This is a genomic window from Bombilactobacillus sp. ESL1187 (genome assembly GCF_058107155.1).
This window is the reverse complement of the sequence record NZ_JBYLTZ010000001.1, coordinates 1,153,427-1,268,769: the sequence shown is the minus strand read 5'-3', so window position 1 is coordinate 1,268,769 and position 115,343 is coordinate 1,153,427. Positions and strand designations below refer to the sequence as shown.

Below are 115,343 nucleotides of genomic sequence, written 5' to 3'. Positions count from 1 at the left end.
TAGTTCCCCTTGTCGTAAAGTTTACTAATACTAAAGCTATTCAGGCTCTCAAAGATGGCATGATGTTTGTTTTACCGTTTCTAATTGTCGGCTCACTTTTTCTGTTATTAGCCAACATTCCTATTCCAGCAGTTGCCAAAGCCATCACCAACTGTGGTTTAGCTAACGTCTTCAATCAAATTTATTCTAGTTCGTTTGCCCTTATGTCTTTCTTTGCGGTAACCGGAATTACCTATGTTTATTTAAAAAATGACAAAATTGAAACCGCCTTTGCCGGCAGTTTAAGCGCCTTAGGAGCTTTTATTTTACTCATGCCTTTCAAAATTAAGGCTGCTAAAGGCGTCGTGGTTACCAATGCTATTTCCAAAGATTGGACTGCTGGTCAAGGTATGATAACTGCTATCATCGTTGGTTTAGCGGCTGGCTGGTTGTACAGCTTTTGTATCCGCAAAAATTGGCAAATAAAAATGCCAGCGGGTGTTCCACCAGCAGTTTCTAATTCATTTATTTCCCTAATTCCATCAGGTGTTGTTTTAATCGTTTCCGGTATTGTTTACGCGATCTTTAAATTTACTGCCAACATCAGTTTTACTGAAATTATTTATTCTGTTATTCAAACGCCCCTGCAAGGCGTCACCGATTCTTTTGGTGGTGTCTTAATCATGTCGATGGTCATGTCTTTACTTTGGTGGTGTGGCGTGCACGGTGGTGCAATTTGTGGCGCTATTTTAGCCCCCATTCTCCAATCTAATATGTCGGCCAACCAAGCATTACTCGATGCTGGCAAAAAGTTAACGATTGCGAATGGTGGTCACATTTTTACCCAGCAATTTTGGGATAATTATCTCTGCATGACGGGAGCCGGGATCGTCGTCGGCATGGTCATTTATATGACCTTTTTTGCCAAGTCAAGCATGCTCAAAGAATTAGGTAAATTATCTATCTTACCTAACGTCTTCAATATTGATGAGCCCGTCATCTTTGGAACACCGATTGTCTTAAATCTATATCTCATTATTCCCTTTATTGCCTTTCCAATGATTGTTGGTGCCGCCAGCTATTGGTTAATGGCATGGGGAGTCTTACCGTTGTTTTCTGGAGTGATGGTTCCTTGGACCACGCCGCCCATCATCTCAGGCTTTTTAATTGGTGGCTGGAAAACAGCTCTATGGCAATTAATTATCATTATCTTTTCAACAATTGTTTACTATCCATTTATTCGCAAAGTTGATTTGGATCTGCTCGCTAAACAAGAACAAAATTAATCTTTCAACTTGAATAGTTGATTAATTTCAAACATCAAAATTATTAACCTTCATCACTTCAAATAATTTTCTCCAGAACGATTGCATTCCCGCTTTGACACGCTTATAATGCTTACCAACTAATTGAATATGGAGTGATAACATGATCGGTTGTAGTAGTTTTACCATGGAAACTAAAGATAAGAAACACTTCTTTTCGCGCACCATGGACTTTATGATGGAGATGGCTCAAGAAGTCGTCTTCGTTCCGCAGAACAAAACGTTTGCTTCGGCTTACAGCAGTGACCAACAGGTTACTAGTAAGCATGCCTTCTTAGGTATGGGGACTTTAGAGAATCAAGCACCAATTACCTTTGATGGTGTTAATGATCAAGGCGTGATGGGTGGCACCCTTTATTTTCCTGGTTATTGTAGCTATCACGACGAAGCTGCTGCTAGTACTTGGGGCGTTTCCCCTGACAAAGTGATTTCTGTTATTTTGTCACAAGCTGCTAACTTAGCTGATATCAAACAATTATTCCAAGAACAAATTACCATTTTAAATGATGCCAATCCAACTTTAAAAGTTGTGTCACCACTGCACTATATCTTCTCCGATACGACCGGCGCTAGTTTAATCGTCGAACCTCAAGCTGACGGCGTGCATTTGATTGATAATTCAATTGGTGTCATGACTAATAGTCCTGATTACCACTGGCATGAAACTAACTTACGTAATTACTTATCTGTCACGCCTAAGCAACATGAAGATGTGGACTTCTTAGGCAAGACTCTCAAGCCATTTAGTCAAGGTTCTGGTACTTTTGGTTTACCTGGTGACTACACACCTGTCAGTCGCTTTGTCCGGACTGCTTTTATGAAGCAAAATGTCGAACAAGCTGCTGATGAAGCTGCCGGTGTCAGCCTCGCTCATCATATGTTAGAACCTGTCAGCATTCCGCGCGGAATTGTGGTAACCACTGATGATACCTTTGATTACACTTGTTACAGTGCTTACATCTGTGCAGAATCACGCAGTTACTACTACTCCACTTATGGCAATCAACGCATTAATTGCGTTCGTTTAACACCGGAACTGTTGCAAGAAACTGATTATCGGACTTTCAAAGTTCAAGATGATGAAGATATTGCTTATCTAAATTAACGTCAAACCAAATAACCTGTGGCTAAGATGGCTGCAGGTTATTTTTTTGGTCAATTTTTAATAGGACAAAATGTACATCCAAGTTAAATACCTTTTATTTTAATACTATTCTTTTCGCAAGTATAAAAGAAGTATAAAATGTAAATTAGAAGTATAAAGAAAGTATAAAATTGGAGGTTTTAAGCTTGAGTAATACCCAAATATCCCAAAATCCATTTGTTCCTAGTTTTGGCCGTTTACCCACAATCCTTTTAAACCAAGAAAGCATCCTACATGATTATTTGGCTGGACTAACTAGTCAAGATGGCAAATACCAAACTTCCTTGGTCTATGGTGTTCGCGGATCAGGCAAAACTGTTTTTTTACTTAATGTTGAACAAAATTTAAAGTTACTAAAAAACTGGTATTGTCTCAGGTTAACTCTCAGCCAGGATAATTTAATAATGCAATTAATTCTGGGTTTACAAAAAATTGAGGGTATTAATTGGAAACAAGTTTTGAAACATTTTTCTGCAGAATTAAATTTTAGTATGTTTGGTATTACATTTAAAAGTAACAGCTCAACGCCAGTAATTGACTATAAAGGAATTTTAGAACAAATGCTGAGTTCTCTTAAGAAAAGGAACATTTTTGTCTTAATCGAAATTGATGAAATGGAAGTTAGTTCCGATGTTCGCGCATTTGCTTCCATGTACCAAATGCTGATTGGCGAAGAATATAACTTAGCCTTATTAATGACTGGACTACCTAATCGCTTATCCGAATTGCAAAATGATCAAGTCCTAACCTTTTTATTGAGAAGTAATCGCATTTACCTCAGCCAGTTAGCGCAAGATGACGTGATCAATAAATACCAGATGACTTTTCAACAGGGAAATAAATTAATTGACCCACTAGACTTAGAATTGCTGGCAAAAAGTGCTGGCGGATATCCTTACGCGTTTCAAACAGTTGGTTATTATGCTTAGCGCTTCAGTAAAGACGTTATTAACCAAACAGTAATTGAACAAACTATATCTGCAACTAAACAAGGCCTTTACCGTAATTCTTATGAAAAACTCTACACTGAATTGTCTCCCACTGATCAAAAATTTTTACAAGCTATGGCTAGTTACACACAAAAAATTGTACCGATTAGTTTTGTTCAAACCACATTGGGCAAGCCCAAGAATTACCTCTCTGTTTATCGTGCGCGATTAAAAGATTCGCAATTAATCACAATCCCTGAGCGCGGCAAGGTCACTTTTTCATTACCTTATTTTAAAGATTTTATTCGCAGTTATAATAATAGTCATTTGCTTTAACACCTTAAGGTTAATTATAATAGCAAATCACGTTTAAATTGACCGTTTCAAATCAATAAATCTCTTTCAAAGACATTTCGATTGAAGAAAATTATTTTGAAGGAGTTTTTTTAGTTCTGACCATAACTAGTCATTAATTGATAGTCTTCAAAACACTTGAAACTAACGAAGTAAAGGTTTACCATAATTGTGGTAAAAGTAATATATTAATATTTCAAGGAGGACATTATGCAAAAAACTGAGACTGTATTAGCATTAAAAACTGCAAAAATTGTTGCCGTAGTTCGAGGTGATTCCAAAGATGAAGCTTATAAGACCGCGGAAGCCTGTATTGATGGTGGTGTCAAAGCAATTGAATTAACCTTTACAGCTCCCGCAGCTGATCAAATTATTGCCGAATTAAATAAAGAGTATTCTCTTGATAAGGATGTCATTATTGGCGCAGGAACTGTTTTAGATGCTATTACAGCTCGGATTGCTATCATGTCAGGTGCCAGATTTATAGTTAGTCCTGCCTTTGACAAAGAAACCGCTCTATTATGCAACGAATATCAAATCCCCTATATGCCGGGCTGTATGACAATTACCGAAATTCAAACTGCCATGCGTTATGGTGCTGAAGTTGTTAAAGTCTTCCCTGGAAGTACTGTTAGCTGGGATTTTGTCAAAGCCGTTAAAGCTCCCTTACCTTATGTCAATATCATGCCTACCGGTGGTGTCAACTTAGACAACATGAGTAGTTGGTTTAAAGCAGGCGCCGTGATAGTTGGAACTGGTAGTGATTTAACTGGTGCTGCTCGTCAACAAGATTTTGCTTCCGTTAAAAAGCGGGCTGAAGCTTATCATCAAGAAATCTTGCGTATTCAAGGAGAATGTGATTAACAATGCAAAAGATAGTCACCTTTGGCGAAATAATGCTCAGACTCAAACCGGCTGAAAACCAAAGAATTATTCAAACTGATCAATTTTCTGGATTATATGGTGGAGCTGAAGCCAATGTTGCTACATCTTTAGCTCTTTTAGGTGATCACTCACAATTTGTTACCAAAGTTCCGAATAATGCCCTCGGGCAGGCAGCTTTGGGAACCTTACGCCGCTATGGTGTAGACACGACTAATATTATGGTAGGTGGCCCGCGTTTAGGAATATATTTCTTTGAAAAAGGTGCCAGCATTCGCAATACTAGTGTTGTTTATGATCGTAAAAATAGTTCTTTTGCCACTTCTCAGGCTAACGAATATCATTGGCCAGATATTTTAAAAGATGCTGACTACTTTTATTTTTCTGGTATCACAGCAGCAGTTTCGTCAGAAATATACCAAACTTTACTTGTTGCTTTAGATTTTTGTCAAAAAAATCACATTACCGTCATTTGCGATTTGAATTATCGCGCTAAGATGTGGAGTAAAGAAGCTGCGCAAACAGCGATGAATCAATTAATGACTTATGTAAACATTTGTTTAGCTAATGATGAAGACTTTGAGGCCGCTCTAGGCATTAAGGCTTTTGATGGTAATATGGCTCATGGTATTGATCAAAAAGCTGATTTTATTCACGGTATGCAGCAAATTATGAAAAAATATCCTAACTGTCAAACTGTGGCTAGCATTTTAAGAAACGTTCATTCTGTCGAAGATTCTCAATGGATGGCTCTTTTAGTCAATCAAAATGGGGTGTTAGAGACTCCTAGTTATCACATGCATGTCTGGGAAGGCGTGGCTAGTGGCGATGCGTTTGCCGCTGGTTTAATTCATGGGTTGATACATGATTTTAATACTCAAAAATTATTAAACTATGCACTCGCTGCTAGTGTTTTAAAACTCACTATTAGTGGCGACTTAAATTTAGTCACAGATTCGGAAATCATGTCCGTTATGAACAAACAAGATGGCATGCGGGTCGTTAGATAATTTAGGAATAGCAACTTCACTAACTTAAATAAAATTGTTATCAATTAGTAAGAACGATTCATTCACTAACTAGATCAGTAAATTGATCCAGTTAGTTTTTTCTTTTCTTCAATGTTACCTCTAATAACGTCAGTTCAAATGCCAATCTATTGCACTAAAAAAGACGTTCGTATTCAATACGAACGTCTTCATTTTGTCCAAACATCTTGATACTTGAAGTCAAGCTTTATCGTTTCAACAGCAAAGTTTTAATTTCATAAGGCTTAAAGCTTAACTTAACCGTATCATCAGCAGCCATTGAAAGTGAAGCTTCCTTTTCTTCCATTAAGTTAGTTTCGCTAATTGAACTGACTTTAAAGTGTGGCATTAAAGAAATTTGCTCCGAACCACCAGCGTACTCGTGTAGTCGAACAATTACATCATCACTATCTTCAGCTTTCTTCACAGCATCAACAAACACAGTATTTGAATTAGAAATATTAATTAAAGAATCCTTATTCAAATCGGTGCCCTGGAAAACAGTTAATGGATCGTTTAATAGCCAAGCTTCTTTTTCGACATTGCCATCTACAAAACTTCCTCGATGTGGCAATAAACTATATGTGAAATCATGTGCCCCAATATCTGCTGTTTTATCTGGGCTAACACTTCCAGTTAACAGTGAAATGCTCATCTTATTGTCAAAAATATCATAACCATACTTGCTTTCATTCATTAAGGCAATACCATAGCCGTATTCCGACAAATCAGCCCATTGATGACCAACAGTTTCAAACTTTGCCATATTCCAACTATTATTCCAATTAGTTGGCCGCTTAACATTACCGTACTGAATCTGATAAGTGGCTTCCGTCGATCTAACATTGGTATAAAATGATGCTTTTAAAATTCTTTGCCGTTCATGCCAATCAACATGCGTCTTAAAATCAATCCGCTGTTGATTATTGTAAACAATCATATCTTGTTTCAAACTAGATTGATTAAAGTGATAATAAAATCTTACAATCGTACATAATTGTCCTTGGGAAATAATTTCTATTTTGTTAGCTTTTAATTCCTGCTTTTTTTCTTTATATGAAATATCCAAATTCCAAGCATCATACTCGCGCGGTCGATCTTCAAAAATTTCTAAAACATTTCCTAATTCATGGGGAGCCAAAACTTGGCGATTATTTTGAATGTCAAATATTTCTAATAATTGACCATCAGCATTCCATGCGATTTGATAAAATTTATTTTTCAAGACATTATCTTTAACTTGAGCTTCATCATACTGCTGAACGGAAGCTTCCTTTGACTGATTAACAAATTTAATTTTTTGACTACTAAACGGACTGATATTTGGTATCGCCACCAAATAACTGTCACCAACTCTTTGACTAACTAATTGCTGACCTGATTCATCGTAAAACAAACCGCTATTAGGTTCAGAAATTGTGACAAGATCGTTCATACTCCAAGCTGTAGAGTTAAAAATAGAATATTCATTTGGATGAGTTTGATATTTACCAGAAATATCCTTCAATAACAATGACAAGTTATCATAAATTTGTTGATAATCTTTTTGACTATCTTCATAAACCGAATGGATTGCTGATCCTGGAATAATATCATGAAATTGATTCTTTAGAAGTAATTTCCAAGACTGTTCAAGAATTTCAGATGGGTATTGCCAACTATCATTATTCAACATCATAATAACTTCTAATAATTCTAATTTACGCAAGAGAATTTCTATTTTACGGTTATTTTTTTTATTAGCTGCATGGCCAGTATATGTTGCCCGATGATATTCAAAATATAATTCTCCATCCCAAGTATGAACATATTGACCATTTTGTAGCGCATTATCAATATTATGGTGCAATTCTTTAAAATATTTGCCAGTGGCATTAGTTGTAATTTTCGGTAAACCTGGCAATTGATTCATGGCCCGAATATTTTCTATCATATCCCGGGTTGTACCACCACCGCCATCACCATAGCCGTAAGCCAACAACAACGAAGAATTAACATCTTTATCTTGGTAACTCTTATAAATTCCCTTAACCGTTTCAGGAGTCATCGTTCCATTATAAGTGTAATAAAATGGACCTTTACTATCATTGGGATCCGGAGTAGTAATGAAATGCGTTAAAATCTTAGTTCCATCTAACCCCTTCCACAAAAAGGTGTCGTGGGGCATCCGATTAAATTCGTTCCAACTCAATTTAGTTGTCATGAAAGTCGTAATCCCGGATTTTTTTAAGATTTGTGGCAAAGCCCAAGAATAACCAAAAACATCTGGCAGCCAGAGAGTATGTGATGTTTTACCGAATTCTTTCTTAAAAAATCTGGTTCCATAGAGAATTTGACGAACTAAAGACTCTCCCGAAGAAATATTGCAATCGGCTTCCACCCACATAGCACCCTCAGGTTCCCAACGTCCTTCTGCAACTTTTGACTTAATCTGATCATATAACTGAGGATAATCCTGTTTAATATAATCATATAGTTGTGGCGTTGATGCTAAGAATGTATATTCTGGATATTTGTCCATTAATTTAAGCACTGTACTGAAAGAACGAGCACCTTTTTCTTTAGTATTTTTAACACGCCACAACCAAGCTAAATCAATGTGCGTGTGCCCAATGCCGTTGACCGTATAATTTTCTTTATCTTCTTTTTGAGATTGTAATTGCTGTTCTAATGTTTCTTGAGCTTGATAGCAGCTATTATAAAATTCATCAGAACCTGGATTGGACCAATCTAGCTTTTTTAAGGAAAAGTCCAAAGAATTCAACAATTTTTGTCTGCGGGGATCATCATCATTTAATAGTTGAACAGTCTCTATACCATTTTTAGCTAAGAAATACAGATTATCTACTTGCTTATCCAAAGAAACTAAATCGGCCATTTTAAAAATGTGCAACATTGGATCTAACGAATCGCCTTTTCTCCCTGGCAAGCCCGTCCATAACTTTAAAGCTAACTGAATCACAGTACCCTTATATTGTTGATCTAAAAAAACTTCTTTATGATGAGCGTCAATTCCTTGATACATCTCACCGTTGATATAAAGTTGTGCTTCAATGCCAGTATGCTTTAAATTTCCCAACAAGCCTAAATCAAATAACAAAACCTGGTCATCAGAACTATTTGGAATTTCTACTTGAGACTTAATCCAAAAATATTGATCAATTCCACTCCAAATATGGCCTAAAACAATTTCCTTCCAATTTTGATTGTCATCAGGGATCTCATTTCCTACTTGAGGAGAAGCATTCAAACATTTCCAACCAGAAATATGCTTTCTATTTTTATAGCGATATTCTCCCAAATCATCAGCAATTTTTTGTATTTTTTCAACAGTAAAAATCATAATTATCTCCTCAACAATTGCCCAAAAGCCAATTAAAAATTATCTTTTCTTCCATGCATTTTCATAGGAAACACCAGTCAAATCTTTAACAGTTTTTTTGGTTAATTCTGTAGCATCATCCTTGGAACCGCCATTACGCAAACGTTCAATTTCGTCCGTAATGATCTTATGGGTATCTTTATTTAAATGGAACGTCCAAGAAATAATTAACGCAATTAACAATAATCCACCAGCACCAAACAAAAGAATATTAGCAATCGTATTTTGTGCTTGCATAGTTTGGTGTAAGTTGTTCTTAACAAAGCCGTTGTGATCTAAAATCATTCCTACGACCACTGTTGACAATGCAACAGTTGATTTTCTAGCAAAATTCATTAGTGAAGCAAAAGCGCCTGAGTGACTTTCAGTTGTAACCATTTCATCTAAATCCGGAACAAATGGGAAAACATTCCACGGTGTAAACTCCAATGTAGCCCGTGCTGCCTGATAAATAAAGGACATTATATAGATGACAATTACCATCACTCCTACAATTTTAATATTAGATTTGAACAAGAAGTAATAGCCTCCAAGCATCACTATCATAGTAATATAAGAAAAGCTATAAAGTACTCGTGGACCATACTTAATCATAACCGGTCCCGCAATTAATGGAATTAAAACACCAACGATCGAAAGCGATAACAAATTAGCAGATAATGTTGCTGTAGCACCTAAACAGAAAACAACAAAGTACGTAAAGACTGTATTGTAAACATCTTTACCTGTGAATGAAAATAGATAGATACATAAGTGTTGCCGAAAAGCTTTGATTCTTAAGGCATCAACATAACCACCAAAGGTTTCCTTAAGCATTTTCTTAATGCTATTACCTTCATTAGTATTATCAGAATTAAGCTTAGCAGCCTTAGCTTCCGCTTCCACTTCACTAACTGGTTTTTCCCAAGTAGAAAAGCTTGAAATAAACATTCCAATCACAAAAATAATTGCAAAAATTAAACCATTAATAAAGAAGGGACTTGGAGAATCTTGACCCAAAATCTTGAATAATTGTCCCGGAATAAATGTAGCCAAAAAAGTTCCACCAGCAGAAATGAACATTCTTGTAGATGACAATTTAGTTCTTTCATTGTAATCTTTAGTCATTTCTGTAGGTAAAGTTTCCCATGGTATTAACAAAAAACTAGATAATAAATCATAAGCACAGTAAATACACATGTAATACCAAAAGTTCATTTTAGGAATCCAAATGATGGCAAAAATAAATAGAAATGGTGCACCAAAGATTAACCAAAAATGACGACGACCATATTTTTTACCCAACTTAGTTTTATAAAAATTATCGGTCAAAGCACCAGCGAATAAACTTAAGATGGCATCGAGCACCCGAGCAGTGGCCATGATTATACCACCTTGCGTCGCAGTTAACCCACAAAAAGTGGTAAAGAAATACAGTAACCACGCGCCCATGATGGTCATTCCACCACCACCGACAAAATCATTAATTCCAAACCCTAAAGATGTCCACATATTAATCTTTCGTGGAGTGTAAATTCTTTTTGAAATTTTCTCAGAAAGTTTCATATTTAATTTAGTTTCCTTCCTAAATATTTAGAGTACTTTTCGTTCAAAACACAAAAAAGCGATTACAATTAATTGTTAACGACAATCTTTTTTAAATCTTGATCTCATTTAAAAACAAAAGTTAAACTGAAAAAATCTCAACTACTAGTCGCTAAAATCTGAACCCAAGCTTTAGCAGTTTGACCATTCAACTTAATTTTCAAAACACAAATTTTACTTAAAATTCAATAGCTAATGATTAGATTGTTAAAAATCAAAATACGTCTTAGCGTTGTTATAAGAAATATCTTCGACAATTTTCCCCAAATAATCGTAATCTTCTGGAACTTGGCCGCGTTCTACCCATTCACCAATTAAATTGCACAAAACTCTACGGAAATATTCATGTCGTGGATATGATAAAAAGCTCCGTGAATCTGTCAACATTCCAACAAAATTGGCTAATAAACTTTGCTGTGCCATCGTATTGAGTTGGTTAATCATTCCTTCACGTGTATCGTTAAACCACCAGCCACAACCTAATTGCATCTTCTGCACATTGCCTTCATAGAAATCGCCCATACCGGTTGCTAACTGCATCCAATCGTTCGGATTTAAAGAATATAAAATTGTTTTAGGAATATTATCTTCATTCTGCATATCGCTCAATAAGTTCATCATTTGTCCAGCAATATCGGGTTGAGTTCCCATAGAATCAAAGCCAGCATCCGGGCCAACCTTTTGAAACATTGGTTTATTAGCATTACGCACCGCATTAATATGAAATTGCATCGTCCAATTAAATTTTTTATTTAAGCGCATTAAAGCTTCCACTAAGCCTGTAGTATAAGCATCAACCTCAGTAGCTGATAATTGTTGATTTGTAAGTCCCTTAGCAACAATCTGATCTAATTCTTCTGCACTAACTTTCACAAAATGGAAGGTATTTAGACCATGATCTGATAATTTTCCGCCATGATTAGAAAAGTATTCAAACCGCTGTTCTAAAGCTGTAACTAAACTAGCAAAATCATTAATCGTCACGTTAGCTGCAGTTCCTAAACTTTGAAGATAATCTTTATAAGAGCTACTTTGAATATCAAAGGCTTTATCTGGTCTCATTGCTGGCAAAACTTTAAAACCATTGCTTTTTTCTTCTTTTGCTAACAATTCATGATAATGGAGGTCAGACGCAGGGTCATCAGTCGTGCATACTACTTTGACATTCGAGTTTTTAATCAAATTGCGCGGCTTAAAATCAGCAGTTGCTAACATTTGGTTGGCTTTATCCCAAACTTCTTGAACATTTTTACTGGTTAAAGGAGCTTTTATTCCAAAAAATCTTTGTAATTCCAAGTGAGTCCACTCATACAATGGATTACCAATTGCCTTTTCAATAGTTTTAGCCCAAGCCAACATTTTCTGATAATCATCACCATCACCGGTAATTAATTCTTCTGGCACACCATTGGCTCTCATTAAACGCCATTTATAATGGTCTCCGGCTGAACCATCATTGATCCAAATTCTAGTTAGATTAGGATAATTTTTATTTTCGTAAATTTCTTTAGGATCTAAATGACAATGAAAATCAATAATCGGCATTTTAGCGGCATAATTATGAAATAATTTTTTTCCAAAATCATTTGTTAACAAAAAATCTTTATTCAATAAAACCATTGTTAATCCTCCTTCAAAAATCAAACGTCAGAAAGTTTACCAATTTCAAGCAGTAATATATTAGTATATCTTTAAAACGGTTTCATAATATCTTACAAAAATCAATCTGTCAATAGTCAAGTAATTTGCTTAGGGCTAATCATTTCTTTATTTATACAATTTCAGAAGATGGTATTTCGATTATGAGTTGTTTTTTAACATCACTTTCTAGACCGATTTACTAAACAAAGTGATCTTTCAAAGCATAAAAAAACTGTTTTTAATAATCCAATAGAATTAATAAAAACAGTTTTTTAAAATTATTCACCTAATCAATATCTTTTCCGCTATTCAAAATATTCCGGAAAAGCTTTGAGTAATTTGGGCTCTTCATCTAACATTCTATGCAAGTGCAAAGAAACCAATTTGACCGACTTAGATTCATCTTTAGCCGCTAATGCATTAACTAAATCTAAATGCTCATTAATTAATGAATCCCAAGATAAGTCTTTATTTTTTAAACGTAAAAATCTAAATCGATTTAAATTCATGTTAATCAGTTGTAACCATATCCACAATTGTTCATGAGAAGTAATGGTATAAAAATAATGATGAAAAGCTTCATCTTCGTTAAAAAATTTTTCTAATTTATTATTTTCTTTTTCAGCCAATGTCTGCCGCTCAATGTTTTGTTTTAGCAAAGTAAAATCCGAATCTTTCAAAACTTTCACAGCTTCACTAATAACCTTAACTTCCACACTTTCTCTCATAAAACGAGCATCTTTAGCCATTTTCAAATTTATTTTTGAAATGTACGTACCCGATTGTGGAACCGCATTAACCAAGCCTTCTTGTCTTAATTGCAAGATAGATTCTCGAATGGGGGTTCTACCAACTTTTAACTCCTTGCTTAAATCTTTTTCCGAGATTTTTTGACCAGGAATGTAATATAAATTGATAATTCTATGCAAAATAATGTTATACACTTGATCTTTCATCGTTTGAATTGCTATCAATTCTTTAACTCCTATTCTAAAAATAAAACAAGCTTAAATTTAATTAGTATCTCAAAATAAGCATTAATATCTAAACCGACTCATTACTTAATAAGTAAATACTTCACTATCGATAATAATCTTAACATCATTTTAATCTCACTGTAGATAAAAAGTTACGTTAAATTTTCAAATTGAGGTTTGATCACATACCGTTTAATGCTTAAATGAATCCTACAAAAAATTTATTATAATTATATATGAAACCACAATAATCATAAGTTATTTTTGACAAGAATTATGATAAAAATAAACATTGATGTGAAATTTCGTTACCAGATAACTTGATAATCAACTTTCATATGGCTTGACAACAATACATAAAACGAATACATTAGTAGCAAAAGTAAGTGATATATTAGTATACCAAAAGCAATTTTTTACTATTATTAAAGGAGTGATTAATATGGTTAAATTATTAGATGATTATCTCACAGACAAACATTTATTTATTGAAAAAAATATCAAAACACCAAATTATGATTCTCAAACCATTACCCATAACACTTTAGCCAAGCCAACTTGGGTGCATTTTGGTGGTGGTAATCTTTTTCGGTGCTTTCATGCTAAAATTGCCCAAGATTTATTAAATCAAGATCAACTTAATAGTGGTATTATTGTGGCAGAAACTTATGATGAAAATGTAATTGACCAAGTTTACGACAAATATCATAATCGGATTTTGAGCGTTACCATGAAAGCTGATGAAAGTTTAGAACAAGAAGTTCTTGCCAGTGTCGCCAAAGCATTGTATTTTAATCAAAATAATCAAAGTGGCTGGGAACAATTAACTGATATTTTCACCAAACCATCTCTACAATTAGCGACCTTTTCTATTACAGAAAAAGGCTATTCTTTAACCGATATTAATGATGAATTAACGCCAGACGCCAAATTAGATATTCAAAATGGTCCAAGTAATCCCACTACTAATATGGGCGCTGTGGCTCATTTACTACTGGCTCGTTATCAAGCCGGCCAACTACCGATAGCCATGGTTAGTACCGATAATTTCTCACAAAATGGCCTAAAATTAGAAACTGAAATTTTAAGAATTGCCAACGGCTGGTTAAATAACAAATTTGTGGATTCCGGTTTTATTGACTATTTGAAGAATCCACAGAAAGTGTCTTTTCCATGGACGATGATTGATCGAATTACCCCTAATCCATCCGAAAAGGTAGCAGCACAATTAAAAGCAGAGGGTTTTGAAGATACCAACATCATTCACACACCCAAACACACTAATATTGCTCCTTTTGTGAATACTGAAGAAACCCATTATCTTGTGATTGAAGATAATTTTCCTAATGGTCGTCCTCCTCTGGAGCAAGCGGGTGTAATTTTAACGGATCGTGAAACAGTAAATGATGCTGATCAAATGAAAGTTACGGCTTGTTTGAATCCATTGCATACTGCACTAGCAATTTTTGGTTGCTTACTAGGTTTTAATTCCATTTCTAGTGAATTAACTGATGCTGATTTAAAAGCCTTAATTAAAAATTTAGGTTATGGTGAGGACTTACCAGTCGTTCCAGATCCTAAAATTATCAATCCCAAACAATTCATCGATGAATTAATTAATAAGCGTTTACCAAATAAAAATATTCCAGATACTCCACAACGGATTGCTAGTGATACTTCCCAAAAAATTCCAATTCGTTATGGTGTGACATTACAACGCTACATTGATGACCCTGATCGTGATCCGCGGGATTTGGAATTTATCCCGTTCATCATAGCCGGTTGGTGTCGTTATTTAATGGGACTTGATGACCAAGGCAAAGCTTTCGAACAAAGTCGTGATCCATTATTGGAAACTTTAAAACACTATTTAGTTAAAATTCAATTAGGTAGCCAAAATAATGATGTTCATCAAGCTTTAAAACCAATTTTAGAGAATCAGAGTATTTTTGGTAACAATTTATACGAAATTGGCTTGGGCGATAAAGTTGAAAATTACTTTACAGAAATGATTAGTTCCCAAGGAGCAATTAGAAAAACGTTGCATGAAACAGTCACTAATAAAAGTTATTAATTTGTAAAATATAATATGACAAAGGATGTTTGATATAAATGAAAAATATGGGTTTTCGCTGGTTTGGTTCTGATGATGATTCAATTAAGTTACAAGATATTCGTCAGATACCCGGAACAACTCAAGTAGTTGGAGCGTTATATGATGTGCCCGTAGGTGAAGTTTGGCCAAAAGACAAAATCAAAAATCTCAAAGACGAAGTCGAAGCTGCTGGGTTAAAATTAGAAGTGATAGAATCGGTTAATATTCACGATGATATCAAGATTGGTTTACCAACTAGAGATAAGTATATTGAGAACTACAAAGAAACCATTAAAAATTTATCTTACTATGGTATCAAAGTTATTTGTTATAACTTTATGCCCATCTTCGATTGGGTACGAACTAACCTTCATTATCAATTAAAAGATGGTTCTCATGCTTTAGCTTTTGAGCAAAAATACGTCGAAGGTAGTCCTGATGAAATTGCAGCTGCTGTGCAAAAAGACTCCAACGGTTATATCTTACCCGGCTGGGAACCTGAGCGTTTAGCGGAAGTTAAGCATCTCTTCGAATTATATAAAGATGTGGGCACGCAAAAGTTAACTGACAATTTGAAATATTTCTTAGATGCTATCATTCCTGTTTGTGAACAATATGATGTTCGCATGGCCATGCATCCAGATGATCCTCCCCGCCAATTATTCGGACTACCGCGGATCTTTAAAAACCGGGACGATATGTTAACCATTGAACAGCTATATGAATCAAAATATAACGGCTTTACTATTTGTACAGGCAGTTTAGGTGAGAATCCTAACAATGATGTTCCTGCCATTATTAGAGAATTTGTTCCCAAAGATCGTGTGCCTTTCGTTCATGCACGTAATATTAAATTTATGGGGAACAACGGTGATTTTCATGAATCACCGCACCTGTCTTCTGAAGGTTCTCTAGACATGTATCAAATTATGAAAGCTTTGTACGATACGGGATTTGATGGTTATATCAGACCGGATCACGGTCGCGATATTTGGGGTGAACAAGGACGCCCTGGATATGGATTATATGATCGTGCTTTGGGGATTACCTATCTCAATGGCTTATGGGAAGCAATTAACAAAGATCACAAATAATTTACTGATTACTAAAAGTGGTGGATAGATAATTCTTAAGGATTACTATTCATCACTTTTTGCTATTTTCAGAACCCAAAACTCAAAATCATTAATTTTATAAAGATTATTAAGGAGAAAATATTATGATACCAGACCTGAAAATTCAATATGCACATAGTCCACAAGATATAGACCATTACAATACCAAACAAATGCGAACGGAATTTTTAACCGAAAAAATTTTTGTTCCCGGAGAGATTCATCTAACTTACACTTACAATGACCGAATGATTTTTGGTGGCGTTTATCCTACCAATAAACCTTTAGAAATCGTTCTAAGCAAAGAATTGGGCGTTCAATATTTTTTGCAACGCCGTGAACTGGGCTTTATTAATATTGGTGGTAGCGGTTCAATCACCATTGATGGTCAACAGGAAAATATTACCCCTCATGATGGTTATTACATTGGAATGGGCACTAAGCAAATTATCTTTGCGTCAGATAATCCAAATAATCCTGCTAAGTTTTACGTAGTTTCTACCCCAGCCCATCATGCTTATCCCAATAAAAAGCTGCCTTATGCAGATTCTCTTGCTCTGCCTAAAGGTGATCAACAACATATGAACAAGCGGATTATTCATAAATATATTGATGCATCGCAAATGAAGACCTGCCAGCTACAAATGGGCTACACAGTTCTTGAATCTGGAAGCTCTTGGAACACAATGCCTGCTCATACTCACGCTCGGCGTATGGAAACCTACTTTTATTGCGAATTTGCCTCCAAAGATACACGTGTTATGCATATTATGGGGACACCTGCTAATACAAAACATATTTGGTTAGAATCCGAACAAGCTGTTGTTAATCCTAGCTACTCCATTCACTGCGGTGTTGGGACTGAAAACTATTCATTTATTTGGGCTATGTGTGGCGAAAATCAAACGTATGATGATATGGATCAAATTAAAATGCATGATTTACGTTAATTGAGCAATATAAAACGTTTTGTAAGAAAGTATTGCAATAATACAATTGTAAACAATTAGCATCTGAATCTTTACACAAATTAGCAATAACTTTTTTCATTAATTCTGGATCATAGGAACTTTATTTTAACTATCTTTAAATCAAAAAAGCCAACTTCCAACGTTTACCAATTATGGCAAGCTTTCGAAGTCGACTTTTTTAATTACTTTTCTTTTTGTGAACGTGCAATTAATTTTTGGGTAATTTGCTTCAAGGTGGGTTCAAACAGAGATTGTTTCGTAATTTGGTTTTGAGTAATTTGTTGCTGCCACCAATCATTTCGAATCACTTGCACCTGCGACAAAACCTGCTGTCCTGCTTTAGCTATCGAAATAATATTCCGCGTATGATTTTGATCGGAAACTTCTTGGGTTACATATTTCAACGCTTTTAGACGTTGTATTTCCCGGGTAATTTGGCCCTTACTAATCAACAATGTTTTGGCAATATCATTTTGACTTTGGGATCCTGTTTTACATAACAAAACTAAAATATAAGCACTCGTGGCATTCAAATGTAATTGTTGATAGGCCGCATGTGTATCTCGTAAAAATGCCCGGTGAATCACAGAAAAATATTGTGCGAAATCTCCCGGATAAAATTTATCAGTCATCTTTTTTAATTACCTACCTTTAAATTTAGTTTACCAGATTTTTCACGATTTATTGACAGATTTTTGAATTAGCTCACTTAATTTGAAATTTTTCAAAGAAAAAATTACAACCAAATGTGAATTTAGCTAACCACTTTTGTTACAAGTAATTGGTAATTTTTTTGAATACTATTTCACTAATTAAATTAAATATTTTTTGCAAAAAGTGATTGACAATTTTTTCACAAAGAACTATTGTTGCATTGTGAACGTTCACTACTTAACTTTTACAAACAAAAGGAGATGACCTTAGTGATTTCTACTTTAATTAGCGCCTTATTACCTGTAGTTGTCACTTTAATGCTGGGCTATTATGCCGGCTTTCGCCAAGATTTTAACGGTAATAGTGCGACTGAAATTAACAAATTAGTCATGAGTTATACTTTGCCGCTCAGCCTATTTGGCGGCATTGTAGCCACTAATGGCCACATTTTATTGCAGAATGTGCAAGTTGCATTATGGATTTTTATCGGAATGGTTGGCGGTTATGTAATTGTCCTATTAGTATTACGCTACTTGTTTAAAAATAGCCTCTCACTTGCAGCACTGAGAACTTTAGCTATTACTGGACCGGCAATTCCCTTCGTGGGTCCCACTGTTTTGGGAGCTTTATTTCCAGACAAAAGCGCCCTTTTAGTTTCAATTGGTGGTTTAGTCATGAACATTATTCAAGTGCCGTTAACCGTGATTTTACTTTCCAGTGATTCTAATCAAAAGATCAGCTTAGGCACTAACTTAAAAAATGCCTTAAAAAAACCAGTGGTCTGGGCCCCAATTTTGGCGTTTATCTTAGTCATGTGTGGCCTCACTATTTCTCCTGATTGGGAACGTTGCTTCTCTGTCTTAGGTCAAGCTACTGGTGGTTTAGCACTCTTTTCTTCAGGAATTGTGCTCTTTGAGAAAAAGCCTAAACTATCATTACCGGTTTGGGGCAACACGTTAACTAAAATCGTGATTATCCCCGCAATTATGTATCTACTCATGAAGTGGTGCCAAGTAGCACCGCAGACATTAAAAGAATCTCTAGTTTCCCTGGGCATCCCCACCGCTGCTATTTGTACAATCTTTGCTAACCAATATCACTTAGCCGAGCGCGAGATGGCTTCAACACTGTTCTTAAGTACCGTTTTATCAGTCATCACCTTAGGTTTTATTATCGTATTTTTAGGCATTTAATTTAATCAATAAAGGAGTTTATTCCAATGAATATTGCACAACAAATCGTTCAAGTTTTAGAAGATCGGGGCGTCAAATATGTTTTTGGTATCCCGGGTGAAGAAAATATTCGCATCGTCGATGCTATCCATGATTCAGATAAAATTCAATTTATTTTGGTTCGCCATGAACAAGGTGCTTCATTTATGGCTGACGTCTACGGCCGCTTAACAGGGCAACCAGGCGTTGCTACCGCTACCTTAGGACCGGGCGCAATTAACTTACTTTTAGGTGTTGCTGATGCCCAGACCAACTCGACACCACTGATTGCGATCACTGCCCAAGGTGGTTTGAATCGAATTTATAAAGAATCACACCAAGTGATTGACTTAAGAACTATGTTTCAGCCAGTGACCAAGTGGTCCGAAAACATCTATGAAGCTCAGGCCGCTCCAGAAATCATCAACAAAGCCTTTAATCAAGCTGTCAATGGTCGTCCTGGTCCCGTTTATGTGGGCATTCCCCAGGATATTGAACCGCAAAAGGCCGTGCCTAATATTCCCCTAGCTGCTTCCACTCCCGCTAATCAAACTATCCCACAAACAACCGATTTAAAGGCCGCTGCTGCTATTATCAAAGCAGCTCAACATCCGATTGCCTTAATTGGCATGGGGGTCATTCGCGATCACGCTAGTCAAGTCGTCAATGATTTCATCAAACAAACTAATTTACCAGCAGCCACCACTTTTATGGGAAAAGGAGCCATTGATGATCGTTTACCATCAGCTCTCGGTGTCATTGGTTTCATGCGCCACGACTATGAAAACTTTGCTTACGATCAAGCCGACGTTATCATTACGATTGGTTATGAACTATCAGAATTTGATCCTAGCCGGATTAATCCACAGGGTGACAAACAGATTATTCATTTGAATGATTTTCAAGAAGATACCGATGCGCATTATACCGTTAGTCAAAATTTAATCGGTAATTTAAAAGCTACTGTTCCGTTATTACAGGCTGAGCTCACTAACTTTCAAGTACCTGCCTTAAAAACTACGATCAAAGAAGCTGTGCAAGCTGAATTAACTTTTGGTCAACAAGAAAGTCAAGTTCCCCTCACTCCCCAACAAATTGTCACTGCTACTCGTGAAGCCGTCGATGACCAAGGCATTGTGTTAGTAGATACTGGTGCTGTCAAAATGTGGATGGCCCGTCTCTATCAAAGTTACACGCCAAACTCTGTGTTAATTGATAATGGTTTATCGACAATGTCTTGGACTTTACCAGGAGCTATTGGTGCCAAACTTGCTTGTCCTGACCAAAATATTTTAGCAGTTATGGGCGACGGTAGCTTTTTGATGAACTCGCAAGAACTAGAAACTGCCGTACGTTATCAAGTCCCAATGACCAACTTAGTCTGGGTTGATCAATCTTACGGCCTAATCAAATGGAAGATGGATATGGAATTAGGTCATCACTCCGAGGTTGATTTTAAAAATCCCGATTTGATTAGCTACGCCCAATCATTTGGTGCCAATGCTCATCTAGTCCAAAGCCGGCAAGATTTAGTACAAACCTTGCAAGCTAGCTTAAATAATCAACAAGTCAATGTTATTGTTTGCCCTGTTGATTACTCCGAAAATATGAAGTTAATTGACAAACTCGGTCAAGTTACGATTTCTCTTTAATAAACAGAAAGTAGGCAAAGTTTTATGAATGAATTTAGTATCAAACCCGCAATTACTAGTGTGCCTGATTTACCCACTTTATTTCAAGAATTACAAGTGGGTCAACATGATTTGCTCTTAACTAATCAGTATATTATTGAACCCCATTTGGACCTCAATCAACTTCCACTCGACGTGGTTTATCTCGAAAATTATATTCAGGGTGAACCCACTGATCAAGCGGCCGATCAATTACTACAACAAGTCAATACCAAAGATTATGATCGCATTCTTGCTATTGGCGGTGGTTCCGTGATTGATAACGCTAAATTACTGGTTTACGGTGCTGGAGTTAATATGCAGCAAATTGCTGCAAACGGCGCTAATTTAACTAAAAAGCGGCAATTGATTATTGTGCCAACGACCACTGGTACCGGCAGCGAAGTTACCAATGTTGCCGTCTTCAACTTTTTAGCTAAACAAACTAAAGTTGGCTTAGCCTACCCGCAAATGTATGCCGATCAAGTTTATCTAGTGCCGCAATTAGCGAAAACTATGCCTTATAAAGTGTTTGCTACTAGTTCCATTGATGCGTTAGTCCACGCAATTGAATCTTACTTGTCACCCAAAGCTACTAGCTTTAGTAAACTGTTTTCTGTGCAGGCTATGACAACAATTATTCAAGGCTACAATCAAATTATTATCCAACAACAAGTCGGGCAAACACCTCAAGGTCAATTACTCTTAGACTTTTTAGAAGCCAGTACTATGGCCGGTGTAGCCTTCGGCAATGCTGGTTGCGGCCCCGTTCATGCTCTAGCATACCCGATCGGAGCAACTTATCATATCGCTCATGGCCAATCCAATTATTTAGTATTTAGTGGCACCTTCAGAAAATATCAAGAATTGGGAGCTGATTTATCTGCTTTAGAAAATATTTTAGCAACGGTTTTACCTGTTGCTCCTAAAGCTACGCTCTCTGAACTAGAAAAACTAATTGACCAAATTTTACCCAATCAAAGTTTAAGTCAAATTGGCATGACTGAACAAACTTGCCAAGAGTTTGCCCAATCAGTGATGGACAATCAACAACGATTAATGATTAATTCCCCCATTACTTTAACTCAACAAGATGTCTGTGATATTTATACTCAATTACTTTAATTTTCTAATTAATTTCAGCAATGCTCGGCAATCTAACATGATTTCCGAGCATTTTTTGATCTTATTAGCTAATAATTAAAATTCATTTAAAAGCATTTTAATTTTAGGCTGCAATAATCAACATTGTTATATCAAAGTTTTTGCGACTAACTCCTTGCTTTTTAATTAGCTTTAAATTAGAATTGCGTTAATTTAAAGTTAAAGGAGTGCTACTTATGAAAAAAATAGCTTTAATTGGCCTTACTTTACTCACCAGTTTTGGATTAGTCGGTTGTGGTCATAAGAATGCAGATGCTAAAAAAGAAATCGCCATTGGAACATCAGCTGAATTAAGTACCGCCGACGTTTCATTAGCCATGGATAATGAATCTGCCGAAGTGGCCGAACAAGTCAATGAGGGACTTTACAACTTCAATAAAAAAGGCAAAATTATCCCCGCACTGGCCACCGGAATGCCTAAATTATCGAACAATCAAACTACTTATACCATTAACATGCGCCATAACGCCCACTGGAGTAATGGTAAACCTGTCACCGCCCAAGATTTTGTTTATGGCTGGCAACGAACTGTCAATCCCAAAACCAAATCACAGCAATCTTACTTTTTAGAAAATGTTAAAAATTATCAAGCAATTAATTCCGGCAAAATGAGCCCACAAAATTTTGGCATTAAAGCTACTGGCAAGTATCAACTGCAAATTCAACTAGAACACGCCGTCCCATATTTTCCATCAGTTTTAGCCATGAGCGCCTCCTTCCCTCTTTACAAACCATATGTCCAAGCCCAAGGTAAAAAATACGGTACCAGTTCCAAACATACTTTATATAACGGTCCCTTCACTCTCCAAGACTGGGACGGCACCAGCGATACTTGGTCTTATGTCAAAAATCCGCATTATTGGGATCAAAAGCACGTCCACTTGGACAAAATTAAAGTCTCTGTGATCAAGAGTCAAGATACTGGTGCTTACCAATTTGAATCTAAAGAATTAGCCATGGTACCTTTAACTGGTCAAGAAATTAAAAATCACGCCCAAAGTAAAGCTTTATATGTCCGCAAGTTACCCGGCACGCAATATTTAGAATTCAACAATAAGCGTAAACTCTTTAGTAACGAAAAAATTCGCCAAGCCCTGGCCATGGCCATTGATCGCCAACAATTGACGAGCAAAGTTTTACAAGACAAATCAGTACCAGCCACAGGGTTCGTTCCTACCGGTTTCAAAAATCCGCAAACTCATCAAGATTTTGCCAAACAGGCTGGACAATTAACCCAATATAACGTCAAGCAAGCGCAACAATTATGGCAAAGTGGACTCAGCGAACTGGGATTGAAATCGGCTAGTTTTACTATTACATCTAGTAACGATGATCAGACTAAGAAAGTGGACGAATTTTTGCAGTCACAATTACAAACCCACTTACCCAAACTCAAAGTTAACGTCAAACCAGTCCCGTTTAACAGTCGCCTAGCCTCTTGTGAAGCTGGCAATTACGACGCCGTCATCAATGGCTGGACACCAACTTTTGCCGATCCGACAGATTTCTTAAATCTTTTAACAACAGGTAACAAAAATAATGAAGGCAAATTTAGCGACAGCCAATATGATCAGTTAGTCAAGACTGCTAATAATCAATATGCTACGCAGCCACAACAACGTTGGAATAATCTGCAAGCCGCCAACAAACTAGTTGTTCAAAAAGCGCCAGTCGTTCCCTTGTATTACCTATCTCTTGTTTATTTGATTAACCCCAAACTCAAAGGTATTGTGATGGGACCTATGGGCTTTCCATATTACAAAAATGCCATCATGAACTAATTAAATTCATTGGTTAATTAAAATAAAATTACCAATTGACCAAAAGATATTAATAATAAAGACTATTTTCAATTAATTTAACTGCGTTTTAGCACACAATCAAGATTGTTGATTATACAATCCGATTAGCTGAAACGCAGTTTTTTTATGAAGTATAATGCTTAGCCAAGGTCGTCTAGGCATGAATATTCAGTCACTTAGTCAAAAAATTATTAGCCAAATTATTATTATTATTTTTTAAATTTCTGAATTTAATTTTTAAAAACTTTTTTACATTTATTTTTAATTTTAGTTTGCAATTAAATTAATGTCGAATTAGAATAAAATTAATTTCTAAATTATTTAAGGAGGGATGTTCATGAAGAAAATCTATTTAATGGGTTTGACCTTACTTAGTAGCCTAAGCCTTGTTGGTTGTGGTCATAATAATGCCACCAACAAAAAAGACATTTCCATTGGGACTTCCGCAGAGTTAAGCACTGCCGATGTTTCACTGGCGATGGATAATGAATCTGCCGAAGTTGCCGAGCAAGTCAATGAGGGCTTATATAATTTCAATAAAAAAGGTGAAATTATTCCAGCATTAGCCACGAGTAAGCCGAAATTGTCAAACAATCAAACTACTTATACGATTAACATGAGACATAATGGTCACTGGAGCAACGGCAAGCCTGTGACCGCGCAAGACTTTGTTTATGGTTGGCAACGGACTGTTGATCCCAAAACTAAATCACAGCAATCTTATTTTTTGGAAAACGTTAAAAACTATAAAGAAGTTAATAGTGGTAAGTTAGCCCCGAGTAACCTCGGCATCAAAGCCACTGGTAAGTATCAACTGAAAATTCAGTTAAATCAAGCCGTGCCGTACTTCCCATCCGTTTTAGCGATGAGTGCTTCGTTCCCATTGTATAAACCGTATGTTCAAGCTCAAGGTAAGAAATACGGTACCGATGCCAAACATACTTTATATGATGGACCGTTTGTCTTAAAAGATTGGGATGGCACTAGTGACACTTGGTCCTATGTCAAGAATCCCCATTATTGGGATAAAAAGCACGTCCACTTGAACAAAATCAAAGTCTCCGTTATTAAAAGTCAGGATACCGGTGCTTACCAATTTGAATCCAAAGAATTGGCAATGGTGCCCTTAACCGGGCAGGAGATTAAAAATCACGCTAAGAGCAAATCATTATATGTTCGTAAACTTCCGGGAACTATGTATCTGGAATTCAATACTAAACGCAAATTATTTAGTAATGAAAAAATTCGCCAAGCCATGTCCATGGCTATTGATCGCCAACAACTGACCGGCAAAGTTTTACAAGATAAATCAGTTCCAGCTTCTGGCTTTGTGCCAACTGGTTTTAAAAACGAACAGACTGGTAAAGATTTCTCCAAAGAAGCAGGGCAATTAAACCAATATGATGTTAAACAAGCTAAGCAACTCTGGCAAAGTGGGTTGAGCGAATTGGGACTCAAATCGGCTAATTTCACTATTCTTTCTAGCAACGATGATCAAACTAAAAAAGTCGATGAATTCTTACAGTCACAACTGCAGACGCATCTGCCTGGTCTCAAAGTTTCAGTCAAATCAGTCCCATTTAATAGTCGGTTATCATCCAGTCAATCCGGAGATTTTGATGCCGTCATTAATGGTTGGACACCAACCTTTAATGACCCTACTGACTTTTTGAACCTCTTAAAGACCGGCAACAAGAACAATGAAGGCAAATTCAGCGATAGTAAATACGATCAGTTAGTCGACAATGCTAACGGACAATATGCTACACAACCACAACAACGTTGGGATAGTTTGCAAGCTGCTAATAAGATGGTGGTTCAAAAAGCGCCCGTCGTTCCTATGTATTATGTCTCAATGGTCTATTTAATTAATCCAAAATTAAAGAATGTTGTCATGGGTCCCATGGGCTTCCCATATTATAAAAATGCCTACATGAAATAAAAAATAACTATTAGGAGTAAATTCAATTATGAAAATTTATATTTCTACTGATGTCGAAGGTTTAGCAGGTATTACTGATTGGAACATGGACGATCACGATACTGCCAAGTTCCGGAAGCTTTATAACGAACAAGTTGCTTGGACCCTTCAAGGCATTCAACAAGCAACGAACAACAGTCAAATTGATGAAATTTTGATTTCTGATTCGCACGCCAGAGGTACGAACTTAGATTATGACTATTTATCAGATATTGACGACCGGATCTCTTTAATTAGTGGTTATCCGCGTGAAGATTATATGATGAGTGGCTTGGATGATTCCTTTGACCAAATTTTCTTTGTTGGTTACCACTCAGGAATTGGTAAATTACACGGCAATATGGATCATAGTTACAGTGCCCGTTCTGCTTATAATGTCTGGATTAATGGTCAATATCAAAACGAAACGACTATTAATGTCGCTTATGCTAACGAATTGGGTGTTCCGGTAACTTTAGTCATTGGTGACTCGGCACTTAAAGAACAACTCGTCGACGAAAAAATGTGTCCAACTCCTAAAGTAGTTGTTACAAAAAAATCCTTAAATCGCTTCTCCGCGATGAGTTATCCGCGCAAACAAGTTAAAGCTGATATTATCAATGGTGCCAAAGAAGTAATTGACAATCCGGCGCCTTATACTGCTGTGCAACCATTAAGCACACCTTTAACTTTAAAGATTCAATTAGCTAATACTGCTAAGGCAGATGCCGTTGAACAAATGCAAGATGTAACACGCGTTGATGGGCGCACAGTGGAAGTTCAATGCCCATCCATGAAAGCTCTGTTAAATGAAATTATTGCCATTGTTATGTTAGCTGGTACTCAAGACTAATTAGGAGTAGTGTAAATGAAAGAAAATCAAGAAATTGAACTAATTAAACATTTTTCCAATTTAAATGGTGCTTCCGGTTTTGAAATGGAAGTCGCTAAATATTTTCAAGAACAAACTAAACCCTTTGGGCAAACCAAAATTGACGGAATGTTTAATAGTTACGTCAGTCGCCAGCAAAATACTGGCAAACGCCCAATGATTCAAATGGATGCACATGCCGATTCGGTCGGTTTTATTGTTCAAGCCATTCGACCAAATGGTTTAATTAAATTCGTACCGTTAGGCGGTTGGGCTCCAACTAATATTCCAGCTATGCGGGTGCGGGTTTGCAATCAAGACGGTCAATATATTAAAGGTGTCGTAGCCACTAAGCCACCACATTTTATGACTGACGCCGAACGTAACGCTGTGCCCCAAATTGCCGACTTATCGGTTGATGTTGGTTCCACTAGTCGTGAAGAAACTATTAATGACTTCAAAATTAACACTGGTTGTCCGATTGTGGTGGATGCTGATTGCGAATACTTTGACACCACCCGCATGTTCTTCGGCAAAGACTTTGATAATCGCGTTGGTGCCGCTGCTTTAGTTGCCACTTTATCTGATTTAGCTGATCAAGATTTAAATGTTGATTTAACCATGGCTTTGTCAACTCAAGAAGAAGTTGGAACGCGCGGGGCTGAAGTTACTGTGCGTAACATTGACCCTGACTTGTCAATTGTCTTTGAAGGTTGTCCATGTGATGATACTTTTACGCCTGATTGGTTAGCGCAAACTGGTCTCAAACGCGGACCAATGCTCCGTGATATGGATACATCCTTTATTGCTAATCCATTATTTGAACAATACGCTGATGATTTAGCTACCAAAAATCATATTCCGCATACTCGTTCGGTCCGGACCGGCGGCGGTGTTAATGGCGCTCCGATTTTATACTATCGCGGAGCTCCAACTATTGTCATTGGCATTCCAGTGCGCTATGAACACACAGCTTTCAACTGGGCAAATCTTGATGATTTTGAAAACGCCGTTAAACTAGCCGTCAAGATTATTGAATCAATTGACGAACCAACGATTAACAGTTTTAAGGGCGAATAAATTGTAAAATACCTCTAAAAAAATATCCATGATTGAATGTTCTGAGTTAGTTAATACTAATGAAATTCAATTAATGGATATTTTTTATTTGTAATTGTTCCAATTATTGCTTTACAAGATGATTAACGACAAAATCAACATCATTATTACACCAAAAAACATTGGTACCCAAGTGCGTCTAATAATTTGTAAAGGTGCCAACTGAGTTTCACCTGCAACAATCAAGACTACTGCCGCTACGGGCGAAACTGCTCGAAACAAATTGCCTGCTAATTGCATCGGTACCGATAATGCCATTGGCGCAATCCCAGCGGCTTTAGCTAATGGCACAATTAAGGGAATCATCGCAAAGATTAAGGCCATACCACTGCCACTTAGTAAAACAATTACTGCTGTAAAAATAACCATAATGACTGGCAGGATAAAACCAGCTCCTGTTAAATGGTGCATCATCGTTTGGATCAGATTGATTAAGCCCATAGAAGTCAAACCTTGGACAAAGACCTGTGCTGATACTAACAGAGCTACCACACCCATTACGTTGCCCATCCCATTAAAGAACGCATTAGTTTCCTTGAGCACACTTTTTATTTGCCGCTTTTTACAAAATTCAACAAAGACCGCAATTATAAAACTCATAATTGAGACGACCTGAACACTTAAAGTCAATTGGTGTTTCAGTCCTAAATTGATAAAAAAGACAACTAATAATAAAATAATTGGCAATAATGGTAAGATTCCATAAATCAAGCGCCAGCCCCCAGAATAATCTGGAACTTGTTGAACCTCTTTGACCTGATTGGGGTCTGATCTTTGCGCCAATTCCGCTGAATAAGATAAATTTTCTGGATACTTTTTATCCTGATATTTTTGCCAAAAGTAATGCACGACTGCCATCGCTAAAATAGTCGGAATAGAGATAATAGCATGGTACTTAAAGACATAGGTACTAACCGGTAAGTGCAACTGAGCTGCTACAGCCACATTATCGGCCCCTAAGGGCGTGGGGACAATGGTCGCAGAAGTAGCAATCACAGCCGCCGCGCTAAACCTGGACATGCCCGCAGTTCTTAAAACTGGATATAAAGTTGCTAACAGAATAATGGCTAAATTAGCAGCACTGGGAATAACTAAGGACATGAGGGTGCCTAATAAAAAGACAATTGGCACTAAGATATACACAGATTTAATCTTTTTAATGGGCTTACTTAAGGCATCAACAGTTACTTGATTAGCTTGGATTTGGTTCATATAAGAACTATAGCCACCCAATAACAAAATCACAAATCCTGGACCCACCAAAGTGTTACTAAATTGATCAGCTAATGATTGAAACGGATTGAGCCACACATTTCCCGTTGGCACAGTAACTTTGACTTTTTGTCCCAATATAAGGGCAACATACATCAAAATTAGCCCCAACAGTAATAATGTCATTTTAATATCGTTCTTCTTAATCAACATATAAACTAAAATACTGACTGCGATTAAACTAATTAACAAGATTAGAATAGTTTGCATTAAGTCTATCCCCCATAAAAACTAAATATCAATCATTCAGCTGGAAATAACGGTACTGGTTGTTGTGATTTAACATCGAACATTCCTTGATCAGAAATCTTTAATGCCGGTGAAACCAAGAGCGATAACGTCGACAAAGACATAATTTCATTAAAATGATGATAGCCTAAGCTTTGCATTCCTTGACGCACCTCCGCTAATTGTTGCCCCAGTTCTGGAATCGGAGCATTAGATACCACCCCACCAATTGGTAGTGGCGCGTTAGCAATGATCTGCTGATTTTTAGCTACTACATAACCGCCTTGCTGTTGTACTAATTGATTTTGTGCTACGACCATATCTTTTAAATCAGTGCCCAAAACTAATAAATTGTGGTGATCATGTGCCCATGTGGTTCCAATTGCGCCGGGGTGATTAATAGCACCTTTGATCAGAGCAAATTGTAATGGATAATGGTGCCCATAACGCTCTTGGACTACTAATAAAGCTAAACCAGCCGCTTGCCATTGTACGTGATGGTTTTTGACTGTAAGGGTAGTGGGTTCACATTTGGTAAAGGTACTGGTTGGTTCAATTGCAATGACATTGGCCGTTACTTGCCCATTTTCTTGGGCAACTGTTAAATCTAAATCCTTGACCGTTAAGGGACTAGCTTGTACTGAATGGCTTAATTGTTCACTAAAATGCACTGGTTGGGGTTTAATATCTTGAACCAAGCGACCATTTTTATACACTGAATTAATTTTAAAAGTTGCTAAGTCGTCTAAAACGATTAAATCGGCCACCCGGCCCGGGGCAATCGCACCTCGATCCCATAGTCCCATGCGACGAGCAGGTGTATAAGTTGCCATATAAATAGCCATTTCTGGACTGAGACCATAACTAATTGCTTGTGCCACCAATTTATTTAAATGGCCTTCGCGTAAATCATCAGCCATTACATCATCGGTTACAAAACAAACATGTTCGTACAGTTGCTGATCAATAATCGTTTGAATGATCTCCGGCTTCAACGACTTGGCCTGAATCTCCACAAACATTCCGTTAGCAATGCGCTGTAACATCCCCGTGGGTGTCTGCTGAGTATGATCCGATGTAATCCCACCGGCAATAAAGCGGGCTAAATCTTCGTCTAAGTACTTGGGGCAATGTCCTTCCAGCGGCATCGTCGGTCGTTTTTTGCGACACACGGCAATTAACTTATTAATCAGAGAATCCGGTTGCGCCACTACGCCTTTAAAGTTCATAACTTCGCCCAGAACTACCACCCGCGGATCATCTAATAATTGACTGGCTGCTTGTTCGTCAATGACTCCTCCCGTCGTTTCCATCTGGGAATTAGTTGACGGCACCGAGGACGGAATAGCAAAAAAGATATCAATTAAGCTCGGTTGATCCATAAACTCTTTCAGTCCACTCAATCCAGCCACGTTAGCAATTTCATGGTCGTCCGCCACAATCGTCGTGGTGCCAAATTTGGCGGCTTGGGCGCCAAAAGCCGTGGGGGTGGTCATTGAACTTTCAATGTGCATATGTGCATCAACTAAGCCGGGAATCACAAATTTATCGTTTAAATCAATCACTTGCTGGGCTTGGGGCTGTTCCTTCGTTAACCAATAAATTTGCCCGTCCTTCACGGCAATATTGACTTTTTGAAATTTTTTTAAGTAAACATTAAAAACCTGTGCATTGATAAAAAGCTGATCAACAACTGTCATGATAACAATCTCCTTTATTTTTTATAATTCAATCTTATTATACTACTAATTCAAGAACTATATCAGTATAAAATCAGAATATAATTCGTATATACAGAACTATAAATTGTATCATCTATTATATAGTACGTATTTATCTAATAAAAGCAAAAAAGACCTCAAATCAAAATAAATATGAACTTTGAAATAGATTAACTACCATCTCAAACTTTATTTATCTGACTTTGGTCTTTAAATTTACTTGTCAATTTTAATTAATTAGTTCTATTTTGATAAATCCAGAGTTTTTACGCCAAAATTTTGTGTCATTGCTTTACTTTATCGACATAGTAACCCAAACCACAGCATGACACCCTAGTTAAAGATTTTTGAGGGCGCAATTTTTTCTCTTTTATGCTGTTCCAGCCTTTTGATAATTCTTAATTTCCGCCGCAAATTCTGCCAATAATTTTGACCGATATTTTTTAGAACCCCGCCGTTGTTTAACGTGTTGCCACAAAATGGCAGCTACTTTCATTTTAGGCTGGTAATCTTTTGTTAATGGATCTTGGCAAAAATCTTTTACAAAGTTATTCCATTGATAGGTCTGTTCTTCAGCCGTAACAACCGTACAAGACGGAGTTTGATAAGCATCAATTAAATCTTGAACCGTTGCCTCATGATCCTGCTCAAGCTGAACAGAACGCAGCTTAATAGCCATCGCCTTTTTAAACGAAAACTTTGCCACTCCAAAATACTGCGCAAAAAATTTCCGGGCTTCATTATTCAAGGTAAAACCACTATCTAACAATTTAGTCGTCGGCTGCAAATCTTGCCATTTTAAATTATTAGATTGAACTTTACGTCGCGGTTTAATCAGTGCTACTGGTATTCCATCTAAAAATTGGACTAAATATTGGGTTAATTCAGCCTTAGTCCCATAAGTCGGTAAGTGATATTGACGACAAAAAGATTGTAATTCTTGCTTATACCAATAATATTGCAAAAAAGTTGTACTAGTTAACTGGGAACTAAATTCTGGTCGTTGATCCATTCATTGTTCCTCCTCATACAGAACTTTTGAACCTAACCCAATTAATTAATTCGCTCTAACCGGGTAACACTTTCCACGTGCTTAGTCATTGGAAACATGTCGACTGGAGTGCTAATTTTGGCTTGATAATCCGTACGTAATAAATCTACATCGCGAGCCAGCGTAGCTGGGTTACAACTGATATAAACGATACGCTGGGGTTTTAAGCTGTGAATACTCTCAATTAAGCTAGCATCTAAGCCTTTGCGTGGTGGGTCCACCACTAACACGTCAATTGGGCGTTGTTCTTGTGCCCATTTTTGTAAGACATCTTCTGTCTTACCAACAATAAATTGGGCATTATCAATTTGATTAATCGCGGCATTAACTTGCGCATCGTGCACGGCTTGTTTGACTACTTCAATGCCAATCACTTGCTGCGCCTTGTCGGCTAAACTCAAACCAATCGTTCCAATCCCAGAATAAGCATCCACAACGATTTCTTGTCCCGTTAAAGCTGCTGCGTCAATCGCTAATTGATATAATTTTTGCGTTTGCTCCGGATTAACTTGGTAAAAAGATTGCGGCGAAATGCGAAATTCTTTTCCTAAAATTTGATCCGTAATATAACTTTGACCTGCTACTAATTCAAACTTCGAACCCAAAATCACGTTCGTTTTCTTCGCATTGATATTTAAATACAAAGACTTAACAGTAGCATTTTGCATAATTGCTTTACATAACTGTGGCAACTGTTTCATTTTATCAGACATAACGACCAACACTACCAACAGCTCACCAGTTGTTGCAGAGCGCCGCACCATGATATGGCGCACTTGACCACGATTGTGTATCTCATCGTAGCCTTGTAAACCAAATTGTCGTAATAAGTCCCGAATTTGATTAATTTCCGCATCAATTGCTGGCGCTTGAATCAAATAATCATCTAATGGCACTAAATCATGGGAGCGACTGCGAAAGAAACCGGTCGTGGCTTGACCTTGAAGCGTCCGTACTGGAATCTGTGCCTTATTGCGATAACCTAGCGGCTGCTTTGCCCCCACGGTCGGTTGAACGGCGATGTCTAAATGATGCTTTTGAAAATTATTCACCACTTGTTGCCGTTTAAATTCTAACTGCCGCTCATAACGCCAATGAATGAGCGGTGCAATACCCGTTTGAATATATTTGGGATCGTATTGGCTCACCCGATCTGGTGAAGCTTGTAAAACTTCTAAAGTTTTAGCAAAACCAAACTTGCGGCCTACCTTCGTGACTACTGCTTTAACCTGCTCTTGTGGCAAGGCATTTTCCACAAATAACGAGTAGCCGTCAACTTTAGCCACGCCTAAGCCTTCATAGGACAAATCTAAAATCTCCAACGTCACAACTTGATTCTTTTTTAAATTGGTTGTTTGCATAATTTTTCCTTTTACCTAATTTGACTAAAAAAGTTGTCTCCCCCAACAAAAACATTTGCTGAGTTGAAGTCTAACAACTTCGAGACAACTTTAATAGTTATTCTTTTAATGAATTAACACCTTGAACAAACTGTTCTTCAGCTTGCTTTTCATCAGGCGTTTCTGTATTTAACGAGTGATCCGGGATGGCATCAATATCGGCAAAAATTTGAATATGGTGCCGTAAAACCTTGATCTCCATCGGTGCGTCACCACCATATTCGCCATCCAAATTAATCATAATCCGCTGATCATCATTGGGGCGAACAAAAAGCTTTTTGGTTTTAGTATAAATAATCTTTGGATCATCAATATGCTTACCGCCATTCAAAGCTTTGGCAATTAACACTAGAATTTCGGCAATATTGGCGCCTTTAACAATTAACAAAGATGCCTTACCATCACCCAATTCTGCATCGGGAGCAACTTGCTCAAAGCCACCAACGGAATTCGTCAATCCCGATAAGAACAGTGTCACATCACCATCATAGACGCCATCGTCATACTCAATATGCATGTTAATTGGTTTGATTCGGGGCAACATCTCAGCGCCTTTAACTAAGTAAGCTAAATACCCCAAAATGGACTTATATTCTGACGGTACTTCATAAGTCACTTCCGAGATGGAGCCTCCACCAGCAATATTCATAAAATAGTGGTCGCCTGCTTTGCCAATATCCATTGGCAATAATTGCTTTTTTAAAATGACGCGGGCCGCAGCTACGGGATCATTGCGGGGAATTTTCAAAGCCCGCGCATAATCATTCGTTGTCCCACCAGGAATCACTGCCATGGGCGGGCGCTTATCTAATGGTGAAATGCCGTTCACCACTTCGTTTAAGGTTCCATCGCCCCCAGCAGCCACAATTAAATCAAACCCTGCTAAAGCTGCCCGCTGGGCTTCTTTTTGGGCAGATAACGGTTCTGGCGTCGTTTGAAAAGCACTCGCTTCATACCCCGCTTCTTCCAACACATTTAAAATGCCCGCAACACTTTTTAAAATTGTTTCATTTCCCGAGGTTGGATTATAAATCAACCGAGCTTTCATTCATTAACCTCTTAGCGTTTTTTGATTTCTGCATTTAAAATTTGGTTCACCATCTTAGGGTTAGCCTTACCACGCGTTTGTTTCATAATCTGACCAACTAGAAAGCCGATAGCCCGATCTTTACCATTTTTAAAATCAACGATTGATTGTTCATTATCATCCAAAATTTGATTAATAATTGGTGTCAACACGTTAGGATCAGATTCTTGAACCATTCCCTTAGCCTCAACGAACGCCTTCGGTTCAGTTCCGTTAGCAATCGTTTCTGCAAAAACTTTCTTCGCAATTTTCGAAGAAATCGTGCCATCTTTAACTAAATTAATCATTGTCGCTAAGTTTTGCGGTGTCAACTTCGTTTGCGCCAAATCCAAATCGTTTTCGTTCAAATAAGCATTGACATTGACCATCAACCAATTAGAAACTTGCTTGGCATCAGCACCTAAAGCGACGGTTTGATCAAAGAAATCTGACATTTCTTTGGTATCTGTTAGAACACCCGCATCGTATTCTGGAATGCCCAATTCGTCAATATAGCGTTGCCGTCTTTTATCAGGCATTTCTGGAATGGCTTGTTTAATTTGTTCAATCCATTCACTAGTAATATGATAATCTGGCAAATCTGGTTCTGGGAAATAACGATAATCATCGGAGCCTTCCTTGACCCGCATCAAAATCGTTGAAGCTGTGGCCTCATCGTAACGCCGCGTTTCCTGCGCCACTGAACCCCCTGCCATTAAAACCTCGGATTGCCGCTTGGTTTCAAAAGCTAAACCATTTAACACATGTCTAAACGAGTTTAAGTTCTTTAATTCAACTTTTTGGCCTAATTTATCTGAGCCAATGGGGCGAATAGAAATATTAGTATCCACCCGCATGGAGCCTTCTTCCATTTTGACATCTGAAGCACCAGTAAATTGGACAATTTGCCGCAATTTTTCTAAATAAGCATAAGCCTCTTCTGGTGAAGCAATATCAGGCTTGGACACAATTTCAATTAATGGTGTACCTTGCCGATTCAAGTCAACATACGAGTAACCATCATCCGCATGGGTATTTTTACCAGCATCTTCTTCAACATGCATTTCTTCAATACCAATTTTTTTCTTGTGTCCATTAACTTCAATTTCAATCCAGCCATCATGAGCCAACGGTTTTTCTTTTTGCGTAATTTGATAAGCTTTGGGATTATCTGGATAAAAGTAATTCTTCCGATCAAAATGCGTATGGTGTTCAACTTCCGCATTCAAAGCTAAAGCAACCATAACTCCTAGACGGTAAGCATTTTGGTTAACGGTCGGCAAGGTTCCCGGCATCCCAAAGTCAATCACATTAGTCATCGTATTGGGACTAGCACCATAGGAAACGGGAGCGGGACTAAACATCTTGGATTTTGTTTTGAGTTCCACGTGCACTTCTAGGCCAATTGTCGTTTCAAAGTTCATTAATTATTGCCTCCTAACTGTGGACGTTGCTGTAAAAATGCTGATTCATCTTCGACAACTTGGGCAGCATTAAAAATAGTTTGTTCTGCAAAAGGCTTAGCAATCATCTGTAAGCCCACTGGCATTCCTTCAGCTAATCCCACAGGCACTGAAGCTGCTGGTAAACCAGCTAAGTTGGCCGGAATAGTCAAAATATCGTTCATGTACATAACTACTGGATCTTCAATCCGACTCCCTAAGTCAAAGGCCGTTGTTGGTGCGGTAGGTCCTACGATTAAATCATAATCTTGAAAGACTTTATTAAAATCATCCATAATTAATGTCCGCACCTGTGCCGCCTTATTAAAATAAGCATCATAGTACCCAGCTGATAAAGCAAAACTACCTAACATAATCCGGCGCTTAACTTCATCACCAAAACCTTCACTACGTGACTTAACGTAAACATCATCCAAGTTATGAACATCTTGTGCTCGATAACCATACCGAATGCCATCATAGCGTTGTAAGTTAGAAGAAGCTTCACTTGATGCAATAATATAATAAACTTGCACCGCATATTGCGCATGTGGTAATTGGACGGTATCAATCGTGGCACCATTTTGTTCTAAAATGCGAATGCCCCGTTCAACTTGCGCTTTGACTTGTTCATCGACACCTTCACCCATAAACTCTTCGGGAACGGCAACTTTTAAGCCACGCACATCAGCTTGAATGTTCCAATCAGGCACTGGTTGTTGGGTACTTGTATTATCATGTTGATCAAAACCACTGATCGCTTGTAAAACTTGAGCTGAGTCAGCCACGTGGCGTGACAAAACGCCCACTTGATCCAAACTTGAACTAAAGGCAATCACGCCCCAACGCGAAACGCGACCATAAGTCGGTTTAATTCCAAAAACGCCATTAAAGGAAGCCGGCTGGCGCACGGAACCACCAGTATCAGTTCCTAAAGCAGCAATAACTTGACCTGAAGCCACTGCCGAGGCCGAACCACCAGAAGAACCGCCGGGAACCTTTTGCGTATTCCAAGCATTTTTAACGGGTCCAAAATAAGATGTTTCACTGGAAGAACCCATCGCAAATTCATCCATATTGGTTTTACCAATATTAATTAAACCAGCCTCAAACGCTTTTTGCGTCACCGTGGCATCATAAGTTGGCACAAAATTATTTAAAATTTTACTAGCAGCAGTCGTGGTCATGCCCTTAGTTAAAATATTATCCTTAATGGCCAACGGAATTCCCTTTAAGGTTTCATCAGGACCCACCGCTACTGGTGCCAATTGGGCTGCAGCGTCATTGACAGTAATAAAGGAATTCAACTGTGGATTCAGTGCCTGGATATTTTCTAAAGTTGCTTGTACTAACTCTTGACTACTAATTTGTTTCGTAGCCAGTTTTTGATGGAGCGTCGCAATTGTTTCATCAAAATAATTCACGTTACTTGTCCCCCTGATTTAACATTGATGGCACTTTAATAAAGCCACTCTCTTGTTCTGGAACATTTTTTAAAAGTGTGTCGCGACCCGGACCTTCTTGGGGCTCATCAAGTCGAAAAGTACTCTCTTGCCGTGCAATATGCGTCGTTGGCGCAACTCCTGCCGTGTCCACTTGATTTAATTCATCTTCCATTCGAATAATGTCGTCTAACTGCACCGTAAAATGTTCTAAACTGGCATCATCAAATTCTAACTTTGATAAGTCAGCCACATGGCGCACTAATTCTTTATCAAGCATTAAATCATCCCTTCATAAACACAATATTTAATAAATGAGCTCTCTAACTTTAATAAGAAGTCAAAACATGACTGCTATACTGTTTACTATTATAATCTTTTGTTAACAACGACTGCAAATCCTGAACGGTTTGAATTTTAATTTCTACGGCTGGTTGTTGTGGTAAATATCGATTAGCTGAATCTTGGACAAATTGCGTGAAACTATTGATCTGTGCCACACCGTAGAATTGAGTCGTAATTGTAATAGCTAGTCCTTGTAAGGAACCATCCTGATAATGAGCCTGCGCAGTTACCCCACTTAAATTAGGGAAATAACTTTGCACATGGTTCTTAAAGTTAGAGAAGCTATCGGCATCGCTACTATTAATCGGTGATTCATCATTAACCACCGGCCAAACTTGATTTTGTTGTTTAATAGCTTTCCAGTCAGCAACTTGCTTTTGCTTCGGCTGACTTACACCATAACTAAAGAAAGTCCCTCCGACTAGCGAGTCATTCACATTTTGTTTATACAAACCAACTGTAATAGGCACATTTTTTAAACTGGCTTTTTGGCGTAAGCGCGTAACAATCTCATCGGCCATTTTCTTCCCCTGCGCTAAGCGCTGTTCCGGGGTAATTTTCGTTTCAAACTGAGCACCATACTTTTCCTTAGTATAATAATCGACGTCATTCATTGCCAAGCCAATTGTCACACCGGATAAAGTATAACTTTTATCATTCTGTGTATAAAAATCCTGTTCCAATAATTGCTGCAGGTAAATAGGATTGCGCTTATCGGGCTCTAGTGAACCATTATCTTCCGGATTTAATCCCATCGGATTTTTGGCTGATTTACGATCTAACCAATTTTGGGCCGTTTTGGCCGAAATAATTTTACCTTCCTGAAAAGAGTAACGATCAGTAGAAAATTCTTTCTTCGAAATATCCAGTAGGCCACTTTCAAAGGCTGCTTGATTACCATCATTATCACTATCGCTATCAGCCGTTAAACCGGCAATCGGACTGGTATGATACTTGCCATTGTTCAGTAAGGTACTATATTGTCCGGTTTTCGAAGCCCCGGTAGTCGTCATCTTACTGCTTTTTTCATTACTATGTGAAGACAAAGTGGAATTATTTAAGTTACCACAACCAGCTAATAATAACGTTGTCAAAACGACAGTAATAATCCCCGCAATCTTATTTTTTGGCATATTTACACTTCCTCAAGTTGTTGTTGTAATTGGCTTTCATCCCAAATAGCTACTCCTAATTGCCGAGCCTTCGTTAATTTACTACCCGCTTTTGCACCAGCAATTAAAATATCGGTTTTTTTGGAAACGGAACTAGTAACATGCGCTCCCAAATGTTCTAGTTGTGTCGTCAATTGCGCCCGCGTATAGTGTTGCAAAGAGCCCGTCAAGACAATTGTTTTACCATTAAAGATGGTATTATCACTTGAAGCACCAGCAGTTTGATAAGTTAAATTGACTTGTAACTTGGCTAATTCTGTAACTAGTTGTTGCACTTTCGGATTTTGGAAATAAACAGTCACACTGTCCGCAATAATCTCCCCTAAAGTTGCAATCTGCGCAATTTGCTCTTTGGAAGCAGCCATCAACGCGGTTAAAGTTTGAAAATTTTGTGCTAATAATAACGCCGCTTTCGCACCAACATGGCGAATCCCTAAACCATATAATAAGCGTTCTAAGGAATTAGCTTTCGAGCGGTCAATAGCTGTTAACAAATTATGAATGGATTTATCTTTAAAACCCGGAATTTCCGTCAAGTCACTGGCTGTTAGCCGGTACAAATCAGCGACATCGCGTACTAAGTGTTTTTGCCACAACTGTTGGATAATTTTCGGGCCTAAACCTGTAATGTCCATGGCATTCCGTGATGCAAAATGAGTTAAGCCCTCTTGCACCTGCGCCGGACACATTGGATTAATACAACGTAAAGCTACTTCTTCTTCCAGATGCACCAGTTGTGATTGACAAGAAGGACATTGTTGTGGAATGACGTATGGTTGACTATCACGAGAACGCTGATCAACCAAAACTTGCGAAACTTCGGGAATAATATCCCCCGCTTTATGAAGCAATACCACGTCATGCAAGCGAATATCTTTTTGTTTAATTAAATCTGGATTATGCAACGTGGCCCGCGCCACTGTCGTGCCCGCCAATTGTACAGGATCCATCACAGCAGTCGGTGTCACCACACCTGTCCGCCCCACAGTCCAGACAATCTCATTAATCCGCGTTTTAGCTTGCTCGGGGGGAAATTTATAAGCAATTTCCCACCGTGGAACTTTGACCGTATTACCCAGAGTTGCTTGGGCTTGGAGGTCATTGACTTTTAAAACTACTCCGTCAATGCCATAGGGTAAATCAGTCCGTAATTCTTGGTATTTAGCAATAAAATCTTGCACGCCTTCTAAGTCATGACTGACAAAATGGTCAGGATTCGTTTGAAAGCCCAAATCTTGCATTGTCGTCAAAGCTTGGGCTTGATTATTCACAGCTAAAGCTTGCGGTTGCATCAAAGTGTAGATAAAAGTGCTTAATTGCCGTTGTTTCGTGACTTGTGCATCCAATTGCCGTAAGCTACCCGCAGCAGCATTGCGCGGATTGGCAAAAGCACTAGCGCCGTTTTGATCACGCTTTTGATTTAATTGTTGAAAAGCAGCCTTGGACATGTAGCATTCACCACGAACTTCCAGATCCAAAGGCTGAGCTAAAGTCTGAGGAATATCACTAATTGTTCGCACATTAGCTGTCACGTCTTCACCTACTTGACCATCACCACGGGTGGAAGCTTGGACTAATTTTCCTTGTTCATAGCGCAGTGATAACGCCAAGCCATCAATCTTTAACTCCACGCAATAATCTACAGGATGACCTAAAGCCATTTTTAAACGATTATTAAAAGTTTGCAGCTCTTCAAACGAAAAAACATCACCCATTGATAACATCGGAATGGCATGATTAACTTTTGAAAATTCTGGTAAAACAGCATCGCCGACCAATTGACTAGGAGAATCTGGCGTTACTAATTGGGGAAACTGCTGTTCTAATTGTAATAATTGTTCATATTGTTGATCATAAACATAATCTTCAACTAAGGGGGCATCTTTAGTATAGTAAGCTGCCCGCTCCTGATTCAGTTGTGTGCGTAACTTAGTTAATTGCTCTTGAGCTGTAGATTGATCCATATCATTCTCCTGACTCAATTTTTTTAATCGGGGCAAACTCAGCTAATAAGCGTTTAATGCCGGTCGGTTGTTCAAAGGCAATATCTAACTCGGCGCTTTCGCCTTGTCCCGTAACTTTTACAATCGTCCCAATGCCCCAAGCTTTATGCTGCACCTGTTGACCAATTTGCCAATGTACTTGACCAGCAGCACTTTGATTCGCCACACTCGGAGCCTGTGGGTGTTGTTGAGGTTTACGTGGCCGACGAATAGAACGACGTTGATCAAACGGGTATTGCGTCGTATTAGCTTGCGGCTGCACAGCTTTTTGTTCTAATAAATCAGGGGTAATTTCGTCAACGAATCGCGATTGAGGATTACTCTGGGTACGACCATATAACATTCTGGACCAGGCACTGGTCAAATATAGTCGTTCCTGTGCCCGGGTAATGCCGACATAAGCCAACCGCCGTTCTTCTTCCAGTTGCTCAGCATCATTCAGTGAGCGACTTAAAGGAAAAATTCCTTCTTCCATGCCCACTAAAAAGACTACTGGAAATTCCAAACCTTTTGCCGCGTGTAATGTTAACAACGTCAGCTGATCACTTTGGTCAGCTTCCGTATCTTCACTGCTCACTAACGCTAATTCTGCTAAAAAATCGACCAGAAAATCAGCTGCTTCATCCTCTGGCTCATAATTTTGATCAAAATCTTGTGTCACCGTTAATAATTCTTGAATATTTTCTAAACGCGTTTGGGCCTCAAGGCTATCTTGCCGCTCTAAGTTAGCCACATAGCCACTTTGTTCAAGTACCGCTTGCATTAAATCAGTCATGTTGGCGTAAGCTTTGGGTTGTTGCAACTTGTGAATCATCTGCGCAAAATTTTGCAGGTTGAGTTTAACTTTACCTGATAAGCCTGTAATGGTATCAGCATTGAAAGCTGCTTCTAACAAACTAATTTGTTTTTGATCGGCAGCTTGCTGCAACTTCGCCAAGGAGCCCTGTCCAATCCCGCGTTTAGGTTCATTAATTACTCGTTGAAAACTTAAAGAATCTTTAGGATTAGCAACCAATTGTAGGTAGGCTAAAACATCCCGAATTTCTTTGCGATCATAGAATTTGTGCCCACCAATAATTTTGTACGGTAGGTTCGCCTTTAACAATTGATCTTCAAAAATTCGCGATTGTGCATTAGTCCGGTACAAAATGGCCATTTGCTTTAACTGATAAGCTCCCGCCTGGCGTAATTTGACAATTTGGTCAATTACATACAACGCTTCATCCCGTTCGGAAGCAGCACGATAATAAGCAATTTTTTCACCCTGCGGATTATCTGTCCATAATTTCTTCGGTTGCCGATTATTATTATTGGAAATCACATCATTAGCTGCTTGTAGTATCACTTTGGTCGAGCGGTAATTCTGTTCCAATAAAATTGTTTGTGCTTGAGGATAATCCTGTTCAAAATTCAAAATATTATCCATGTTAGCACCGCGCCAACCATAGATACTCTGATCGCCATCACCCACGACACAAATATTTTGATATTTGGCTGCTAACAAACTAACTAAGCGATACTGAGCATCATTCGTATCCTGATATTCATCCACGTGAATGTAATGAAACTTTTCTTGATAAGAATCTAAAATTTGCGGATTTTGCTCAAATAAAATCGTCGTCTGCATAATCAAGTCATCAAAATCCATACTTTGATTATCTTGTAAGCGCGCCTGATATTGTTCATAAACTTGGGCAGCGACTTTTTCAAACGGACTATTAGCTTGTTGAGCATAAGTTTTAGGCGTTAGTAACTCATTTTTGGCACCACTAATCACACTCAATAAAGCCCGCGGATCATATTTTTTGGGATCAAGATTTAACTGCTTTAAAATTTGCTTCACCAAAGTTAATTGCTCTGATGAACCTGTAATTGTAAAAGCGCGACTATAACCAATTGCTTCTGCCTCGCGCCGCAAAATTCGCACACACATCGAATGAAAGGTTGAGACCCAAACTCCTTGTGCATGTTCACCTAACAATTTTTGAACCCGTTCTTGCATTTCGCGCGCGGCTTTATTGGTAAACGTAATCGCCAAAATGTGCCACGGCAAAACCTCTTGTTCTTCGATTAAATAAGCAATCCGGTGTGTCAAAACTCGCGTTTTACCACTACCAGCTCCAGCCAAAACCAACAAGGGACCATTTGTTGTCGTTGTTGCCTGTTTTTGTTTATCGTTTAGTCCCTGTAAAATAGCTGTTTCTGACATTAAATTCTTCCTTTTCTTTTCTAAATTACAGTCTCAATTATAGCAAACTCCCGCGGACAATCCAGCCACACGAAAAGAATATCTATCATACAATCGCAAAAATTATCCACAAATTTTTCAGTGCGTCTAACTCCCAATATTTAGCATCTTCTGCAGCTGTTAATGCCAAACAAAGAGGTTGGGCTAAAAGTCAGCTGACAGTTCAAGCTGAACTGAACTGCTGGCTTTTTCAATTCAATCAGCTTAATGATCACATACAATCATTAAGCTGATTGACCCCAACCTTGATTTATTATTTTTTATTTTCAAACAAGTCAGCTTTGTCAAACAGCACTCTAGTTTAAGCCCACCCGGGTAAAAATTTCATCAATATGTTTTAAATGCCAGTGATAATCAAAGGCTTCATCTAAATCAGCGGGACTCAAATACTGCATAATTTGCTCATCAGCTTCTAGTAACGGCCGAAAGTCCACATGCTCTTCCCAAACTTGAGCCGTCTTGGGTTGCACCAAATCATAGGCTTGCTCCCGACTTAACCCCGCATCAATTAACTTCAACAACACGCGTTGTGAATAAATCAAGCCATGCGTAACATTTAAATCAGCAGCCATTTTATCTTCAAAAACGGTTAAATTGCTTAAAATTTTAGTAAAACGTTGTAACATATAGTCCAAAATTTCCGTGGAATCTGGCAAAATAATCCGTTCCGCTGAGCTGTGCGAGATATCCCGCTCATGCCACAATTCAATATCTTCTAGTGCGGTAAAAACATGTCCTTTTAAAACACGTGCTAAACCCGTAATATTTTCTGAACCAATCGGATTACGCTTATGAGGCATCGCTGAGGAACCTTTTTGTCCTGGCGCAAAATGTTCCTCGACTTCGCGCACTTCAGTGCGTTGTAAATGTCTAATTTCTAAGGCAAAACGTTCTAAGGAAGCCCCAATCAAAGCCAACGTCATGATATATTCAGCATGCAAATCACGCGGTAACACTTGTGTAGAAATTTCCTGCGCTGTCAAACCTAATTGGGCACACACCATTTGTTCGACTTCGGGAGGCACGTTAGCAAAGGTCCCTACCGCACCACTGATCTTCCCGGCTTGAATGCCTTGAGCAGCATGATCAAACCGTTGTAAATCGCGTTTTAATTCTGAATACCAATTGGCCAATACTAAGCCAAAGGTGGTGGGTTCAGCATGAACACCATGAGTCCGGCCCATCATCACCGTCGTTTTATATTGTTGCGCTTTTTGAGCCACTACGTGTAACAACTCCACTAAATCTTGGCGCAACAAAGTATTAGCTTGTTTTAACAAATAGCCATATGCTGTATCGACAACATCTGTCGAAGTAACCCCAAAGTGAATCCACTTTTTTTCTGGACCTAAGCTTTTGGAAACAGTCCGTGTGAAAGCTACCACATCATGCTTCGTAATTTTTTCCATTGCGATAATATCCGCTACTTGAAAGCTAGCGTTGTGTTCAATGGCAGCTAAATCAGCATCCGGAATTTTTCCAAGACGATTCCAAGCCCGGTCAACGGCAATTTCCACTTCTAACCACGCCTGATATTTATTTTGTTCACTCCAAATTTGGGCCATTGCTGGATTCTGATACCGTTTGATAACCATGAACTTCTCCTTTATCCCTTAACTGTAAAGCTACCACTATTTTTTAAATCTGCCACAACTTTGTGGCGTTCACATAATTGAGTAATTGTTGTTCATTTTCCGCAAAAACCACTAAAGTTCCAACTTCTGTTTGGTCTGTGGCAGACGAATAGTCACGATGATTAAATTTTAATTGCCATTGTGGATGTTGCTGAATCAAAGCCACCGCTGTGGACAAATGCTGTTTAGTCACCTGTAACTCACAGCCATTCATCCAGGGGGTTAAGTTAGGCAGGGGCCAATTACACAAACTGCGGATTAACAATTCTTCCTGAGAGGTTTGCGTCACCGCTGCAAAAATTTGCGCCGAAAACACAGTTCCCGGATATAACCGTTCAACATAGAGCATTCCCGAATGAGTAGTACACAATTTAATCGCAAACAAGCCTTGATAATGCAAATGACTGCCAATGGTTTGGGCAATTTCTTGCACTTCTTGTTTCAAAGCGACTTCATCAGTTTTCGTAACTAAAGCCGTTTTCAAGCCTTGCGGGCGTGTAACCTTGATCAACGGATAAGTTTTAATGTCGCCCGTGTAATCTTTCGTAACCATGGCAAAGACTTCTTGATGAATATCGACCAATGATTCCAAAATAAAGGAGCCTTGTGGCAATTGATAATTGTCAATTTGTGCTTGATTATAAAATGTTTCTTGAAAGTCAGGATCCACCGCGCGTTGAATCGGTTTTAAAAGACATGGAAACCCAATTTCTGAAACAGCCATTTGTAAGTCAGCTTTATTCACAACCGTGACATACGGAGTAATATTCAAATTATGTTCGTTCAAAAAGCACCGTTCTAAATAACGATCTTGCATCAAATCAAGAATTTCAGTACCTTGAACTAATTTTTCCGGCTGGGCTAATTGTTGCGGATCAGGTAATTCGATCTGACTATCATTATATAAAACTAAATCCACAGCTTGAAACAAGCGTTCTAACAATTCTAAGTTGTGGTAATCACCCACGATTAATTTACTAACAACATTAGTCCATTGCTTCGGCTGGTCAGTCAAAACTGTCACCTGAAAGCCCATATTTTGCGCTTGAATGGCCAATTGCTGATCACTACTACCACCATGAATAATTCCTAATTTACTGTTCGGTTCCATAAATTCCATGCTTAATTCTGCCTCATTCTTCTGCAAAAATTACCTTTCCGTTCTCAAAACCACTGATTCTAGCTAAGGACAGAATCGGAATCTGCTGTTCATCAATCAGCTGCCGCCCTTTTTGGAAAGTCTTTTCAATGACAATCCCAATTCCTTCTAACGTCGCCCCTGCTTGTTGAATAATCGTGGTCAAGCCGGAAACTGCTTGTCCATTAGCCAAAAAATCATCCACAATTAAAACGTGATCTTGAGCAGTCAAAAACTTTTTAGCAATACTAATTTGATTAGTTTCTTTTTTAGTAAAGGAGTAAACATCCGCAACATATAAATCCGAACTCATTGTAATAGAACGATGCTTCCGAGCAAAAACCACTGGCTTTTGAAAAGCAACGCCCGTTAAAACGGCGGGCGCAATTCCCGAAGATTCAACAGTTAAAATTTTGGTAATCGGCAATTTTTGAAAATGCTGATAAAAAGCCTGACCCATTTTTTGCATTAACAGCGGATCAATTTGATGATTTAAGAAACTGTCAACTTTGAGCACATCTCGTCCTAAAACTCGACCATCCTGCTTGATTCGTTCTTCTAGTTCACGCATTGTGGTGCCTCCCTAAGCTTTACTTTAAGATTACCATTATCACTGCATTAGTGAAATACTTTAATTTATTTGGTATCATATTCATCTAAATTATAAGTTTGAATAATTTTGATTAGTTTTTTAGCATAATCTGGATCTGTAGCATAACCATCTTTTTGCAAACTTTGTGCCGCCTCGACATAGTTGTCAGCCGCTAGTACTTGCTGGTATTGCTGCTTATTCCAAGTAGTACCGTTTGCCAACAATGCATCATGATCGGCAATGGATGCTTCAAAATTAGTATAAACCTTAAAACGGGCGGTCACTGTGACCCACTGTCCATTTTGGTACTCTTGAGTTTGCAGTTCTTGCGACTCTTGGGGATTGTCATCTTTCACGCCAAACAAATTATGATAATCACTAGCCAAACTACTTTGCCCCCAATTACTTTCCAAAACAGCTTGGGCCAACGTCACACTTGGTAATACATGATACTGTTGCCCGTATTTCACAGCCGCTGGTGCTAACTTTTTAATAAATTGCTGTTTTTGCCGAAATTGATTCTGTACTTGAATATTCGGCTGCGAGTTCACAACTTCTTGTCGCCAATGATTAATCATTATGACCGCTAAAACAAATCCACAACCTAAGATTAAAATTGCCACCAAGCCATTCGCAAAATTATTTTGCTGAGTTGCCCGGCTACGCCTTTTTGCCAAATTTTTCACCGATATCTTTCTCATAATTATGATAACATGCACCCAAGATTTATGTAAAAAAAAACCAGCCCGTGGGCTGGTCAGCACTAAGAGTTTAAGCTTAGTCTTTGTTAACGTTAACTGCTTGTGGTCCACGATCACTTTCTTCGATATCGAAAGTAACTGATTGACCTTCTTCAAGAGTCTTATAGCCTTCACCGTTGATAGCGGAGAAATGTACGAATACATCACTACCATCTTCGCGAGTAATAAAACCATAACCTTTTTCAGCGTTAAACCATTTTACTGTTCCATGTTCCATGTGAACATCCTCCTCAAAACACTTTTTGCATTTCTTTGTGGCCGATATGGAAGTTAGTTACACATGAACCATCGAACCATAACCATTCAAAAACACGTCTTTATATTAACATGCTAACAAAAGATAATCAATCAAGTTTTGCTAAATTTATTAAATTTATTTTAATATGGAAAGCATACTTTAAACAGCGCTTTGCGCTCCTAGAGCCTAACAAGAACCACTTCTTCACATTAAGAAACCAGCAATCAAAAAATTAAAAAATCTAGTAAAGTGAATAATATTCTTATCCAAATTGTCGTAGTGCCACTTGTTTAAATATTCGCCAAAAATTGAGTATTAAGCGATTTTTGTTCAATCATTTTCATATATGACAACAAAAAAAGTAGCCGTAGCTACTTTAATTAAGATGCGGGTAAGAAGACTCGAACTTCCACGGAGATAATTCTCCACAAGATCCTTAGTCTTGCGCGTCTGCCAATTCCGCCATGCCCGCAAAAACAATACTCATTCATCATAATATGAATGGGCAAATTTTGCAAGCAACTGCGGCAAAAATAAATTATCATCAATTAACACAAATCTTTTATTTTTATGAGGCAACTGGCATCTAACTCCAATTGGGAGCTGGAACAAAAAATCTTAACCTAAGCGCTGTAAACACTTAGCAATCTCAGCCGTTGCTTGGTCTTGATCTTGTTCAGACTGCTGAAATTGATCCAAGTCCACCGTACGATTATCTTTCATACTATCAATCATTTGCTGGCAAGCTTGAACATAAGCTTGATAGGCTTGAACTAAATTCATATGAATGCCCATAAAACGTGCTGGAGCTCTTAAATCGGCTAATTGTTGGGTTAATTGGGCATATTCATCAGTCCCATGCTGAAAATCACCCTGAATTGCCAAGTAATGAGCAGATTGCATTTGCTCTAATTCGTTTTTTTGCAAAGCCGTTTTAATTTCTTGAAACTTAGGATTCAACTCTTCTTGAATTTCCTGCGTCCGTTGTAAAACATCATTTAATGTTTGTGCATACTTGATTGCCCGCTGTTGTGCTTTATTAACCATGTCTTTGCCTCCTTAAAATTGATCAAAAACTGTATACGGCAACTGCCGCTTATGAGCAGTCTTCAAATACCAATTTTCAATCTTTTGGGCCGCTGCTGCTGTGACTTCTTTGCCTTCCAAATAATCATCAATCTCTTGATACGTTACCCCCAAAGCAACTTCATCAGCTAAGCCTGGCCGACCATCCTCTAAATCAGCCGTCGGGGTTTTAGTATATAAATTGGCCGGGGCTTGCAAGTATTGCAATAATTGACGGCCTTGGCGCTTATTTAACCTAAATAAAGGCGTAACATCGGCGGCACCATCACCGTATTTAGTATAAAAACCCGTAATATTTTCCGCGGCGTGATCGGTTCCCACTACAACGCCCTTAGTTTCACCAGCAATCGCATATTGTACAATCATCCGCTGGCGCGCTTTAATATTGCCCTTATTGAAATCACTAATGGCTAAGCCATTAGGTGTGATACTAGCCACGACTGCATCTACCGCTGGCTTAATATCCACCCGATAAGTCTTGTCCGGTTGAATAAAGTCTAAAGCCTGTAAAGCATCTGATTCATCAGCTTGTTGCCCATAAGGCAAACGAACGGCAATAAATTGGTAACTAGATTGGGGTTGTTCTGCTCGTAATTCACTAACAGCTAACTGGGCTAAGCGACCTGTTAAAGTCGAATCTTGACCACCAGAAATTCCTAACACTAATGTTTTTAATTGATTTTTTTGTAAAAAATGCTTTAAAAAGTCCACACTCCGCCGCACTTCTTGTTCAGGATCAATCTGGGGCGCAACTTTTTCAAAAGCAATAATTTCTTTTTGTAATGGACGCAATCTTAAAACCTCATTTCTCAAATACAATTACTTTAACACAGTTTGATAAATTTCACTGATTGTTTGAGCCAAACGTTCGTTAGAAAAATTGGCAGCACAATATTCATAATATTTCTGGCCCAAAGCGCGTAATTCATCTTTTTGCCACAAGTCATGAGCTTGAATTAACGCCTGTTTCAGGCTTTCAAAATCATTAATAGGGGTAATCCACCCCAGACCCGGTTGAACAGCTTGCGCATCCGAACCAGCATCACTAGCAACCACAGGTAAACCATTATTAGCTGCTTCTAGTAAAACTAGCGGAAAGCCTTCTGATAATGATGGTAGGACAAATAAGTCCGCGTTTTGGTAATACCGCTCTGTCTTGTCTTGAAAGCCGATAAACTCGACTTTTTGTTCCAAATCTAGTTCTTGTACTAAGTGTTCCAATTGGGGCCGCGAAGTTCCATCGCCCACTAGCTTTAAGCGCCAGTCGAAATCTAGCTCTGCTAAAACTTTTAAGAGTAATTGTTGATTTTTTACAGGCACTAAACGAGCAACATTCAATAGCGTAAACGGATCTTGTCGCGTCGTTTGGGGCGCTTTTTCGCGAAAATACATTGTATTAAAGACCGGCTTGATTTTGTCTGCGGCAATCCCCACTTGTTCTAAAATTGGCTTAAATTTAGCAGTTACTGGCATCAATAGCTCAGCTTTTTTCAAGGCCCGTAAATTTAAAGAAGTCATTAACTTCCCCTTGAAATTGTCAGCAAAATCCACATAAGGATCACTATGAACCGTAATGATCCACTTCGCATGCACATGTTTATAGATCAAACTCATTAAAAAATTAGCCCGGGGGCCATGCGTATTCACAATATCAATTTGATTATCATTAATGAACTTCTTGAGACGCCCGAGCACCCGCAAATCCAATTGCCCATCTTGGTTCATAATAGTGGTGGGAATTTGCCATTCATTTGCTAGATCAGAAACTGGCCCCCGTTCAAAAACTAAGAGCTGCGAATCAATATCTCGTTGATTCAAGCCCCGTAAAATATTAATAATAATCGTTCGTCCGCCGCCATTTTCATTCCCGGCGTTCACGTGTAAAGTTTTCATAAATTAAATCCTCACAATAAATTGTTAAACAAATCTAGTTATCGTAAACTAAAGGTATTAAAAAAGGAGTTTAGAAAAATTGCCAAAACAAATTAAAATCTTAGATTTGCCTTTTATTAGTACTACTAATCAAAATTTTATAAAGTTACTCCAGCAACGTATCACTAATCATCAAAATACCTTTATTGTTACTGCTAACCCTGAGATTGCAGTTTATGCTTACGATCATCCAGAATATCGCAAATTAATTCAAACAGCCGACTACATCACTCCTGATGGTATCGGGATTATTAAAGCAGGACAAATGATGCATCAACCACTCTCCGAACGAATTACTGGCTTTGATACACTTACTAGTTTACTAGAAATTGCCAATAAGTGTAGCCTAAAAGTATATTTATTAGGTGCTAAACCCGAAATTATTACTAAAACCGTCCAAAATATTCACCAAAAATATCCCCAACTAAAACTTGTCGGATCACATGACGGGTATTTTCAAGATGAACAACCCATTGTCCAAGAAATAAAACAAACTAAGCCTGATATCGTGGCTGTCGCTTTAGGGTTTCCCAAACAGGAAGAATTTATTTATCGCCACCGCCAACTGACGCCTGCAATTTGGATTGGCGTGGGAGGCAGTTTTGACGTCTTATCTGGAACGGTCAAACGCGCCCCGCAATTAATTCAAAACTGGCACTTAGAATGGCTCTATCGCTTATTAAGCCATCCTAGTCGTTTTAAACGTTTCTTAGCTTTACCGCGCTTTTTAAAATTAGTTAAGCAACAACATTAGCCCTGAAAATCTCTGAGTAGTTCCGCACTTAATAGTGTCCTAATAATATCTTTTTAATTTTTGTAACAGCATCATTACCTTTCAAATTACGCCAACGACGCAAAAAAATTCCGTTCCTAAATTAATTTTTAAGAACGGAATTTTTGATTACTTAGAAAAAGTTTTAGCTTTAAGGAAACATAACTTTAGTTTTTCGAGAAGCTAGATGTTGTGGTTTGGGTTTTTGTAAGACAAACAACAAGTATGCTGTGACCCAACCAAAATACATGCTAACTCCGGGCGCATTGAGAACATGCCCTGAAAAGATTGACATAAAAATTCCCAAGCCAAAGGCCACAAAATATAATAAATTGGTTTGAATTTTTGGTTGGAAAAAGTAACGGCAGAATTCAAACAATAAATAGAAGATAATGCCGACTAACGGCAAAATGGTAATCACAAAACCAATAATTCCAAATTGGAAGAAGAAGTCTAACCAATCCATCTCCACAGTTCGCGGATGCTTACGATAATTACCCCCGTAGCCCATCCCAAATAATTTTTGGGCCAAGGCAGATTTTTTATATTCATAACTATTTAGGCGATAATAATTGGTCCGGCCGCTTAATAACTTCGCTAGTAGCGGATTACTTAATTCCTTATTTTGCAATAAGAAACGCTCGTAATGATCCATATGCTTTCTGTGCTTTTTATCAGACAACATTTTCTTTTTATTTTGTTGATTTTCGCGAATAATTCGATTTTGAATCACACTATTATCATGAACTGGTGAATGCGGATAAATTGCTAAAACTCCCCCCAATAAAACGGCAATTAGAACCGTATTAATGATATTGGCAGCTTTTTTTTCATGCGTCACAAAGATTCGTATTAACTGCAAACAGAAGGCCGAAATGAGCGCTAAAATCATCCCATAGAAACAGCTTTTCGTTCCGAGCATTGTAATAGAATTGACGGATAGAATCACGCCGCCAAAGTACCAATAATTATGCTGCTGCTGAGATTTTTCTAGCGCATATAGCAAAACAATCGGAAAGGCAATTGCCAAAATTGCACTTAACTCATTGCCAGCATTAAACCAACCACTCGTTCCTAGTTTTCCCTGGGGATAGGTATGAAAAGCCGTCTTGGTCATAACTGCTACAATCATGACCACGTTAATCATCATTTGTGCCCAATAAACAAAAACCGGCACCGAACGCTTTAATTGCTGTGCTGATAAATTCTTAAACGCGTAGTACATGCCCAAAATAATAATTAAGTAATGCAGACTTTTAAAACACGCCGAAATTTCTGTAAACCACGAAAAAGCGGGCTTATTGAAATAATTAACCACCAAATTAATCACAACTAATACTAATAATAGTCCTAAGAACCACGGCACATAACGATCCAGCCAATCATCACGCTGGTGCGCAACTTTTAAAATAAAGCCAACAATTAAAACTAGCATAATTGCACGAATCGCTACGCCCAGTGTCAAACTAAAGTTAGGCAATACTTTCATTTGCCAACCGGTAATCACATCCAAAATTGGTTGTATTAAAAAATAAATCATTAAATACCAACTAAAACGTTGAATTGAACTAGATTTCACAATAATTCTCCATTATCTTTTATCTTTCTAAATAAAACTCAAAGCGCTCACCCACATACTGTGAACGAACATATTCAAACGGTTGCTCATCATCTAAGAAGGTAACCTGCCGTAATCTTAGCACAGGAGCACCCCGCTTGACCTTTAAAAGCTCAGCTACTTTTTCTGAGGCTAACATTGCTGACACATTCTGTTGAGCATGTCCAAGCTTTAAGCCCTTTTGCTCTAAAGCGTGATACAGCGATTGTGTAATTTGCTGTTGACTTAAATCCCGAACGAGATTCCACGGTACAGTAGTGATTTCAAAACAAATGGGCACGCCATCGGCTAAGCGAATGCGTTCCATTCGTAAAACATCAATTTTATCGGCTAATTGTAAATGCTCTTTCTCACTGAGCGTCGGTTCGGCAAGATGATAGGAGACGACGCGACTAGCCGGCTTTTTGCCCTGTGATTTCATAATATCTGTAAAACTAGTCGTTCCGGACATTTTTTCTTGAACTTTTTGGCTAGCAACATAAGTCCCAGAACCAACCTTACGTGACAAGATTCCTTCATCAACCAAGGTCTGAATAGCTTGCCGTGCGGTCATGCGACTCACAGCAAAATGTTGTGCTAACCAGCGCTCTGACGGAATTCTTTGGCCTACTTGCCACTTTCCTTGGGCAATCTCGGATTTCATTTGGTTATGAATTTGAACATAAATTGGTACTTCGGACACGGAGATTACCCCCCTCAAATTAAAAATAAAAAAAGACTGAAACCAACGTTTCAGTCAATTATTGGGTTAGCTGGATTCGAACCAGCGCATAATGGAGTCAAAGTCCATTGCCTTACCACTTGGCTATAACCCAATCAATGGAAGGGAGTGGATTCGAACCACCGAACCCGAAGGAGCGGATTTACAGTCCGCCGCGTTTAGCCAGACTTCGCTACCCTTCCAACATATCAATAGGACATTAAATATAATAACCAATTTTGTTCCATTTTGCAAGAGGTTATAACAAATTTTTTATTTTTCTATTGATAACTTCCGAAACATTCCACGAATATTATACCAATAATTCTTTCAAAAAACGAAAAAAGTTCACCAAAAGGTGAACTTTTATTAATTGATTCCGGACATTAATTTTTTGATTTTTGGTGTAAAGAAAATCAAGAGAATAGCAAAGGCAATTGCTACTAACCCCGTTACACCAAAGTAAGCCATTTCGTGGTGTGGATAAAATCTAACTAATTGGGAATTAATAGCTTGTCCCGCAGCATCTGCCAAGAACCACATACTCATCATTTCGGATGAGAAAGCTTTGGGCGCCAATTTAGTCGTAACTGAAAGACCAATTGGTGAGATTAACATTTCACCAATTTCTACAATGCCCCAGCTCAAAACTAACCATAATGGGTTAACTTTGCCGTGTGAACCGCCCATTAACGGTAAAACCAAAACTAAATAGGAAATACCGGTAAAGACTAAGCCTAACCAGAACTTAGTCGGTGACGAAGGCTGCTTTTTACCTAGCTTAGTCCAAAGAGAAGCAAATAATGGTGTATAAATAATAATAAAGAATGGATTTAACATTTGGAACCAGCTTGGATTCAATTCAAAGCTCCCCAAATGCAATTGCGTATTATTAGCAACAAATAAGCCCAAAATAGAAGAACCTTGCTCTTCAATGGCCCAGAAGATTACCGCAGCGATAAATAAGCCAATATAAGCATAAACGCGCGATTTTTCAATCTTAGTCACCTTTTTACTACTTAAAATAATAATAAAGTATGCAATTGGTAAAATAATGCCAAAAATACTGATTAAACTAATAAAGTTCTGTAAACTAGCTAACTTCATGACCATCATTAATAAAACAATAACGACAATTGCTATGACAAAGACAATGACCTTTTTATAAAGTTTACTTTTTTCAGCATCAGTAATAGGATCAGTGGGTTTCAACGTTTCTGCTGGTAAATATTTCTTTCCTTGAATATAATACGTGATTAAACCAAAGAACATCCCGATCGCCGCTAGTGAAAAGCCAACATGGAAGTTAAAACTCTTCCAAGCTTGACTAACCACTGCGGGCGCAATTAAGGAACCTAAGTTAATTCCCATGACAAAAATACTAAATCCAGCATCACGGCGGTTATCCTCAGCACTATATAAATCACCGACCATGTCCGAAACATTGGGTTTTAACAAACCAGTACCAATTGTAATGAACAAAATCGACAAGTATAACGTGGTAGAACCTAACGGCAATGATAAGAAGATATGACCAAACATGATCAAAACCCCGCCCCAAAAGACGGTTCGCCGACTACCTAAAATACGATCACTGATATAACCTCCTAAAACACTGGTCATATAAACCAATGACCCGTAAATAGACATAATGGACGCAGCAGTTTCTTGCTTAAAGCCTAAGCCACCGAGCTTGATCGCATAGTACATGTAGTACAACAGAATTGCCCGCATGCCATAATAACTAAATCGTTCCCAAAATTCAGTCATAAATAGGGTCTTTAACCCCATAGGCTGACCAAAGAACGTCTTTTCCTTTTTTGTATCCATAAATATTCTCCCTAAATATTAAACAATGCCCTAACATTTTAATCTTTCTAATAGATAATGTCAAAAAACAATGCCCAATTTAGCGATTCCAGCCCAAACTAGTAAATAAACAATCTTTTTTGCGACAATTAGAAACATAAGGGTTACCTGCAACAAAAAAACGTAAAGGTTTTTGTGCCCAATTACCACGTTGACTAACATTAATCCGCGCAGAAGTTTTAATAATTTTAGGTGTTTTAATTCGTTGATCACTTAAACTCAGCGTCTTGAAACTCAAGGGGGTTTGGTTTAAATCACGCGACGTAATTCCTAACGCTTGAGTCAACTTAGCAGGTCCATTCGTTAAATTAGTCGTCGTTGTCTGTTGCCGTAGTTCTCGCATAATAGTTAACCCCTTAGTCGGTTGCAGAGCCCGAATCAAAATACTTTCTGGCTGTCCTGACATTTGAACAACAATGTCCAATAAGTAATGTCCGCGCTGTGAATGAATATAAATGGTCCCTGGATCTTGATAAAGTGCTTGATTAGCGCGAGAATGATGACCACGATATGCATGTGAAGCAGAATCCGGCGTACCTAAATATGCTTCTGTCTCAACAATCAAACCAGCAGTTAAACCATAGGCAGAGTGATACTGTAATTCGTGTCCTAACAAATCTTGGGCTAATTGAATCGTTGATTGACTGGTTAAAAATGCTGTAATTGAACTCATAAGAACCTCCTTTCTAAATACTTTATGGTAAAATTAAAAACATTAGCTCTATTTTCACGATGGTTAAACAGAACTAATATTATTAAGTCTTGCAATTTAATATCCAATTAAATTATTGAGCTAAAAAAACAAATTCGTCAACTAATTTGCGTTAAGAAAGGAAGAAAAAATGATTATCAAATTCACGGACGATTTAAACGATCAAATTTATCAAGATAGTTTAGTTTTAAGAAAAACAGTTTTTATTCAAGAACAACATGTTCCGGCTGATCTAGAAATTGATCAGGATGAAGCAAATTGTCAATATTATGTAGGTTACGATGAACATAACGACCAGCCAATTGCCACAGCGCGCGTTTTAAAAGAAACGCCAACCCAATGGCATATTCAACGAGTTGCTGTTCGCCAAAATTTTCGGCATCAAGGATTTGCCAGTCAAATAATGCAGATGATTGAACAACACGCTCAAACGCAAGGAATTAAAACTCTCGTCTTAAATGCGCAAGATCAAGCTCAAAATTTTTATACTAATTTAGGATATCAGGTCGAAGGCAATCAATTTTTAGATGCTGGTATCAAACACCATAAAATGGTTAAAGCTGTTTAATCAAATAAATATGGACAAAATAAAAAACGCTATAACTTAATATAACGTTTTTTATTTTGTTTATAATAATACTGCCAGCTGCAGGATTCGAACCTGTGACCCTCGGTTTACGATACCGATGCTCTACCAACTGAGCTAAGCTGGCGAACAATTCGAAACTAATAAAAAAAGCCGGTTAAACATCCGACTATAACTCCGGTTGTCAGACTCGAACTGACGACACCCTGATTAACAGTCAGATGCTCTACCAACTGAGCTAAACCGGAATAAGAGCAGCATGGCAACGACCTATCCTCGCAGGTAGTTTCCCACCAACTACTTTCGGCGCTGAGAAGCTTAACTTCTGTGTTCGGCATGATTCCAGGTGTTTCCTCCTCGCTATCGCCACCACACTTGCTCTCTTCTTACCTTCTGAAAGAACCTTAGTCCTCTCAAAACTGAATATTATGTTCTTACTCGACACCCTTGGTTAAGCCCTCGACCGATTAGTATTGCTCAGCTCCATGTATCACTACACTTCCACTCGCAACCTATCTACCTCATCTTCTTTGAGGGGTCTTACTTCATTACTGAATGGGAAATCTCATCTTGAGGTGGGTTTCACACTTAGATGCTTTCAGCGTTTATCCCTTCCATACTTAGCTACCCAGCTATGCCTTTGGCAAGACAACTGGTACACCAGTGGTATGTCCATCCCGGTCCTCTCGTACTAAGGACAGATCCTCTCAAATTTCCTACGCCCGCGACGGATAGGGACCGAACTGTCTCACGACGTTCTGAACCCAGCTCGCGTACCGCTTTAATGGGCGAACAGCCCAACCCTTGGGACCGACTACAGCCCCAGGATGCGATGAGCCGACATCGAGGTGCCAAACCTCCCCGTCGATGTGAACTCTTGGGGGAGATAAGCCTGTTATCCCCAGGGTAGCTTTTGTCCGTTGAGCGATGGCCCTTCCATACGGTGCCACCGGATCATTAAGCCCGACTTTCGTCCCTGCTCGACTTGTCTGTCTCGCAGTCAAGCTCCCTTCTACCTTTACACTCTACGAATGATTTCCAACCATTCTGAGGGAACCTTTGGGCGCCTCCGTTACTGTTTAGGAGGCGACCGCCCCAGTCAAACTGCCCACCTGACACTGTCTCCCGCCGTGCTTCAACGGCGCGGGTTAGAGCTTTCATATAACAAGGGTAGTATCCCACCAGCGCCTCCTTCGATACTAGCGTACCGATCTCTACGGCTCCTACCTATCCTGTACATGTTACACAAAAACTCAATATCAAGCTACAGTAAAGCTCCATGGGGTCTTTCCGTCCTGTCGCGGGTAACCTGCATCTTCACGGGTATTATAATTTCACCGAGTCTATCGTTGAGACAGTGCCCAAATCATTACGCCTTTCGTGCGGGTCGGAACTTACCCGACAAGGAATTTCGCTACCTTAGGACCGTTATAGTTACGGCCGCCGTTTACTGGGGCTTCAATTCTGGGCTTCGACCGAAGTCTAACTCATCCTCTTAACCTTCCAGCACCGGGCAGGCGTCAGCCCCTATACGTCATCTTACGATTTTGCAGAGACCTGTGTTTTTGATAAACAGTTGTTTGGGCCTTTTCACTGCGGCTGGCTCTTACACCAGCACCCCTTCTTCCAAAGTTACGGGGCTATTTTGCCGAGTTCCTTAACGATAGTTCTCTCGCTCACCTTAGGATTCTCTCCTTGACTACCTGTGTCGGTTTGCGGTACGGGTATTCAGTGTCTCACTAGAAGCTTTTCTCGGCAGTGTGACTATTGTGCTTCGCTACTTTAATTTCGCTCCCTATCACAACTCATCCTTCGCGGTTATAAGCATTTGACTCATATCCAGACTCGCTGCTTAGACATGCTTTTCCAGCTGCATGCTCACAATTCATCTCCTGCGTCCCTCCATCGTTCAAACAACACTGAACAGTACAGGAATCTCAACCTGTTTTCCATCGATTACGCCTCTCGGCCTCATCTTAGGTCCCGACTAACCCTGGGCGGACGAGCCTTCCCCAGGAAACCTTAGTCATCCGGTGGACCAGATTCTCACTGGTCTTTCGCTACTCATACCGGCATTCTCACTTCTAAGCTCTCCACCAGTCCTCTCGATCTGGCTTCTTCGTGCTTACAACGCTCTCCTACCACGTACATCTTTCGATGCACATCCACAGTTTCGGTACCATACTTAGCCCCGGTACATTTTCGGCGCAGAACCACTCGACTAGTGAGCTATTACGCACTCTTTAAATGAGTTGCTGCTTCTAAGCCAACATCCTAGTTGTCTGTGCAGTTCCACTTCCTTTTCCACTTAGTATGGATTTTGGGACCTTAACTGGTGATCTGGGCTGTTCCCCTTTCGACGATGGATCTTATCACTCACCGTCTGACTCCCGGAGAAAGATCTTTGGCATTCGGAGTTTATCTGAATTCAGTAACCCATGTTGGGCCCCTAGTCCAAACAGTGCTCTACCTCCAAGATCCTCTTCTCCGAGGCTAGCCCTAAAGCTATTTCGGAGAGAACCAGCTATCTCCAAGTTCGTTTGGAATTTCACCGCTACCCACACCTCATCCCCGCAATTTTCAACTTACGTGGGTTCGGTCCTCCAGTGCGTTTTACCGCACCTTCAACCTGGACATGGGTAGGTCACTTGGTTTCGGGTCTACGACTACGTACTCTCTTTCGCCCTATTCAGACTCGCTTTCGCTGCGGCTCCGTCTTCTCAACTTAACCTCGCACGCAATCGTAACTCGCCGGTTCATTCTACAAAAGGCACGCCATCACTCTTTAACGAGCTCTGACTACTTGTAGGCACACGGTTTCAGGATCTATTTCACTCCCCTTCCGGGGTGCTTTTCACCTTTCCCTCACGGTACTTGTTCTCTATCGGTCACTAGGGAGTATTTAGCCTTGGGAGATGGTCCTCCCTGCTTCCGACGGGGTTTCACGTGCCCCGCCGTACTCAGGATACTGGTAGAGTGTCTCTGATTTCGCCTACTAGACTATCACTATCTCTGGTTCAGCTTCCCAACTGATTCAGCTATCTTCGACTATCTCACGTCCCAGTCCTACAACCCCAAAGAGCATGCTCTCTGGTTTGGGCTCTTTCCGTTTCGCTCGCCGCTACTCAGGAAATCGATTTTTCTTTCTCTTCCTATGGCTACTTAGATGTTTCAGTTCACCACGTCTTCCTCACTTACAACTTTCGTCGCAGTGTGACTAAGTTTTACCTTAGCCGGGTTCCCCCATTCGGATATCTCCGGATCTTCGTTTACTTACAACTCCCCGGAGCATTTCGCTGTTCGTTGCGTCCTTCTTCGGCTCCTAGTACCTAGGCATCCACCGTGCGCCCTTATTATCTTAACCTTAATTACTACTGTTTCTTACTTTCTTCGAATCTCTCGATTCTCGGTGTCTTTCTTCTCATAATATTCAGTTTTCAAAGTACTAATGTCCTTGACAGTTTCCTGTCAATGGAGGTTAACGGGATCGAACCGATGACCTCCTGCTTGCAAAGCAGGTGCTCTCCCAGCTGAGCTAAACCCCCGTACTATTCTATGGGCCTAAATGGACTTGAACCATCGACCTCACGCTTATCAGGCGTGCGCTCTAACCAGCTGAGCTATAGGCCCGATTTCTTTCGCGCTTGTCTCTTGGTGCCCTGAGAGTAGACCTCTCAAAACTAAACAAAGTTTCTTGCCAACTGCTTTCCGTTTATTTTTCCTTAGAAAGGAGGTGATCCAGCCGCAGGTTCTCCTACGGCTACCTTGTTACGACTTCACCCTAATCATTTGTCCTACCTTAGACGGCTAGCTCCCCGAAGGGTTACCCCACCGGCTTTGGGTATTACAAACTCTCATGGTGTGACGGGCGGTGTGTACAAGGCCCGAGAACGTATTCACCGTGGCATGCTGATCCACGATTACTAGCGATTCCAACTTCATACAGGCGAGTTGCAGCCTGCAATCCGAACTGAGAATGGTTTTTAGAGTTCTGCTTGCCCTCACGAGTTCGCTTCTCGTTGTACCATCCATTGTAGCACGTGTGTAGCCCAGGTCATAAGGGGCATGATGATTTGACGTCGTCCCCACCTTCCTCCGGTTTGTCACCGGCAGTCTCACTAGAGTGCCCAACTTAATGCTGGCAACTAGTAACAAGGGTTGCGCTCGTTGCGGGACTTAACCCAACATCTCACGACACGAGCTGACGACAACCATGCACCACCTGTCTTCCTGTCCCCGAAGGGAACCCTGTATCTCTACAGCTTTCAGGAGATGTCAAGACCTGGTAAGGTTCTTCGCGTTGCTTCGAATTAAACCACATGCTCCACCGCTTGTGCGGGCCCCCGTCAATTCCTTTGAGTTTCAACCTTGCGGTCGTACTCCCCAGGCGGAGTGCTTAATGCGTTAGCTGCAGCACTGAGAGGCGGAAACCTCCCAACACTTAGCACTCATCGTTTACGGCATGGACTACCAGGGTATCTAATCCTGTTCGCTACCCATGCTTTCGAGCCTCAGCGTCAGTTACAGACCAGAGAGCCGCCTTCGCCACTGGTGTTCTTCCATATATCTACGCATTTCACCGCTACACATGGAGTTCCACTCTCCTCTTCTGCACTCAAGTTTGACAGTTTCCGATGCACTTCCTCAGTTAAGCTGAGGGCTTTCACATTCAGACTTTTCAAACCGCCTGCGCTCCCTTTACGCCCAATAAATCCGGACAACGCTTGCCACCTACGTATTACCGCGGCTGCTGGCACGTAGTTAGCCGTGACTTTCTGGTTGAATACCGTCACTACTTGAGCAGTTACTCTCAAGCACGTTCTTCTTCAACAACAGGATTTTACGATCCGAAAACCTTCTTCATCCACGCGGCGTTGCTCCATCAGACTTTCGTCCATTGTGGAAGATTCCCTACTGCTGCCTCCCGTAGGAGTTTGGGCCGTGTCTCAGTCCCAATGTGGCCGATTACCCTCTCAGGTCGGCTACGTATCATCGCCTTGGTGGGCCTTTACCTCACCAACTAGCTAATACGCCGCAGGTCCATCCTTTAGTGACAGCCGAAACCGTCTTTCATTCCTTAATCATGTGATTAAGCACTTTATGCGGTATTAGCAACTGTTTCCAATTGTTATCCCCCGCTAAAGGGCAGGTTACCTACGTGTTACTCACCCATCCGCCGCTCGCGTCCATATCTTCCTACCCGAAGGTATTCCGTTACTTCTGCTCGCTCGACTTGCATGTATTAGGCACGCCGCCAGCGTTCGTCCTGAGCCAGGATCAAACTCTCATTTTTTGTTAGTTTGTTGACTCAGACTTAGAACTCTAACGTTCTTTGTCTTCTTTATTACTTTTAAATTGACAGGTTCTTTTTCAAGAACCCAGCACTTGGCTTTTAAAGAAACTTTGTTCAGTTTTCAAAGATCTACTTAACTTTTTGTTGATTACCACTTGATTAAGCGGCTTATTTAGTTTATCATCTTATCATGAGCTTGTCAACTGTTTTTTTTATTTGCTTAACAGTGACGCGCATGACTCATTGACAACAGAAAATATATTATCAACTTTTTTACCCTTTTGCAACCCCTTTGCCCATCTTTTTTTATTCTTTTTTGCTACATATTGCTCTATTCCTTGGTATGACTGCTTTTTTACGATATAAAAAAATCCTAAAAAAAGATATTTCATCTTCTCTTAGGATTCAATTGCCTACATATTACTTAGTAATTTTAGTTTTACCATTCATATATGGAACTAAAACTTTAGGAATATCGACACTACCGTCAGCATTTTGATAATTTTCTAAAATGGCCGCCACTGCTCGACCAACTGCAAGTCCGGAACCATTTAAGGTGTGAACAAATTGTAACTTACCATTTTTATCACGATAACGAATTTGTGAGCGCCGTGCTTGAAAATCTGTACAATTAGAACAACTCGAAATTTCCCGATACATATTTTGCTGGGGCATCCAAACTTCTAAATCATACGTCTTTGCAGAACTAAAACTAGCATCACCACTGGACAAAGTAATGACATGATATGGTAATTCCAACTTCTGTAAAATATTTTCCGCATTTGCGGTTAATTTTTCTAATTCATCCCAAGAATCTTCCGGCTTAACATATTTAACCATTTCCACCTTGTTAAATTGGTGCATGCGAATCAAACCGCGGGTATCACGGCCAGCAGAACCGGCTTCAGAACGAAAACATGGTGTCAAAGCCGTAAGATAAGTTGGTAATTGGTCTTCACTCAAAATTTCGCCACGATAATAGTTAGTTAGGGGAACTTCAGCAGTAGGAATTAAAGTCAATGGCCGTTCTTCATCAACAATGGTATAAACGTCTTCTTTAAACTTAGGAAACTGACTAGTACCAAACATGGAATCACTATTGACCAAATAAGGTGGAATAACTTCTGTATAACCATCTTTTTGATGCTCATCTAACATAAAGTTGTATAACGCCCGTTCTAATTGCGCACCGGCACCTAAATAATAGACAAAGCGGCTACCTGAAACTTTCGCAGCCCGTTCAAAATCCAAAATCCCCAATTGTTCACCAATATCCCAATGAGCTTGGGCTTCAAAGTCAAAGTGCGGAATTTCGCCCCACTTACGAACTTCCACATTGGCAGACTCATCTTTGCCAACAGGCACTGAATCATCGGGAAAGTTGGGCAAGCGGACTAAAATATAATCCGTTTGGTCATTAAGCTTTGCTAATTGCTCATCCAAATCTTTAATTTGCGCGCCAACTTCTTTCATGGCAGCAATCGCGGCAGTAGCATCTTGCTTTTGTCGCTTAGTTTGAGCAATTTGCTTCGAAACTTCGTTGCGCTTAGCTTTCAAATCTTCAGTTTGCGCCATCACTTGGCGACGCTTAACATCTAAGTCTAGTAAATGATCAATCTCTTCCCCTGCAATATTTCTCTCAGCTAACTTTTTTTTCGCCCAATCAGGATTATTGCGAATCACTTTTAAATCTAACATAATTTCCTCCTTTAAATAAAAAAGAGTTGTCTTCATCCCCATTAAAGGGACGAATCAACTCTTCATCGCGGTACCACCCAATTTTAGTGTTTCACACTACGCTCTAACAGCTATAACGGGGCTGACCGTATAATTTATTCATTATCCGTTTGAAACGATATTGGAACACCAACTGCTAACTCTCAGCACTGCACTAGCTCTCTGTAAAGTCGGTAAGATATCTACGTTATCTAGGTTGATAGTAATATAACTAACATTAAAAGGCAAGTTTTATTTGGAAATCTTTTTCTCCGTCCAAATATCCCGAATTAAACTTATCAACTGGCCATATTGGGCACTATTAGCATCATGTTCCCACTTAAAGATATAAATGTCATGTTGTGTAGGATCTAACGTATAATGACTCGAAGTCGTCACAATCAAATCTGCATCATTAGGATCTTGAACTAATTGCACGTAAGGCAAACTATCAATTGTTTCTACCATATCAAAACGGTACAACTGATTTTCTTCAATACTGAGGTAGACTTGAACTGCAAAATGATCAGAAAACATGACCACGACTCGAAGCAAAATCTTGTAAACCGCATTGGTCAGCAAATTAACTTTATCTTGAAAATCTTGAAATTCATTTTGCTCAAATAAATGCTGCAAAATATTCCGAATGGTCTTCTTAAACTCTGGCAAATCAATACTGGATAGCCCTGATTTTTCTCCCGTGTAGACTTCTACCATTTGGTAATAGCTATTACCAAACGCCAAGCCCCCGATTAAGACCCGCATCAAGGCAATGCGATAGAGCTTAACAATTTCATCGGATAAATTAAATTGTCGCTGAATATTATAAGGCATCGATTGTAAGAATGCCCCCACAAAGTCGTAAATCTTAGTATCATACTCTTGAATATGGTCAAGAATTTCATCGGCTTTTTCATTGCCACAAGGAACAATGGATAATGAACAGTTAACCAAATTATACATATTATAAGATTCATTCATTAAACGGGCAGGCGTCAAATCTCGATAATACTGAATGATCTTAGCAAAGTCACTGTCCGCAAATCGTTCATAACTATCTTCGGTCATGAAGCTTTCATAAACATTCAGATTTGGATAACGTACCCAGTCGATTTTCGCATTGCGTTCCACAAAATGGCCATGATAAATCCGTAAGCAATTGACAGTGGCATAAATTTGATAAACCCGAAAAGTCATCGGATTCGGTTGCGCTACTACTTGAAAAGCCTCCAAGCCTTGATTGACGAGCCACTCGCTTTCTTCCTCAGAAATAGTCTTAAAAGGCCAAGCAAATCCCCGTGTTGCTTCCCAAAACATCGCGGATATTGCTAATCTAACATCTGTTTCTTCCCCGACAAAGCGCATCTTTTCATAAGTAATTCGTACGTTAAAAGTTTTCAAAAATAAACGCATCGGTTTTAAATGGCGCAAAGCAGTTGCTTTACTATTGCCACACTCTTGATAAAAATCATCAAATGACTGACAAGTATCTTCCAAAATCGCCATCATAAAGTTGTAAGCATCCGAATGGGAAACTAAAAAAAAGTGATACTGATCATTGTCAACAGAAAAAATTTCTTCGATTGTTGGATCATCTTTCCCCAATAATTCCTTCATATCTTGAATAATACCATCGTAAGTATTATAGATACTGCCGTAACTTTTATTCATTTGTGCAGCTGCTTGGCGAAAATTAATATCTTTAATATCAAAATCTAGACTTTGATGAGCTTTGAGATCATCGCGATAAGAAATCTCCATAATCTTTAATTGTCTGACCCGCTCAAACAAGCGTAACTTCTCCATATCAGAAACTGACAAAAATAAGTCTTGTTCTTTTTCCAATGTGATACCCCCCATTAATTAATTTCATTACTTAAGATTTAAGCATTTAAAATTAACAAATAATAATCATTATATAATAAATATTATAATGTACAACCAATTTTAATGTAATCCAAGATAACACAGATTTCAACTATTATTACTAAAAACAATCAATAAAAAATAATTTAAAACAGATTTTTATAAAAAATGTTCTATACAAAAAAGGGACATGAAACATGTCCTTTTTCATTTATTAAGTTAAATTAACACGAGAAGTTTACGCTTGTGTCGTAGGATTACCACCATTGAGTGTCCAAGTTAACGTTGCCTTAAAATTACCAGCAACTTGCCCATTCTGACTTGGAGTTACTAACTGCGCTCCTGTTAAGAATAAGCCCCAATAACCTAAACCGGTCCCCTTTTGTGCCGTAAATAAAGTAGTTGTCGTATTAGGATCATTGATATCATCACTCGGATAAACCCAAGGATAATTCTGCGAACCCGTTAAAGTATTCAAACCAGTAATTCCCGATGAGCTCGAATCAAAATTTTGCGCTAAGGAAAAATTATCGGCACTATCTACATTGGCTTGTACAATTTTAGCACTAGTAAAATCTAGCGACGAAATGGGCTGCACTTGTTCATCAGGAGCAACACTCGTGTCGGTATTATGAAATTTAGAGCAAGAAACACTCAAATTCCAACCGCCACTCTCAGCCCCCCGAGTATCAGTCACAATAATCGTATTATCTAGCATCGGTTTAGCTTCGGTTTGTCCGGCTTGGATTACTGGTTGATATTTCCAGATGCTTTTAGCAAATACATATTGCGTACCAAAATTTGGAAAACCAACATTCTCGGGATTAGGAACTCGTAAATCCAGCTTACCTGGCGCAAAACCAACATTTGCTGAGCTGTTGGCTTCTACTGCGCCTGAAGTAGCATCCGCCGGTCGATTAACGACATTCGCATCATCCGCAGCCATAGTGGGAGTACTAAAGATGAAGATGGCAACAATTAAACTTATTAATAAAACATTAAATCTTGCTACTTTCAAGTTATCCCCCCCATAACTATTTAGTTGCTTGATTTTGTCCTCGCTTATAGAACCAATAGAATAATACGCCAATCAATAGTAAAACAATGACAATAATCGTAATAATTAATGGCCAATAATTACGTTTTGTATTCGGATTATTGCGATTCAACCGGTTAGCATCCGCTGGCGAAATCGTAAAGTTCTTCTTGAAATACCAACTCTTACCTGAAGTATTAATCCGCACGCGAGCTTGGTAATTACCAGCTTTCATCGGCTTATTCCCCCAGCTAACTGGAAAGTTAAAGTTAGAATTCGGAGCGAAGTTCATTTGCTTTTGACTATTCTGGAAGAGTAGTTTGTTACTCTTAGCCGGATAAATCTTTGCCTTGACCCGCATATCATTATTAGTAATGTACTTAGGTTCAAAGTTTTGCAAATTAATATTCACAGCAGGTTGAATGCCTAATAAAGTCGGCCGAACCCGAACTAAGCGCAAATCCGGTTGCACTTTATCAACATTACCAACTTTAAACAAGGTGCTAACTGAATAAGAATAGTTATTAGTTAAACTCATGCCTTTAGACTTCTTGTGATGCATTTTATGGTTAATGGTTGGTGAATAGATATAAAAACTTCCCAACAGTACACCATTAAACTTAGGTGCTTGCACATTGATGGTCTCCGAGACCGTCTGAGAGCCCTTAGCCGGAATAGTGACCTTTTGTTTAACTGGACCCATTTTGGTCCAGTCATACTTCAAACTGGAGTCACGAACACTAGTTACATTAGCATAATTGATCTGACCTTGATTAGTCGTCCCAGCAACCGTCGGTTTTACTACCACGTCAATGGGATATTTTTTACTGTTAGTAATCTTTAAGTTTAGTGGATAACTCTTACCAGATTCCACATTTAACAAAAAGTAATCCGATTGTGCAGAGCCTTGACTGCCCTCAGGTTCAACGGAAAAACCAGCTGCACCAGTAATTGCCGCTGACACGGGATGAATAATAAAGAAACTACCTATTAAAGCCATTAAAAAAATCAATGGACGTAATAATTTTCGCAAAATCGTATCCTCTAAACTAGAAGTTTTTGGTTATTAATACTATGCGCCGGCGCCGCCTGCTGGAGCTGTGGTTGATGCTGAACTTGTAGGATCAGTAGTTAAATTCCAAGTCACAACTGCAGAATAGTTTTTACCAGACTTCAATTGATTAATAATGCCATGTCCTTCATTATTATCAAAATTTAATTGAGCAGTTTTAGTATCGTTAAAATCAATACCTGTAACACCGAATAAATTAGACTTGGCTACCGTAACTTGGTCATTTTTAGAAATATTATTAACACTATCGGAACTAAAATCAACACCATCTGTTAGCGCATCAAGGGTACTGGAAGAATAAACACCACTAGCATCAGGGCTAACTGTATCAAGTTTATAGGCAGACGTAGGATTAATAATTGTTGGTATTGTGACAGCATCGGATGTAGCACCATCATAATTAAACTTACCAACTTTGACATTCAAAACCCAACTAGGATTATTAGCTGTATCATTTTCAGCGGCAGTAGAACGGTTATCTTCAATAACGGCTAAACGCTCTTTAGCTGAAGCACTGCTCATACTAATTTTCCCAATTGATAGTGAATTATGAGTACCAAAATCAAAGTTCGGCACTTGATACAAAATCAAACTACCTTTATCAAAACCAACAGTAGCTTGAGACGATCCTGAAGCAGATGAAGTAGCAGTAACAGTATTACCAGGACCACTTACCAAAGTAGCATCAGCATTAGCGGCACTAACAGTTTGTGCCAACATTGGAGCGGCAATGGCTAACAAAGAAGTAGCACAAATTCCCATACTCAATAATTTATTTAATTTCATAAAGAAGTCCCCCACCTTAAAAAAATCTTTACTTATTTACATCGAACTAATTATACAATAGATTTTTCAACAAAGCACTTAAATTCTTAAAAATAAATCAATTTTTTCAGCGCACCAAATGAGAAAGAGCCCATTTCTCATGGACTCATGTCTCAAAAATCACTTGATAAAATTTCGAAAGCACTACGCTTTTTGATAGAAAATATCAATCACTTGATCAGTAGTATCTGTAGTCACTGCCTGTTCAGCCACTGTATCTTGGCTGGCAGTATAGCCACTGACCTTCGGTACCATCACAGCATCCCAAGTATCACCATGCCAAGTACCATAAACCTTATCGCCTGTAACTGCATCTTGATAGATGTTCCGCTTTAAAATTGCCACTTGGTTTTGACTCTTAACTTGTCCATCTGGATAATGGAAATTAATTGTTCGCGTAAGGGTCTTAGTTTCCAAGCTAGGTATAATCAGCAACTTGAATAATCTGCTGTCTTGAAGCATCAACCGTTACCGTTGTTTGTGGTTGATCGATAACTTCATAACCAGCTGGAGTATGATAATTAATATTTAAGATATCGCCGACATAACCAGTTAACTGTTGGGTGCCAACTTCGTCACCGTCATACAAGTATTCAATTGTTACTGTCTGTTCAATAGGTGTGTAGTATACATCAATTGTTTGATCTTTAGTGTCACCAGCCACAGCTTGTTCAGATACCGCAGTTTGACTTGCTTGATAACCCGCAATTTCTAGCACAATGTACAATGAGCTTTGGACCAATCACCGTAGGTCACCGTTCCATCTTCATTATCCTTAATATTACGTTGAATGGTAACAGTTTGTAATTCTGTATTAACTTGTCCATCTGGTTGATGAACATTAGCAAATAAAATTGATCATTCCCCCGAGAAAAAATATAAAAAAGTTCTTTTAATTAGCTTGGTACACAACATCAATAATTTGGTCGGTATCATTAATTGTAACTACTTGTTCATCTACCTGATTTTGACTAGTAGTATAACCACTTAACTGTGGTACAACTACTGAATCCCAAGTATCTGTTTGCCATGAACCATATGTCCGTGAACCTGTTACCAAATCTTGATAAACTTTACGCTTTAAAACAGCCACTTGCGTTTGGCTTTTAATTTGTCCATCTGGATAATGAAAATTAATAGTTCTTGTAACAGACTTGCTTTCCAAACTAGTACGCATCTTATGAGCTACAGAAACTTGGACAACTTGTTGTCCTGTAGCATCAACTGTCACTGTCGTTTGTGGCTGATCAATTATTTCATAACCAGCTGGTGCATGATAATTAATAGTCAAAACATCACCAACATAACCAGTTATTTCCTGATTTCCTACCTCTTTACCGTCATCCATATATTGAACAGTGACTGTCTGCTCTATAGGAGTATAGTAAACATCCATAGTTTGATCTTGAGTTTCAGATGTCACTTCTTGTTCAGGAACTGATGATTGACTTACTTGATAACCAGCAATTTTGGGTATAGTATAAGCATCCCATTTAGCTTTAGACCAATCCCCGTAAGTAACAGAACCATCATCATTGTTGGTCACGTTACGTTGAATGATCGCCGATTGAACTATTGTTTTAATCTGGTCATCTGGCTGACAAATATTAATTAACCGCGTAACAGATCTGGTTTGCACAGTATTGGTAACTTCGGGTTTCTCATCTTGATCCCATTCATAAGTAGTAGTCTCCGCGCGTCCTGGCATTGCCATTAGTTCTGCAGAAGTATATTTTTTGCCTTTATCAACACCATTCATTGCTACCCAATATGGTGAAGATACAACTTTATTGGTACCAGGAATTTTAGTACCTTTTGCAGGTACATCTGGTAAAGCAGGAGTTCCGTTAGACAAATTAGTATTGGCTCCTAAAATAATTGTACTTAACGCGTAATCATATTGAAACATTGGTTTTATGGTATCAGATCCAATATAATCCAAACGACTTAAATCTAACTTTGTTAAAGAAGTGCATTCATTAAACATTCCATTAACAAGAAGCAGATAAAAAGTATTAAGTTTTAATGTTTTTAAACTTGTGCACCCGTCAAACATATAATCTGTATAACGTACCTTCAATGTACCAAAATTACTCAAATCCAGATTTACTAATGATTTACAATCTTGAAACATATAACCCATGTTATCAACATTAGTAGTTTTAAAACTACTTAAATCGACGGTATCTAAAGATGTACAACCACCAAACATAACTTCCATATTGATAACGTTAGAGGTATCTAAACCTCTGAGATCTAAAGTTTTTAAAGAATAGCAATTAGTAAACATTGCTTCCATATCAATAACGTTGGACGTATTCAAGCCGTTTAAATTCACAGTAGTTAAAGATGGACATGAAGAAAACATATTAGACATATTAATTACCTTAGAGGTATCCAAGTTAATTAAATCAACTTTTTTTAAAGATTTACTATTTGCAAACATATAACTCATATCAGTAACGTTAGATGTATCTAAGTTGCTTAAATCGATATAAGAAAGCGAGTCACAAGCAGCAAATATATGATTCATATCAGTTACTTTAGATGTATTTAAACTATTAACATCTAAAGTTGTCAAAGACTCACATGCCGTAAACATCCAGGACATATTAGTAACATTGGACATATCTAAATTATTAAGTCCTTGAATTTCCTTTAAATTAGATAAATCAGCAAATAAGTAATCTGAATTTTTATTAGCAACAACACCCTTATCAAAGGTAATCTTAGTTAACTCTCTAGACCAATTAAAGTTTCCATTAAATACCTCTTTATCATAATTAATTCTACCAAAATTAGGCTCATTTCCGCCATTATCACCAAAAGTTCCTGCGTGAAAATGTAAGGTGTAATCGTCACCTTCATGAACAAATTCCCACTTACTAGTTCCCCAAACACCACTAGTAATAACGTTACTATCTGCCGTAGCATCAGCATTCACTGGTTGCGTGTCATTATTAGTTACTGATATCGTTGCATTAGAACTATTAGCAGGTGTAGCTGGATTGTTCGTAGCTACAGCAGTTGCTGAATTAACGTCCGTTGTAGTGGTATCTTGGTTTTCTGTAGCAGGTACATCGTTAGTAACTGCTGTCGTTCCATTAGCCGAGGTGTTAGTTTGTAGCGTTTGCTCCTCCACAGAAGTCGTATTGGAAACAGGACTTACTGTTGTACTTGTCGGTACTGAACTCGTTGAAGCTTGATCAGTAACTACTGGTTCTACCTGATCTGAAACATTCGCTACTTGTTCATTATCAGCAGCTTGCACATTTTGTTGAATTAAAGTTAAACCACAGACCAATCCTAATAATGCTCCGGCAGTCGTAAAACTTTTTTGCTTTATATTCACTCTTTATTCCCCCATATCATTTTTGAAATCGTTTCAAAACAATTTCATGCTAATTTTAAATCTCATTTTAGAAGAATTCAAGGTGAAAAAAGTCACAATATTTTTTAACAATAATTGCTACAGCGAGACTCTAAATTACCGCACGAAAAAAGGCACTCCTAGTTTGGTTAGGAGTGCCTTGTATTTAGTTCTTATTATTTATTTTTGTTTTCGTCCGCGATTCTTAGCAAACTTAAACAACAACCGCAAGAATAAGCCAAACAATAAGCAACCACAAATGACAATAGCAACAATCAATGGCCATTTGGTGCGCTTAATATTAGGATTTTGGCGATTCAATTGCCAAGCTTGCTTGGGACTAATCGTAAAGTTATGTTGAAAATGAAAATTACGATTGCCCACATTAACCTGTGCGCTATACTGATAATTACCCGCTTTAATAGGATTATTACCTAACGTAATAGTAATCGGCGCAATGGAATTAGCTGCCAAGGCGCCCTGAGGAATGTTCAAATGCTTGTCAAAGTTATTGGTTAAACCGCGGACGCGAATATCATAATTGACCGCTCCATTACCATAGTAGATAGGTCGTTGATTATGGATTTGCCCTACTACTTGCGGCTGTCCCGCATAAGAACGGACACGCACCTTACCCAGACGTAATTTGGGTTGTAATTTATCCACAGCGCCCACATTAGCCAACACGCCAAAGGCCATTTGAAAATTATTAACCTGATTGTTATATTGCTTAGTCAACAAAGTCTGCACAACCGCTGAACCCGCAATTGAACCCTTAAAATGAGCTGGCGCTTTAATTTTTAAGGGTACAGCTTGTTCTTGATTGGCATTGAGCACTAAGTATTGCGTTTTTAAACCCAGGTCTGCCAAACTATATTGCCACGACCGATCCATCAACAAATGTTTATTTGATGCTAAACTCAAGCCACCCTGTTCCGTAGTTTGTGCCGTTCCACCAAAAATCTTTAATTGTACTGGTTGATTAGTCAAATTTTTTAAGTATAACGCAAATTTTGCGGACTTCTTAGGCTTTAAATCAACTTGCACAACGCCACTACTAGCTGGAACCTGATTTTCCTTGGGAACTTGTAATTGCACCTGTACTGGTGAACCGGGATCCGCCTGTACCAGTTGCTTTTGAAAAAAAAGGCACCAACCACAGACCATGACTAGTGCACAAATTAATTGTTTAAAACGTAATTTATTTTTCATTTGGAAGCCTGACCAGTTGGCGTAAACTGCAAAGTCCAAGTAATTGGAGCAACGTACTTATCTTTTAAATTTTCTATCTTAGTAGTGGAAAAATCATTTAATTTAGCATAACTAGGATCGTTAAAATCTAAGCCATAATAATGAGAATCATAATTACTACCAGTTATATGCATGACCCTTTGCGAAGGATTAGGATCGGCGTCGCTACCATCCTTAGCTAACAAAATCAAACCATCAGGCTTTGAATTGTCTGCCGGAGTTGGTGGACCCTGTAAAGCACCAGATATTTTAGACGGAGTATAACCACTACCACTCCAATTTCCATAACTCGTTCGTTTGCCTACATTAGTAGATGGTAAATTAATTGACGGTATTGTCGGCGTAATCTTAGATAATTTAATCTGAGCAGAACCGGAAGTTTTATAAAAAGAACCCACTTTTACATCCACTTCCCATAAATTATGCACGCCAGAGCCAGCATTAGTATCATTGACCACTAAATACCGATTACCAGAAGAGGCCGTCATTTCAGCAGTAGTAGCACCTACTTTCATATTAAAATCAAAATTAGGAACTTCCATTAAGAAAATTGGTCGCGAAATCCGATCTTCTGCAAAATCAATGCCACCGAAAGATTGAAAGTCATGATTATTAGCACTATCAGTCGCTGCATCAGACGGATTTGCAGCAGTGCTATTAAAATCAATGCCACTATTAGCTCCTAAAGCTTGTCCAGGATCTACTCCTGACACGCCATCCAGCGCATTACCTGCTGCTTGAACATTCAACTCATTAACACTAGAACCGGCTACTGCTGCTAAAACTAAGCTGGTGAACATTACTGTCTTATAAGTATTCTTCATTTTAATCCCCCAAAATCGGCGCTACTTTTTCTTCGATAAATTCTGCCCATAAGCATAAACCCACCAAGAAATTAAGCCCATCAAAATCACCAAAAACAGTACTAAAATAATGATCACATTTCGATACTTGCGTTGTGCTCGTGGCAAAAAGTAATTTAACTTTTTAGACTGCTGTGGGCTCAAAATAATATGGCGGTGAAATACATAATGTTGCTTATGATGATCCAATATATAAGTAACATTATAAGTGCCCGGCATTAAGCGACCTTTGCGCCAAGGTAATAATAACTTAGTCTGCGAATTAGGTGCAAAATTAACGTTTTTTAAAACCATGGTACAGTTCGCCCGTGAATAATTCTTTTTACTAATCTTAACTCGCAAGTGCCCCTTTAAAAACGGATACGGCGCGATATTTTTAATTGGTGTTTGCATCACCACCCGATTAGCTTGCGAAGTTAAAATTGGCATCCCTACTTGAAAGTGAGGTAATAAGATGGCATCATCTTGGCGCAAATTCAAACCGTAACTAATATTGGCTGTTGAGATCGTTACCGAACCTTGTTTATTCTTAACAGCCTGTTGTTCCTGTTGCTGTAAGTCAGTCTGTGACTGAAACAGCAGTCCTCCCATAATGAGTCCGATTAAACGTTGTCGCGGCATTTTTAATGTCACTGCCGTTTCGACTTCTTTTTTAGCTGGAACTTCCACACTCAAAGGAGTAACTAGTTTACGTAAATCAAACTGGGCTTTGGGTCCTGGTTTAGCATAGGGATTATCAATCATCAACTGTAAATCCGAATTAGTCTGGGCAGGAATCGGCTTAACTGTAATAACATTAGACTGATTAGTCAAATTGAGAATTTTAAACTTCAATTGATAAGTTTGATTTGGCTGAACATGTAAGTACCAACCGCCTTTAACTGAACCAATTTGATTTGTTAACTGTTCGGGTTCGACACTAAATGTGCCCCCCGCAGCATGGGCGATTTGACTTTTACCCAAACCACAACACCCTACCAATAAGATAACCAACCAAGCCCAATTTTTTAAAAGCTTACATTTGTTCATTGGCAATTTTATTCGTTGATTCGTTCAAATTAGCTGTCCAATGCAATGGAAAAACGAAAGTAGCATTATCTTTATTATTATTATGAAGATAAGTTTGTACACTTCCTAAAACAGTACTATTTAAATTCAAAGTAGCACTAGTTGGAGCAACAAATGATAAACGAATATAGCCTTGAAAGCCACTATCAGCATTTAAAACTGTGATAGGAGTCACTGACTTAGATGGGTTACTGGTAAGAGGAATTTCACCGAATGGATTTTTAGTACTATTATTTCCATAAGTATAACCTGCTGTTACAGGAGCCCTATCAGTTCCTGGCAAACCAGTTTGTGTTGAAACTGGATTATCATTAACACCACTATCCAAATCTAAACTACCGAGTTTAGTATTTGACAAGCCAGCAGAACTAGTTACATCTGCTTTTGAACTAGAATCAATCAATGTACTACCGTAATTAGCAACTGACACATAAAAGCCAACTGCGCTATCTGGTGAGTTAACGATTAAAGAACGATCAATTTTTTTATTGCTACTAGGACTGTTCAAATTAAAACTCGTATCCCGGTAATCATGCCCCGTACCAAAATCAAAGTTGGGCATCTGGACAATGTAAATACTGCCGTTGATAAAAGTGACCGTTACATTTGTACTGCCCGTCGTGCCATCAGTACTAGTATCAACGTCGCGGGTGGAAACATCACCCGCTTGTAAAGTTGGATCAGTATCACTCCGCGTCACATCACTATCAGCTTGTACCATTAAAGATTGTTCATTAACTCCCCAACCAAAAATTAAGAGACAAACAGTTGAGATGATCATTTTCCCCATGTTTTTCAAGATCTCACCCCTCGAAGTCATTATAGCAACTTGAACTAAGAACGTCCATTTTTGTTTTGACCTTTTAAATAAATCCACAGTAAATATAATAATCCTAAGACAATTATTAATACTAATCCAATAAAGATCCACGGCAACAAGCGATTATAGTGCTTTGGCTGTGTAGCTTTCTTAATTGCATTGACGTTGGCTTTAGTAACTGTAAAGTGCCGTACAAAAGTTTTTTGATAATGATTCTTAGCTTGCAAATGCAAAGTCAATGTATAAGAACCAGGATGAATCTTGCTTTGTGGTAATAACACGTTCCACGTCGAGCTTGGTGCCATCTGCAAATTATGCAATTTTTTCGTGATGACTTTGCTATGACCCTTGCGTTTGACTGAACTAGTCATCTTCAGCTGACTAACATTAATCGGCGCAGCATTATACAAAGTAAAGCCTAACCCCGTCTGTTGTGCGCGTGTCGTAGCAATTACGTGCTTACCCATGGTAATTGCTGGCTTGACAGTATCTTTTTTGGAACGCAACACCACACCTGTGACGTATTGAACTTGGTTTTGAATAGCAAACTCACTTTTCTTCGAAGAACTGACTCCCGCAGTTGCAACAATCGCCCCCAAGATAATTCCTTGAAACTCCGTCTTGGGTGCTTGATAGGTAAAGGTCACAATCTTGGAATACTGCGGTTTAACATGCACGTGATAAGTGCGTTTACTACTAATTAAGCTAGATAAAGCAGGATTTTGCGGCTTATATAACTTCACTTTTGGGCGATCATAACTAATAATCCCATTGCCGGAAGTATAAGCATCATTGATCTGGACCTTAATATTCAAAGGCTTCTTGCCGATGTTCGACACTAATAAGCGTAAGCGTTGCTTTTGTTGTGGCTTAGTTTGTAAATCAAAAAACGTCTCCTGATCCGTCGTTTGATTCTTGGGTAAAATCGCCTTTACAGTAAATGAACGTTCCTGCGTCGGTAATTTTTTGGCTGCTGCCACTGAATTGGTGGAAAGCGTCCAAAACCCCAATAGTAACGTCAGGATCACTATCATTGAAATCCGTCGTTGCTTCATGAATAAATTCCCCCATTTAAATCTAAAGCTTACTGTCTCGGATATTGATTAAAATTATTATTTTGATTATTGGGTTGTGATTGATTCTGTTGCTGCTGGTTTTGACGCTGTTGTTGTGCTTTCTTTTGTTTGTTAGATTGGCTCCATAAACCACCAACCACAAACATGATTAAGATGATGAGACCTAACACAATCATCAAATACAAAACTGTCTTATCAGGCGTTAAACCTTTGCAATCATTATTAACCTTATCAGTTTGTTTCTTAGTGATGTGGTACGTTCCGGAAAACTTCCAGTGCGTCTTACCACTCTTAGCAGTTCCCACGGCTTGATAAATGCCTGGTTTAATTGGCAGTGATTGCTGATCAAACGCAATCGGAACGTTAGAATTAGGGGCAATCTTCTTATAAACTTGATCCACATTCACGGGCTTGAACCCCATGCCAAACAATTCGAGCAGTCCCTTGCGTTTCAAGGTCATATGCACCACGACATCTTTCATCAATCCTGGTTGATTATTGGATAGATTAACATTGATAAACGGCTTATGTTCGACTGCTTGAGGAGTCACATTATTCAATACCAAAACCCCACCCACTGGGTGATTATCTTCCGTGAGCCACACAGGAACTTTCAAGCCTTGGCTAGCTGAATCATTAATATCATAAATATAAAAACCGGCGAGCATCAAACCTTTAAAGGCCTTGGGTGGCATTTGAATGTTGAACGCTACTTCTTTAGTTTGGTTAGCTTTTAATTTAATAATCTTAGCTTGCGTCATATCTTTAAAAGCATAACGCAAATCGCTATCGCCCGAATGAACAACTTTTTGGTAAGTAATCCCACCTTGCGACGTCGTGGAAGCATTGGTAGGACGAATCCGCACCTTGGTATTCACTGCGCCAAAGTTAGTAATTGATAATTTAACTTGGTACACGCGATTAGGCTTAGCTACAATTTGAAAACGGTCCGTGACGTTCGAATTATCGACAATTGGTGTAACCGAAATATTATTGACATCCGCTTTAACAGATTGTATTTGTGTGAGCGCCAAAAGCAAAGTACAGACGCTAATGATAAATAGGCTAAATTTTTTCATAGATCCCCCATAACGGATTAATGATAGCATAATTATACAAAAAAATGTGGATACTGTTAAGTATCCACACAATTTTATTAAACACTTTTAAGTTTAATTATTATTCTTGTTATTGTTCCGACGACCGAAGTAAATACCTAAACCTAAGACTAACAAGATGACTAAGACAGCAATTAAGATCCATAGCCACATGTAGTTTGGCTTAATACCAGATAACTTGTTGTATTTACCAGCATCAGCAGAAGTGATGGTAAAGTCTTTGTCAACAATCCATGATTTAGTCTTATCACTAGAAACTAATTTAACATGTAGGTGATAGTTACCTGCTTGTAAAGGTGTATCTCCCCAGTCAATAGCGTAATTAAAATTAGAATTAGGAGCTGGTGACATAGCGGTTAAAGTAGAGGTTTTCTTAAACTTATGATCATTAGGCTTTTTGGTAACTGTTGCTTTAGCTTTGATGCCCGTATCAAAACCCTTGACATAATTTTGAATATCAGCATTAACACCACGCTGTCCTTTACCGGCACTTAAAGCATATGGTGTTACTTTCAGAGCTCTAAATTTAGGATGCATAACTGCATCTTCTTTTTGACGTACACGTAAAGGAACACCTTGAGCAAATTTATTAGTCAGTAATGAACCATTTTTAGCAACTGTTTTAACGGCTTTTTCACCTTTAGCTGGGCGAACAAGAATACCGCCCATCAAATATCCAGGAAACTTTTGCTTAGGAACATGAACTTGAAAATGTACATCCACAACTTGTCCTGCAGGAACAGTAATAGTCTGTACTCGTGGTTTTACATACTTAGACAATTTAATATTCATTGATGGATCTGTATAGTCTTTGTTGTAAGAATAAGTGCCATCAGTACCAGTTCCTGCAGTATTAACTGTAACGGTATAACGATGACTCTTAGTATCCTTATTAGCTACTGCAATTGAAATATCTTGTTGACTGCCAGGATTGCCAAAAATATCAACCTGACCATTTTGTGCTGATTGATTCTTACCATAATTTGGTTTAATACCATAATTGCCCACTGATGCTTGAGCAGGCACTGTCGAAACAATTACTAATGCTAAAACAGATAGCATTGCAATTAACCATTGCTTTAAATGATTCATTTTTTACACCCCAAATAATTTAATTATAGAAATTACATTTATAATCTTAATCTTTTATAATTAAAAGTCAATGTAACAATAAAAGTTAAACTTAATTTCAGTTTCAGAAACATAAAAGAAGTATTGATAGCAAAAGTTATCAATACTTCTAAAGTTAAAACTTATTTAATTATTTACAAAACAATCAATTAAGCTTGTGGAGCACCCGTTGATGGATCTGGTTGAGAAGTTAAAGTCCAAGTAATAGGAGCTGTGTAAGCGCCAGCTTTAACACCTTCTGGAATACTCATTTTAATGCCATGATTTAAGCCAAATACAAATTGGTCAGAACCACGTTGTTGAACACCACTCTTAACACTAACAACAGTTTTACCAGCGCCACCATTAGATGTTATAGCATTCGCACCAGTCAAATCAGCAGTATAAATTTTACTGTCAGTTGCTTGAATAGTATTAGCGCTTAATGTAAATTGGCTAGCAGCAGAATCAGTCGTAGCTAACTCATCGCCAGCAAATTGACCTAATGAAGCCTTAACGACATAACCCATACCCATATTACCGGAAGCACCATCTGAATGACGAGAATCAGTAATTTCCAATAAACCGGCATTGTTGCCATCAGTACCATAGTTATTGTTATTAGTTTGACTTGCTAAACTACTATTATCCTTAAGGTATGCTGTACTACCACTAACGGCAGAGCCAAAAGCTAAATCAGGAACTTTATCTAAGCTTAAGAACCCATCGATAACGTTAACACTAGCTGTAGATGTTCCTTGTGCTGAACCACTTCTTGAGTTCTTATTAGCTGGATTGTCAGTTGACATTGTAGTAGCTGGCAACTTACTTGAAGCCGCACTAACAGTAGCGACAGGTGCAACTGCACCTAAAGCAACAACAGCAGTTGCTACAGAAGCAAATAATTTATTCATTTTCATTAGTAAATCCCCCCAAAAAATTTCAAATACCGAATGGTATTCTCAGTACATAAATACAATAACACTTTTTTTTAATCTTGCAATAGTTTATTTTCAAAGAATAACTAAATTCGCTTAAAATTATCAAAAAATGTTATGAACTGCTTACGATAACATAATCCTAACCCAAACAGTAAACCAACACCTAACGCAATTGCTCCATAGCTGACATCATTTCCCGTTTGTGGATATGATGGCGTACCCACAACTTGCACTGGTCCGTTTTGATCCGCACCGCCAGTTTGTGGGTAATTCAACTGATCTAACTTAGGAGTTTTCGCCTGTTGACTATTAGCGCCCGTGTTAGACTGTGGAATAATTACTGAAGCAGTTGATGACTTAGATTGTGAGTTAGAACTACCTCCCCCTCGAGTAGCGCCTTGAGTAACTGGTAGGGCCTGGGCAACTTCATTACCTTGATAATCGTAATCGGTTCCCGCCCACATGGCTGTCGAATAAGCGCCAACAACAATTGCCACAGTAGCAATTACCGCAACAATTAAACCAGTTACCTTACGCCAAGGGAGTCGTTTTGATACTTTGTGAGTTTGCTTTTCCAAAAATCACGACTCCTTTCGTAAGACTAGAAGCTCTAGACACACTGTTAATATAGCACTTAATTTTGTGAAGTTCAAACACAATTAATTATAACTGAACAACTTTCAGCTTATTAATGGTTGCCACAATTGCCATACTGCTTCCGGCTCAAATTGGTGTGCACTTTGATAAGCACCTTGACTTAATTTTTGAGCTAATTGATCATTTTGCAAAATTGCAATCACTTTGTGGGCTGCAGTGGATACTGCGTCTTGTGGAACTAAATAACCATTTTCATTATCATGCACAATTTCTCGAGGGCCGTAACGGCAATCATAGCTCACCATGGGTACCCCATGACTACTTGCTTCTAATAACGTCAAAGGAAAGCCTTCCGCAAAAGAAGTCAAAATTAAAACGCGAGCTCGATCATAAACTTCTGCCATATTGGCCACGACACCCTTAAATTGCACAGCATCTTGTAATTTTAAATTCAATACGGTCTGATTAATTTTTTTTGCTTCTTGCTGATAAGTAATGCCCCCATAAACCTCTAAGCGCGCTAGCGGATCTTCACGGCGCACGCGCTGTAAAACTTTTAAGGCTTGATCAACTTGTTTTTCGGGTGAAATTCGGGCCACCATGATAATCAAGTGCGGATCGCGTTGGGAGAATTCAACTTGAGGAACATCAATTTGGCTGGGTTTACCCGGAATAGCCACCACTTTCTCTCCAATGTGAAAGCGTTGATTAATCTCTTGCTTCTCCCAATTGGACGGACAGATAATATAATCGAACTCTTCATTATGGGTTAAACCATACTCATAGTTATAGTTTAATCCCCCCGTCATGACATCAGCCTGCCAACCATTTAAGAATTGATTATGAATATAAAATGCTTTTTGAGCTGCGGTTTGCATTCGTGGCAAACTCTCGACGCATTCCACACGGTCGGCAATAAATAAATTATTCAAACCATAGTCTTGATTTAAACAATCATAAAAAAAGGCCTGGAAATCACGCAAATCCGTAAACCGATACTTCTTGCCGTGATACTTTAGCTTATATAAAGCCACACTCTTTTGATCAGCCTTATAAACTTGCGTACAAGTAACTTGGCCTTGTTGATTGAGCACTTCTTGCTTGGTGACCTGGCCATGGCGATCGTAGTAATACTTGCTAGACAAAAAACCGCGGGTATCATAGCCTTCCGCAACACTCGGCACTTGACTCCCCAAGGGAGCAAAGACCACCGAAGTCAATTGTTGCGATTTTTCATCAGCCCGAATAAGACCTTGCCGACCGTCGTGTGTTTGAATTTTAAAACCCAGTTCTGCACCATCAGAGCCTAACTCCTGCACTAATTGATAATTATGCGTGCGACAATAATCTTGGACAGTATTCGTTTGATAAAAATCCACATGATTTTCCCCAAAGTAGTCAAAGACATTAATAACGTCATCTAAGTCTAAACCAAACTTGCCCGGACCAGCGGCCCAATCATTGCGATAATAAGTCGTCACAATCTTGGCTGGAACTTGATGTTGTTGAAATAAGCGCAAGCGATTCAGTTCAGAATGCTCAATGCCAGCCGAAATATTAGATAAATCCATCGTTAAAAAAAATTCATGCTACTATGCCCCCTTTGATCTGAAGTTTATTATAGCAAACAAAACCTTTTCTTTTACGGGAAGATTTCAAACATAGTATACTAAGATAGAGGTGAAGAAAAATGAAAATAACTCGTCATGGTGAAGACTTTTGTACGCTCACTGACATTCCCCAAGTTGGCAGCCAGATGTCCAACTTTACGGTTCTTGATCAAGATCAAAACTCCGTTACTTTAACATCATTATTGAACAAGCCCTTGCTCATTAGTGTAGTACCCGATATTAATACCAGTGTCTGCAGTTTACAGACGAAACATTTTAATCAAACAATGGATCAATACCCTAACATCAATTTTGTCACTATCTCAACTAACACCGCTGAGCAACAAGCTAGTTGGTGTGCAGCTCAAGGCGTTAAAAAAATGCAATTACTCTCCGATGTCAAACAGGATTTCGGTCAACAAACTCATTTGTTAATGGCCGACAGTGGTTTATTAGCCCGGTCCGTCTGGATTGTTGAACCCGATCAAACGATTAGCTACCAAGAAGTGGTGCCCGAGATGACCAATGAACCTAATTATGACCAAGTTTTGGCTCAATTAGATCAAAACGAATAAGTAGTGTTCAATACACAATTTAGTGCTGATTTTTTCATCCGAACATAGTGTAAGCTATTATAATGAAGAAATTTTTAAAATTAATGCCTAATCAGCACTAGTTTGGCACTTAAAAAGCAAGTTCTTAAGCCTAATTCAGACTTCAGAACTTGCTTTTTTAGTTAGTCTTATTCTTTCGGTAATGTTGAATATTCCACGTATTTAACAGAGTAATCACAATCATCGAGATTCCCGCAATAATAAAGAGCATCTTAAAAGAAGAATGATCAATCACTAGTCCCCCAAAGACCGGACCAATGGCGCGGCCCAGCGAAGAAAAGCCACTAACCCAGCCCTGGCTGCGCCCTTTATCTTCCGGTTGCGTCCATTGATCAATAATGACTGGAACCGTTGGGACATAGATAGCTTCGCCAATCGTCAACAAAATCATCCCTAAATAAATTAAGGCGACTTGTTTGCTAGCAATCGTGACAAAATAAGAAATTGTCAAAAAGAATAAGCCAATCACAATTCGGTGATCCAAGTTTTTGATAATTTGTGGTCGCCACGTCAATAGCCATTGCACTATAATAATGATTACTCCATTTAATGCCCATAATAAACTATAAACGCGTAAGGCAAAACCACTATCAATTAAGTAAACGGAAAAGTTCGATTCCCATTGCGAATACATCGTCCACATGACTACTAATGTTAAAAAGCTAACCACAAATAATTGGCGCACACGCGCTTGCGGATGTTTTTTAGGAGTTCTGTTAGCGTGCTTTGCTGCAGCAACTTGGTATTCCAAGCGTTGCTTAGGAAAACAAACGATTTGAATGATTAAAGACAATAAGTATAAAACTGCTGCCAAAATAAAAATCGGAGCAACTGATCGTTTAAACATTTCACTGATCAGCATTGTGCCCAAGACCAAGCCTACATTTAAGACTAAATAAATCAGGTTAAAAGCTTTAGTGGTTGAGATATGGGGCAATAATGTGCCGTAGACGTTCACTGCCGTGGTTAGCCACCCCGTTGTCACGCCAAAAGCCGTCAACACCAAGGCATAATTGGGCCAACCAGTGAACCAAATGCCAATAACGCAGATTGCTAAACAGGCTAACATGGCCCCCACTGTTAGGTAAAATTGATTAAACCGGTCATACATTTTGCCGGCGACCATCGCACCTAACACGTTAGCAGCCGAAAAAAACATCAACGCAATGCCTGCCACCGTCAATGATTTATGCAAAATAGTATTAATATAAATGGTTGCTAACGGCCACATCATGCTATAGGCCGTTTCATTAAAGAAGGCCACCCCTAACAATGGAACCAAACGAACTTGGCGCATATTAAACTCCTTTTCTTCCTACTAATTTAATTCTATTATAATATAATGACATTATTAGCAGAAAGGATAAGTTCATGTCAAATTCTTATCAACCACAAAACACCAAAGATGCCTTGCGCATGATTCAGCAACTGGCCAACCAATACTTACATGCTCCTTTAACCAAAGAACTCTTAGAGTACAATCAAAAACAAATTCAATATCTTCAGCAACAAGTCATTCCAGTGGCTCAACAGCAAGAACAGAATTTAACCAGAGTACAACAAGCGCAAACTTTAATCCAAACTTTACAATTCTGGCAACAACAAAAGTTACAGGGCAAAATTGTCACTGGTAAGATCAAAAATTACCAATTAACCCAAACTGCCACCCCTAAGTATCAACACTTACCCGGCAAACATCAGAGCCAGCCACATTACCGAACTAGTCATCATTAAATCAAGCTGTGAGCAAAACTGGGCAAAAGCTGAGGACTAACCTAGATTAAACTTTTAAGTTTGATCCTTAACTTGAAAGCTTAATCGTAGTTAGATGTAAGCTTTTAGTTTTGCGAACGCAATTATATTAAACCTGTGAGCAGAAGCGTTAAGAAGTTGAGTATAGCCTAGGTAAAGTTCTTAAGTTTTGACTTTTAAACTTGAGAACTTTTCCGTAGTTAGACACAAACTTCTGCTTCTGGGAACGCAATTTCGCCAAGCTGTGAGCAAAACTGGGTAAAAGCTGAGGACTAACCTAGATTAAACTTTTAAGTTTGATCTTTAACTTGAAAGCTTAATCGTAGTTAGACGTAAGCTTTTAGTATTGCGAACGTAATTATATTAAACCTGTGAGCAGAAGCATATAAAATTTCTTAGACCAAATTGTCAAATAATTATCACCGTATTAAGCTTTTTTATTAAATTAAAATTAGTAATAGATCTTTTTCAAATCAGCTAAATTGCTAGCTGATATTTATTTTGATTAGTTTTTTATTAAAAATGGATGGTAAATAATTAATCATGGTGCTAAGATAGTAATTACAAATTACGAAGGGAGCATCATTTATGAAAATCACAATGCTTGGTGTCGGCGGTATGGGTACCCGTTTTGGTTACGAATTACAAAAGGCGGGTAATGATGTGACATTAATTGACGGCTGGAAACCGAACGTTGAAGCTATTCGCCAAAATGGGATTTCTGCCAATTTAGATGGCGTTGAGGTCAGTGCTAAATTGCCGATTTACTATCCTAATGAAAGCGACCAAATCAAAGATCCTGCCGATTTAATTATTGTCTTTACTAAGTCCTATCAACTAGAAGAGTATTTTGACCAAATTAAATCTTTGTTGACCCCCAAAACTTACGTTTTGTGCTTGATGAACGGAATGGGTCACGAAAAAATTCTTGAACGATATGTTGATCAAAACTTGTTATTAATTGGGGTCACGATGTTTACTGCTGGTTATGACAAACCGGGACATGCACAGTTATTTGGTGATGGCAACGTTGAAATTCAAAACTTAGGCCCTCAAGGCGAATCATTTGCGAAAAAAGTAATTGCTGTCTTCAATGATGCCGGTCTTAAGTCCGTTTATAGTAATAGTGCTCGTTACTCAATTTGGCGTAAAGCCTGTGTGAATGGCACTTTAAATTCATTGTGTTCACTTTTGGAATGTAACATGGGCGAACTCGGTAAAACTAAAGAAGCTACAACTTATTTGAAGGATATTATCGCTGAATTTGCTGCTGTTGCTCGCCATGAAGGTACCGATCTTGACGAAGATGAAGTGTTCCACCATATTGATGAAACTTTCTATGGCAACATTGCTAATCATTATCCCTCTATGTACCAAGACTTAGTCAACCATCATCGCTTAACCGAAATTGATTTTATTAATGGTGCCGTCTGGCGTAAGGGTGAAAAATATGGCATTCCGACTCCTGAATGTCGCTTATTAACCCAATTAATTCACAGTAAAGAACAATTAATTGGTGCCAAATTAGATTAATAATTTCCACAAAACCAAAAATAAAGCTACAAGATTAAAAACACTTAACAGTTGAATACTATAAAAAATGTCCATATTAATGATATGACCCTCAAAGTTTGAATAACTTTGGCGGTCATTTTTATATCTGCGATTATTTCAGTCGTAGATATTTATCTATTTTGTTGAATCAAAGTAACAAGCTAGCAGGCAAAAAGGACTAGCTTCGATTAAATATCGTCAGTTAGTCCTTTAAATTTATTCTAATTGTATACCTATTAAGATATAGCTTTTTTAATTTAAACTATTTGGTCAATAATGTGCTTGGTTCATGGCAATTAATAAGAACAAGAATACGAAAAAGGCACCATACATAATTGGATGAACTTGTTTACCTTTTTTTTCAAAGACCATAATCAAAACATAAGACATGACCCCAAACGCGAAACCGTAAGCAATATCATAGAAAAATGGCATTCCAATAATTGTCATAAATGCTGGGAAAGAACTTTCCAATTTACTCCAGTCAATTCTACCCAATGAGGTGACCATATATGAACCCACAATAATCATGATTGGAGCTGTGACTTGGGAAGTCACGACCCCTAATAATGGAGAGAAGAATAAACTTAATGCAAACCAAAAAGCTACTGTTAAAGAAGTTAACCCTGTTCGGCCACCAACAGCAATCCCTGTTGATGATTCGACGTAAGCTGCAGTTGGTGAACTACCAAAAATGGAAGAACTCGTCATCGCCAAAGCATCGCTTAATAGTGTCTTGCTTAAACGCGGCGGTACTTTTTCACCGCGCTTAATAAACCCGGCTTGCTCTGCTAAGCCCACTACAGTTCCCGTTGTATCAAAGAAGGCCACTAAGAAGAAAATTAAAATCACGGTGATCATTTGCGGTGTAAAAACATTTTGCACGTGAAAAATTGCTTGACCAAAGGTGGGTTTTAAACTTGGCACGCCGGCGACAATTGCCGTCGGCATCTTGATCAAACCGGTTAAAATGCCCACAATCGAAGTTGCCGCCATGCCCAACAAAAAATTAGCTGGCACTTTTAAAGCTACCAAAATTAATGTAAATACTAAGCCAAAAACGGTTAACCAAACAGTCGGATTATGAAAATCCGTAATCGTCAACAAGGTTGACGAACTAGCTTTGACCAAGCCGCCATTTTGTAAGCCGACAAAGGCCACAAATAAACCAATCCCGGCCGCAATCGCCGATTTCAAATCAGCGGGAATATTATTGATGATTTTTTCTCGAATTTTAAACACTGTGACTAACATGAATAAGATAGAAGCCACAAAAATCCCAGCCAAAGCCGTCGGCCACGGAATTTTCATGCCCAAAACCACTGTATAAGCAAAAAAAGCATTACTCCCTAATGAAGGTGCAATCGCCACCGGATAATTAGCAATCAAGGCGGTCGCTAAGCAACCAACAATGGCCGCCAACGCCGTGGCTACAAAGACCGCTCCCTGATTCAACCCTGCATCGCCTAAAACATTGGGATTAACAAATAAAATATAAGACATCGCCATAAACGTCGTTGTACCCGCAATCATTTCTTGGCGTGGATTGGTTCGGTTGGCTTTCAAATCAAAAACTTTTTCTAACAGTCCCTGCGGCTGTTTGCTCATCTTAATTCCTCCCAATAGTTTCTTTTTTCAGAAACAACGTCTTTTATTATACGGATTAAGATGCTAAAAATCTAGTATTTTACGATATATTTTAAACTTTATCAATAATAATGTTCGCCTTTTACTAAAAAGCAGGTCTTAATTGAGCTGCATTGCCGTCATTTTGGGATTTTTTATATTTTGAAAGCCTCCAAGCCTTGCCCTTGCTAACTTTTACTTAAACTTAACAAATATTCACAATTTCTTCACATTTTAAAAGTTTCTTCTTCATATGTTCTGTGTAATATATATCTTGTAAGTTGATGAGATAGAAAAAATCTCACTTCTCCCCCTCAATATTTAAATTTTGAATCCCCCTCAATAATTTAAATTAAAAAACCTCCAACATTTTGTTGGAGGTTTTTATTATGCCAAAAAATTGAGAATTTCTAATGGTGCTACCTGTAACAACTGCTTACTGTAAATCGTTTGTAAAACATAGCTTTGGCTAAAGTGCTGATAAATCGTACGCAGTTGCGGATGTTGCGCTAATTGTTTAGGCAATTGATCTTGCGTTGATTGGGCAATCAGTAACGTCATTGGCACTTTCGTATTTAGTAACAATTTCTTAGGTAAACTTTGGACAAATTCCGCTTGCAACTCTAGATCAACATACAAGCCAAAGCCGCCCGGTCTTTGATGAAAATCGGCCATGACAGCGTTTAAGAGCATCTGGCGTTGATAATCATCTAAGTCCTGTTTTTGCTGTAACGTTTGCACCTGTTGTTGACCAAAGGCTATTAAATCTTGATAAGTTGCAATCTGAGGTGTAGTTCTATATGGCAACGCTGGCTGCCACTGGGGATCTAGAACCACCACTTGGCGCGGCTTGAGACCAGTTTGCATTGCTTGTAATACCACAAACAAGCTTAAACCGGCTGCAACAATTTGGTAATTTTTTAACTGGAGGGTCGTTACAAATTCTTGTAAATCTTGAGCAAAGCTCATGACATCAACTGGACCTTGAGCTACTGACTGACCATGGTAGCGCCAATCCAGCGCATAACTATTCGTTAGGCCATTAAACGTCATGATCTGAAGACAACTATTCACACTTTGCGTTAAATCCGGCAAGAATATTGTATTTGCAGTTGCCCCTAGGTCCTCTGTTAAATACACCATTTTTCCATTACTTAAATTAACAGTTTTAACTGCAATCATTTTTTCACCAACTTATTTAATATGCAAAATTTGACGTAAACGTGTCAAATCTTTTGCCAAAACTTGATCCATCAACCGCGTTTTTAACACGTAGAAGCCGTAAATCACAGCGCCCACGACTACTTCAACTAACATGTAACTAGTTGCTCTAATGCGCCCAATATGGTGATCAAAGCCGTAAAAGCCACTATCCACCAGAAGAACCACAATCATCATCACCACGGCTCCTAGTAAGATTTTGCCGAGATCCTGCTTAAATAAGGTTGCCAAATTAAACGGATATAAGGTATGAATTTTTTTCAACATTAAATAACAGATTAAAACCATAGCCAAAATCGTCGCCACAATCGGACCATATTCGTGAAAAACGTAGACTAAGGGCCACTGAATTACTATTTTAAATAGAAAGCCAACTACTAAATATTTAATGGCTAATACATTACGATATAGTGCTTGCAAAATAGCCGCCAAGACCATGAAAAAGCCTAATAGCAACGCCATCACACAAGACAATTGCATGATTCTAATTCCTAAGGCGTCAAAACCGTAAAAGGCACTCCACAATGGACGCGAAACGGCTAACATCCCCAACGCTGCCGGCAACATAAAGAAAGCAAACATTTTGATGATATTCACAATTTGCGCCTGAATCTTGGCCGTATCTTTAGTGGTATATAAAGAGGAAACAATCGGAATAGCTGAGGATACGACCCCTGTTGCCAAAGAAACCACGACCATGATTAATTTATTAGCTTGAAACCCAAAGAGTGAGTAATAATAGTCCAATTGTTGCCGCGAAATGTGCATAAAGCTCTGCATCATCGGATTAAAAGTCGACTGATCGAATAACTTAAAAATTGTAATGGCGGAATCAATAATGATAAACGGAATCGCCTGTAACAAGATTTCTTTGGTAAAATCTTTGGCCGTAAAACTAATCTCGTGACTGCCAGTGGCGGCCAATTGGGTTAGCGGCTTGCGCTGACGCCAAAAGCCCCATAACAAAAACAACATCGAAATTCCCGCCCCAATAAAGGAAGCAAACGTTGATTTGGTGACGGCGTCAACGTAATTACCATGTTTAATTTGCATGATAATATACGTAATTAATAACATATAACTAACACGCGCTAATTGTTCTAGCATCATGGAAATTGCCGATGGCCCCATTTGACCGTGGCCTTGAAAATAACCCCGCATAATACTTAACGTTGGTAACAATAACACAGCAATAGCTAAAGCTTTCAGCGCCGGAATACTCCGTGGATCACCATTGGTAAAGACATCTGCTACCAAATTAGCGCCAAAATACATAATTCCGGCAAAAATCACACCGATAATTGCCGTTACTTTCAAAGCTTGCTTGAATAATTGATTGCTGGCTTCATACTCACCTAACGCATTATAATGCGCAATTTGTTTCGAGATGGCACTCGGCAAGCCGGCCGTCGACACAAGTAAGAAAAAATCGTAAATATTGTATACTTTGCCATATAGCGCATTAGCTGCAGCCACCGTCGCCGCCGAACCCATCCAAATGTTCCACGGAATAATATATAAAGCTGATAAGGCGCGCGAAACGATCCCACTGGCCGTGATCCAAGCTGAGCCAGACAATAATGAATCTTGTTTCAGCGTTTTAGTTGCTGTTGTCTTTGATTGATCCATTTGATTTTCCTCGATCTACTAACAATGAAACTTTATTATACAAAAAATTCTCCTAACTGACAAAAATCAATCAGGAGAACTTCGCATTTAGAACAAATTCAAAGTCAAGCTCGTAACTTTTCAGGTGCAACAAAAGACCGCCACTTAACTACAACTTGCTTAACCTAAAGTTGGTTTTAAAACTTGAATTAAATAGTCAGCTGCTTTTTGACTACCAGCTAAATCTGGGTGCATGCCATCAGTAAAGGTCAAGTCCCAATCTTTAGTTTCAATCAACCGTGTATTTTCATATTCAGGAGTTTCTTCACGAATAACAGCAGCATGATTTTGGCTGAACGGAATCATGACCCACAAACGACTCTTGGGATATTGCAATTTCAACTTTTGCATCACAACTTCAAAACCAACCCGAAAATCATTATCGTTAATCTTTTTATCAGGCGTTCCTAAATTAACAATCACATCATCAGCTTGAAAATCCGGTTGCCAATCAATTTGATCAGCTAAATGATCAACGAATGTTTGGGCATTAGGAACACCACCAGTACCGGGCTTAACCACACCAGTACCCGGATAGCAAATTCGAATATCTTCACGGTTAAAATGCTCAGCCACTAAAGCTGCATAATTACTTTCAGCACGATAATCTTGACCAGGAGTCGTTCCAGCAACCCAAGAACCCGCCGTAATCGAATCGCCCACAAACACTAAAGGTGTGCCTGTAGGTTTCACTGCTTGTAATTGCCCCGTTGTTTGTACTTGGTCGAAGTACAAGCCTTGATGTCTTTTCCAAACGTTATCTTCAGTTGAATTACCACTATAAACGACTTGTAAAACATGGCTTTGTTCATCAGGCAGTGTCACGGTAAATGGTTCACTAGTCAATGCCAAACGTTCAAAAGGCTGATCATCAATCTGGTAAGCTAACCAAGTATCCCCCGCATTGGCTTTGGTTGAAAATGACCATTGCACAGTGGTTGTACCCTGCACTTGCGTAATAATTCGTGCACCTAAATTAGTTGTATACATCCCATGACTCGTTTGTGCCCAACGACCACTAAAATAAAGTCCTTGTGCTTCATAATTAGCCGTTGTCTGTTGAAAATTCATAAAATCTCTCCCTTTCTATTGCCCAAAACTCTGACACAATACTATAATAGCACTCATAGCTACCTTTCATAAAAGGAGAACTGAAATGTTTACGAATATTATTTTTGACGTTGACGGTACATTATTAGACACAAAAGAGGCTAGTTTACTAGCTTTACAAAAAACTTTAGCAGAGGATTATCACATTCAAACTGAACTGGCTGATTTGGAGTTTGCTTTTTCTGGTACAGCGGAAAATACTCTCAATTATTTTCAGATTCCTAAAGAAGAACATCTCAAAGCGGCCCAAAGTGTGTTTAAAAATGCCTTTGGCTTTATTGACGAAGTGCAACCTTTTCCTGGAATCGTCTCGACAGTGCAACAACTAGCTCATCAGCACATTGGTTTAGCCATTGTTACTTCGGAAGATTCACGCGAAGTGACCGCCATCTTCAAGAAAACTGCCTTGCAACCTTATTTTAAACATTTTGTGACTGCCGACATCGTCCAAAATCCTAAACCGGCCGCTGAACCGGCACAAAAGGCCTTAGAATTGTTGCATGCCCAGGTCCAAACCACGCTCTTAATTGGAGACTCCCGCAATGATATTGGTTGTGCGCATCATGCTGGTTTAAAATTTGGGCTCGCTAAATGGGGCGCTAACGATCAAGATGACTTTAGTGATGCCGATTATATCTTTGAACAACCACAAGATATTTTAAAATTAATTGCCCATTAATTCTAAGCCAACACTAAAATAGCCCGTTTGAGTTCTGATATGCTCAAAGGGCTACTTTTTTATTTATAAGTTAAACACCAAACACGTGCATAAACATTTCTCACGATCTAAACTGCTATTTTTAACTAGCATTACGCATTACATTAGATCCTTTCCAAACGCGCAATCCGCTCACTTAATGGAGGATGCGTATCAAAGAGATGTTCCAAAGAATGTTTCTTGTTTAGCGGATTAGTAATATACAAAGCAGCACTAGCCTCATCAACTTGATGCATGGGCTGTTCATTTTGCTGCAATTTACGTAACGCACTGATTAACCCTGCCGGATTACGTGTTAGCTCCACGCCTGACGCATCCGCCAAATACTCACGGTTACGCGAAATGGCTAATTGAATCAATGAAGCTACTAGAGGACCCACAATCGAAAATATTAATCCGACTAACCATAACACCAACTGAATTAAGTTATTACTATTAGAGTCTTCACGGTCATCGCGATCACTGCCAAAAAGCCAGCCCCACCGATACATATTCGATAACATAGAGGACAAAAAAACGACAGCAGAAGATAACGCTAAAGCAACAGTGGAAACGCGAATATCATAATTACGAATATGCGACAATTCGTGGGCCAAGACCCCTTCTAGTTCTTCACGATCCATCATTTGGTATAAGCCACTCGTTACTGCCACGGCCGAATGATTGGGATCGCGCCCCGTGGCAAAAGCATTGGGACTGGGATCATCAATGAAGTATAAATCTGGTTGTGGAATGTGTGCGACCAACGCTAAATCTTCCACAATATGCCATAAATCAGGAGCCTGGTCACTACTGGTAATCGGCTGAGCGTGGTTCATTTTCATCACTAGCTCAGTTGACTGAAAGTAAGTGCCTAAAGCATAAAACAAGGCAATTACTAACGCACCGATTATTCCGACTTGATAACTATGCCAAAAAAGTTGCCCGACTACTCCACCAATTAAACCAAGAATTAAGAAAAAAAGCGCCAAAACTAAATAAGTACGACGCTTGTTTTGTGTTATTTGTTGATATAGCATGGCTTAACCTCTTAAAATTTGACTTGAGGAACTGCTTGCTCAGCTTCGGGAATTTGTAAATATTCCATCGGCAAGAAGTGATGTAACTTCGCTACTAAATTCCGTGGAAAAGTCTGCGTTGCCGTATTGTAATATTGGACTGAACTATTATAAGCTTGGCGGGCATAAGCAACTTTGTTTTCAGTATTAGTTAACTCTTCCATTAATTTTCCAAATTCTTGATTAGCTTTTAAATCCGGATAATTTTCAGCTAAAGCCATAATCGGTCCCAGGGCAGTCGTTAACTTGCTGTCAGCGTCTACTTTTTCTTGTAATGATTCTGCATTCATTACCGAGTTTCGCAAATTAACAATCTCGGTCAAAGTTTGCTTTTCATGTTGTGCATAGCCTTTAACAGTTTCGATTAAATTAGGAATTAAGTCTGTGCGTCGCTTTAATTGCACGGCAATTTGACTTTGAAACTCTTGGGCTTGGTTTCTTTTTTGCACTAAGCCGTTATATAGCAAGGCATAGACCACAACTAAAACTATAACAATTAAGATAATAATTAACGTGGTTGACATAAATTTACTCCCTTATTATTTTGACTTAATTTTACCGTGAATAACTACAACACTCAAGTCCGCTCATGCTAATCAACAAAATTATGGCCTAGCGTTCAGCTTGATCAATAGCTTCGGTAACTCGATCCTTAGTGAAATCATGCTGCATGTAGGCTGAATCAGTAACTGGCAAATGTTGTTGCAAAGTCGCAAATGGTTGCCATAAAGCCTGGCCTTGTTGCAAGGTAAAGTCCAAAACATGCCCTCCCAGCGAATGATCAGCCGCCAAAAAATGACTATGGAAACCAGCAACGCTGGCTCCATCAAAGACTTGGGGTGAATAATAGCTAATTAAAGTGCCGGCAATATTTTGTGCTTCAAAGACACTTTGCTTTTGCGATGCTTCCACTAAAGTATGATAAGGCTCTTGTGCTTTCACAACTGTGCGAGTCTTCATTTGTTGAAACACACCGGTTAATTTCACCGCATAAAAGATATTGGCGGATTGCGTTTGTTGGGCAATTTGTTGATAAACTGCGGCAGCTGGTAACTGTTCTAAGTTTACTAATGGCTGAAAATCAGCTTGATGCACTGTCGCAAATGGCACCGTAAAATCGCCTGACACAATATTAACTTGTCCTTGCCCATCGACTTGGTAAGGAGTCCCGTCTAAGATGACTAATTCACCATCTAAACCTTCACCAGTACCAATCCCAGTATCACCGTGTTGCAGCAATTCTTTGATTGTTAAAGTTCCTTTTAACAAACCTGGTACTAATAAAGCTAGTGTGCCATGTTGATATAAAACATCATTCATCCTTTTTACCTCCTATTAATTTAATCGCTCAATTTTTAAACTATTGGTCGCAGTATTTTATTTAGCGTTCCAAAAGCAGTAGTTTGCGTCTAGCTACGAATAAGTACCTAAGCTTAAAAAACAAAACTTAAGTACTTATTCTAAGCTATACTCAACTGCTAACCGCTTTTGTCACAGTATTTTATTTAGCGTTCCAAAAACCAAAAGCCTGCGTTTAACTACAACCAAAAACTCAAGTCTCAAACTGCCTTAATTGTTTATCCTAGGTTAGTCCTCGACTTTTAACCAGCATTTGTAGCAGTAATTATTTTATTAATGGAATTGATCAGGTAACAATGCCTGGTTCAAACTAGAATTACGACTATAATCAACTGGAATCTCAACAACGACTGGACCAGACATTTTAAATGCTTGATCTAAGACAGCTGCCAAACTATGGTCTTGATCAACACGTAAACCAGCAGCCCCGAAACTTTGCGCATATTGGACAAAATCAACAGGACCAAATTGCACCCCCGCATCGCGGCCATATTTAGACTGCTCTTGAAAACGCACCATATCATAATAACCATCTACCCACACTAATTGCACAATATTAGCGTGTAAGCGCACCGCCGTTTCCAATTCTTGACTAGAAAACAAGAACCCACCATCACCAGCTACAGACACCACTTTACGCTTTGGGTCTAATAACGCGGCGCTAATGGCCCAAGGTAAGGCTACACCTAAGGTTTGCATCCCGTTACTAAATAATAAATGCCGTGGTTCATAATTACGAAAATGCCGGGCCATCCAGATATAATGACTACCAACATCGACTGTCACAACCATTGAATCATCAACGTGTTTTTGTAATTCTTGCACAATGGCCAACGGATCTTGAACTCCCGTAGTTTGAGCTGAAACGTTAGGAACATCTTTTTGATCATATTCTTGCTTGATAGCTTGCAAATGTTCCTTAGTCTCTGCTGACAATTGATAATCTGCTAACAACGTAGTCAATTCTTGAAGCGTCGCCGCCAAATTGCCTTGCAAAATTAAATCAGGTTGGTAATCTTGGGTCAATTCAGGGACGACATTATCTAAATTAATGACTTGACCTTGGCGATCTTGATTCCAATTACGAGCTTCATATTCAATCGGGTCATAGCCAATGGCAATCACCAAATCTGCTTGCTTTAATAAAATATCGCCAGTTTGATTGCGAAAGAGCCCCACCCGGCCAAAATATAAATTCTCTAAGTCGCGGGAAATAATTCCTGCACCTTGAAAAGTTTCAACAACAGGTAACGGGGTATGTCGTAAAAGATTACGTAAAGCTTGCGTGACTTTTTGTTGCGAAGCGCGCATGCCGGCCAAAATCACGGGCATTTTAGCTTGTTTGATGGCCAGAACTACTGCCTGTAATTTATCGGCAGTTAAAACCCCTTGCTCTACTGTCGGATGGCGCTTCATAATTGGCCGCGTCACATTTTCATTAATCACATCTTGGGGAATTGAAATAAATACCGCACCGTTTTTGGTATCGGTCGCTTCTTGATAAGCGTTTGCAAAAGCTTCAGACAGATTATTAGGATCTTGAACTTCAACGCTATTCTTGGTCACAGGTGCCAAAATAGATTGATTAGGAATACTCTGATGTGTTAACCGCGCTAAATCATCCCGCGGAACTTGACCACCTAAAGCAATTACCGGATCACCTTCCGCCGTAGCGGTAACTAAACCTGTGGCTAAATTGGCAACTCCGGGACCTGATGTTACTAATACCACACCGGGTTTGCCTGTTAAGCGCCCAATTGCTGCCGCCATAAAGGCAGCATTTTGTTCATGACGCGCCACGATTAATTTAGGCTTATGAACATTTTCATTGTGTTCTAGTTCTTCGAAGAGCCGATCAATTTTGGCACCGGGAATTCCAAACACATAGTCAATCTGATACTCAATCATTGTTTCAACAATGGCTGTTGCTGCGGACTTTTCCGTCATAAAATCATAATCCTCCAATAAAAGAATAAGCATATTATACCGTTTTCTTAATTATTATGAAACGAATGATGAAAAGCCATGATAATTTTGCATGAGCTTTGAACTGGCGTAGAATTATTACAGCCAAATTACTTAAACTTTTCTTCTGGTTAGCACGGCAAAAATCAAATCACCCTGGTACAATAACCTAACTAAAGAGTCAAATAATTCAGCAAATTTCCCTTTTAATTACGTATTAGTTGAATTTCTTCCAATTACAAGCGCTACCATAAAGTTTTCTCTTTATTCTGCTTGCTAATTAAAGTACAATATTAATGGTTTCAAGTTAATGATCCAATCCGTAGATAAGAAGGTTTATACATGGCCGTTCTCAAAAATATTTTTATGGATAAGATGTTATGGATAGCAGCCACGGTAGCTGTTTTATCCACTTTAGTTAGTAAACCACAATTAGCGGACATTAATTTTCATACAATCTTTTCACTATTATCAATGATGATTCTCGTCCAAATTTTAGAACATATCGGGTTATTGCAGTTCTTGTCAACGCACTTAACTGTCAAAGCCAAAAACTCCCGGCAGCTAATGGAAGCATTAGTCTTGCTGGCTTTTTTTGGCGCCATGTTCATTACTAACGATGTCACCATCTTAATTCTAGCACCGCTATTCTTTAAAATTGCTTCCGACGTTCCTCTAAGTCGGGCGCTAACTATGACAATGATTACCGTGGCTGCCAATCTGGGTAGTTCGTTTACTCCGTTTGGTAACACCCACAATCTCTTTTTGCTTTCCCATTTCAATTTGACAGCGGGTCATTTTTTTCGCGTTTCCACACCCCTCATGCTGATTGAATTAATCATCTTAGTCATTGTTGCTTATCTTTTAACTAAACCGGAACCGATGGACGTTCAAATTACGCCCTTTGAAATTCAATTAGGTAAATTAACGGCAACTTTAGTCTTAACTGCGTTTATTTTTTTGGGAATCTTTAAAGTGATTCCGGTTTGGTGGACGACCATTGCCGCTGTTATTTTTGCTTTAATCGTCAGCCCGCAAACTTTAAAAAGGGTTGACTACGCTACTATCTTAGTTTTCGTTTGTTTCTTTATCGCTGTCGGCAACATCAGTCGCTTCCCGATTGTCGCTAAAGTAATTAACAATTTAGTAGCCAGTCCAACCTCCACTTATTGGACTTCGTTGGGTTTAAGTCAAGCAATCAGTAATGTTCCTACGACTATTCTAGTAGCTAAATTTACACACCATATTCACGCGCTCTTTTTAGGATCGAATATTGGGGGGCTAGGAACGATTATTGCTTCCATGGCTAATTTATTATCGTACAAACAATATTCCTTTTTCACCCACAAAACAGAAGCCACACACTTTTTGGGTGTCTCTTTAAAAATTAATGTGCTCTTATTAGTTATTTTAGGATTCGTAGGTTGGCTTTTAGTCAAAATTCAATGATATAAAAATTCTTCTTAAAAATGTTCGTATTTGATACGAACATTTTTTTATAGTGTTTTCCAAGTCAGCCGTTTGTGTTTGATTGCACTCAACCTTCAAGCAACTTTAGTCACAACCTATTATTTTACAATGCTCCAAAAATATTAATTTTTCTATCTAATTGGTTTATCATTCGTAAATAAATATATTATGATGAAGCTATCATAAAGGGATAGGAATTAAACAATCATGAAAACCAATAACTTCTGGAAAAACTGCAGTCTGGGGCTCCTCTATTTAATACTTTCTGGTTTATTTGAATATATGTATTGTTATCATAATTTTATTTGGAGTAGTGACTTACAATTTCACATTGAGCGCATCAGTGAATTAGCCCAAACTAAACTTGGTGCTTTTCCTTACATCACCACCCATACTTTTGCTGGCATTGGTTCTTTGGTTAATTTATTTTATCCAACACAATTTTTATACCCACTCATTATCTTAATGAAGTTAATTCATAACGATCTTCTGGCCCTATATCTTTATTTAGGTTTAGTCAACTTGCTCACGTTAATAATCACTGACTACGCTGTTTATTCATTAACTAAAAAGCGGTCCCAAAGTATCACCACTGCTTTACTGTATACTTTTTCGTTTTACCGCATGGCAGCCATTTATGCTCATTTTGGTATTGGTGAATTCTTAGCAATGACTTTTTTACCGCTCTTATTAGTCGGCGTCATCAAAGTGGCACACAAAAAAGGGGGCCGCACTCAAACCATTATTGCCTTCAGTGGCTTATTGTACACGCACTTATTAACAGCTGTTTTAGCTAGTTTATTAGTGTGCTTAGTCTTAATAGTCCAATTAATTTTGGATCAACACCGGCGGCAACTGATCTGGCATTGGTTGCAAATTAGTGCCGCGACACTCGTCGTGAGTTTTGGTTACTGGGCGCCCGTGCTGCAACACACATATTTGATGCCTTCCAAACTTCAGCCGACTAACTATCAACTCAACCACGTTTTGGTGTCCAGTTGGTCAGAGCAACTGACGACTTTATTAAAAAATCGCACTTTTACCCCACATACTGTGGGCTTAATGTTATTACTCGGCGGACTCCTAGCGAGCGGCTATTTTCTCATTCACTACCGCAAGTATTCCGCCACCACTACCATTCTAGCAATTATGCTCTTCGTTACTTTATGGTTACAAACACCAGCATTTCCCTGGTCTTGGTTCAACCACACGCCCGTCACAGTAATCCAGTTTGCCTTTCGCTTTGGACCATTTTATACGTTATTAGCGAGCTTCTTATTGGGCCAATTTTTAACTTTAATTAAGCCCCTGCCATTGCAAAAACTGTTCATGAGTTGGACAGTTATTTTAAGTGTAATGCTGACTTTCCTAGCTTTAGTTGAAGTCGTTAATTATCGCAAAGATTGGCATGAGCTCAACTTAACACAAGCCACTTTTGCGCACCCCATCACCGTTGGAGTTCAAAATGCAAAAGTCGACTACTATCCCAAACAAGCTCGCCCTTATATTAATGAATTGTCAGAGGCAACTGGCTATATCAATCACCAAAAGTGTTATTTTCAAGGACAACCGGGGCTTAACCAAATGACGTATCAATTAAATACCAAACAAACTACTAATACGTTTGACCTTCCCTTCTTAGTCAACGGTCCTAATTATCAAGTCTTGAATAATGGTCATGCTATCAAGTATCGTATTTCACGCCGTGGAACGTTTTTAATTCACACCACCACGCGTCACAACCAACTCCAAATTATTTACCAACCAACTTGGTTAGAGCGGTGGGCTAATATCTTAGCCTTTATGGGTAGCTTAGGATTAATCATGGCTGGTTGGTGGGCCGCTACCTACAAAAAGAAGCACAACCAGCATGAGTTTTTGAACTAACCGACAATTTCAACTAAGCAAAAAAGGACTAGTATTGCACTAGTCCTTTTTCAAAACAACTCAGCAGACAATTGAGGTTTGACAATCTTTTTTAAGAAAGGGAGAAAATCAAGGAGTTTTTCTACTGCCTGCTGTTTTGTTGTGCTAATTTTACTTAGCATAACATAATTATATAATAATTTTTGCTTAATGTGTAGTCAATTGCTTGCTTTAACTATTTTAAGCCATTAAACATCATAATATATAAAAATATTTAATTAATATTATTCATTGCTGAATCCGTTTTTAAATAATCTAACCGCGTTTGGGAAATTAATCGCTCCAAGGTTTGTTCTTGTTGTTTCTTTTGCGTGGTCGACCAGTGTAAAACATGCGCCATTTCGTCAACAAAGGCTTGCTTTTTCGGTGCTAAACGATCTTGATGGAATAATAAGTAAGTCGTGCGCCGAGCCAAATAATCAACAGGGGTCAGCACCATTTCATGATCAATGGCATAATGTAAGCTAATCGTATCTGCTAAGGTTAAACCCGGAGCTGGCGAAATCTTGCCAATATAAGCGGCCACTTGATTCGAATTAGAACCATATAAATTAGCTAATTCTTTGGCTTCCGTTTGATTAATGCCTTTCCGAATAAATAATTGTTGATAGTAATCCAACGCTTGCTGTACACGATTGGGATCAAAGTGCCCCCCAGAAACCTGTAATTTGGTTGAATCAATATCTTTTAGTTGAACATTAAAATTATTGGCTAAACCTTGCCGAATTTTTGCCATGGCGCCCGCTGCCATTTTTCGATAATCGGTAATTTTACCACCGGCCAAGCTAATTAAACCATCATCACCCACATCTAACGAAGAACCGCGTGAAATTTGATCGTTATTGAGCTGAGATTCCGCATTCGTAGTTTCCAAACTACTGATAACTTTTTCCACATCACGCCGTTTGGCAAACCCTCGATTATAATCATCAATAATCTCAACTAATAAATTGAAACTTTCGTCCGTAATTTTACCCATATTGGAAGTTCCACCATTATAATCAGAACTCCCATTGGACTCCAACAGTGGCCGTAACCCCACCCAACTAGCTTCAACATCATTCAACGTGATATGCAGAGTTGGAAAGCGATTATTAATGGCGCGCAATAAATAATCAACATCTTCTTGCTCAACTTTGGGGTGCTGGTAATCGCCATAATAATCGGTATCTGTAGTCCCAAAATAAGTCTTGCCTTCACGCGGTACTACAAATAACATGCGCCCGTCACCTTCACCCGAATCTGAGTAAGTGGGTTGGGACACCGGTAAGCGATGATGATCCACAACTAAATGGACGCCCTTAGTGGGACGAATAATCTGGCCTAAACCATTTTTGTCATCAAGGCCAATAAATTTAGACGACCACGGACCTGTAGCATTTAACAGTAACTTAGAGCGAATCTTAACGGTCTCATCTGTCAATAAATCTTTAGCAATAACGCCATTAACCACACCTAAGTCATTATGCGTAATTTGTTCCACTTTGACATTACTAGCAGCTAGTGCTCCCAGTTCGACGGCCCCTTTAATATTTTCAATTACTAAGCGTGAGTCATTATTCACAAAGTCTAAATAAATACCGCCACCTTGAAGACCTTCAGCTTTGAGATAGGGATCGCGTTGTAATACTTCATCGCGCGTTAACAACTTATTAGCATATTGTCCCCCAATAATTCCCGCAAATTGATCATAAAGATTCATCGCAACTTTAATATTTTGCATATTAAAAGTTGATTCTTTAGAGTCATAAATCGGCATCAACATTGGAAATGGCCGTGGAATATGTGGCGCAATATGTTGCACAATTTGTCGTTCTGAGACAATATCTGACACAACACCAATTTCAAAATTCTTTAAATAACGAATGCCACCGTGAACCAACTTGGTAGAACGGGAACTCGTTCCTGCTGCAAAATCTTGCATATCAATCAGGCCAACTTTTGCACCACTAGCCGCTGCTTGCAAAGCCACACCCGCACCAATGATACCGCCACCAACAATCAACAAGTCTAATTCCGAAGTTTGTAAATTTTGGATAATATTTGTTCGTGTTTTATATGAAAAATCCACCCCAATATCCCCCGTAATATTTAATTATCTTTGTTATTACAATCGACAATCAGTATAATTTAATCTTACTCAAATTTAGTAAAAATAACAATTATCATCAATTAATTTAAGCAACAATTCGCATAATTGCAACAGATTTTTACACTTCTTTAAGTTAAATTCATAAATTAGTGTTCATAAAAAAATAATCATCCAACTTTACTAAAAAGTTTGACGATTATTTGCGAAAGCTATCGTTCTCCATTAATTAATGACTAGCTTGGTATTGTTGAACAATCTGTTGGCGCATTTTTTTAAAGCGTTTTTTACGTTGCCAGCCAATTAAAAATTGTAATAAGTTGTTATTAGCATCACCAGTCTTAGTCTTTGCTTGAATGATTTCTTGATATTCAAACTTAACATTGTCTGCATCTAACGGTGTCAAATGATAACTAACTTGATAAGTGTTCTTACTCGTTTTTAATTGATAGGCATAATCTTGATCAGGTTGATATTTTGTTATTTGAAAGTGCCCTGTAACTTGATTATTAAAGGTTTTGTCAAACTTAAAGTTAGGCAATTGTCGTGGTTTAACATTCTTGCCAGTTTGCTGTTTAATATCATATAAAACCGAATTAGTTAGCTGTTCAAATAAATATTGTGCCGGAACAGCAAAGTCCAGTGTCATTTTCATAATAAAACCCCTTTACTTATATAAGATAAAGAATAACTAAGCGCTAAATTGTTTTCATTAATTAATTATGGTACGCAATAAAACATAATATCAATAATGATTATTTTTTGGCCGTATATATAGTCTTGAAGACAAATGATTCCAACTACGCTTTATCCTAATATTTTCATATTTACAGTTAGAGCTAGTTACAGCTTTTTCGGTCGTATATAATTCTAAAGTGTGTCTAATTTTATACAGATCGTCTTTTCCACCGCTAGAAATATACTTTTTATAATTAGGTAAAAGTTCCTTAATTTGATTTTCATTCAGAAAAGCAGAAATAGTACGTCCTTCTATATTTTGATGAAGAACAAATAATTTATAGTATATCAAACCACTATTATCTTTTTCCTCATAAATTTGAATATCACCCCAAAAAACATTCATCAATCTAGGATCTGGTAAAATGTGTATCTTCCTGGAATTTTCTATTTTATCAAAAAGTGTATTTACGTTAATTAATTCACCATTATCAAGTAGTTGTACGGTATCCTTATTGTTAACAACAGCCCGAAGAGTTCTTAAACTAACACGGCGATTAATAGTAGTTTTTTTACCAATTTTAGAAGTAGTTTTATTCCTAAAAGTAGCCTTACTTTCAAGACTATTACCGGCTAAATTATCAGATGTAGTTAGTTTACTTTTCTTATCAAGATTACTCTTATAAAAACGTAACGTTGCTTCTCCTGGTTTATACTGTTTATTTTGTTCTTGATTTTTTTCATACTGAGCTTTTAATTTCTTAGCAATGCCACATGTATGTACAGGAGTTCTATCAGGTATAGTCTTAAAATAAGCACTAACTTTTTTACTGTATGGTGCAGCTAGTAATACTGAAGCCTTACATTTTCCATTATCAAACTCATTATTTGCATTACATATAAAGTCATGTGGATCATAACCATGTATAACCAATTCCTTTGCTTGTAATACATCAACATTTTCACCATACTTGGAAACATCATACTTTCCTATCGGATGCGCATAATCTAATACCATTTTTACTCCTAAGATTATCAACTTTAAATAATATAACATTAAGTATTTAGACATTATAGCACCATAATAGTCTTCTTTTTTATTAAAACCAAATATAACTTGGCACGTGTAGTTGATTATGTATAAAATCGTTTTAAAAAAAGAAAACACAAAAAAACAATGCGATCGAAAAACAAGATCGCATTGCTTTCTATATTGAAGAATCTATCTTATAATTAATGCTTCCGATTTTTCCACCAGAGATACGTATTGGAAAAGACTAAAACGACCCCGGCTACTAAAAACATGTAATAAAAAAATTCTGAATAAGAACGTAAAAGTGGACTCACGACAATAATCAGCAAACCACCACTGATAGCAAACAACGTTCGATTTTGTTTATGCTTCATTATTTTTAATCCTGCGGTTTAATCTTATTAGCAGCTTTCACAAATGGTACATAAATAATAAAGGCAATGAAAGCATTGATAATCTGTAAAATTGGTGCTCGCCAATCTAATGTGGCAATTAACGAATTAATAATCGGCGGCATCGACCAGACAATCTGCGATTTAACGGGCGAAACCCAACCTTGAGATAATGCAAAATAAGAAGTGCTGACCATGACCACTGGTGCTAAAACAAACGGAATAAAGTAAATTGGATCTAAGACCACCGGTAAGCCAAACATCACTGGTTCATTCACATTGAAAAAGCCAGGCGCAATCGCCATTTTTGCAACTGCACGCTGATCATCTCGCTTACTAAAAATCAAAATGGCAATCAATAATAGTAATGTCGAACCAGCACCACCAATCCACGCATACAAATCAAAGGAATTTCGTGTCCAAAAATATGGCAAAGCTTTGTGCTGGGCAAAAGCGTTGATATTAGCGACCTGCGCGGTAAACCAAATAGAATCTAGCACCGGTCCTAAAACATTCGTTCCGTGCAAGCCAAAGAACCAAAAGACTTGAACCAAAATAGTCATTAATAAAACGGCTCCGTAACCTTGCGACAAGTTCAATAACGGTTCTTGAATGGTTTTCGAAATAATTTCAATTAAAGTCAGTGAGCTTAATTTAGTGACTAAATATGTGACAATTCCCGAAACATATAAAGCGGCCGCTGCCGGAATAATACCCGTAAAAGCAGACGCAATAGCGGGCGGGACGGAATCCGGTAACTTAATCGTAATATTTTTTTTCATGAGCCAAATATAAACGGCAATGGCGACGCCTCCCATGATCATCACGGTAAAGAAGCCGGTCGCACCAAAGTAAGAATTAAAATTAAAATATCCTGGACCACTGATCGTGTTTTTGCTGACAGTTGCTCCTGCTTGAGTAATTGTATGCACATCAGCAGCACTTAACGCTTTTTTGAGCGGTAAAGTAAAGGTTTGCGGCAACGTCATTAAAAAAGTTCCCAGCGTCACAATACCTCCAGTAATCGGTTCGACCTTATACTGAATTGCCATTTGATAACCAAAGGTAAACGCAAAAATCAAACCAAGAATGGCTAAGGAACCAGTCCACACCTGTGTATTAATCCCAATAATGGGCTCCATTGCTTTGACAAAACTATTGAGATGCATTTGTTGGGGAATATCCCGCACAAAAACATTCAAAATTGTGGCAATTGCCCCAGCCATTGTGGCGGGCATAATTGCAATAAAAGCATCACGTAACGCCACTAACCAGCGAATGGAACCAATTTTGGCAGCAATTGGTACTAAATATTTATTAAGCCATTTCACTAACGCATCCATCAAAAATCCTCCATCAAACACTTTTACTTACTAGTATACTTGATTACTTAGTATTCACCAACTGATAACTTAAATTAAACAATTTTCCAATTCAAAGGTGCGCTGTAATTGCGCAAGCGGATCAAAAAATTGTAAATAATACGCCTGTAAGGCCTGATGTTGAAAACCTTGATCTAAGGGGCCCTGATATAAATGGTCACCTAGTAGTGGATGCTGCAAGCTGGCAAAGTGCACGCGAATCTGATGGGTGCGTCCCGTATGCAATTGCACTTTAACTAAAGTCTTGTCCAAAAAACGCTGCAAAACCCAATATTCTGTCACGGCCGCTTTACCATCAGGTAACACTTGCCGGGCAATTTGGCCTGGAATTTGGCCAATTGGCTGATTGATCACCGCATGATCTTGCTCTAAATTGCCAGCAACCAACGCGTAATAATATTTAGTAATTTGATGTTGGGCCACTAGTTGATTAGCCAAACTATTAGCCACCAAATGCTTAGCCACCAAGACTAAACCTTGGGTGTCAAAATCTAAACGCGTAATTAAGTGCGGTACTAAATAAGCAGAATGTTCTTGTTTCAGGTGTCCTTTAATGCGATTAACTAAAGTATCTTCCCGATTACTGGGACCTGGAACCGAACTCAAATTCTGGGGCTTATTAACCACCATAAAATTATCGTCTTCATAGATAATAGTTAGCGGTTGGTAGCTCGTTGCTACTTGGGGATCGTCAACTTCCGTCGGTAGCTTAATTTGCACTTGATCTTGGGGTTGCACCAGGTAGTTGCCTAACACCTTTTGCTGATTAACCAAGAAACTGTCTGGTTGTTGTTTCAACTTTTGGTAAAGACGATGACTAATGCCTTGCTGCTGTAAAAATTTTTTTAAAGTTAACTGCTGTTGCTGATTAGTAAATTTAATGTACATTTTTCACCTGATATTTAAAATTCATCCTGAAAAGACTAGGAATTAGTTGGTCTTTAGATTAAAATTATAACAAAGACAATTAATAATAAAGGAGATCTTCTCATGCAAAAACACATTTATCTTGCTGGTGGCTTTTTTACCCCCAAACAAATTGCCTTGTTAGATCGCGTCGAAGCAGCCTTAAAACAAAATGCAACCGTGGGCTATTTGCATAGTCCCCGCGACCATCAATACAAAGGTGCCAGTGTCGACCATGATCCAGAAGGCATTTTTGGTAGTTACGAATGGGCTAATGAGACCTATCAAAATGATATCACAGCTATGAACTTAGCGGATATTGCCGTCGTTTCTTGGGATAACAGTGATCCAGATACGGGAACCGCTTGGGAAATGGGTTATATGAAAGCTATTCATAAGCCCGTCATCCTAGTATGCGAAGATGATGTGCAAAAAGAAGGTCTCAATTTGATGTTAGTCAAAGGGATTAAAGCATACTTGACTAACGTTGATGAATTAAAATCTTATGACTTCAATCTATTACCTACTAAATTATACGAGGGTGAAGTTATTTAACAAGCTGCGAACAAAACTAGGCACAAGCTTTTAGTTTTGTGAGTGCAATTATCAAGCTGCGCCAAGAAGCTCTTAGAAATTGAGCATTAACCTAAAACAAATAGCTAAGCTAATTCTGGCTTGGCTATTTGTTTTATGCTAGGCACAAACTTCTGCTTCTTGGAACGCAATTAAAAAATCCGCAGCAAATTTGTTTAACACTTGGACATAACTATAATAAAATTCTTAAAACTATATTTAAGCATAATAATTTTATTGTAGTTAAAAACTTTGCGAGAGTCATGCAAAAATAAGCTAATTCAATCTTAATATCGCTATGTAAAGCACCCTATAGAGTGCTCTTATACTTATCTATTTGTTGATATTCATATTTGCTATAGCATTAGTTAAAGTCTGCGAATAATTAATGTTCATTTGCTTGCCTAAATTATCTGCCCATTTCGGAATGGATAAGGTCTTTTTGACCAACTTATTATTTTCTACATACTTAGTAACGTCTACATACACCATTGAAATAAATGATTGACCTTTATCATAATTTAATTCTTCAGGAAAAGGATTATTTTTAGATAAGGATAAATCCTGAATTCTTGATGGTTTAGGAAGCTTTTTTGAATTATCTATATAATCTGCAACAACTATTCCTAGCCAATCAGAAGCCATGAATAATGCATCAGAAATATTCTCACCTTGTGTACCTGAATTTTCAAAGTCAGGAAAAGTAATGAAAAATGGAACTGATTCTAAGTCTGAATCGTCATAATAAAATAACGCTGGATAACTTGATAACATAATTTTTCTCCTTTCCGAAAGGAAAAAGCCGACTACATGAGACCGGCTTCTTTTCTGATTCCACGTTCGGTAAATTTATTTAGTTCTCCGTGTGGAACAGTAATAGGTCTTTTGCCGGGTTTACTCATTTTAATGTGAGAACTTTTACCACCTTTGGTCTTTTTCCAACCATGAGCTTGAAGCAAATTAACCATTTCCTTTTGTGTCATAGGCATGTGCACTTTACCTCCTGACAAAGATTATTTTAGTACGTATAATACGTATAGTAAATAAATATGGAATGATTTTACCAAAAACTTTAAAGTCAGTACCTATAAAAATATCTCAAAATAAAATTAAAAATGATGGATAACAATGTAATACACAAAAATAAGCAATTAAGTCGATTTTTGACTTAATTGCTTATTTTGCTACTATAGCTAATTGTTAGTAACCAAAATTCACTTAGTTCTCTTACTCACAAATCTGTTTATATGCCTGCGCAAAACATTGCACCAGATAACTCGGTGGCTCTGGATTTTCTTTAGCTAACCAAGTAATAATGACAAAGTAAAATCCCCCCGAAGTAAAAGTTTGTAAATATTCAATTTCTGTTCGTGTACCTTGTATATGAGTTGGTAGTTTCAAATCATCGTATATGTCGATAAACTTATCATTCCAAATTTTTAAAAAATGATCTGCCAAGTTTTGTTGAATCAAAATTCTAATTGTTTGGCGTTTATCCCACCAAAAATTAAACAAATTACCCAGAGATTCTTCCACAGTCAATTTTTGAAAGTCTTCTGCTAAAATAATTTGGCGATATTCACAAAAGGTTGTCTGACAATACCAGTCGATTAAATCCCCCTTATTAGCAAAAGAGCGGTAAAATGTCCGTCTATCCAACAAAGCATTAGCGGCAATTTCTTTGACTGTGATTTGTGAATAATCCTCCTCAGTCAACAGTTGGAGAAATGATTGCCATAACCATTGACGTGATTGTTCTTTAGTTTGTTCTTTGCTATTCATCGTTTACTCCTGCTCGTTACTAATTCAAAGTAGTAGTTTTTGTTTTAATCCTGCGCCGCAGCTAATTGCTTTTTCCTCATGACATCCAGCTTAAAAATAGCAGACCATGACGTCTTGAATATTGCCATTGAATTACTGCTCAATTTTACGAACTCATAACGAGTTCGAAATAGTCCACGTAACAGTTCGATTAGCCAGTCCTGATTTTTGAGCGGTAACTGGGACCATTAATTTCCATTTATCGGACTTGATTAAGGTGGAAAAATCATAAGTATACGGATAGTTATCGCTAGCTGTTTGCGTTGGCACTGGTACAGGTAGCAAAGTGGGTGTTGACAAATTCTGCCATTGATTGGTTTGATCTTTTAAAAGTAAACTACCAGCTAATTGTGAATTGCTCTGTGCCTGAACTAAAAATTGATAATTAGAATTTAACTTAATACCACTTTCCACTGTCAAATTAGCATTCAACTGTGTATTTAAGAATGTGGTCGTTGCTCCTCTATAATGGGTTCCAAAATCAAGAGAGCTGGGACAAGTCTTGATTCTAGGAGCAGCCAAGACGGTCACCGTTACTGACTTAGAAACTTGTTTGCCCGTGGAGTCGATATAGGTGTAAAAAACATTATAATCACCTGGAACTTGGGTATTAACATCAGCATTGACGTGCACTTGATTGGGATAATCTGTAGCACTCAAAACTTTACCATCTTGGTCAGTCACAGCCAATAAATTATCGTACTTTTGCCACGAGCTACCTTGCATAATTTGACTATCTTGGGCTTTTAAGCTAGTTTGATTCTTCAAAACTGTAATTTTTCGAGTTGTATCAGCAACATTCGTAGCATCGCTTGGATCTACGGCATGATACTGTAAAGAATAGTTGCCAGGCACTAGATTAGTACCATCTGTTGGGTAGCCATCATAATCGGTAATTGTAATCTGCTTTTTAGCTAATGAACTGTTACCTTTCATAGCTGTAATATCTGTATAAGGATCATAAGTTTGATTCTCATAAATAGTCTTATCTGGATTAATAAAATAAACCGTTCGTTTATCCGTAACCGAACTAAAATAAGTCGCCATCGAAAATTCTTTAAAAAAACCTACTGTCGCGTTGACATAATTGATATTCTTTAAAGAGGCTTCAGGTACATAAACTTGTAAATATAATGGTTTCCAATTAACTTGACCATTAGCATCACGATATTTGCTGGCATCGACTTGGATTGAATTAGCTGTCGTGGTCCATTTCAAAGTGGGATCTTTCGTAATATCTACCCAGACAGTATTGTCATGATCCTTTATTTGCTTTAATAAGTGAACGTGTTGTAAATCGATCGGGTCTTGTGATTTGAGACCTAACTTAGCACCATCAGGCTTGCCAATTGATGCTTGGTAATTAACTTCATAACCAAAATAATACTGACCAGCACCATTTTTATCTTGACCATTGAATGTATAAGATGACCATATCGAACCACCAACACTGGCACCACTTGTATTGATATTGGCAGTATGACTACCTAAATTTTTATTAGGATAATAAGGATCAATAAACGCAGCGGAATGATCAATGGCTGACAGATAACCGGGGACACTGTTACTACCATTACTTTTGGGATTGGTTTTAATATAATAATCTAAGTCGGGTAAATTAACGGGACTATCAGCAGTCTGCACTTGCGTCTGAATTTTGCCCGGGATGGGAGTTCCTTTGTTTTGACCATCCCAATTGTAAATATTGGTACCACTTTGGTAATTAAAATGAATTTCATCCACTCCTGGGGGCACGTCCTTAGTAGTTGTAACAATCACCGAACCATCACTCTGCTTATCATAACTAAAATAGCTATTACCAGTTTGATCACTCGGTAAACTGACTGACAAAATCCGCAAGAAGTTATCACTACTCACTGGATGAGCACTATTGCCAGCTGTGATGCTCATCGTAAACTTGGTATTAGCGGGAATCACTTGTGCTCGATTTTTGTGCGTGATGATCATATCGATGGTGACAGCGGAGTTACTCCCCGCGGGATTACTCAACGTTCCTTGCGGAGATTCAATTAAACTAATTTTGGCACCATTTAAAGTAGTTGGATCGTAGTCGTTCACTTCATAATTAGGTAATGCTGTACGCGATAAAAAGTTATGAACCGATAAACTACTAGCCTGAGATTGCAGTATTGGATTACTTTTGAAAAGCACCCTGCCTTGGACTGGTGTAACAACTATTAACAGAACCAAATAACTGAAAATTATACTAAAAAACCAGATTAACCGCTTTTTATTCATCATTACTTATCTTCCAACCTAAATTAATAATTTTCTCATCATCACATAACAATTCGCAATATTGCTTATTATTAACCTAGGTTTTGTAAAAATGAATAGTTCGCAAACAAGTGCTACAAAAGTAATATTTTGTGACATATTTATTTAATCAATTTATTGCAAAAAATCTTGCACTATTTTTCACTAATTAATTTGATTGTTCCAGCGCAATTGATGTAAAAGATATTTAGCGGTTGAATTTTAACTTCTCAAACGTTTCCTCAGTATATTGACTGTCATAGTTAATTAGCATTTTTCATATTTTTTGATAAGCTTTTTTTGTTCCGGACGTGCTCAGTTAAATACTAGTTTCAATTAAATTGAACTATGACACTTCTCGCCCACTAAAACTTTTTCAACGAATCAATTCTTAGCTGATTATCACTATTTTATTTTTTAAAACCCTTTAAAAGCTTGGCGGAACAGCTTAAAATTAATTTTGATAAATTGACACTCTGACTATCATTAATTAAACTGATGATATCAGTATATAGGAGGAATATTTAATGTGCGGCATTATCGCTTTTAGCGACCCGACTGTTGACGACAAAGAAACAACGATCCAGTCCATGATGAAAATGATTGAACACCGTGGTCCTAATATCAAAGGCAGCGGTTTTTATACCAACGACCAAGTAGCCCTTGGCTTTCGCCGACTAAGTATTATTGACCTTCAAGGTGGCAAGCAACCAATCTATAATGAAGACAATTCAATTTTAGTGACATTTAATGGTGAAATTTACAATTATCAAGATTTACGTAGCGAATTACTCAAAGCTGGTCATACTTTTACTACTGAAACAGATACTGAAGTATTGCTACATGGCTATGAAGAATGGGGTATGGCTGGCACGCTAGAACGCGTGCGCGGCATGTTTGCTTATTTGATTTGGGATAATAATAAACAGACTTTATACGGTGCGCGGGATTTCTTCGGTATTAAGCCGCTATATTATTATCAAAATGGTGAAACCTTTATTGTCGGTTCTGAAATTAAATCTTTCTTGAAGCACCCTAATTTTAAGAAGGAATTAAACCAAGAAGCGATCAAACCTTTTTTGATGAATCAATATAATGATTTGAAAGAAACTTTCTTCAAAAATGTTTATCGCTTCCCAGCAGGGCATTGGTTTGAGTTACATGATCAAGACTTGCAAATTCATGAATATTGGGATGCGCAATATCAGATTAACCACCAACGCTCAGATCAAGAAACAGTCGCTGAAATCGACAAAACAATCAAAGATTCTATTAAGTTGCACAATATCGCTGATGTGCCCGTGGGGAGCTTCTTATCTGAGGGAGTGGACTCCAGTTATGTCACTTCCGTTTTACATCCGCAAGAAGTTTTCAGCGTCAACTTCGATAACGGTCCTTACGATGAAGCTAGTGTTGCTAAGCAATTAGCGGATGAAGAAGGCCTTCACTTTAATCAAGTCACCGTTAATGGTGACGAAGCGTTTAATGACTTTGCCGAAATGCAATACCACTTAGACGAACCAGATAGTAACCCTTCGGTGATTCCCCTTTGGTATTTGTGCCGCTTAGCCCGCAAAAAAGTAACCGTCGCCTTATCAGGTGAAGGTGCTGATGAATTATTTGCTGGCTATGTTAATTACGGAATGCATTCGCATAATATGACTATTAAAGTCTTTGGCAGTGGCTTACACAAATTGCCCAAAGGCATCCGTCAGCACTTGGCTAAGGACATCAAGCATGCGCCTAATTTCCCGGGAAAAGTTCATTTATATTGCCAAAGCGCCCAACCATCAGATTATTACGTTGGTGAATCCTTAATTTTTGATTTACAACAACCGACTATTTTCACCTCACAGCAAGCCAATGCTATTTTACAAAAACCGTATCAAAATGATTTAACAGTTAATGGTATCTATCAAGAAGACTTTGCCAAGGTCCAAGATGCTGAAGAAGTTAAACAAATGCAATATATTGATTTACATCACTTTATGCTCAATGATATTTTGCAAAAGGCTGATAAGATTTCCATGGCTCATTCTTTAGAATTAAGAGTGCCTTTCTTGGATAAAAAAGTAGCCGAATTAGCTAACTCCATTCCTTCGAAAAAATTAATTAATCGGCATGATACTAAATATATTTTCCGTAAGGCTGCCAATCGTCACTTACCAGAAGACTGGGCCAAACGTCCTAAATTAGGCTTCCCTGTTCCGGTTAAAACCTGGCTTCGGGAAGATAAGTACTTTGATAAAGTTCAAGACTTATTTAGCCAAGACTGGGTCAGTGAGTTCTTTGATCAAGACAAAATTTTACAATTATTGCAAGATAATTACGATGAAAAAATTGACGCTCGGCGGCAAATTTGGAACATCTATACTTTCTTAACTTGGTACCAATTGTACTTTATTGACTTTGACAGTACCGTTGAGAAATATGCACACATGCAACCGGATGTGCAAGCCTTTATGGATAACGGAACGCTAGTTTAATTAAGTTGTGACAAGAAACACTGAGAAGTTGAATACTAAAAAAATAAGCAGTTAAGCCAAAAAACGACTTAATTGCTTATTTTTCATTGATTCATCTAAAATAAAGCTTTTAGTAGCAAACTAATAAAAAGCTGAAGAATAGTTTATCCGAACCGCCTTAATTAACGGGCATTCTATATAAAAATTTGAGATTAAATTTTTTATGCTTAATCAAAGCAGAAACAAAATATGCTACAATAGTTAGTGCGATAAGTTTTATGGGCGGTGACTGTTTGTTCTCAAGGAGGTGCTTGCGTATGAGAATACGGAAGAATCAACAGAAAGGATATCCAGTCTTACTTGAATACCTATCAGGTATTGGTGTTAATGATTGCTTTTGGCACACTAGTTGCCACAATCATGAACAACAAAAAGTAACAAAAAATCGTCCTATCACAACTTTGGCAAGTTATAGGACGATTTAATATTGTTGTAATAACTTAGTCACCGCCTTTAAAGCGGATCGCTGAGGGATTGGTGCTTGAACGCCTATCCCTTTTTCATTACCAATATAACATATTTTTTGGCAAAAATCATTTTTCAATTGATAAATAATTTAATCTCAGTAATATGCTACAATAGTTAGTGCGATAAGTTTTATGGGCGGTGACTGTTTGTTCTCAAGGAGGTGCTTGCGTATGAGAATACGGAAGAATCAACGGAAAGGATATCCAGTCTTACTTGAATACCTATCAGGTATTAATGTTAATGATTGCTTTTGGCACACTAGTTGCCACAATCATGAACCACAAAAAGTAATAAAAAATCGTCCTACTAATAACTTTGACCGGTTATAGGACGATTTAAAGATGTCATGTAACTAGTCACCGCCTTTAAAGCGGATCGTTCAGGGATTGGTGCTCGAACACCAGTCCCTCTTTCACTACTATTTTAACACATAACTTATTTTTTGAATATGATTTTAAACATCAAGATGATACTATGCCAAGAAAAAACAGTTTCATAACTTTATACATATTTTCCCGTTATAGTGCTCAAAAAACGAATTAACGCTGCTTTTTAGGTAAGAATTTCCACAAAATAACGAAGACTACAATAGCTAAAATTAACAACAAAATAAAGGCATGCTGTGTTCCTTGAATCGTTTT

The 115,343-nt window shown here is 38.3% G+C and carries 94 protein-coding genes, 7 tRNA genes and 3 rRNA genes (2 of these 104 running past the window's edge); 28 read left to right on the top strand and 76 right to left on the bottom strand.

All coding sequences use genetic code 11. The features are described from left to right. The 6 genes from AC3B5B_RS05890 to AC3B5B_RS05865 form a co-directional block, all read left to right on the top strand. Positions 1-1,265 carry the 3' portion of a PTS sugar transporter subunit IIC gene (locus AC3B5B_RS05890; RefSeq protein ID WP_489769600.1) on the top strand. 25 nt of this gene lie to the left of the window's left edge, so only the last 1,265 of its 1,290 coding nucleotides appear in the window; the start codon falls outside the window, past its left edge; its stop codon occupies positions 1,263-1,265. A 142-nt stretch (positions 1,266-1,407) separates the two neighbouring features. Beyond that, positions 1,408-2,409: a choloylglycine hydrolase family protein gene (locus AC3B5B_RS05885; RefSeq protein WP_489769599.1), complete on the top strand. Its 1,002-nt coding sequence runs from the start codon at positions 1,408-1,410 to the stop codon at positions 2,407-2,409. A gap of 185 nt (positions 2,410-2,594) precedes the next feature. Further along, positions 2,595-3,377: a hypothetical protein gene (locus tag AC3B5B_RS05880; protein WP_489769598.1), complete on the top strand. Its 783-nt coding sequence runs from the start codon at positions 2,595-2,597 to the stop codon at positions 3,375-3,377. 18 nt (positions 3,378-3,395) lie between these two features. After that, positions 3,396-3,713 (top strand): DUF8462 domain-containing protein, encoded by a 318-nt coding sequence (locus AC3B5B_RS05875; RefSeq protein WP_489769856.1) that lies wholly within the window; start codon positions 3,396-3,398, stop codon positions 3,711-3,713. Positions 3,714-3,941: 228 nt separating this feature from the next. Then, positions 3,942-4,595, top strand: coding sequence for a bifunctional 4-hydroxy-2-oxoglutarate aldolase/2-dehydro-3-deoxy-phosphogluconate aldolase (locus AC3B5B_RS05870; protein ID WP_489769597.1), 654 nt, complete (start codon positions 3,942-3,944; stop codon positions 4,593-4,595). 2 nt (positions 4,596-4,597) lie between these two features. After that, entirely contained in the window at positions 4,598-5,623 is a 1,026-nt protein-coding gene (locus tag AC3B5B_RS05865; protein ID WP_489769596.1) for a sugar kinase, read from the top strand. A gap of 226 nt (positions 5,624-5,849) precedes the next feature. Here the strand turns inward: AC3B5B_RS05865 and AC3B5B_RS05860 are convergent, their stop codons facing one another. From AC3B5B_RS05860 to AC3B5B_RS05845, 4 genes are all read right to left on the bottom strand, one after another. Next, positions 5,850-8,984: an alpha-mannosidase gene (locus AC3B5B_RS05860; RefSeq protein ID WP_489769595.1), complete on the bottom strand. Its 3,135-nt coding sequence runs from the start codon at positions 8,982-8,984 to the stop codon at positions 5,850-5,852. Between the two features lie 39 nt (positions 8,985-9,023). Next, positions 9,024-10,514 (bottom strand): MFS transporter, encoded by a 1,491-nt coding sequence (locus AC3B5B_RS05855; protein ID WP_489758231.1) that lies wholly within the window; start codon positions 10,512-10,514, stop codon positions 9,024-9,026. Between the two features lie 300 nt (positions 10,515-10,814). Further along, positions 10,815-12,227: a glucuronate isomerase gene (gene uxaC, locus AC3B5B_RS05850; protein ID WP_489769594.1), complete on the bottom strand. Its 1,413-nt coding sequence runs from the start codon at positions 12,225-12,227 to the stop codon at positions 10,815-10,817. A 326-nt stretch (positions 12,228-12,553) separates the two neighbouring features. Beyond that, positions 12,554-13,222, bottom strand: coding sequence for a GntR family transcriptional regulator (locus AC3B5B_RS05845; protein WP_489769593.1), 669 nt, complete (start codon positions 13,220-13,222; stop codon positions 12,554-12,556). 445 nt (positions 13,223-13,667) lie between these two features. Here AC3B5B_RS05845 and AC3B5B_RS05840 point away from each other — a divergent pair, with 445 nt between their 5' ends. The 3 genes from AC3B5B_RS05840 (at position 13,668) to kduI (ending at position 17,385) form a co-directional block, all read left to right on the top strand. Continuing rightward, complete coding sequence (locus AC3B5B_RS05840) at positions 13,668-15,299, top strand: mannitol dehydrogenase family protein (protein WP_489769592.1); 1,632 nt, start codon at positions 13,668-13,670, stop codon at positions 15,297-15,299. A 38-nt stretch (positions 15,300-15,337) separates the two neighbouring features. Then, positions 15,338-16,414 carry a mannonate dehydratase gene (uxuA, locus tag AC3B5B_RS05835; RefSeq protein ID WP_489769591.1) on the top strand — a complete coding sequence of 359 codons (1,077 nt, stop codon included), beginning with the start codon at positions 15,338-15,340 and terminating at the stop codon, positions 16,412-16,414. Positions 16,415-16,539: 125 nt separating this feature from the next. Continuing rightward, the gene (kduI, locus tag AC3B5B_RS05830) at positions 16,540-17,385 is read left to right on the top strand and encodes a 5-dehydro-4-deoxy-D-glucuronate isomerase (protein ID WP_489769590.1); all 846 of its coding nucleotides are present in this window, start codon (positions 16,540-16,542) and stop codon (positions 17,383-17,385) included. Between the two features lie 203 nt (positions 17,386-17,588). Here kduI and AC3B5B_RS05825 read toward each other — a convergent pair whose 3' ends face one another. Further along, positions 17,589-18,038 (bottom strand): MarR family winged helix-turn-helix transcriptional regulator, encoded by a 450-nt coding sequence (locus tag AC3B5B_RS05825; protein ID WP_489769589.1) that lies wholly within the window; start codon positions 18,036-18,038, stop codon positions 17,589-17,591. Between the two features lie 291 nt (positions 18,039-18,329). On the opposite strand from AC3B5B_RS05825, the gene AC3B5B_RS05820 reads away from it, so the two are divergent. The 7 genes from AC3B5B_RS05820 to AC3B5B_RS05790 all read left to right on the top strand — a co-directional run bounded on the left by AC3B5B_RS05820 (position 18,330) and on the right by AC3B5B_RS05790 (position 27,818). Further along, complete coding sequence (locus tag AC3B5B_RS05820; RefSeq protein WP_489758224.1) at positions 18,330-19,253, top strand: AEC family transporter; 924 nt, start codon at positions 18,330-18,332, stop codon at positions 19,251-19,253. Positions 19,254-19,279: 26 nt separating this feature from the next. Further along, positions 19,280-20,923: an acetolactate synthase large subunit gene (locus AC3B5B_RS05815; protein WP_489769588.1), complete on the top strand. Its 1,644-nt coding sequence runs from the start codon at positions 19,280-19,282 to the stop codon at positions 20,921-20,923. 24 nt (positions 20,924-20,947) lie between these two features. Continuing rightward, entirely contained in the window at positions 20,948-22,066 is a 1,119-nt protein-coding gene (locus AC3B5B_RS05810) for an iron-containing alcohol dehydrogenase (protein WP_489769587.1), read from the top strand. Between the two features lie 215 nt (positions 22,067-22,281). Continuing rightward, positions 22,282-23,886 carry a peptide ABC transporter substrate-binding protein gene (locus tag AC3B5B_RS05805; RefSeq protein ID WP_489758221.1) on the top strand — a complete coding sequence of 535 codons (1,605 nt, stop codon included), beginning with the start codon at positions 22,282-22,284 and terminating at the stop codon, positions 23,884-23,886. Positions 23,887-24,244: 358 nt separating this feature from the next. Beyond that, positions 24,245-25,849 carry a peptide ABC transporter substrate-binding protein gene (locus tag AC3B5B_RS05800; protein ID WP_489769586.1) on the top strand — a complete coding sequence of 535 codons (1,605 nt, stop codon included), beginning with the start codon at positions 24,245-24,247 and terminating at the stop codon, positions 25,847-25,849. Positions 25,850-25,877: 28 nt separating this feature from the next. Next, positions 25,878-26,720, top strand: a complete 843-nt coding sequence (locus tag AC3B5B_RS05795) for a M55 family metallopeptidase (protein WP_489769585.1) — start codon at positions 25,878-25,880, stop codon at positions 26,718-26,720. A gap of 15 nt (positions 26,721-26,735) precedes the next feature. Further along, positions 26,736-27,818, top strand: coding sequence for a M42 family metallopeptidase (locus tag AC3B5B_RS05790; RefSeq protein WP_489769584.1), 1,083 nt, complete (start codon positions 26,736-26,738; stop codon positions 27,816-27,818). 111 nt (positions 27,819-27,929) lie between these two features. On the opposite strand, the gene dcuC is transcribed toward AC3B5B_RS05790, so the two are convergent. The 20 genes from dcuC to AC3B5B_RS05690 form a co-directional block, all read right to left on the bottom strand. After that, positions 27,930-29,339 (bottom strand): C4-dicarboxylate transporter DcuC, encoded by a 1,410-nt coding sequence (gene dcuC, locus AC3B5B_RS05785; RefSeq protein WP_489769583.1) that lies wholly within the window; start codon positions 29,337-29,339, stop codon positions 27,930-27,932. Between the two features lie 32 nt (positions 29,340-29,371). Next, the gene (locus AC3B5B_RS05780) at positions 29,372-31,057 is read right to left on the bottom strand and encodes an adenine deaminase C-terminal domain-containing protein (protein ID WP_489769582.1); all 1,686 of its coding nucleotides are present in this window, start codon (positions 31,055-31,057) and stop codon (positions 29,372-29,374) included. A gap of 391 nt (positions 31,058-31,448) precedes the next feature. Next, complete coding sequence (locus AC3B5B_RS05775) at positions 31,449-32,090, bottom strand: SAP domain-containing protein (RefSeq protein ID WP_489769581.1); 642 nt, start codon at positions 32,088-32,090, stop codon at positions 31,449-31,451. Positions 32,091-32,131: 41 nt separating this feature from the next. Beyond that, positions 32,132-33,490, bottom strand: coding sequence for a 23S rRNA (uracil(1939)-C(5))-methyltransferase RlmD (rlmD, locus tag AC3B5B_RS05770; RefSeq protein ID WP_489769580.1), 1,359 nt, complete (start codon positions 33,488-33,490; stop codon positions 32,132-32,134). Positions 33,491-33,587: 97 nt separating this feature from the next. Next, positions 33,588-34,577 (bottom strand): diacylglycerol kinase family lipid kinase, encoded by a 990-nt coding sequence (locus AC3B5B_RS05765; protein WP_489758213.1) that lies wholly within the window; start codon positions 34,575-34,577, stop codon positions 33,588-33,590. An 11-nt stretch (positions 34,578-34,588) separates the two neighbouring features. Then, entirely contained in the window at positions 34,589-36,019 is a 1,431-nt protein-coding gene (gatB, locus tag AC3B5B_RS05760) for an Asp-tRNA(Asn)/Glu-tRNA(Gln) amidotransferase subunit GatB (RefSeq protein WP_489769579.1), read from the bottom strand. Next, complete coding sequence (gatA, locus tag AC3B5B_RS05755; RefSeq protein ID WP_489758211.1) at positions 36,019-37,461, bottom strand: Asp-tRNA(Asn)/Glu-tRNA(Gln) amidotransferase subunit GatA; 1,443 nt, start codon at positions 37,459-37,461, stop codon at positions 36,019-36,021. The genes gatB and gatA overlap by 1 nt, the downstream gene beginning before the upstream one ends. A gap of 1 nt (position 37,462) precedes the next feature. Then, entirely contained in the window at positions 37,463-37,759 is a 297-nt protein-coding gene (gatC, locus tag AC3B5B_RS05750) for an Asp-tRNA(Asn)/Glu-tRNA(Gln) amidotransferase subunit GatC (protein WP_489769578.1), read from the bottom strand. Between the two features lie 49 nt (positions 37,760-37,808). Continuing rightward, positions 37,809-38,957, bottom strand: coding sequence for a CamS family sex pheromone protein (locus tag AC3B5B_RS05745; RefSeq protein ID WP_489769577.1), 1,149 nt, complete (start codon positions 38,955-38,957; stop codon positions 37,809-37,811). Positions 38,958-38,959: 2 nt separating this feature from the next. Further along, entirely contained in the window at positions 38,960-40,960 is a 2,001-nt protein-coding gene (ligA, locus tag AC3B5B_RS05740) for an NAD-dependent DNA ligase LigA (RefSeq protein ID WP_489769576.1), read from the bottom strand. A gap of 1 nt (position 40,961) precedes the next feature. Beyond that, complete coding sequence (pcrA, locus tag AC3B5B_RS05735) at positions 40,962-43,208, bottom strand: DNA helicase PcrA (protein ID WP_489769575.1); 2,247 nt, start codon at positions 43,206-43,208, stop codon at positions 40,962-40,964. A gap of 335 nt (positions 43,209-43,543) precedes the next feature. Further along, positions 43,544-44,842: an adenylosuccinate lyase gene (purB, locus tag AC3B5B_RS05730; protein WP_489769574.1), complete on the bottom strand. Its 1,299-nt coding sequence runs from the start codon at positions 44,840-44,842 to the stop codon at positions 43,544-43,546. Positions 44,843-44,885: 43 nt separating this feature from the next. Continuing rightward, positions 44,886-46,001, bottom strand: a complete 1,116-nt coding sequence (locus tag AC3B5B_RS05725; protein WP_489769573.1) for an ATP-grasp domain-containing protein — start codon at positions 45,999-46,001, stop codon at positions 44,886-44,888. Positions 46,002-46,014: 13 nt separating this feature from the next. Beyond that, complete coding sequence (locus AC3B5B_RS05720; protein WP_489769572.1) at positions 46,015-46,590, bottom strand: xanthine phosphoribosyltransferase; 576 nt, start codon at positions 46,588-46,590, stop codon at positions 46,015-46,017. A 65-nt stretch (positions 46,591-46,655) separates the two neighbouring features. Next, positions 46,656-47,297 carry a glycoside hydrolase family 73 protein gene (locus AC3B5B_RS05715; RefSeq protein WP_489769571.1) on the bottom strand — a complete coding sequence of 214 codons (642 nt, stop codon included), beginning with the start codon at positions 47,295-47,297 and terminating at the stop codon, positions 46,656-46,658. A 91-nt stretch (positions 47,298-47,388) separates the two neighbouring features. Further along, a complete protein-coding gene (locus tag AC3B5B_RS05710) occupies positions 47,389-47,589 on the bottom strand; it encodes a cold-shock protein (RefSeq protein ID WP_489756232.1) in 201 nt (66 codons plus the stop codon). A gap of 407 nt (positions 47,590-47,996) precedes the next feature. Further along, positions 47,997-48,082, bottom strand: a tRNA-Leu gene (locus AC3B5B_RS05705). A 146-nt stretch (positions 48,083-48,228) separates the two neighbouring features. After that, the gene (locus AC3B5B_RS05700) at positions 48,229-48,657 is read right to left on the bottom strand and encodes a hypothetical protein (protein WP_489758202.1); all 429 of its coding nucleotides are present in this window, start codon (positions 48,655-48,657) and stop codon (positions 48,229-48,231) included. Positions 48,658-48,669: 12 nt separating this feature from the next. Continuing rightward, positions 48,670-49,488 (bottom strand): NAD(+) synthase, encoded by an 819-nt coding sequence (gene nadE, locus AC3B5B_RS05695; RefSeq protein ID WP_489758201.1) that lies wholly within the window; start codon positions 49,486-49,488, stop codon positions 48,670-48,672. A 27-nt stretch (positions 49,489-49,515) separates the two neighbouring features. Then, the gene (locus tag AC3B5B_RS05690; RefSeq protein WP_489769570.1) at positions 49,516-50,589 is read right to left on the bottom strand and encodes a glycosyltransferase family 4 protein; all 1,074 of its coding nucleotides are present in this window, start codon (positions 50,587-50,589) and stop codon (positions 49,516-49,518) included. 79 nt (positions 50,590-50,668) lie between these two features. On the opposite strand from AC3B5B_RS05690, the gene AC3B5B_RS05685 reads away from it, so the two are divergent. Beyond that, positions 50,669-51,382, top strand: a complete 714-nt coding sequence (locus AC3B5B_RS05685; protein ID WP_489769569.1) for a WecB/TagA/CpsF family glycosyltransferase — start codon at positions 50,669-50,671, stop codon at positions 51,380-51,382. Positions 51,383-51,551: 169 nt separating this feature from the next. Here AC3B5B_RS05685 and AC3B5B_RS05680 read toward each other — a convergent pair whose 3' ends face one another. The 6 genes from AC3B5B_RS05680 to AC3B5B_RS05655 form a co-directional block, all read right to left on the bottom strand. Then, positions 51,552-52,979, bottom strand: a complete 1,428-nt coding sequence (locus tag AC3B5B_RS05680) for an O-antigen ligase family protein (RefSeq protein WP_489769568.1) — start codon at positions 52,977-52,979, stop codon at positions 51,552-51,554. 19 nt (positions 52,980-52,998) lie between these two features. Continuing rightward, the gene (locus AC3B5B_RS05675; RefSeq protein WP_489758197.1) at positions 52,999-53,700 is read right to left on the bottom strand and encodes a GntR family transcriptional regulator; all 702 of its coding nucleotides are present in this window, start codon (positions 53,698-53,700) and stop codon (positions 52,999-53,001) included. Between the two features lie 61 nt (positions 53,701-53,761). Continuing rightward, positions 53,762-53,833: transfer RNA gene (locus AC3B5B_RS05670), tRNA-Gln, on the bottom strand. A gap of 5 nt (positions 53,834-53,838) precedes the next feature. Continuing rightward, a tRNA-Tyr gene (locus tag AC3B5B_RS05665) sits at positions 53,839-53,921 on the bottom strand. Between the two features lie 166 nt (positions 53,922-54,087). Further along, positions 54,088-55,548 (bottom strand): peptide MFS transporter, encoded by a 1,461-nt coding sequence (locus tag AC3B5B_RS05660; protein WP_489758196.1) that lies wholly within the window; start codon positions 55,546-55,548, stop codon positions 54,088-54,090. A gap of 79 nt (positions 55,549-55,627) precedes the next feature. Then, positions 55,628-56,260: a DNA-3-methyladenine glycosylase gene (locus tag AC3B5B_RS05655; protein WP_489758195.1), complete on the bottom strand. Its 633-nt coding sequence runs from the start codon at positions 56,258-56,260 to the stop codon at positions 55,628-55,630. A 169-nt stretch (positions 56,261-56,429) separates the two neighbouring features. Here AC3B5B_RS05655 and AC3B5B_RS05650 point away from each other — a divergent pair, with 169 nt between their 5' ends. Next, positions 56,430-56,867 carry a GNAT family N-acetyltransferase gene (locus AC3B5B_RS05650; RefSeq protein ID WP_489769567.1) on the top strand — a complete coding sequence of 146 codons (438 nt, stop codon included), beginning with the start codon at positions 56,430-56,432 and terminating at the stop codon, positions 56,865-56,867. A gap of 72 nt (positions 56,868-56,939) precedes the next feature. Here AC3B5B_RS05650 and AC3B5B_RS05645 read toward each other — a convergent pair. The 25 genes from AC3B5B_RS05645 to AC3B5B_RS05525 all read right to left on the bottom strand — a co-directional run bounded on the left by AC3B5B_RS05645 (position 56,940) and on the right by AC3B5B_RS05525 (position 82,478). Beyond that, positions 56,940-57,012: transfer RNA gene (locus AC3B5B_RS05645), tRNA-Thr, on the bottom strand. A 48-nt stretch (positions 57,013-57,060) separates the two neighbouring features. Then, positions 57,061-57,133, bottom strand: a tRNA-Asn gene (locus tag AC3B5B_RS05640). A 9-nt stretch (positions 57,134-57,142) separates the two neighbouring features. Then, positions 57,143-57,259 (bottom strand): 5S ribosomal RNA (rrf, locus tag AC3B5B_RS05635). A gap of 73 nt (positions 57,260-57,332) precedes the next feature. Further along, positions 57,333-60,249: ribosomal RNA gene (locus AC3B5B_RS05630) — 23S ribosomal RNA — on the bottom strand. A gap of 108 nt (positions 60,250-60,357) precedes the next feature. Next, positions 60,358-60,430 (bottom strand) — tRNA-Ala (locus AC3B5B_RS05625). Between the two features lie 11 nt (positions 60,431-60,441). Continuing rightward, positions 60,442-60,515: transfer RNA gene (locus AC3B5B_RS05620), tRNA-Ile, on the bottom strand. Between the two features lie 96 nt (positions 60,516-60,611). After that, positions 60,612-62,178 (bottom strand): 16S ribosomal RNA (locus tag AC3B5B_RS05615). Together the 16S, 23S and 5S rRNA genes with 4 tRNA genes alongside form the textbook arrangement of a ribosomal RNA operon. Positions 62,179-62,598: 420 nt before the next feature. Continuing rightward, positions 62,599-63,876, bottom strand: a complete 1,278-nt coding sequence (gene serS / locus AC3B5B_RS05610) for a serine--tRNA ligase (RefSeq protein ID WP_489769566.1) — start codon at positions 63,874-63,876, stop codon at positions 62,599-62,601. Positions 63,877-64,146: 270 nt separating this feature from the next. Continuing rightward, entirely contained in the window at positions 64,147-65,739 is a 1,593-nt protein-coding gene (locus AC3B5B_RS05605) for a helix-turn-helix domain-containing protein (protein ID WP_489758192.1), read from the bottom strand. Between the two features lie 259 nt (positions 65,740-65,998). Continuing rightward, the gene (locus AC3B5B_RS05600) at positions 65,999-66,778 is read right to left on the bottom strand and encodes a WxL domain-containing protein (protein WP_489769565.1); all 780 of its coding nucleotides are present in this window, start codon (positions 66,776-66,778) and stop codon (positions 65,999-66,001) included. A gap of 16 nt (positions 66,779-66,794) precedes the next feature. Beyond that, positions 66,795-67,829 carry a DUF3324 domain-containing protein gene (locus tag AC3B5B_RS05595; protein ID WP_489769564.1) on the bottom strand — a complete coding sequence of 345 codons (1,035 nt, stop codon included), beginning with the start codon at positions 67,827-67,829 and terminating at the stop codon, positions 66,795-66,797. A gap of 39 nt (positions 67,830-67,868) precedes the next feature. Beyond that, positions 67,869-68,654, bottom strand: coding sequence for a hypothetical protein (locus tag AC3B5B_RS05590; RefSeq protein ID WP_489769563.1), 786 nt, complete (start codon positions 68,652-68,654; stop codon positions 67,869-67,871). A 183-nt stretch (positions 68,655-68,837) separates the two neighbouring features. Further along, positions 68,838-69,155, bottom strand: a complete 318-nt coding sequence (locus tag AC3B5B_RS05585; RefSeq protein ID WP_489769562.1) for a mucin-binding protein — start codon at positions 69,153-69,155, stop codon at positions 68,838-68,840. Next, positions 69,112-69,435, bottom strand: coding sequence for a hypothetical protein (locus AC3B5B_RS05580; RefSeq protein WP_489769561.1), 324 nt, complete (start codon positions 69,433-69,435; stop codon positions 69,112-69,114). Before AC3B5B_RS05580 ends, AC3B5B_RS05585 begins: the two co-directional genes overlap by 44 nt. A 150-nt stretch (positions 69,436-69,585) precedes the next feature. Next, a complete protein-coding gene (locus tag AC3B5B_RS05575; RefSeq protein ID WP_489769560.1) occupies positions 69,586-72,045 on the bottom strand; it encodes a BspA family leucine-rich repeat surface protein in 2,460 nt (819 codons plus the stop codon). 198 nt (positions 72,046-72,243) lie between these two features. After that, the gene (locus tag AC3B5B_RS05570) at positions 72,244-73,275 is read right to left on the bottom strand and encodes a WxL protein host-binding domain-containing protein (protein ID WP_489769559.1); all 1,032 of its coding nucleotides are present in this window, start codon (positions 73,273-73,275) and stop codon (positions 72,244-72,246) included. Further along, positions 73,272-74,138: a hypothetical protein gene (locus tag AC3B5B_RS05565; protein WP_489769558.1), complete on the bottom strand. Its 867-nt coding sequence runs from the start codon at positions 74,136-74,138 to the stop codon at positions 73,272-73,274. Before AC3B5B_RS05565 ends, AC3B5B_RS05570 begins: the two co-directional genes overlap by 4 nt. A 21-nt stretch (positions 74,139-74,159) precedes the next feature. Then, complete coding sequence (locus AC3B5B_RS05560; RefSeq protein WP_489769557.1) at positions 74,160-75,140, bottom strand: WxL protein peptidoglycan domain-containing protein; 981 nt, start codon at positions 75,138-75,140, stop codon at positions 74,160-74,162. 52 nt (positions 75,141-75,192) lie between these two features. Then, positions 75,193-76,044 (bottom strand): hypothetical protein, encoded by an 852-nt coding sequence (locus AC3B5B_RS05555; RefSeq protein ID WP_489769556.1) that lies wholly within the window; start codon positions 76,042-76,044, stop codon positions 75,193-75,195. 35 nt (positions 76,045-76,079) lie between these two features. Further along, positions 76,080-77,120 carry a DUF916 domain-containing protein gene (locus AC3B5B_RS05550; protein WP_489769555.1) on the bottom strand — a complete coding sequence of 347 codons (1,041 nt, stop codon included), beginning with the start codon at positions 77,118-77,120 and terminating at the stop codon, positions 76,080-76,082. Positions 77,121-77,149: 29 nt separating this feature from the next. Further along, positions 77,150-78,220, bottom strand: coding sequence for a WxL protein peptidoglycan domain-containing protein (locus tag AC3B5B_RS05545; RefSeq protein WP_489758182.1), 1,071 nt, complete (start codon positions 78,218-78,220; stop codon positions 77,150-77,152). A 93-nt stretch (positions 78,221-78,313) separates the two neighbouring features. Then, positions 78,314-79,351, bottom strand: coding sequence for a DUF3324 domain-containing protein (locus AC3B5B_RS05540; protein ID WP_489769554.1), 1,038 nt, complete (start codon positions 79,349-79,351; stop codon positions 78,314-78,316). 188 nt (positions 79,352-79,539) lie between these two features. Then, positions 79,540-80,289: a WxL domain-containing protein gene (locus tag AC3B5B_RS05535; protein ID WP_489769553.1), complete on the bottom strand. Its 750-nt coding sequence runs from the start codon at positions 80,287-80,289 to the stop codon at positions 79,540-79,542. 104 nt (positions 80,290-80,393) lie between these two features. Further along, complete coding sequence (locus tag AC3B5B_RS05530; protein ID WP_489769552.1) at positions 80,394-80,888, bottom strand: hypothetical protein; 495 nt, start codon at positions 80,886-80,888, stop codon at positions 80,394-80,396. Between the two features lie 102 nt (positions 80,889-80,990). Beyond that, the gene (locus tag AC3B5B_RS05525; protein WP_489769551.1) at positions 80,991-82,478 is read right to left on the bottom strand and encodes a glycosyltransferase; all 1,488 of its coding nucleotides are present in this window, start codon (positions 82,476-82,478) and stop codon (positions 80,991-80,993) included. Positions 82,479-82,597: 119 nt separating this feature from the next. On the opposite strand from AC3B5B_RS05525, the gene tpx reads away from it, so the two are divergent. Beyond that, positions 82,598-83,092, top strand: a complete 495-nt coding sequence (gene tpx, locus AC3B5B_RS05520) for a thiol peroxidase (protein WP_489769550.1) — start codon at positions 82,598-82,600, stop codon at positions 83,090-83,092. A gap of 157 nt (positions 83,093-83,249) precedes the next feature. Here the strand turns inward: tpx and AC3B5B_RS05515 are convergent, their stop codons facing one another. Continuing rightward, positions 83,250-84,428 (bottom strand): MFS transporter, encoded by a 1,179-nt coding sequence (locus tag AC3B5B_RS05515; RefSeq protein ID WP_489769549.1) that lies wholly within the window; start codon positions 84,426-84,428, stop codon positions 83,250-83,252. A gap of 74 nt (positions 84,429-84,502) precedes the next feature. Here AC3B5B_RS05515 and AC3B5B_RS05510 point away from each other — a divergent pair, with 74 nt between their 5' ends. Both AC3B5B_RS05510 and AC3B5B_RS05505 read left to right on the top strand, forming a co-directional pair. Beyond that, positions 84,503-84,865: a hypothetical protein gene (locus AC3B5B_RS05510; RefSeq protein ID WP_489758175.1), complete on the top strand. Its 363-nt coding sequence runs from the start codon at positions 84,503-84,505 to the stop codon at positions 84,863-84,865. A 606-nt stretch (positions 84,866-85,471) separates the two neighbouring features. Next, complete coding sequence (locus AC3B5B_RS05505; protein WP_489769548.1) at positions 85,472-86,416, top strand: 2-dehydropantoate 2-reductase; 945 nt, start codon at positions 85,472-85,474, stop codon at positions 86,414-86,416. Between the two features lie 291 nt (positions 86,417-86,707). On the opposite strand, the gene AC3B5B_RS05500 is transcribed toward AC3B5B_RS05505, so the two are convergent. From AC3B5B_RS05500 to AC3B5B_RS05485, 4 genes are all read right to left on the bottom strand, one after another. Beyond that, a complete protein-coding gene (locus AC3B5B_RS05500) occupies positions 86,708-88,045 on the bottom strand; it encodes an NCS2 family permease (RefSeq protein WP_489758173.1) in 1,338 nt (445 codons plus the stop codon). 405 nt (positions 88,046-88,450) lie between these two features. Then, positions 88,451-89,245, bottom strand: coding sequence for a hypothetical protein (locus AC3B5B_RS05495; RefSeq protein WP_489769547.1), 795 nt, complete (start codon positions 89,243-89,245; stop codon positions 88,451-88,453). A gap of 12 nt (positions 89,246-89,257) precedes the next feature. Beyond that, positions 89,258-90,913, bottom strand: a complete 1,656-nt coding sequence (locus tag AC3B5B_RS05490) for a putative polysaccharide biosynthesis protein (protein WP_489769546.1) — start codon at positions 90,911-90,913, stop codon at positions 89,258-89,260. Positions 90,914-91,072: 159 nt separating this feature from the next. Next, positions 91,073-92,023, bottom strand: a complete 951-nt coding sequence (locus tag AC3B5B_RS05485; RefSeq protein WP_489769545.1) for an SGNH/GDSL hydrolase family protein — start codon at positions 92,021-92,023, stop codon at positions 91,073-91,075. 85 nt (positions 92,024-92,108) lie between these two features. Here AC3B5B_RS05485 and AC3B5B_RS05480 point away from each other — a divergent pair, with 85 nt between their 5' ends. Beyond that, complete coding sequence (locus AC3B5B_RS05480; protein ID WP_489758169.1) at positions 92,109-92,741, top strand: HAD family hydrolase; 633 nt, start codon at positions 92,109-92,111, stop codon at positions 92,739-92,741. Positions 92,742-92,884: 143 nt separating this feature from the next. Here the strand turns inward: AC3B5B_RS05480 and htpX are convergent, their stop codons facing one another. The 4 genes from htpX to alsS form a co-directional block, all read right to left on the bottom strand. Beyond that, a complete protein-coding gene (gene htpX, locus AC3B5B_RS05475; RefSeq protein ID WP_489769544.1) occupies positions 92,885-93,799 on the bottom strand; it encodes a zinc metalloprotease HtpX in 915 nt (304 codons plus the stop codon). Positions 93,800-93,810: 11 nt separating this feature from the next. Next, complete coding sequence (locus tag AC3B5B_RS05470; RefSeq protein ID WP_489758167.1) at positions 93,811-94,362, bottom strand: LemA family protein; 552 nt, start codon at positions 94,360-94,362, stop codon at positions 93,811-93,813. Between the two features lie 88 nt (positions 94,363-94,450). After that, the gene (gene budA / locus AC3B5B_RS05465; RefSeq protein WP_489758166.1) at positions 94,451-95,158 is read right to left on the bottom strand and encodes an acetolactate decarboxylase; all 708 of its coding nucleotides are present in this window, start codon (positions 95,156-95,158) and stop codon (positions 94,451-94,453) included. Positions 95,159-95,470: 312 nt separating this feature from the next. Further along, on the bottom strand, positions 95,471-97,144 hold the full coding sequence (gene alsS / locus AC3B5B_RS05460; protein ID WP_489769543.1) for an acetolactate synthase AlsS: 1,674 nt from the start codon (positions 97,142-97,144) through the stop codon (positions 95,471-95,473). Positions 97,145-97,504: 360 nt separating this feature from the next. On the opposite strand from alsS, the gene AC3B5B_RS05455 reads away from it, so the two are divergent. Then, entirely contained in the window at positions 97,505-98,611 is a 1,107-nt protein-coding gene (locus tag AC3B5B_RS05455; RefSeq protein ID WP_489758164.1) for an SLC13 family permease, read from the top strand. A 228-nt stretch (positions 98,612-98,839) separates the two neighbouring features. Next, the gene (locus tag AC3B5B_RS05450) at positions 98,840-100,519 is read left to right on the top strand and encodes a hypothetical protein (RefSeq protein WP_489769542.1); all 1,680 of its coding nucleotides are present in this window, start codon (positions 98,840-98,842) and stop codon (positions 100,517-100,519) included. Positions 100,520-100,772: 253 nt separating this feature from the next. Here AC3B5B_RS05450 and glpO read toward each other — a convergent pair whose 3' ends face one another. The 6 genes from glpO to AC3B5B_RS05420 form a co-directional block, all read right to left on the bottom strand. Beyond that, positions 100,773-102,629 (bottom strand): type 1 glycerol-3-phosphate oxidase, encoded by a 1,857-nt coding sequence (glpO, locus tag AC3B5B_RS05445; RefSeq protein WP_489769541.1) that lies wholly within the window; start codon positions 102,627-102,629, stop codon positions 100,773-100,775. A 247-nt stretch (positions 102,630-102,876) separates the two neighbouring features. Further along, complete coding sequence (locus AC3B5B_RS05440) at positions 102,877-103,302, bottom strand: DUF3284 domain-containing protein (protein ID WP_489758161.1); 426 nt, start codon at positions 103,300-103,302, stop codon at positions 102,877-102,879. Positions 103,303-103,392: 90 nt separating this feature from the next. Next, the gene (locus AC3B5B_RS05435) at positions 103,393-104,343 is read right to left on the bottom strand and encodes a hypothetical protein (RefSeq protein WP_489769540.1); all 951 of its coding nucleotides are present in this window, start codon (positions 104,341-104,343) and stop codon (positions 103,393-103,395) included. A gap of 215 nt (positions 104,344-104,558) precedes the next feature. Next, positions 104,559-104,732 carry a hypothetical protein gene (locus AC3B5B_RS05430; protein WP_489769539.1) on the bottom strand — a complete coding sequence of 58 codons (174 nt, stop codon included), beginning with the start codon at positions 104,730-104,732 and terminating at the stop codon, positions 104,559-104,561. Positions 104,733-104,737: 5 nt separating this feature from the next. Continuing rightward, positions 104,738-106,093, bottom strand: a complete 1,356-nt coding sequence (locus AC3B5B_RS05425; protein WP_489758159.1) for a PTS sugar transporter subunit IIC — start codon at positions 106,091-106,093, stop codon at positions 104,738-104,740. A gap of 69 nt (positions 106,094-106,162) precedes the next feature. Then, the gene (locus AC3B5B_RS05420) at positions 106,163-107,020 is read right to left on the bottom strand and encodes an RluA family pseudouridine synthase (RefSeq protein WP_489769538.1); all 858 of its coding nucleotides are present in this window, start codon (positions 107,018-107,020) and stop codon (positions 106,163-106,165) included. Positions 107,021-107,122: 102 nt separating this feature from the next. On the opposite strand from AC3B5B_RS05420, the gene AC3B5B_RS05415 reads away from it, so the two are divergent. Then, the gene (locus AC3B5B_RS05415; protein WP_489758157.1) at positions 107,123-107,593 is read left to right on the top strand and encodes a nucleoside 2-deoxyribosyltransferase; all 471 of its coding nucleotides are present in this window, start codon (positions 107,123-107,125) and stop codon (positions 107,591-107,593) included. A 351-nt stretch (positions 107,594-107,944) separates the two neighbouring features. Here the strand turns inward: AC3B5B_RS05415 and AC3B5B_RS05410 are convergent, their stop codons facing one another. The 4 genes from AC3B5B_RS05410 to AC3B5B_RS05395 form a co-directional block, all read right to left on the bottom strand. After that, entirely contained in the window at positions 107,945-108,385 is a 441-nt protein-coding gene (locus AC3B5B_RS05410; protein ID WP_489758156.1) for a type II toxin-antitoxin system HicB family antitoxin, read from the bottom strand. A 32-nt stretch (positions 108,386-108,417) separates the two neighbouring features. Next, positions 108,418-108,600, bottom strand: a complete 183-nt coding sequence (locus tag AC3B5B_RS05405) for a type II toxin-antitoxin system HicA family toxin (RefSeq protein ID WP_489758155.1) — start codon at positions 108,598-108,600, stop codon at positions 108,418-108,420. Positions 108,601-108,838: 238 nt separating this feature from the next. Beyond that, complete coding sequence (locus AC3B5B_RS05400; RefSeq protein ID WP_489769537.1) at positions 108,839-109,393, bottom strand: TetR/AcrR family transcriptional regulator; 555 nt, start codon at positions 109,391-109,393, stop codon at positions 108,839-108,841. A gap of 153 nt (positions 109,394-109,546) precedes the next feature. After that, positions 109,547-111,604, bottom strand: a complete 2,058-nt coding sequence (locus tag AC3B5B_RS05395; RefSeq protein ID WP_489769536.1) for a bacterial Ig-like domain-containing protein — start codon at positions 111,602-111,604, stop codon at positions 109,547-109,549. Positions 111,605-112,236: 632 nt separating this feature from the next. Between AC3B5B_RS05395 and asnB the strand changes: the two genes are divergently transcribed. The 3 genes from asnB to AC3B5B_RS05380 all read left to right on the top strand — a co-directional run bounded on the left by asnB (position 112,237) and on the right by AC3B5B_RS05380 (position 115,031). Beyond that, a complete protein-coding gene (gene asnB / locus AC3B5B_RS05390) occupies positions 112,237-114,195 on the top strand; it encodes an asparagine synthase (glutamine-hydrolyzing) (RefSeq protein ID WP_489769535.1) in 1,959 nt (652 codons plus the stop codon). Positions 114,196-114,491: 296 nt separating this feature from the next. Beyond that, the gene (locus tag AC3B5B_RS05385; RefSeq protein ID WP_489769534.1) at positions 114,492-114,659 is read left to right on the top strand and encodes a hypothetical protein; all 168 of its coding nucleotides are present in this window, start codon (positions 114,492-114,494) and stop codon (positions 114,657-114,659) included. Between the two features lie 213 nt (positions 114,660-114,872). Beyond that, positions 114,873-115,031, top strand: a complete 159-nt coding sequence (locus AC3B5B_RS05380) for a hypothetical protein (protein WP_489769533.1) — start codon at positions 114,873-114,875, stop codon at positions 115,029-115,031. 210 nt (positions 115,032-115,241) lie between these two features. Here AC3B5B_RS05380 and AC3B5B_RS05375 read toward each other — a convergent pair whose 3' ends face one another. After that, positions 115,242-115,343 carry the final stretch of a DHA2 family efflux MFS transporter permease subunit gene (locus AC3B5B_RS05375; RefSeq protein WP_489769532.1) on the bottom strand. 1,290 nt of this gene lie beyond the right edge of the window, so only the last 102 of its 1,392 coding nucleotides appear in the window; the start codon falls outside the window, past its right edge — the gene reads right to left on this strand; it ends in the stop codon at positions 115,242-115,244.

Coding starts and splice junctions, on each gene's coding strand:
- AC3B5B_RS05440 (WP_489758161.1), bottom strand. CDS start 103,302: ATGAAAATGACACTGGACTTTGCTGTTCCGGCACAATATTTATTTGAA.
- gatB (WP_489769579.1), bottom strand. CDS start 36,019: ATGAACTTTGAAACGACAATTGGCCTAGAAGTGCACGTGGAACTCAAA.
- AC3B5B_RS05470 (WP_489758167.1), bottom strand. CDS start 94,362: ATGTCAACCACGTTAATTATTATCTTAATTGTTATAGTTTTAGTTGTG.
- AC3B5B_RS05565 (WP_489769558.1), bottom strand. CDS start 74,138: ATGAAGAATACTTATAAGACAGTAATGTTCACCAGCTTAGTTTTAGCA.
- AC3B5B_RS05710 (WP_489756232.1), bottom strand. CDS start 47,589: ATGGAACATGGAACAGTAAAATGGTTTAACGCTGAAAAAGGTTATGGT.
- tpx (WP_489769550.1), top strand. CDS start 82,598: ATGAAAATAACTCGTCATGGTGAAGACTTTTGTACGCTCACTGACATT.
- AC3B5B_RS05870 (WP_489769597.1), top strand. CDS start 3,942: ATGCAAAAAACTGAGACTGTATTAGCATTAAAAACTGCAAAAATTGTT.
- htpX (WP_489769544.1), bottom strand. CDS start 93,799: ATGCTATATCAACAAATAACACAAAACAAGCGTCGTACTTATTTAGTT.
- AC3B5B_RS05550 (WP_489769555.1), bottom strand. CDS start 77,120: ATGAAGCAACGACGGATTTCAATGATAGTGATCCTGACGTTACTATTG.
- serS (WP_489769566.1), bottom strand. CDS start 63,876: ATGTTAGATTTAAAAGTGATTCGCAATAATCCTGATTGGGCGAAAAAA.
- AC3B5B_RS05765 (WP_489758213.1), bottom strand. CDS start 34,577: ATGAAAGCTCGGTTGATTTATAATCCAACCTCGGGAAATGAAACAATT.
- AC3B5B_RS05480 (WP_489758169.1), top strand. CDS start 92,109: ATGTTTACGAATATTATTTTTGACGTTGACGGTACATTATTAGACACA.
- AC3B5B_RS05825 (WP_489769589.1), bottom strand. CDS start 18,038: ATGACTGATAAATTTTATCCGGGAGATTTCGCACAATATTTTTCTGTG.
- AC3B5B_RS05450 (WP_489769542.1), top strand. CDS start 98,840: ATGAAAACCAATAACTTCTGGAAAAACTGCAGTCTGGGGCTCCTCTAT.
- AC3B5B_RS05400 (WP_489769537.1), bottom strand. CDS start 109,393: ATGAATAGCAAAGAACAAACTAAAGAACAATCACGTCAATGGTTATGG.
- AC3B5B_RS05725 (WP_489769573.1), bottom strand. CDS start 46,001: ATGGAATTTATGGAACCGAACAGTAAATTAGGAATTATTCATGGTGGT.
- AC3B5B_RS05525 (WP_489769551.1), bottom strand. CDS start 82,478: ATGGATTTATCTAATATTTCGGCTGGCATTGAGCATTCTGAACTGAAT.
- alsS (WP_489769543.1), bottom strand. CDS start 97,144: ATGACGGAAAAGTCCGCAGCAACAGCCATTGTTGAAACAATGATTGAG.
- AC3B5B_RS05720 (WP_489769572.1), bottom strand. CDS start 46,590: ATGCGTGAACTAGAAGAACGAATCAAGCAGGATGGTCGAGTTTTAGGA.
- AC3B5B_RS05485 (WP_489769545.1), bottom strand. CDS start 92,023: ATGAATTTTCAACAGACAACGGCTAATTATGAAGCACAAGGACTTTAT.
- AC3B5B_RS05385 (WP_489769534.1), top strand. CDS start 114,492: ATGAGAATACGGAAGAATCAACAGAAAGGATATCCAGTCTTACTTGAA.
- AC3B5B_RS05815 (WP_489769588.1), top strand. CDS start 19,280: ATGAATATTGCACAACAAATCGTTCAAGTTTTAGAAGATCGGGGCGTC.
- AC3B5B_RS05775 (WP_489769581.1), bottom strand. CDS start 32,090: ATGGATCAACGACCAGAATTTAGTTCCCAGTTAACTAGTACAACTTTT.
- AC3B5B_RS05800 (WP_489769586.1), top strand. CDS start 24,245: ATGAAGAAAATCTATTTAATGGGTTTGACCTTACTTAGTAGCCTAAGC.
- AC3B5B_RS05865 (WP_489769596.1), top strand. CDS start 4,598: ATGCAAAAGATAGTCACCTTTGGCGAAATAATGCTCAGACTCAAACCG.
- AC3B5B_RS05415 (WP_489758157.1), top strand. CDS start 107,123: ATGCAAAAACACATTTATCTTGCTGGTGGCTTTTTTACCCCCAAACAA.
- AC3B5B_RS05410 (WP_489758156.1), bottom strand. CDS start 108,385: ATGTTATCAAGTTATCCAGCGTTATTTTATTATGACGATTCAGACTTA.
- purB (WP_489769574.1), bottom strand. CDS start 44,842: ATGGTTATCAAACGGTATCAGAATCCAGCAATGGCCCAAATTTGGAGT.
- AC3B5B_RS05535 (WP_489769553.1), bottom strand. CDS start 80,289: ATGAAAATGAATAAATTATTTGCTTCTGTAGCAACTGCTGTTGTTGCT.
- AC3B5B_RS05690 (WP_489769570.1), bottom strand. CDS start 50,589: ATGAAAACTTTACACGTGAACGCCGGGAATGAAAATGGCGGCGGACGA.
- gatC (WP_489769578.1), bottom strand. CDS start 37,759: ATGCTTGATAAAGAATTAGTGCGCCATGTGGCTGACTTATCAAAGTTA.
- AC3B5B_RS05405 (WP_489758155.1), bottom strand. CDS start 108,600: ATGCCTATGACACAAAAGGAAATGGTTAATTTGCTTCAAGCTCATGGT.
- rlmD (WP_489769580.1), bottom strand. CDS start 33,490: ATGCAAACAACCAATTTAAAAAAGAATCAAGTTGTGACGTTGGAGATT.
- AC3B5B_RS05455 (WP_489758164.1), top strand. CDS start 97,505: ATGGCCGTTCTCAAAAATATTTTTATGGATAAGATGTTATGGATAGCA.
- uxuA (WP_489769591.1), top strand. CDS start 15,338: ATGAAAAATATGGGTTTTCGCTGGTTTGGTTCTGATGATGATTCAATT.
- AC3B5B_RS05425 (WP_489758159.1), bottom strand. CDS start 106,093: ATGGATGCGTTAGTGAAATGGCTTAATAAATATTTAGTACCAATTGCT.
- AC3B5B_RS05380 (WP_489769533.1), top strand. CDS start 114,873: ATGAGAATACGGAAGAATCAACGGAAAGGATATCCAGTCTTACTTGAA.
- AC3B5B_RS05660 (WP_489758196.1), bottom strand. CDS start 55,548: ATGGATACAAAAAAGGAAAAGACGTTCTTTGGTCAGCCTATGGGGTTA.
- AC3B5B_RS05885 (WP_489769599.1), top strand. CDS start 1,408: ATGATCGGTTGTAGTAGTTTTACCATGGAAACTAAAGATAAGAAACAC.
- AC3B5B_RS05810 (WP_489769587.1), top strand. CDS start 20,948: ATGAATGAATTTAGTATCAAACCCGCAATTACTAGTGTGCCTGATTTA.
- AC3B5B_RS05745 (WP_489769577.1), bottom strand. CDS start 38,957: ATGCCAAAAAATAAGATTGCGGGGATTATTACTGTCGTTTTGACAACG.
- AC3B5B_RS05420 (WP_489769538.1), bottom strand. CDS start 107,020: ATGTACATTAAATTTACTAATCAGCAACAGCAGTTAACTTTAAAAAAA.
- AC3B5B_RS05650 (WP_489769567.1), top strand. CDS start 56,430: ATGATTATCAAATTCACGGACGATTTAAACGATCAAATTTATCAAGAT.
- AC3B5B_RS05805 (WP_489758221.1), top strand. CDS start 22,282: ATGAAAAAAATAGCTTTAATTGGCCTTACTTTACTCACCAGTTTTGGA.
- AC3B5B_RS05840 (WP_489769592.1), top strand. CDS start 13,668: ATGGTTAAATTATTAGATGATTATCTCACAGACAAACATTTATTTATT.
- AC3B5B_RS05790 (WP_489769584.1), top strand. CDS start 26,736: ATGAAAGAAAATCAAGAAATTGAACTAATTAAACATTTTTCCAATTTA.
- AC3B5B_RS05505 (WP_489769548.1), top strand. CDS start 85,472: ATGAAAATCACAATGCTTGGTGTCGGCGGTATGGGTACCCGTTTTGGT.
- AC3B5B_RS05500 (WP_489758173.1), bottom strand. CDS start 88,045: ATGAGCAAACAGCCGCAGGGACTGTTAGAAAAAGTTTTTGATTTGAAA.
- dcuC (WP_489769583.1), bottom strand. CDS start 29,339: ATGCAAACTATTCTAATCTTGTTAATTAGTTTAATCGCAGTCAGTATT.
- AC3B5B_RS05590 (WP_489769563.1), bottom strand. CDS start 68,654: ATGAAATTAAATAAATTATTGAGTATGGGAATTTGTGCTACTTCTTTG.
- AC3B5B_RS05435 (WP_489769540.1), bottom strand. CDS start 104,343: ATGGTATTAGATTATGCGCATCCGATAGGAAAGTATGATGTTTCCAAG.
- AC3B5B_RS05855 (WP_489758231.1), bottom strand. CDS start 10,514: ATGTGGACATCTTTAGGGTTTGGAATTAATGATTTTGTCGGTGGTGGT.
- AC3B5B_RS05510 (WP_489758175.1), top strand. CDS start 84,503: ATGTCAAATTCTTATCAACCACAAAACACCAAAGATGCCTTGCGCATG.
- AC3B5B_RS05430 (WP_489769539.1), bottom strand. CDS start 104,732: ATGAAGCATAAACAAAATCGAACGTTGTTTGCTATCAGTGGTGGTTTG.
- pcrA (WP_489769575.1), bottom strand. CDS start 43,208: ATGTCAGAAACAGCTATTTTACAGGGACTAAACGATAAACAAAAACAG.
- AC3B5B_RS05780 (WP_489769582.1), bottom strand. CDS start 31,057: ATGACAGTTGTTGATCAGCTTTTTATCAATGCACAGGTTTTTAATGTT.
- AC3B5B_RS05700 (WP_489758202.1), bottom strand. CDS start 48,657: ATGGTTAATAAAGCACAACAGCGGGCAATCAAGTATGCACAAACATTA.
- AC3B5B_RS05540 (WP_489769554.1), bottom strand. CDS start 79,351: ATGAATCATTTAAAGCAATGGTTAATTGCAATGCTATCTGTTTTAGCA.
- AC3B5B_RS05655 (WP_489758195.1), bottom strand. CDS start 56,260: ATGAGTTCAATTACAGCATTTTTAACCAGTCAATCAACGATTCAATTA.
- budA (WP_489758166.1), bottom strand. CDS start 95,158: ATGAATGATGTTTTATATCAACATGGCACACTAGCTTTATTAGTACCA.
- AC3B5B_RS05545 (WP_489758182.1), bottom strand. CDS start 78,220: ATGAAAAAATTTAGCCTATTTATCATTAGCGTCTGTACTTTGCTTTTG.
- AC3B5B_RS05490 (WP_489769546.1), bottom strand. CDS start 90,913: ATGGATCAATCAAAGACAACAGCAACTAAAACGCTGAAACAAGATTCA.
- kduI (WP_489769590.1), top strand. CDS start 16,540: ATGATACCAGACCTGAAAATTCAATATGCACATAGTCCACAAGATATA.
- uxaC (WP_489769594.1), bottom strand. CDS start 12,227: ATGGTTTTATTGAATAAAGATTTTTTGTTAACAAATGATTTTGGAAAA.
- AC3B5B_RS05495 (WP_489769547.1), bottom strand. CDS start 89,245: ATGATTGCAGTTAAAACTGTTAATTTAAGTAATGGAAAAATGGTGTAT.
- ligA (WP_489769576.1), bottom strand. CDS start 40,960: ATGGATCAATCTACAGCTCAAGAGCAATTAACTAAGTTACGCACACAA.
- AC3B5B_RS05515 (WP_489769549.1), bottom strand. CDS start 84,428: ATGCGCCAAGTTCGTTTGGTTCCATTGTTAGGGGTGGCCTTCTTTAAT.
- AC3B5B_RS05585 (WP_489769562.1), bottom strand. CDS start 69,155: ATGCTTCAAGACAGCAGATTATTCAAGTTGCTGATTATACCTAGCTTG.
- AC3B5B_RS05570 (WP_489769559.1), bottom strand. CDS start 73,275: ATGAAAAATAAATTACGTTTTAAACAATTAATTTGTGCACTAGTCATG.
- asnB (WP_489769535.1), top strand. CDS start 112,237: ATGTGCGGCATTATCGCTTTTAGCGACCCGACTGTTGACGACAAAGAA.
- AC3B5B_RS05795 (WP_489769585.1), top strand. CDS start 25,878: ATGAAAATTTATATTTCTACTGATGTCGAAGGTTTAGCAGGTATTACT.
- AC3B5B_RS05860 (WP_489769595.1), bottom strand. CDS start 8,984: ATGATTTTTACTGTTGAAAAAATACAAAAAATTGCTGATGATTTGGGA.